Annotated in this window: 98 protein-coding genes (2 of these 98 running past the window's edge); 41 read left to right on the forward strand and 57 right to left on the reverse strand. The window is 53.0% G+C overall.

Going from position 1 to position 115,343, the window contains the following annotated elements; translation table 11 throughout:
• The 4 genes in view from mukB to cmoM are tightly spaced (each overlapping or abutting the next) and all read right to left on the reverse strand, a layout consistent with a single transcriptional unit that may run on beyond the window.
• Nucleotides 1-3,838 carry the 5' portion of a chromosome partition protein MukB gene (gene mukB / locus U0026_RS14820; RefSeq protein WP_062777536.1) on the reverse strand. The gene continues 611 nt to the left of window position 1, outside the view, so only the first 3,838 of its 4,449 coding nucleotides appear in the window; it begins with the start codon at nt 3,836-3,838; its stop codon lies off the left edge, out of view.
• Nucleotides 3,838-4,542, reverse strand: coding sequence for a chromosome partition protein MukE (gene mukE, locus U0026_RS14825; RefSeq protein ID WP_062777538.1), 705 nt, complete (start codon nt 4,540-4,542; stop codon nt 3,838-3,840). The genes mukB and mukE overlap by 1 nt, the downstream gene beginning before the upstream one ends.
• Nucleotides 4,523-5,845: a chromosome partition protein MukF gene (gene mukF / locus U0026_RS14830; protein WP_062777540.1), complete on the reverse strand. Its 1,323-nt coding sequence runs from the start codon at nt 5,843-5,845 to the stop codon at nt 4,523-4,525. The genes mukE and mukF overlap by 20 nt, the downstream gene beginning before the upstream one ends.
• The gene (gene cmoM / locus U0026_RS14835) at nt 5,838-6,632 is read right to left on the reverse strand and encodes a tRNA uridine 5-oxyacetic acid(34) methyltransferase CmoM (RefSeq protein WP_062777542.1); all 795 of its coding nucleotides are present in this window, start codon (nt 6,630-6,632) and stop codon (nt 5,838-5,840) included. Before cmoM ends, mukF begins: the two co-directional genes overlap by 8 nt.
• A 123-nt stretch (nt 6,633-6,755) precedes the next feature.
• Here cmoM and elyC point away from each other — a divergent pair, with 123 nt between their 5' ends.
• The gene (gene elyC / locus U0026_RS14840) at nt 6,756-7,535 is read left to right on the forward strand and encodes an envelope biogenesis factor ElyC (RefSeq protein WP_062777544.1); all 780 of its coding nucleotides are present in this window, start codon (nt 6,756-6,758) and stop codon (nt 7,533-7,535) included.
• Here elyC and U0026_RS14845 read toward each other — a convergent pair.
• The 13 genes from U0026_RS14845 to U0026_RS14905 form a co-directional block, all read right to left on the reverse strand.
• Entirely contained in the window at nt 7,512-8,405 is an 894-nt protein-coding gene (locus U0026_RS14845; protein WP_062777546.1) for a YcbJ family phosphotransferase, read from the reverse strand. The two genes, elyC and U0026_RS14845, sit on opposite strands and share 24 nt — an antisense overlap.
• Before the next feature lie 139 nt (nt 8,406-8,544).
• The gene (kdsB, locus tag U0026_RS14850; protein WP_062777548.1) at nt 8,545-9,291 is read right to left on the reverse strand and encodes a 3-deoxy-manno-octulosonate cytidylyltransferase; all 747 of its coding nucleotides are present in this window, start codon (nt 9,289-9,291) and stop codon (nt 8,545-8,547) included.
• On the reverse strand, nt 9,288-9,470 hold the full coding sequence (gene ycaR / locus U0026_RS14855) for a protein YcaR (protein WP_062777550.1): 183 nt from the start codon (nt 9,468-9,470) through the stop codon (nt 9,288-9,290). The genes kdsB and ycaR overlap by 4 nt, the downstream gene beginning before the upstream one ends.
• A gap of 50 nt (nt 9,471-9,520) precedes the next feature.
• A complete protein-coding gene (locus U0026_RS14860; protein ID WP_062777552.1) occupies nt 9,521-10,753 on the reverse strand; it encodes a winged helix-turn-helix domain-containing protein in 1,233 nt (410 codons plus the stop codon).
• Between the two features lie 31 nt (nt 10,754-10,784).
• Nucleotides 10,785-11,765, reverse strand: a complete 981-nt coding sequence (gene lpxK / locus U0026_RS14865) for a tetraacyldisaccharide 4'-kinase (RefSeq protein WP_062777554.1) — start codon at nt 11,763-11,765, stop codon at nt 10,785-10,787.
• Nucleotides 11,762-13,510 (reverse strand): lipid A ABC transporter ATP-binding protein/permease MsbA, encoded by a 1,749-nt coding sequence (gene msbA, locus U0026_RS14870; RefSeq protein WP_062777555.1) that lies wholly within the window; start codon nt 13,508-13,510, stop codon nt 11,762-11,764. The genes lpxK and msbA overlap by 4 nt, the downstream gene beginning before the upstream one ends.
• 36 nt (nt 13,511-13,546) lie before the next feature.
• Nucleotides 13,547-15,808, reverse strand: coding sequence for a ComEC family protein (locus U0026_RS14875; protein WP_062777557.1), 2,262 nt, complete (start codon nt 15,806-15,808; stop codon nt 13,547-13,549).
• A 217-nt stretch (nt 15,809-16,025) separates the two neighbouring features.
• The gene (gene ihfB / locus U0026_RS14880; RefSeq protein WP_062777559.1) at nt 16,026-16,310 is read right to left on the reverse strand and encodes an integration host factor subunit beta; all 285 of its coding nucleotides are present in this window, start codon (nt 16,308-16,310) and stop codon (nt 16,026-16,028) included.
• 151 nt (nt 16,311-16,461) lie between these two features.
• Nucleotides 16,462-18,135, reverse strand: coding sequence for a 30S ribosomal protein S1 (rpsA, locus tag U0026_RS14885; protein ID WP_062777561.1), 1,674 nt, complete (start codon nt 18,133-18,135; stop codon nt 16,462-16,464).
• A 115-nt stretch (nt 18,136-18,250) separates the two neighbouring features.
• Nucleotides 18,251-18,934 (reverse strand): (d)CMP kinase, encoded by a 684-nt coding sequence (gene cmk / locus U0026_RS14890; protein ID WP_062777562.1) that lies wholly within the window; start codon nt 18,932-18,934, stop codon nt 18,251-18,253.
• A gap of 181 nt (nt 18,935-19,115) precedes the next feature.
• On the reverse strand, nt 19,116-20,399 hold the full coding sequence (gene aroA / locus U0026_RS14895; RefSeq protein ID WP_062777564.1) for a 3-phosphoshikimate 1-carboxyvinyltransferase: 1,284 nt from the start codon (nt 20,397-20,399) through the stop codon (nt 19,116-19,118).
• 72 nt (nt 20,400-20,471) lie between these two features.
• Nucleotides 20,472-21,560 carry a 3-phosphoserine/phosphohydroxythreonine transaminase gene (gene serC / locus U0026_RS14900; RefSeq protein WP_062777565.1) on the reverse strand — a complete coding sequence of 363 codons (1,089 nt, stop codon included), beginning with the start codon at nt 21,558-21,560 and terminating at the stop codon, nt 20,472-20,474.
• A gap of 162 nt (nt 21,561-21,722) precedes the next feature.
• Nucleotides 21,723-22,415, reverse strand: a complete 693-nt coding sequence (locus tag U0026_RS14905; protein WP_062777567.1) for a DUF421 domain-containing protein — start codon at nt 22,413-22,415, stop codon at nt 21,723-21,725.
• 127 nt (nt 22,416-22,542) lie between these two features.
• On the opposite strand from U0026_RS14905, the gene ycaO reads away from it, so the two are divergent.
• The 4 genes from ycaO to pflA all read left to right on the forward strand — a co-directional run bounded on the left by ycaO (nt 22,543) and on the right by pflA (nt 28,847).
• The gene (ycaO, locus tag U0026_RS14910; protein ID WP_062777569.1) at nt 22,543-24,303 is read left to right on the forward strand and encodes a 30S ribosomal protein S12 methylthiotransferase accessory factor YcaO; all 1,761 of its coding nucleotides are present in this window, start codon (nt 22,543-22,545) and stop codon (nt 24,301-24,303) included.
• 403 nt (nt 24,304-24,706) lie between these two features.
• Nucleotides 24,707-25,564, forward strand: coding sequence for a formate transporter FocA (gene focA / locus U0026_RS14915; protein ID WP_062777571.1), 858 nt, complete (start codon nt 24,707-24,709; stop codon nt 25,562-25,564).
• A 55-nt stretch (nt 25,565-25,619) separates the two neighbouring features.
• On the forward strand, nt 25,620-27,902 hold the full coding sequence (gene pflB / locus U0026_RS14920) for a formate C-acetyltransferase (RefSeq protein WP_062777573.1): 2,283 nt from the start codon (nt 25,620-25,622) through the stop codon (nt 27,900-27,902).
• A 204-nt stretch (nt 27,903-28,106) separates the two neighbouring features.
• Nucleotides 28,107-28,847 (forward strand): pyruvate formate lyase 1-activating protein, encoded by a 741-nt coding sequence (gene pflA, locus U0026_RS14925; RefSeq protein WP_062777575.1) that lies wholly within the window; start codon nt 28,107-28,109, stop codon nt 28,845-28,847.
• Nucleotides 28,848-28,973: 126 nt separating this feature from the next.
• Here the strand turns inward: pflA and U0026_RS14930 are convergent, their stop codons facing one another.
• The 10 genes from U0026_RS14930 to lrp all read right to left on the reverse strand — a co-directional run bounded on the left by U0026_RS14930 (nt 28,974) and on the right by lrp (nt 44,350).
• Nucleotides 28,974-30,392, reverse strand: coding sequence for an APC family permease (locus U0026_RS14930; RefSeq protein WP_062777577.1), 1,419 nt, complete (start codon nt 30,390-30,392; stop codon nt 28,974-28,976).
• Nucleotides 30,393-30,579: 187 nt separating this feature from the next.
• Nucleotides 30,580-31,731, reverse strand: a complete 1,152-nt coding sequence (locus U0026_RS14935) for an MFS transporter (protein ID WP_062777579.1) — start codon at nt 31,729-31,731, stop codon at nt 30,580-30,582.
• A 261-nt stretch (nt 31,732-31,992) separates the two neighbouring features.
• A complete protein-coding gene (locus tag U0026_RS14940; RefSeq protein ID WP_062777581.1) occupies nt 31,993-32,856 on the reverse strand; it encodes a dimethyl sulfoxide reductase anchor subunit family protein in 864 nt (287 codons plus the stop codon).
• Between the two features lies 1 nt (nt 32,857).
• Nucleotides 32,858-33,475 carry a DMSO/selenate family reductase complex B subunit gene (locus U0026_RS14945; RefSeq protein ID WP_126440794.1) on the reverse strand — a complete coding sequence of 206 codons (618 nt, stop codon included), beginning with the start codon at nt 33,473-33,475 and terminating at the stop codon, nt 32,858-32,860.
• Between the two features lie 10 nt (nt 33,476-33,485).
• A complete protein-coding gene (dmsA, locus tag U0026_RS14950) occupies nt 33,486-35,930 on the reverse strand; it encodes a dimethylsulfoxide reductase subunit A (RefSeq protein ID WP_062778867.1) in 2,445 nt (814 codons plus the stop codon).
• A 208-nt stretch (nt 35,931-36,138) separates the two neighbouring features.
• Nucleotides 36,139-37,431 carry a serine--tRNA ligase gene (gene serS, locus U0026_RS14955; RefSeq protein WP_062778869.1) on the reverse strand — a complete coding sequence of 431 codons (1,293 nt, stop codon included), beginning with the start codon at nt 37,429-37,431 and terminating at the stop codon, nt 36,139-36,141.
• A gap of 92 nt (nt 37,432-37,523) precedes the next feature.
• The gene (gene rarA, locus U0026_RS14960) at nt 37,524-38,867 is read right to left on the reverse strand and encodes a replication-associated recombination protein RarA (protein ID WP_062778871.1); all 1,344 of its coding nucleotides are present in this window, start codon (nt 38,865-38,867) and stop codon (nt 37,524-37,526) included.
• 9 nt (nt 38,868-38,876) lie between these two features.
• On the reverse strand, nt 38,877-39,488 hold the full coding sequence (lolA, locus tag U0026_RS14965) for an outer membrane lipoprotein chaperone LolA (protein ID WP_062778873.1): 612 nt from the start codon (nt 39,486-39,488) through the stop codon (nt 38,877-38,879).
• Between the two features lie 122 nt (nt 39,489-39,610).
• The gene (gene ftsK, locus U0026_RS14970) at nt 39,611-43,735 is read right to left on the reverse strand and encodes a DNA translocase FtsK (RefSeq protein WP_062778875.1); all 4,125 of its coding nucleotides are present in this window, start codon (nt 43,733-43,735) and stop codon (nt 39,611-39,613) included.
• A 120-nt stretch (nt 43,736-43,855) separates the two neighbouring features.
• The gene (lrp, locus tag U0026_RS14975; protein WP_000228473.1) at nt 43,856-44,350 is read right to left on the reverse strand and encodes a leucine-responsive transcriptional regulator Lrp; all 495 of its coding nucleotides are present in this window, start codon (nt 44,348-44,350) and stop codon (nt 43,856-43,858) included.
• Between the two features lie 543 nt (nt 44,351-44,893).
• Here lrp and trxB point away from each other — a divergent pair.
• From trxB to infA, 5 genes are all read left to right on the forward strand, one after another.
• Nucleotides 44,894-45,859: a thioredoxin-disulfide reductase gene (trxB, locus tag U0026_RS14980; protein ID WP_062778877.1), complete on the forward strand. Its 966-nt coding sequence runs from the start codon at nt 44,894-44,896 to the stop codon at nt 45,857-45,859.
• A gap of 116 nt (nt 45,860-45,975) precedes the next feature.
• Nucleotides 45,976-47,742, forward strand: a complete 1,767-nt coding sequence (gene cydD, locus U0026_RS14985; protein ID WP_062778878.1) for a heme ABC transporter permease/ATP-binding protein CydD — start codon at nt 45,976-45,978, stop codon at nt 47,740-47,742.
• Entirely contained in the window at nt 47,743-49,464 is a 1,722-nt protein-coding gene (gene cydC / locus U0026_RS14990) for a heme ABC transporter ATP-binding protein/permease CydC (protein ID WP_062778880.1), read from the forward strand.
• Nucleotides 49,465-49,504: 40 nt separating this feature from the next.
• Nucleotides 49,505-50,209, forward strand: coding sequence for a leucyl/phenylalanyl-tRNA--protein transferase (aat, locus tag U0026_RS14995; RefSeq protein ID WP_062778882.1), 705 nt, complete (start codon nt 49,505-49,507; stop codon nt 50,207-50,209).
• 284 nt (nt 50,210-50,493) lie between these two features.
• Entirely contained in the window at nt 50,494-50,712 is a 219-nt protein-coding gene (gene infA, locus U0026_RS15000; protein WP_002211347.1) for a translation initiation factor IF-1, read from the forward strand.
• 146 nt (nt 50,713-50,858) lie between these two features.
• Here the strand turns inward: infA and U0026_RS15005 are convergent, their stop codons facing one another.
• The 3 genes from U0026_RS15005 to clpS all read right to left on the reverse strand — a co-directional run bounded on the left by U0026_RS15005 (nt 50,859) and on the right by clpS (nt 55,046).
• A complete protein-coding gene (locus U0026_RS15005) occupies nt 50,859-52,262 on the reverse strand; it encodes a CBM96 family carbohydrate-binding protein (protein ID WP_062778885.1) in 1,404 nt (467 codons plus the stop codon).
• 157 nt (nt 52,263-52,419) lie between these two features.
• Complete coding sequence (gene clpA, locus U0026_RS15010) at nt 52,420-54,696, reverse strand: ATP-dependent Clp protease ATP-binding subunit ClpA (protein WP_062778888.1); 2,277 nt, start codon at nt 54,694-54,696, stop codon at nt 52,420-52,422.
• A 29-nt stretch (nt 54,697-54,725) separates the two neighbouring features.
• Nucleotides 54,726-55,046 (reverse strand): ATP-dependent Clp protease adapter ClpS, encoded by a 321-nt coding sequence (gene clpS / locus U0026_RS15015; protein ID WP_062778891.1) that lies wholly within the window; start codon nt 55,044-55,046, stop codon nt 54,726-54,728.
• Between the two features lie 390 nt (nt 55,047-55,436).
• On the opposite strand from clpS, the gene cspD reads away from it, so the two are divergent.
• Nucleotides 55,437-55,664 (forward strand): cold shock-like protein CspD, encoded by a 228-nt coding sequence (gene cspD / locus U0026_RS15020; RefSeq protein ID WP_062778894.1) that lies wholly within the window; start codon nt 55,437-55,439, stop codon nt 55,662-55,664.
• Between the two features lie 81 nt (nt 55,665-55,745).
• On the opposite strand, the gene macB is transcribed toward cspD, so the two are convergent.
• Together macB and macA are read right to left on the reverse strand one after the other, a co-directional pair.
• Nucleotides 55,746-57,686 carry a macrolide ABC transporter ATP-binding protein/permease MacB gene (macB, locus tag U0026_RS15025; protein ID WP_062778897.1) on the reverse strand — a complete coding sequence of 647 codons (1,941 nt, stop codon included), beginning with the start codon at nt 57,684-57,686 and terminating at the stop codon, nt 55,746-55,748.
• The gene (gene macA / locus U0026_RS15030) at nt 57,683-58,798 is read right to left on the reverse strand and encodes a macrolide transporter subunit MacA (protein WP_062778900.1); all 1,116 of its coding nucleotides are present in this window, start codon (nt 58,796-58,798) and stop codon (nt 57,683-57,685) included. The genes macB and macA overlap by 4 nt, the downstream gene beginning before the upstream one ends.
• Nucleotides 58,799-58,960: 162 nt before the next feature.
• Here macA and U0026_RS15035 point away from each other — a divergent pair, with 162 nt between their 5' ends.
• Entirely contained in the window at nt 58,961-59,911 is a 951-nt protein-coding gene (locus U0026_RS15035) for a VirK/YbjX family protein (protein WP_062778903.1), read from the forward strand.
• A gap of 171 nt (nt 59,912-60,082) precedes the next feature.
• Nucleotides 60,083-61,039 (forward strand): VirK/YbjX family protein, encoded by a 957-nt coding sequence (locus U0026_RS15040; RefSeq protein WP_062778905.1) that lies wholly within the window; start codon nt 60,083-60,085, stop codon nt 61,037-61,039.
• Here the strand turns inward: U0026_RS15040 and U0026_RS15045 are convergent.
• A complete protein-coding gene (locus U0026_RS15045) occupies nt 61,036-62,694 on the reverse strand; it encodes an ATP-dependent endonuclease (protein WP_062778908.1) in 1,659 nt (552 codons plus the stop codon). The two genes, U0026_RS15040 and U0026_RS15045, sit on opposite strands and share 4 nt — an antisense overlap.
• 366 nt (nt 62,695-63,060) lie before the next feature.
• Here U0026_RS15045 and aqpZ point away from each other — a divergent pair, with 366 nt between their 5' ends.
• From aqpZ to hcr, 4 genes are all read left to right on the forward strand, one after another.
• Nucleotides 63,061-63,753, forward strand: a complete 693-nt coding sequence (gene aqpZ / locus U0026_RS15050; protein ID WP_062778911.1) for an aquaporin Z — start codon at nt 63,061-63,063, stop codon at nt 63,751-63,753.
• Between the two features lie 228 nt (nt 63,754-63,981).
• Nucleotides 63,982-64,881 carry a LysO family transporter gene (locus U0026_RS15055; protein WP_062778914.1) on the forward strand — a complete coding sequence of 300 codons (900 nt, stop codon included), beginning with the start codon at nt 63,982-63,984 and terminating at the stop codon, nt 64,879-64,881.
• 148 nt (nt 64,882-65,029) lie between these two features.
• The gene (gene hcp / locus U0026_RS15060) at nt 65,030-66,682 is read left to right on the forward strand and encodes a hydroxylamine reductase (protein ID WP_062778917.1); all 1,653 of its coding nucleotides are present in this window, start codon (nt 65,030-65,032) and stop codon (nt 66,680-66,682) included.
• A gap of 10 nt (nt 66,683-66,692) precedes the next feature.
• Nucleotides 66,693-67,661 (forward strand): NADH oxidoreductase, encoded by a 969-nt coding sequence (hcr, locus tag U0026_RS15065; RefSeq protein ID WP_062778920.1) that lies wholly within the window; start codon nt 66,693-66,695, stop codon nt 67,659-67,661.
• A gap of 136 nt (nt 67,662-67,797) precedes the next feature.
• On the opposite strand, the gene U0026_RS15070 is transcribed toward hcr, so the two are convergent.
• Nucleotides 67,798-68,037, reverse strand: coding sequence for a type II toxin-antitoxin system RelB/DinJ family antitoxin (locus U0026_RS15070; RefSeq protein WP_062778923.1), 240 nt, complete (start codon nt 68,035-68,037; stop codon nt 67,798-67,800).
• Nucleotides 68,038-68,295: 258 nt separating this feature from the next.
• Between U0026_RS15070 and U0026_RS15075 the strand changes: the two genes are divergently transcribed.
• The 3 genes from U0026_RS15075 (at nt 68,296) to U0026_RS15085 (ending at nt 71,055) form a co-directional block, all read left to right on the forward strand.
• The gene (locus U0026_RS15075; protein ID WP_062778926.1) at nt 68,296-69,069 is read left to right on the forward strand and encodes an LEM-3-like GIY-YIG domain-containing protein; all 774 of its coding nucleotides are present in this window, start codon (nt 68,296-68,298) and stop codon (nt 69,067-69,069) included.
• A gap of 204 nt (nt 69,070-69,273) precedes the next feature.
• Complete coding sequence (locus tag U0026_RS15080) at nt 69,274-70,167, forward strand: hypothetical protein (RefSeq protein WP_062778929.1); 894 nt, start codon at nt 69,274-69,276, stop codon at nt 70,165-70,167.
• 693 nt (nt 70,168-70,860) lie between these two features.
• Nucleotides 70,861-71,055 carry a hypothetical protein gene (locus tag U0026_RS15085; protein ID WP_126440796.1) on the forward strand — a complete coding sequence of 65 codons (195 nt, stop codon included), beginning with the start codon at nt 70,861-70,863 and terminating at the stop codon, nt 71,053-71,055.
• Nucleotides 71,056-71,199: 144 nt separating this feature from the next.
• On the opposite strand, the gene U0026_RS15090 is transcribed toward U0026_RS15085, so the two are convergent.
• The gene (locus tag U0026_RS15090; protein ID WP_000219087.1) at nt 71,200-72,438 is read right to left on the reverse strand and encodes an IS110-like element ISEsa2 family transposase; all 1,239 of its coding nucleotides are present in this window, start codon (nt 72,436-72,438) and stop codon (nt 71,200-71,202) included.
• 506 nt (nt 72,439-72,944) lie between these two features.
• The gene (locus U0026_RS15095) at nt 72,945-73,223 is read right to left on the reverse strand and encodes a SymE family type I addiction module toxin (RefSeq protein WP_062775070.1); all 279 of its coding nucleotides are present in this window, start codon (nt 73,221-73,223) and stop codon (nt 72,945-72,947) included.
• A 298-nt stretch (nt 73,224-73,521) separates the two neighbouring features.
• On the opposite strand from U0026_RS15095, the gene U0026_RS15100 reads away from it, so the two are divergent.
• The gene (locus tag U0026_RS15100) at nt 73,522-75,150 is read left to right on the forward strand and encodes an FAD-NAD(P)-binding protein (RefSeq protein ID WP_062775066.1); all 1,629 of its coding nucleotides are present in this window, start codon (nt 73,522-73,524) and stop codon (nt 75,148-75,150) included.
• Nucleotides 75,151-75,358: 208 nt separating this feature from the next.
• Here U0026_RS15100 and U0026_RS15105 read toward each other — a convergent pair whose 3' ends face one another.
• Entirely contained in the window at nt 75,359-75,793 is a 435-nt protein-coding gene (locus U0026_RS15105; protein WP_062775064.1) for a DoxX family protein, read from the reverse strand.
• A 151-nt stretch (nt 75,794-75,944) separates the two neighbouring features.
• On the opposite strand from U0026_RS15105, the gene poxB reads away from it, so the two are divergent.
• The 4 genes from poxB (at nt 75,945) to U0026_RS15125 (ending at nt 81,259) form a co-directional block, all read left to right on the forward strand.
• A complete protein-coding gene (gene poxB / locus U0026_RS15110; RefSeq protein WP_062775063.1) occupies nt 75,945-77,663 on the forward strand; it encodes a ubiquinone-dependent pyruvate dehydrogenase in 1,719 nt (572 codons plus the stop codon).
• Nucleotides 77,664-77,700: 37 nt separating this feature from the next.
• Nucleotides 77,701-78,702: a low-specificity L-threonine aldolase gene (gene ltaE / locus U0026_RS15115; RefSeq protein WP_062775061.1), complete on the forward strand. Its 1,002-nt coding sequence runs from the start codon at nt 77,701-77,703 to the stop codon at nt 78,700-78,702.
• Between the two features lie 10 nt (nt 78,703-78,712).
• Nucleotides 78,713-80,158: an SDR family oxidoreductase gene (locus U0026_RS15120; RefSeq protein ID WP_062775060.1), complete on the forward strand. Its 1,446-nt coding sequence runs from the start codon at nt 78,713-78,715 to the stop codon at nt 80,156-80,158.
• An 87-nt stretch (nt 80,159-80,245) separates the two neighbouring features.
• Complete coding sequence (locus U0026_RS15125) at nt 80,246-81,259, forward strand: NAD-dependent epimerase/dehydratase family protein (protein ID WP_062775058.1); 1,014 nt, start codon at nt 80,246-80,248, stop codon at nt 81,257-81,259.
• Nucleotides 81,260-81,261: 2 nt separating this feature from the next.
• On the opposite strand, the gene U0026_RS15130 is transcribed toward U0026_RS15125, so the two are convergent.
• Together U0026_RS15130 and U0026_RS15135 are read right to left on the reverse strand one after the other, a co-directional pair.
• Nucleotides 81,262-82,098: an N-acetylmuramoyl-L-alanine amidase gene (locus U0026_RS15130; protein ID WP_062775057.1), complete on the reverse strand. Its 837-nt coding sequence runs from the start codon at nt 82,096-82,098 to the stop codon at nt 81,262-81,264.
• Nucleotides 82,095-82,418 (reverse strand): heavy metal-binding domain-containing protein, encoded by a 324-nt coding sequence (locus U0026_RS15135; protein WP_062775055.1) that lies wholly within the window; start codon nt 82,416-82,418, stop codon nt 82,095-82,097. The genes U0026_RS15130 and U0026_RS15135 overlap by 4 nt, the downstream gene beginning before the upstream one ends.
• A gap of 163 nt (nt 82,419-82,581) precedes the next feature.
• Here U0026_RS15135 and U0026_RS15140 point away from each other — a divergent pair, with 163 nt between their 5' ends.
• The 6 genes from U0026_RS15140 (at nt 82,582) to artJ (ending at nt 87,184) form a co-directional block, all read left to right on the forward strand.
• Complete coding sequence (locus U0026_RS15140) at nt 82,582-83,097, forward strand: lipoprotein (protein WP_062775053.1); 516 nt, start codon at nt 82,582-82,584, stop codon at nt 83,095-83,097.
• Between the two features lie 309 nt (nt 83,098-83,406).
• Complete coding sequence (gene artP, locus U0026_RS15145; RefSeq protein ID WP_062775051.1) at nt 83,407-84,135, forward strand: arginine ABC transporter ATP-binding protein ArtP; 729 nt, start codon at nt 83,407-83,409, stop codon at nt 84,133-84,135.
• 17 nt (nt 84,136-84,152) lie between these two features.
• Complete coding sequence (artI, locus tag U0026_RS15150; protein WP_062775049.1) at nt 84,153-84,884, forward strand: arginine ABC transporter substrate-binding protein ArtI; 732 nt, start codon at nt 84,153-84,155, stop codon at nt 84,882-84,884.
• Between the two features lie 6 nt (nt 84,885-84,890).
• Nucleotides 84,891-85,607 (forward strand): arginine ABC transporter permease ArtQ, encoded by a 717-nt coding sequence (artQ, locus tag U0026_RS15155; protein ID WP_062775047.1) that lies wholly within the window; start codon nt 84,891-84,893, stop codon nt 85,605-85,607.
• The gene (artM, locus tag U0026_RS15160) at nt 85,607-86,275 is read left to right on the forward strand and encodes an arginine ABC transporter permease ArtM (protein ID WP_062775045.1); all 669 of its coding nucleotides are present in this window, start codon (nt 85,607-85,609) and stop codon (nt 86,273-86,275) included. The genes artQ and artM overlap by 1 nt, the downstream gene beginning before the upstream one ends.
• A gap of 177 nt (nt 86,276-86,452) precedes the next feature.
• Nucleotides 86,453-87,184, forward strand: coding sequence for an arginine ABC transporter substrate-binding protein ArtJ (gene artJ / locus U0026_RS15165; RefSeq protein WP_062775043.1), 732 nt, complete (start codon nt 86,453-86,455; stop codon nt 87,182-87,184).
• A 43-nt stretch (nt 87,185-87,227) separates the two neighbouring features.
• On the opposite strand, the gene U0026_RS15170 is transcribed toward artJ, so the two are convergent.
• From U0026_RS15170 to U0026_RS15225, 12 genes are all read right to left on the reverse strand, one after another.
• Nucleotides 87,228-88,700 carry a sensor histidine kinase gene (locus tag U0026_RS15170; RefSeq protein ID WP_062775041.1) on the reverse strand — a complete coding sequence of 491 codons (1,473 nt, stop codon included), beginning with the start codon at nt 88,698-88,700 and terminating at the stop codon, nt 87,228-87,230.
• Nucleotides 88,697-89,419, reverse strand: a complete 723-nt coding sequence (locus U0026_RS15175; protein WP_062775040.1) for a response regulator transcription factor — start codon at nt 89,417-89,419, stop codon at nt 88,697-88,699. Before U0026_RS15175 ends, U0026_RS15170 begins: the two co-directional genes overlap by 4 nt.
• A gap of 189 nt (nt 89,420-89,608) precedes the next feature.
• Nucleotides 89,609-90,736 (reverse strand): 23S rRNA (uracil(747)-C(5))-methyltransferase RlmC, encoded by a 1,128-nt coding sequence (gene rlmC / locus U0026_RS15180; RefSeq protein WP_062775038.1) that lies wholly within the window; start codon nt 90,734-90,736, stop codon nt 89,609-89,611.
• Nucleotides 90,737-90,778: 42 nt separating this feature from the next.
• Nucleotides 90,779-91,267 carry a YbjO family protein gene (locus tag U0026_RS15185; RefSeq protein ID WP_062775080.1) on the reverse strand — a complete coding sequence of 163 codons (489 nt, stop codon included), beginning with the start codon at nt 91,265-91,267 and terminating at the stop codon, nt 90,779-90,781.
• Nucleotides 91,268-91,325: 58 nt separating this feature from the next.
• Nucleotides 91,326-92,171 (reverse strand): putrescine ABC transporter permease PotI, encoded by an 846-nt coding sequence (gene potI / locus U0026_RS15190; RefSeq protein WP_062775037.1) that lies wholly within the window; start codon nt 92,169-92,171, stop codon nt 91,326-91,328.
• Complete coding sequence (potH, locus tag U0026_RS15195) at nt 92,168-93,121, reverse strand: putrescine ABC transporter permease PotH (RefSeq protein ID WP_062775035.1); 954 nt, start codon at nt 93,119-93,121, stop codon at nt 92,168-92,170. Before potH ends, potI begins: the two co-directional genes overlap by 4 nt.
• A 9-nt stretch (nt 93,122-93,130) precedes the next feature.
• Nucleotides 93,131-94,264, reverse strand: coding sequence for a putrescine ABC transporter ATP-binding subunit PotG (gene potG / locus U0026_RS15200; protein WP_062775033.1), 1,134 nt, complete (start codon nt 94,262-94,264; stop codon nt 93,131-93,133).
• A 237-nt stretch (nt 94,265-94,501) separates the two neighbouring features.
• Nucleotides 94,502-95,614, reverse strand: a complete 1,113-nt coding sequence (gene potF, locus U0026_RS15205; RefSeq protein WP_062775032.1) for a spermidine/putrescine ABC transporter substrate-binding protein PotF — start codon at nt 95,612-95,614, stop codon at nt 94,502-94,504.
• Between the two features lie 405 nt (nt 95,615-96,019).
• The gene (locus tag U0026_RS15210; RefSeq protein ID WP_062775030.1) at nt 96,020-96,499 is read right to left on the reverse strand and encodes a type III secretion system chaperone family protein; all 480 of its coding nucleotides are present in this window, start codon (nt 96,497-96,499) and stop codon (nt 96,020-96,022) included.
• Between the two features lie 127 nt (nt 96,500-96,626).
• Nucleotides 96,627-97,529, reverse strand: a complete 903-nt coding sequence (gene rimK / locus U0026_RS15215; protein WP_062775028.1) for a 30S ribosomal protein S6--L-glutamate ligase — start codon at nt 97,527-97,529, stop codon at nt 96,627-96,629.
• A gap of 97 nt (nt 97,530-97,626) precedes the next feature.
• Nucleotides 97,627-98,349, reverse strand: coding sequence for an oxygen-insensitive NADPH nitroreductase (gene nfsA, locus U0026_RS15220; protein WP_062775027.1), 723 nt, complete (start codon nt 98,347-98,349; stop codon nt 97,627-97,629).
• A complete protein-coding gene (locus U0026_RS15225) occupies nt 98,333-98,611 on the reverse strand; it encodes a YbjC family protein (RefSeq protein ID WP_062775025.1) in 279 nt (92 codons plus the stop codon). The genes nfsA and U0026_RS15225 overlap by 17 nt, the downstream gene beginning before the upstream one ends.
• Before the next feature lie 208 nt (nt 98,612-98,819).
• On the opposite strand from U0026_RS15225, the gene U0026_RS15230 reads away from it, so the two are divergent.
• Nucleotides 98,820-99,083, forward strand: a complete 264-nt coding sequence (locus U0026_RS15230; RefSeq protein ID WP_062775024.1) for a GrxA family glutaredoxin — start codon at nt 98,820-98,822, stop codon at nt 99,081-99,083.
• A gap of 21 nt (nt 99,084-99,104) precedes the next feature.
• Here U0026_RS15230 and U0026_RS15235 read toward each other — a convergent pair whose 3' ends face one another.
• A complete protein-coding gene (locus tag U0026_RS15235; protein ID WP_062775022.1) occupies nt 99,105-99,491 on the reverse strand; it encodes an inner membrane protein YbjM in 387 nt (128 codons plus the stop codon).
• A 275-nt stretch (nt 99,492-99,766) separates the two neighbouring features.
• Here U0026_RS15235 and U0026_RS15240 point away from each other — a divergent pair, with 275 nt between their 5' ends.
• Complete coding sequence (locus U0026_RS15240) at nt 99,767-101,455, forward strand: aspartate:alanine antiporter (protein ID WP_062775020.1); 1,689 nt, start codon at nt 99,767-99,769, stop codon at nt 101,453-101,455.
• Nucleotides 101,456-101,659: 204 nt separating this feature from the next.
• On the opposite strand, the gene U0026_RS15245 is transcribed toward U0026_RS15240, so the two are convergent.
• Nucleotides 101,660-102,205 carry a TetR/AcrR family transcriptional regulator gene (locus tag U0026_RS15245; RefSeq protein ID WP_062775019.1) on the reverse strand — a complete coding sequence of 182 codons (546 nt, stop codon included), beginning with the start codon at nt 102,203-102,205 and terminating at the stop codon, nt 101,660-101,662.
• Nucleotides 102,206-102,286: 81 nt separating this feature from the next.
• On the opposite strand from U0026_RS15245, the gene U0026_RS15250 reads away from it, so the two are divergent.
• Together U0026_RS15250 and U0026_RS15255 are read left to right on the forward strand one after the other, a co-directional pair.
• Nucleotides 102,287-103,489: an MFS transporter gene (locus tag U0026_RS15250; protein WP_062775017.1), complete on the forward strand. Its 1,203-nt coding sequence runs from the start codon at nt 102,287-102,289 to the stop codon at nt 103,487-103,489.
• Nucleotides 103,489-104,301 (forward strand): Cof-type HAD-IIB family hydrolase, encoded by an 813-nt coding sequence (locus U0026_RS15255; protein ID WP_062775016.1) that lies wholly within the window; start codon nt 103,489-103,491, stop codon nt 104,299-104,301. The genes U0026_RS15250 and U0026_RS15255 overlap by 1 nt, the downstream gene beginning before the upstream one ends.
• Nucleotides 104,302-104,394: 93 nt before the next feature.
• On the opposite strand, the gene U0026_RS15260 is transcribed toward U0026_RS15255, so the two are convergent.
• Nucleotides 104,395-105,630, reverse strand: a complete 1,236-nt coding sequence (locus U0026_RS15260) for an MFS transporter (protein WP_062775014.1) — start codon at nt 105,628-105,630, stop codon at nt 104,395-104,397.
• A gap of 273 nt (nt 105,631-105,903) precedes the next feature.
• Here U0026_RS15260 and ybjG point away from each other — a divergent pair, with 273 nt between their 5' ends.
• Together ybjG and deoR are read left to right on the forward strand one after the other, a co-directional pair.
• The gene (gene ybjG / locus U0026_RS15265; protein WP_062775012.1) at nt 105,904-106,512 is read left to right on the forward strand and encodes an undecaprenyl-diphosphate phosphatase; all 609 of its coding nucleotides are present in this window, start codon (nt 105,904-105,906) and stop codon (nt 106,510-106,512) included.
• Nucleotides 106,513-106,582: 70 nt separating this feature from the next.
• Complete coding sequence (gene deoR, locus U0026_RS15270) at nt 106,583-107,341, forward strand: DNA-binding transcriptional repressor DeoR (protein ID WP_062775011.1); 759 nt, start codon at nt 106,583-106,585, stop codon at nt 107,339-107,341.
• 4 nt (nt 107,342-107,345) lie between these two features.
• Here the strand turns inward: deoR and dacC are convergent, their stop codons facing one another.
• The gene (dacC, locus tag U0026_RS15275) at nt 107,346-108,548 is read right to left on the reverse strand and encodes a serine-type D-Ala-D-Ala carboxypeptidase (RefSeq protein WP_062775078.1); all 1,203 of its coding nucleotides are present in this window, start codon (nt 108,546-108,548) and stop codon (nt 107,346-107,348) included.
• A gap of 233 nt (nt 108,549-108,781) precedes the next feature.
• On the opposite strand from dacC, the gene U0026_RS15280 reads away from it, so the two are divergent.
• Complete coding sequence (locus U0026_RS15280; RefSeq protein ID WP_062775009.1) at nt 108,782-109,402, forward strand: glutathione S-transferase family protein; 621 nt, start codon at nt 108,782-108,784, stop codon at nt 109,400-109,402.
• A gap of 5 nt (nt 109,403-109,407) precedes the next feature.
• On the opposite strand, the gene U0026_RS15285 is transcribed toward U0026_RS15280, so the two are convergent.
• Complete coding sequence (locus tag U0026_RS15285) at nt 109,408-110,418, reverse strand: LacI family DNA-binding transcriptional regulator (protein ID WP_062775007.1); 1,011 nt, start codon at nt 110,416-110,418, stop codon at nt 109,408-109,410.
• A 144-nt stretch (nt 110,419-110,562) separates the two neighbouring features.
• Between U0026_RS15285 and U0026_RS15290 the strand changes: the two genes are divergently transcribed.
• Complete coding sequence (locus tag U0026_RS15290; RefSeq protein WP_062775005.1) at nt 110,563-111,642, forward strand: glycoside hydrolase 5 family protein; 1,080 nt, start codon at nt 110,563-110,565, stop codon at nt 111,640-111,642.
• Nucleotides 111,643-111,667: 25 nt separating this feature from the next.
• Nucleotides 111,668-112,954 (forward strand): ABC transporter substrate-binding protein, encoded by a 1,287-nt coding sequence (locus tag U0026_RS15295; protein ID WP_062775003.1) that lies wholly within the window; start codon nt 111,668-111,670, stop codon nt 112,952-112,954.
• A 49-nt stretch (nt 112,955-113,003) separates the two neighbouring features.
• Here the strand turns inward: U0026_RS15295 and U0026_RS15300 are convergent, their stop codons facing one another.
• Nucleotides 113,004-115,052: a beta-galactosidase gene (locus U0026_RS15300; RefSeq protein WP_062775001.1), complete on the reverse strand. Its 2,049-nt coding sequence runs from the start codon at nt 115,050-115,052 to the stop codon at nt 113,004-113,006.
• Nucleotides 115,053-115,283: 231 nt separating this feature from the next.
• Here U0026_RS15300 and U0026_RS15305 point away from each other — a divergent pair, with 231 nt between their 5' ends.
• Nucleotides 115,284-115,343, forward strand: partial view of a LacI family DNA-binding transcriptional regulator gene (locus U0026_RS15305; protein WP_062774999.1) — the 5' portion only. It continues 1,023 nt past the right edge of the window; only the first 60 of its 1,083 coding nucleotides appear in the window; its start codon is at nt 115,284-115,286; its stop codon lies beyond the right edge, outside the window.

Genomic DNA, 115,343 nt, shown 5'->3' on the forward strand with positions numbered 1-115,343 from the left:
GCACGTTAACGTTCAGTCGGACACTGTTGACCTGACCAAACGACACGCTCTGCAAGCCCTGGTTCAACTGGCGAATACGGTTTTGTTCGCGCTGAATGGTTTTGCGAATAATGTTCGCCACGCTGCGAGAACTGATCGCCAGCTTCTGTTCACGGTTAGTCAACTCTTCAGTCAGACGGCTCAGTTCGATTTCCATCTGTTCGATGGCTTCAACCGGGTCGTCAGTACGAATAATATCCTGACGGATACGCTCGCGCAGGTGCTGATAAACGGCCACGAAGAACTGGATTTTGCGTTCCGGACGTTTCGGTTCTTCCGACATACGCAGGACATCGCGCAGATGTTCATTGTCCGCCACCGCCAGGCGTAATGCCCCCAGTGCTTTATCCGACATGGAACGCAGATCGTCTGCGGAGAGGTAGGCCAGCTCGCGACGGTGCAGGCGGCGCTCGACGTTGTTGTCTTTCACCAGGCGCATGACCGCACACCATCCGGCTTTCGCACTGACCACCTGCTCACGCATTTCCAGATAATCACGTTCAAGCTTGCGAAGTTTGCGGGTCAGGTTATCCATCTCCGCTTCACAGAAGGTCAGCGCTTTTTCCAGCTGGTTACGACGCGCACGGTTATTGCTCAACTGCGCATGCAGTTCATCGCGGCGGGTACGCGCGCGTTCTTCTGCTCCGGCATCGGCACGAACACCAATGTCCTTGAGCTCTTTATGCAGATCGTTAAGTAGCTCTTTTTTGGTGTCGTAAGAACTTTTCAGCGATGCCAGCACCTGGCTGTATTGGCTAACCTGGGCTGCGTGAGTACGCATGGCTTCACGCGCACGGCTACGTTCGGTTTCCGCGAGCGTCAAACGCTGGCGCAGTTTTTCGTTCAGATCGCTGTTGCCTGAGAGCATATCGGCAGAATCAGAGTAGCCAAAGTGGGCGCGACGCTGCACCACTTCTGTCAGGGCAAATGCCTGCTGACGCGCTTCACGTTGTACCTGTTGTGACCAGGTAAAATCTTCTTTCAACTGCTCAAACTGCTCAGGGTCACTTTGCAGAACGGAAACAATCGGCTCCAGCTTCGCCAACTGGTTACCGTGCTGCTGGATAAAGCGTGCGGCTTCTTGCGCTTCATCCAGACGTTCCTGGATTTCATCGACACGATCGGCCAGCGTTTCATCCGCCAGCAGGCTCACGCGTGGCAGCAAACGGTTCAGCAGAGCAACGCCCTCTTTCGCCTGCTCAAACTGCGCCTGTTGCTGCTGGTTGTCGCTTTCATGGCTGCTGAGCGCACGCTCAAGCTCGGTGCGACGGGTGTTCAGCTTACGAATTTCCGCTTCAGGATCATCGTCAAAGGCGACAGACAAATGGCTACCAATAAAGCGGCTAAATGCCTGATGTAAACGCTGAGTTTTCTGGACGTCAAACGACAGCGTAGCAAAACGTTCAGAAAGACCTTCACGCTCGGCATGCAAAATTTCGATACGGCTTTCACGGGCGGCGCGGCCAAACAGCGGTACAGACGGGAAGCGAGAATAACGCCATTGACGGTCGGCAATTTTGACCACCACCGCTTTTTCCAGTTCATCGACGCTAAATACGCTGTCGTCGAAGGACTGCGGATCCCCTTCAATCAGATAGAGGTCTTCCGGGCAATCATCCAGACCTTCCAGGTATTCGGCAATCTGCGACAGATCCGGCACAACGATACCGTGACGCGATGGGCCATATAATGCGGAGAAGTACGGTGCATCTTCAAGGCTGACATCATCGTAAATTTCAGACAGCAGCACGCCGCCAAAACGTTCAGCCAGGGCATTCAGGCGCTGATCTTCGGAACCGCCCGGCTGGCTTAAGCGTTCAATTTCATCGTCAACGGCACGTTTGCGCGCACCGACTTCGTCACGCTCAACGATAGCTTCGCGCTCACGCTCCAGCAGCTGTTGCAGGTATTCGGTGACATCCTGGCTTGATTCAAACTGCTCGCCGCTCTGTTCGCATAGCTGACTCAAACTGTTCTGCGCGGCCAACCAGACCGGCGCGCGGTGCATCAGCGCTGAGATACGCGATTGCAGCTGTTCTTGCTCCTGACGCAGCGTCATGCGTTGCTCACGCGCGTCGGTGACGCAGTCGCTTAGCGCAGCAATTCGTGCTTCCAGCTCGTGGTGGAGGGTTTCAAGCTCATCAATATCGTACTGTTTACCCTGACGTTTACAGAAATCAGCCAGCAGACGTTCAGCTTCCTGCTGCTCGCGCAGGCGCTGTTCCAGCTCGTTCAAACGGCTGCGCAGCGGCTGTGCCTGTTCAGCCAGATGGCGCTGATTCACGCCATCGCGCAGCAGTTCACGCGCGATGCCCCAGGCTTCATTACGCGCCAGCGGGCCATTGATGGCTTCAACGAGTTTGAACGCTTGTTCAAACTGGCTGTGGGCGGTCTGCGACACACTCATTTTCTGCTCTAAAGTCAGCAGTTTTTCAGTCGCTTCCTGTTCCTTCGCCTGGAAAGTTTCTAGCCATTCATCGGCGCTTTCCGGAGTTAAATCCGGCAGGTGGCATAGCTCTTTGGCGCGTTGCAAGGCTTGCAGCGCCTGAGTGTACTGAATGGCGCGCGTTTGCTGCACGTCCAGCGCCTGCTGGTAGTCCGCCAGTTGGCTCTTCAGTTCATCCACTTCAAGTTCGGCAGCTTCGGCGCGGGCTTCGTTTTCTTCCTGCTGCTCTGCGGCTTCCGCCACGACTTCATTTTGTTCTTCCAGACGAATTTGTAACTCGTCCAGATCCGCTTCATAGCGTTCAATTTTTTCTTGCTGACGCAGCGCGGTTTGCACCAGGTTCAGATGGTCGCTGGCAGCCTGATGATCGGCCTCCAGATCCCCTTCCGCACCGTTATGTTCATTGAGTTCACGCGCCATTTCCACGTGCTTAAACTGCTCTGCTGCCAGCTGTGAGCGGGAGGTGAACAGGTCGCGACGATACTCAAGCGCTTTGTCCAGATGCACCCGACGCTCATTAGCGTGGCGCATATAGTCCGCAGCCACGTAGTCGGTGGCTTCAGAAATCAGATGTTTAAACAGATCGCGGTCAGACTGGGTGACGCGAATCGCCTCCAGCGTCATGCGGTTTTCGCGCAGCGCAGCTTCCATGTCCTGGAACGCTTTACGCACGCCGCTGTTTTCCGGCAGCAGGTAGTCGCGCAGCGAGCGGGTAATAGCGCTGGAGATACCGCCGTAAAGCGAGGCCTCAATCAGGCGATAGTATTTGCTACGGTCGGAGGCAGAACGCAGACGACGCGCCACGATGCCCAAATCGAACATCAACGAGTGGTAGTCGGTAATCGAGTTGAATTGCTTGAACTGCACGCCTTCGATGGTATCGAGCTTGTCTTTAAGCTCCTGCAACGTCAACACACGCGCCTGACGATCGTTTAACGTTTCGGTCAGTAGCTGAGTCGGCTGATAGGATGTCGGGAGACCCTGAATGGCGAACGGTTTGATATCGACTTTACGATCGCGCCCGGCGATCTGTTGCAGACGCACGCCGACAACGACGCGCTGGTTGCGTGAGTTCATCACGTCCAGCACCGAGTAACACACGCCTGCTTTCAGCTTACCGTGCAGGCCTTTATCGCGTGAACCGCTGGTGGCACCGGCTTCCGTGGTGTTACGGAAGTGCAGCAGCGTTAAGTCTGGAATAAGCGCCGTGACGAAAGCCGCCATGGTCGTCGATTTACCCGCACCGTTACCGCCCGAAAGCGTAGTAACCAGTTCATCCAGGTCAAAGGTACGGGCAAAGAACCCGTTCCAGTTAATCAGCGTTAGCGAACGAAATTTACCGCGCTCAATCATTACTCTTCCTCCCCGCTATCTGGCTGATTTTCGTCGTTCTCGTCATTGAGCTGCAGATGGTTTTCGATAGGCATCGCTTCACCATCGCGGATCATGCGCAGTTGCGCTTCACGCGCGTCATCGCCTGAACGCACATCGGCGCCAAAACGGAAGACGGATTCGGTGATGCGGAATTTGCTGCTGTCATGGCCCATAAACCATACCATCCCCAGACGGCGCAGGCGGTTGAGCGAGGAGCGCACTTTCTCTTGCAGTTTCTGACGATCGAGGTCCGAACCGGTAGAACGGTTGTTAACCAGCTTCAGCAGTTTGGATTCTTCAGCCAGCGACAGCAGTTCATCGTACAGTTCCTGCTGGGTGAAGATGCCTTCATTTGCCAGACGTTCCGGGCTCAAATAGAGGTAGCAAAGGATTTTGCCGACCATCATATCCAGTTCCGAGAGTACCGAACGCGGAATCAGCGTGGTGGAACGCGGGCGCAGGTAGAAAAATCCTTCCGGTGCGCGAATCAGCTCCACGTTGTAGCGAGCGTAAAACTCTTCCAGGTACTCCTGGAAATCCATTAAAAAGGCGTGGTTGTCCAGCTCATCCAGACCAATATGGCGGCCAGCACGCAGCGCGCTATCCAGCGCAGGAAAAAGAGGGTTGGCCAGGGCCTGTGCCAGTTTAACCGGCATCACTTGTTCAATATTTGTCGATGACATGCGCCTGTACCTTGGCTCCGTAATCATTAATCGACTGCCAGATTGCTGGCAGTCCGGTGAAATCTGCGTTTGCTACGCCCAAACGTACTGCCTGGTCTACCACCACGCGCGCAACGTCAAAATGACGCGCCCGTGGATATTGTGCCAGGTACTCTTTCACCACCAGACCGAGATCCAGCGGCAGCTGTTTGGTTTTATAGATGGCCAACTGTTCTTCAATCAGCGCGGCGAGCTGTTCGCGGATTTCGTTAAATTCTTCATATTCCAGATCCGGCGGAAGTTCCCCGGTGACCTCTTCGTCGCGCAACGTCATCTCTTCATCACGCATATCCAGCAGACGGTCGGCGCTGGCATAGGTCAACGCCCATGGCGCATCGAAGTAATTCTGCACAGACTGCCGCAGGCGTTGAGCAAAGACGCGGTTTTTATCCATATCAATAGCGGTACGGATAAATTTATGCACGTGGCGGTCATAGCCAATCCACAGGTCAATCGCCTGCTGGCCCCAGCTCACAATACGGTCGAGCTTACTTTGCAGGTCGAAAACCAGACGGTCAACAAAGTGCAAATCGTTATGACTCAGGGTGGCATCCTGAATACGTAGCAGGTTTGCCTGCAGTTTATCGCCCGCCGCATCCAGCGTATCTTGTAACTCTCGCAGGGTGCCGGAGGTTTCCGACAGCAGAAGTTCACAGCTGGAAATCGCCGCGCGCCAGTCTTTGTTAAGCAGCTGTGCAATATCGTCTTTTACCGATTGCTGCTGCTCATCCATGATGCGCTGTGTCAGGTCGATACTGTCAAAAATTTCTGCCACCGAATATTTGAGCGGCGCATAGACATTGCGATGCCAGTGGAATTCATCGCCACCTTCATCCGCCGAATCAGCCGCTCGTTTGAGCTCACCTGCCACAATTGAGAGCTGCATCGACAGGCGCAGTGTGGAAAACTCGCGCTGGCGAATATAGTAGTCGGTGATGCCAATACCTAACGGCGTCAGACGATAGATAGAGTTCCCTTCCGTGACTTCGCTGGTAAAGCGGTTCAGCAGACGTTGGCGAACCAGGTCGTTAATCGCGTTGTTGGCGCGTGTCCCGATGGTCTCACTGGTTTGCTCAAACGCATCACTGACGTGACGGAACGCATCCACCAGCTCGCCTTCCGTCATTTCACCTTCCAGTCGCTCACCGTTCAACGTTGCAACAGCCAGCAAAAATGAGAGCCTGTCGACGGGTAGCGAGATGGCAAAATCATTTTTCCTGGCCCAGGCAACCAGTTCGGGGACTGTCTGGGAAAATTCACTCATCGTTTATCCTTGTTTCTGTCTGCGGCTTATGCGCGGTGACATGAATATAGCGCCCCATGCTAATGTACGGCTCCTGGCGGCAATAGCGCGTTTCCAGTTCCAGCAGGACGTCAAAACAGTTCTTTTGCATCTGCTTATCGCGCAAATAGTCATGAAACACTCGCACGCCGGTTTTCCCGTTTATTTGCCAGCCACTCTCTTCCAGCCAGCGATAGACCTGTTGTGGATCGCGCGGGTAGTTCGGTGACAGCGTACGTCTTTTCTTTTTCGGCATGCCCAACATGACGTAATCGAAATTGCCGACCACCATGTTATGCATCAACAGGCCGTTTGCATTGTAGAACATTAATGACAATGCGCCGCCTGGACGCAGTACCGTCCACAGCGTTTTTAATACGTCTTGCGGTTCAGCCACCCATTCAAGTACAGCGTGAAACAATATCAGATCAACCGGGCTTTCCAAATGCTCGTCCACATCCTGGACGGCGCAATGTATGAAATGCATGTTGTCGCTCACACCTTTCTCGGCAGCCGCCTGGCTTGCGCGAGCGATCATTTCGGCGGAAAGATCGCATAACGTCACATGATGACCACGTTGAGCCATTTTGATCGCCGTCTGGCCTTCACCGCCACCCGCATCCAGGACACGCAGAGGCCGTGTGCCCATGGTCGCCAGAAGTGCGTCCAGATCCTGCCACAGAATAGCCTGACGCAACTGGCCTTTCGTGGTGCCATAGATATTGCGTGAAAACTTATCTGCCATGTCATCGAAATTGCGATCCTGCACAGGACTTCCCTACTTCACCGCCACAAAGGGTCTATTTTGTCACACCCGCGGCGAGAATGGAGCTATCTGGTGTAATATCCCTGCATTCATGCGGTCAGATGGTTAAAAAAGGTACTCTACAGAATGCTTTTTATGCTGAAAAAGTATATTGGCGGCTTGCTGCTGCCCCTTCCTCTGCTTCTTTTGTTGATCGGATTGGGAATTGTCCTGGTTTGGTTTACCCGTTTTCAAAAGATGGGTAAAACGGCTATCACTGCGGGTTGGCTGTTGCTGTTGCTGCTAAGCCTGCAACCGGTCGCCGACAGCTTGCTTAAACCTATCGAAGATAAATACCCAACCTGGCGCAACGAAAAGCCGGTGCAGTACATTGTGGTGTTGGGCGGCGGCTATACGTGGAACCCGGAATGGGCGCCCAGCTCAAATCTGATTAACAATAGCTTACCGCGTCTGGCTGAGGGTATTCGTTTGTGGCAGGCGAATCCGGGATCCAAAATGATCTTCACTGGTGCGCGCGCGATAACGAATCCGGTGAGTACCGGGGAAAGCGGCGCGCGTGTGGCTGAAAGTCTCGGCGTACCGCGTAACGACATTATCGTGCTTGATACACCAAAGGATACAGAAGAAGAGGCCAGCGCCGTGAAAGCTGCGATTGGTGATGCCCCGTTCCTGCTGGTCACCTCAGCATCACATCTGCCGCGTGCCATGATCTTCTTCGAGCACGCGGGGCTACACCCGCTTCCGGCCCCGGCCAATCAGCTCGCAATTACCTCTCCGTTAAATCCGTGGGAGCTACTCATCCCTTCCCCGGTCTGGCTAATGCACAGTGACCGGGTAGGTTATGAGACGCTAGGGCGTATCTGGCAGTGGTTAAAAGGTGATTCAGGAAAGCCAGGGGATCAGTGATTTTGAGGCCAAATCAAAGTTATCACGATTAAATTTACCGGTATTCACCAGCTTTTCTACCTCATCCCACAACAGGTAGAGCCAGCGCCGCCAGAGGAAGGCTTCAGCCACCGGCGCGCGCTGGAGATAATGCCACAGCAGCTGTTCCGCCTGTCCGCTTTCGTGCAGGCGGAACAGGTCATATTCTCTCGGCGCCCACAGTATCGGCCCTGGGCCGACCATTGCCAGTAGCTGATCGCTTCGCGAATCCTTGAGCATACTGCTCAGCGTCAAATGTCCGTGTACCAGCACGCAATTATCGCTAAACCCGTCAAAAAGCGTATTCAGGCGTTCACGGGTGCGAAACAGCAGACGTTTGTCCTGCATCGTCAATCCCGTGTTCTGATAGAGGCAAAGCGTCTCCCATAGCACTTCAAGGCGCTGGCGATACCAATTCGGCCAGCTATTTTCCTGGGTACCGTCCACAAAACCAACGCTCCCAGAACTGTCTATTCTGTGCCATGCCAGCATTGCTTCAACGATTTGATCTTTGAGCGCATCCCAGCGCTGCGGGTTACGGGTTGGCGCTTCGACGGGGACACCACGAAGTCGCTCAAGCAGCAGAACATCCGGCCCGGGATGTTCCTCGTGGGTCATCACCCCGTAAACCACCGGCATACGCACGGTGCCATTACGTGCCAGCATCGAGATTTTCCAGGCTAATTGTCGAGCCATACCCGGTGAGGAGAAGCTTCTCGCCAGCAATGGCATCGGATTGCCTTCGGCATCATACAGCGACCACAGCGCGGTATCCGTCTGCTCGTTAATACACTCCACACGGCTGAGTGATTCACCCAGAAGATGGCTGAGTTCTACACGTAGCTGTTCCATGTCAGATTACCCCTATAAAAGCCACTGCTTTCATAATGAGCATATGGAATCGGAATTTCACCAGACAAGATCAAAATTGCAACAGAAAATCAGAAATACTGCAGGAGAGACGCCCCCTTGTGACAAGGAGGCGTGAGGATTACTTCATTTCCGCGCGAACGCGGTGGAGATCTTCAAGCGTATCCACGCCCGTACCCGGGACTTCTTTCGCCACTGCGACGTGGATTTTTTCGCCGTACCACAGCACACGCAGCTGTTCGAGCATCTCAATGTGCTCCAGCGGGCTAGGAGCCCAGTTCACGTAGCGGCGGATAAAGCCCGCACGATAGCCATAAATACCAATGTGGCGCAGCAGGGTGTCACCAATCTGTTCCCGGCTTTTCGCAAAACGGTCACGATCCCATGGGATTGTGGCGCGAGAGAAATAGAGCGCGTAACCGTCTTTGTCCATTACCACTTTTACCGCGTTCGGGTTGAACGCTTCTTCAGCATCGTGGATTGGCACTGCGAGTGTGGCCATACCAGAATGGCTGGCGGCTAAGTTATCGGCCACCTGGCGGATGATGACCGCGGGGATCATTGGCTCATCGCCTTGCACGTTAACAATAACGGTATCGTCGCTAAAACCGCATTTCTCAACCACTTCCGCCAGACGTTCGGTTCCGGACTGATGATCGGCACGCGTCATACAAACTTCACCACCGGCCGCTTCAACGACGCTCGCGACGTCAGGATGGTCGGTTGCCACAATAATGCGCTCAGCGCCAGATTCACGTGCGCGTTCCAGCACGTGTACAATCATTGGCTTACCGTTGATGTCCTGCAAGGGTTTACCCGGCAGGCGCGTAGAGGCAAAACGCGCGGGGATGATGACAACGAAACTCATGGTCTGTTCTCTTCAGCGGTTAACACGCGGGCTTCGGTTTCCAGCAACACGGGAATACCGTCACGCAGGGGAAATGCCAGATTATCAATTTTGCAAATCAGTTCTTGCTTGTCCTGGCTGTAGTAAAGTTTACCGTTGCAAACCGGGCAGGCAATAATTTCAAGTAGACGGTGATCCATGGTTCCTCCTGATGGGCCGTATGAAAACCAGTGCAGCATATCATAGAGCGCTAACGGTCGGCGTCAATCTCCCAACCGTGACGTTGTTCAATAAAGAGTTTTTCTGCCACCAGTCCTAATTTGATACGCGTCGCCCCCTGCCATCGAGCAAAGTCATTAATAGCCTGAATCAATCCGCGCTCCAGATGCTGGCTTATCCTGACTCCATTTTCCAGATACAGGGCAAAAATTTCTAGCACGCCGTCACTACGATGCATTTTGCTGTCCATGCGTCCGACAATCTCTCCACGATGCAGCAGCGGTAACACGAAATAGCCAAACTGGCGTTTGGGTGCGGGCGTATAGCATTCGAGCCGGTAAGTGAAATCGAACAGTTGCTCGGCACGTTTACGGTCCCAGATGACGGGATCGAAGGGTGACAGCACCGCACTGTGAGTCGCGTTGAGCTTACCTTCTACTGCCAGAGCGAGCTGCGGTAACAAACTCGCGTGAACCCACATCTCGCCGAGACCGTCGACGTTTACCGCGATCACCTGGTTTGCCTTCTGCCACCGAGTCATCAGCGCCTTCATATCGGGCTGGCGCAAACGGTAATAGTCCGCCAACCACTGAGGACGAAAAATACCTAAGCTACGGGCGCTGTTTTCCAGCATCACCATTTCAGCCAGCTCTTGCGTTAACGCATCGGTTTCGTCATTCCAGTGCGGCATAACACGTTCGGTAAGATCGTATACCCGCTGGAAGTTTCGCCGTGCCACCACCATCACCTCCCCGGCGGTAAACAGCCCTTCAAGATGACGTTTGTGCGGTTTCCATTCCCACCAGCCGCTTTCCCCTGTTCGGGGATGGCTAAAATCAGCTGAACGTACGGGACCATTTTCAGCGATATGTGTTTTCAACGCAGCAATATCGCTAGCATGCTCATCCATCCAGCCCTGATGATATTTCCAGCCCATTTTATGCGGCGCAAGCATTCGATGTCGGACAAGCTGGAAATCACTGCGTGGCAGGAAGCAGGCTTCATGAGCCCAGTATTCCATCAGTTCGCCGCGAGACAGCGCGTCGTCCAGCCATGACTGAGGATAGGCGCCAAGTCGACTGAAGAGAACCAGGTAAGGGCTGCGAGCAACGACGTTTATCGTGTCAATTTGCAGCAAAGACATCTGTTGAATAGTCGGGAAAATATCTGCCGCTTTGGGCGTGCGGCGTGGGCGGTGCAGAAGACCCTGCGCCGCGAGGTGAAGATGGCGTGCGGCGCGAAGGGTAAGTTGCCGTTCGATCATGCCGGGTTCCCCCAGGTATCGCCGGTGCCCATTAGCGCCGTGCGAGGGTTATCAATTCCTGTAACAGCGTCTGAGCACGGTCGCCGGAAAGCACAGCATCGACCGGCAGATACCACCAGTTATCCTGGGCAAACTGACGGCATTTCACCGCATCTTTTTCCGTCATGATTAAGGTTTGTCCCGGAGCGACCAGCGCTTCAACGTCTGCTTTATTCAGCGCCTGATGATCGGCCAGGGCAAACGTACGCGCCGGTTGAAGACCATTATCGTTAAGCGTGGCAAAAAAACGCGGCGGATGACCAATACCGGCCATCGCCACCACATTTTGTAAAGCGGTGAGAGGAGCGCGCTCGCCGGTTAACAGGTTTACAGCTTCCCCCGGACGCAGCGTCATCGGAATTTCTCCCGCCTGCGCCTGACCGCCGTTGACGATGCGGGCATCCACCGTATCTAAACGTGAAGCCCGCTCGCGCATCGGCCCCGCCGGTAACCACCAGCCGTTGCCAAAACGACGAACACCATCGATAACCACAATCTCTTTATCACGCGCCAGTCGATAATGCTGTAGCCCATCATCGGTCACGATAATCTGCAAATCATGCGCCGCGAGTAGTGCCTTGACAGCGTCTACCCGCACCGGTGAAACCGCGACAGGGGCACCGGTGCGCTGGAAAATCAGCACCGGTTCATCACCCGCTTGTGCCGTGGTGGTGTCAGCCGTAAGCAACAGCGGGTAGCGTTCTGCTTTACCGCCGTAGCCACGGGAGACCACGCCAACACGAATCCCTTGTCGTTGTAACTGCTCAACAAGCCAGATGACCACGGGCGTTTTGCCGTTGCCACCTGCGGTAAGATTCCCCACAACGACGACCGGGCAAGGTGCCCGCCAGGTTTTTTTAATACCGAGCTGGTAGCACAGTCGGATGATGCCGCTCACCAGGCCATAGAGCCAGGAGAACGGCAGCAGAAGCCGCCAGAGAGGCGATTCGCCCGACCAGATTTTCGCAATCATTGACCAAACTGCATTTTGTGCAACTGCGCGTAGACGCCACGATGTTCAAGCAGTTCCTGGTGGCTACCGCGTTCAACGATAAGGCCATCTTCAACGACGACAATTTCGTCGGCTTGTTCAATAGTGGAGAGTCGGTGCGCGATGACCAGTGACGTGCGATTTTTCTGCAATTCATCAAGCGCCGACTGAATGGCGCGCTCTGATTCGGTATCCAGCGCCGACGTTGCCTCATCCAGGATCAGAATTGGGCTGTTACGCAACAAGGCTCGCGCAATGGCGATACGCTGACGCTGCCCACCAGAGAGCAACACGCCGTTTTCACCAATGATCGTATCGAGGCCGTTATCCATTTTACTGATAAAGTCCATCGCATAGGCCATACGCGCGGCTTCTTCAATCTGCTCGCGGCTGAACTCTTCGGTGCGAGCATACGCAATGTTATTGGCAACCGTATCGTTGAACAGGTGTACGTTCTGCGAGACCAGCGCAACCTGATTACGCAGCGAGGAAAGTTTATACTCGCGCAGATCGTGACCATCGAGCAAAATTTCGCCTTCGTCGATATCGTAGAAACGTGTCAAAAGACTGGCGATAGTCGATTTACCTGAGCCAGAACGTCCTACCAAGGCGACGGTTTTTCCTTCCGGGATCAGCAGATTGATATCGCGCAGCGCAGGCGTTTCACGGCCTGGATAGGTAAAGGTGACGTTGCGGAATTCAACGGTCCCTTTCGCGCGTTCAACGTCCAGCTTGCCTTCGTCTTTTTCCTGCTCGCTGTCGAGAATGGAAAACAGCGTCTGGCATGCTGCCATCCCGCGCTGGAACTGCGCGTTGACGTTGGTTAACGATTTCAGCGGACGCATCAGCGCAATCATTGAGGAGAAGACCACGGTGATGGTACCGGCCGTCAGCGTTTCCATTACGCTTGGGAAGCTCGCCGCATACAGTACAAACGCCAGGGCCAGGGAAGCAATCAGCTGAATGATTGGGTCAGAGATAGACGATGCTGAGACCAGCTTCATCCCCTGCAGACGCATCTTATTGCTGACTTTATCAAAACGCTTAGTTTCAACACCCTGACCGCCGAACATCAGCACTTCTTTATGCCCTTTGAGCATCTGTTCAGCGCTGGTGGTCACCTGCCCCATCGTGTTCTGCATATTTTTACTGATGCTACGGAAGCGTTTGGAGACGACCCGAATCGCTATGGACACGATAGGCGCCAGGACGATAAGGATTATCGACAACTGCCAGCTATAGTAAAACATCATAATAAACAGGCCGATAATCGACGCACCTTCGCGCACTACGGTAATCAGCGCGCTGGAGGAGGAGGAAGCAACCTGTTCAGAATCATAGGTAATACGTGACAGCAGCGTCCCGGTGGACTGCTTATCAAAGAAAGAAACCGGCATCCCCATCATATGGCTAAACAGCCGACGGCGGATGGTCATGACTACTTTTCCTGAAACCCAGGATATACAGTAGCTTGAAACATAGCTTGTGATACCACGGAGGATCATCAAACCAACAACGACCAGCGGCATCCACAGCAGCACTGAGCGATCTGTTTTACCAAAACCATCATCCAATAATGGTTTAAGAAGCGATAGCATAAAGGTATCGCTGGCTGCGTTAAGCACTAACGCAACGGCCGCCACGATTAACCCTGCTTTAAACGGCGCGATAGTCGGCCAGAGTCGGCGGAAGGTCTGCCACGTGGAGAGATCTTTGTCGTTCTGCATTCAAAAAACCAGCTTATGTTGAAATAGCCGCATATTCTACCCGTTATCGCGAGTCTCGCCAAACCACTGATGATACCAACGTGGTAAAAGTTGATCTCGTAAGCTCTCAACCTGCCAACCTTTGGTGCTAAAAGTGACGGTAATCTGCCCCTGATGTGGGGTATCAAACCAAGCATATTGGCGTTGGCGATAACGCGCTTTTACGCTGGCGGAAGGCAGTCGCCATGCGTTATAGCGGGATGCGGAAGCCAGGGCAGCAGAGCCACCCACCCGTTGAAGTAGTGCCATACCCGACGATGTCGAGCTACCGTGGTGTGGAACCTGAATAATTGTAGACGCAAACGGCCGCCAAAAATGGCTAATCATGGACATTTCTGCCGCTAATTCAACATCTCCAGTGAGCAGTATGCTGTTTTTACCGTCATCAACCCTTACTACGCACGATCCATTGTTTCCTTTTTGTACCTTGCCCGGCAGCGGCCACAGCGCTCGAAAGGTGAGTCCCTGCCACCGCCACGTCTCTCCGCGCATACAGGGTTGATGCCCCGTCCAGCCCAGCGGGCTTTTCACCCACGCATGTGGCCATGCCTGTCGTATTGCGTGCAGACCACCACGGTGATCAAGATGTTCGTGACTGAGGATAATACCCTGCGGCGTTAGTCCATGCCATCGCAGCCATGGGATAATCAGCTGATCGCCACTGTTTCCTTCAGGCCATGCCAGGCCCGTATCGTAGAGTATGGCGTTATCCCCTTTTGAGATAACCATCGCCAGCCCCTGCCCAACATCCAGCATCGTGACCTGCCATTGATCGGCCGGGGGTTTCTGCCATAGCGGAAAGGCAAGCAGTGTGCACAATGGCAACCATAGCGCCGAATAGCGCCACCAGCCGTGCAGACGCCAGAGCAGTACCGCCAGCCAGGGAATCAGCGATATCCCCAGCCATGCCCCGTTTATTCCTAACCATCCAGCCGGTAACAGACGTAAGTATGCAAAGACCATTGCGAGTACGCGATCAGCACCGTACCACACCACCATCTCCACTACGGCTGGCGCACAGAGATGTAAAAACATCGCCAATAGAATCATTGGTACGGCGATAAATGTAATGACCGGTACTGCGACGACGTTGGCCAGCAACGAGGTGACACTTACTCCATGAAACAGCCAGATTTGCAGCGGTGCCAACAGCAGCATTAGCCCAATTTGTAAATGAATAAGGTTCGCCAGCGGCCGCAGGCGGCGCGCAAAATAGCCTTCAGGTAAGGGTACCCATTGATACCAGAAAATCAGCGTACCAACGGCAAAGGCCGATAACCATAAGCTATCAGAAAGGGCAGCCAACGGGTCGAGAAACACAATGGTCGCCAGACAGCACAGCCAGACTTCCCAGCCCGTCCACTGCCGCCCGCTCAGACGAAGTGAGTACCAAATGCCAGCGGCAACTACGGTACGCAATGCGGGCGGCTGCATCCCGGTTAACATGGCATAGGCCATCGCGCACACCCACCCGGCCAGTAGCGGCAGCCGCCAGCTGATGAGCCGGCTGGGGAGAAAAAACTGGATCCCACGAACAAGCAACCAACCCAGTGAGGCCCCGAGAGCAATATGAAGTCCGGATATCGCCATCAGGTGCGAAGTACCCGTTTGCTGCATCAGTGTTTTGATGTCCTGGGGTATCGCCAAACGCTCCCCCATCCCCAGTCCCAGCATCACGTCCCGCCAGGGCAATCCTGCCAGAGAATCTCTCAAAGTGTTCAGAAAGCGCGCCCGCAGGCTACAGGTGGTATCCAGCGCTTGTGCCTCGATAATACGCCCCGTCAACGTGCGATGTTGCGAGACAGCATAACGCTGTGAATCAAATCCACCATCATTAAGCTGCCCGTGAACCGCCCTCACGCGTACCGTCATACGCCAGCGCTGACCTGCACAAGGAAGCTGCGGGAGATAGTTCCCGTATAAAGCCATCTCAGCCCCCGGGAAAAGGCGCTGTCCTTCCAGATGGGTAACAATTCCCCGGTGCGTGGTTTGTCCGTCGGTCTGCGTCAACACCATTTCAATATGTCGGTTCTTTCCCGGTAAGACTTCGGCGGGGAGTTTAACCTGCCAGGCAGCCAGCACCGCCCAGCAGAACATCAGTCCAGTCAGACTGATAACTCGCCCCGCTTTCCCACAAACAGCTAGCAAAACTAGCGCAATAACGGCGAACTTGATGAATGTGAGTGACGGTAATTCAGGCAATACGCTCAGTGGAAGAATGCCGAGCAACGTACAGCTGGCCAGTTGTGGAAGACGCATTAAAACCTCCTTGTTACGGGAAGTGTCGCGCCAGATACAGACTTTGTCGTGAGGATTAAAGAAGGGTTACGCGGCGGATTCCAGAGAAGTTTCGGCATAAGTGAAACTTGTCGTTGCAATGCGGGGTGGGTTCCAGAAACAAGCGTTATTCAGAAACGAAAAAAGCACCCGAAGGTGCTTTTCTCTCAATCAAGTTGGCCGCAAGAACGGCAGTAACTCAATCGTAAATATTGGCGCGGTCGCGCAGTTCTTTGCCTGGTTTAAAGTGCGGCACGTATTTGCCTTCCAGTTCCACTTTGTCGCCAGTCTTCGGGTTACGCCCGGTACGTGGTGCTCTGTAGTGCAGAGAGAAGCTGCCGAAACCGCGGATTTCAATGCGCTCACCTTCAGCAAGAGTCGTAGCCATATGCTCTAACATCTCTTTTACCGCATCTTCCACTGCCTTAGCAGGGATATGGGATTGCTGGCTGGCAAGTCTTTCAATCAATTCTGACTTGGTCATGATTCCTCCGGTTTCCTTTAAGGAAAATTAGCTAACAGCTTATTAAACAAGGGCGGCCGTAGCCGCCCTTTGTGCTAGATTACAGGCCGAAACCTGCAATCTGTCAAGTAAAGTCATCGCAATTCAGGTTGTTAAACCCAAATGGATAAAATTACTCGCCTTTAGCTGCTTTAAATGCTTCAGCCATTGCGTTAGAGAAGTTGCCTTCTTCCGGTTTGTTGTTAACCGTAGCGATTGCATCTTTCTCATCAGCTTCGTCTTTCGCACGAACAGACAGGCTAATTGCGCGGTTTTTACGATCAACGCCGGTGAATTTAGCTTCAACGTCATCGCCAACGCTCAGAACCAGAGTCGCATCTTCAACGCGGTCACGTGATGCTTCAGAAGCACGCAGGTAACCTTCAACGCCGTCAGCCAGTTCTACGGTTGCGCCTTTAGCGTCAACTGCAGTCACTTTACCGTTAACGATAGCGCCTTTCTTGTTCACAGCAACCCAGTTGTTGAACGGATCTTCTGCGAGCTGTTTAACGCCCAGGGAGATACGTTCACGTTCTGCGTCAACCTGCAGAACAACTGCTGCGATTTCGTCGCCTTTTTTGTATTCACGAACTGCTTCTTCGCCTGTAGCGTTCCAGGAGATGTCAGACAGGTGAACCAGGCCGTCGATGCCGCCGTCCAGGCCGATGAAGATACCGAAGTCAGTGATAGACTTGATTTTACCTTCAACACGATCGCCCTTGTTGTGGGTTTCTGCGAACAGCTGCCATGGGTTAGATTTGCACTGCTTCAGACCCAGGGAGATACGACGACGTTCTTCGTCGATATCCAGAACCATAACTTCCACTACATCACCAACGTTAACAACTTTGGATGGGTGGATGTTTTTGTTGGTCCAATCCATTTCGGAAACGTGAACCAGGCCTTCAACGCCTTCTTCGATTTCAACGAAGCAGCCGTAGTCGGTCAGGTTGGTCACGCGACCAGTCAGTTTGGTACCTTCTGGATAACGCTTAGCGATAGCTACCCATGGATCTTCGCCCAGCTGTTTCAGGCCGAGGGATACACGAGTACGTTCGCGGTCGAACTTCAGCACTTTAACAGTGATTTCGTCGCCAACGTTTACGATTTCGCTTGGATGCTTAACGCGTTTCCATGCCATATCAGTGATGTGCAGCAGGCCGTCAACGCCGCCCAGATCAACGAATGCACCGTAGTCAGTGAGGTTCTTAACGATACCTTTAACTTCCATGCCTTCCTGCAGGTTTTCCAGCAGCTGATCGCGCTCTGCGCTGTTTTCGGATTCGATCACGGCACGACGAGAAACAACAACGTTGTTACGCTTCTGGTCCAGCTTGATTACTTTGAACTCAAGCTCTTTGCCTTCCAGGTGCAGAGTATCACGCACTGGACGAACGTCTACCAGAGAACCTGGCAGGAACGCACGAATACCGTTCAGCTCAACAGTGAAGCCACCTTTAACTTTGCCGTTGATAACACCAACTACAGTTTCAGCTTCTTCGTAAGCTTTTTCCAGCGTGATCCAAGCTTCGTGACGTTTAGCTTTCTCACGGGACAGCAGAGTTTCACCGAAGCCGTCTTCTACTGCATCCAGTGCAACGTCAACTTCGTCACCAACCTGGATTTCCAGCTCGCCCTGGGCATTTTTGAACTGCTCTGCCGGAATGGCAGACTCAGATTTCAGACCGGCGTCAACCAGTACGATATCTTTGTCGATAGCAACAACAACACCACGAACGATGGAACCCGGACGGGTTTCGATTGTTTTTAAGGATTCTTCAAATAGTTGAGCAAAAGATTCAGTCATGTTTAATCTTCAGGTTTCATATTTAACGTCCACCTGGCTCCATGCCGGATGGGGTTGTTTAACATACCCGCTGTCAATCCATTGCAACGAGGGTACTACAAAATTCGGTCGCGTTTTACGCGAGTGCCAGTTTCTGGCGCGCATAGTCTAACGCTTTTTCAATTACTTGCTCAATGCTTAACGTGGTGGAATCCAACACTAAAGCATCGGCGGCAGGAATCAGCGGCGCAACAGCACGATTACGATCGCGGTCGTCACGCTCCTTTATCTCTGCCAAAAGGCGCTCAAAGTTAACACTAAAGCCCTTTTCCTGCAACTGTAGCATGCGGCGGTTTGCACGTTCTTCCGATGAAGCATCGAGGAAGATTTTTACCGGCGCATCCGGGAACACAACCGTCCCCATATCACGACCATCTGCAATCAGGCCAGGCAGCTTACGGAAGCCACGCTGACGGCGCAGCAGCGCTTCGCGAACGCGGGGGAATGCAGCAACTTGTGATGCCGCATTGGCGACATCCTGGGTGCGAATTTCACCGCTAACATCTTCCCCTTCCAGGATGACTTCCAGCGCCCCGTCGGTTGAGACAAAACGGACATCCAGGTGAGTGGCCAGCGGAACTAATGCATCTTCGGAGGTCACGTCAACATGATGATGCAGTGCGGCTAATGCCAGCACACGATAAATCGCACCCGAGTCCAGTAAGTGCCACTGCAATGCTTCAGCCATTGCTTTGCACAGTGTGCCTTTACCCGCGCCACTTGGGCCGTCAATGGTAATTACCGGGGCAATTGCCGTCATCTCTATCTCCTTAATAAAAGGCATATTCAACGTAAACGCCGCGCATTATACGCATCTCTGCGCCAGACAGTTACCTTTGTATGCAAATTCCAGAATTGACCGTAAAAAAAGCAGGAGAATAGATAAGTATAGTGGGCTGGTGTGAAGCCAGCCCGAAAAGTATCACAGTTGACGACTGGGGTCAGGCAAGCGTACTGATGCGCGCTAGCTGTTCAAAATAGTCCGGGAAAGTTTTTGCCGTACATTTCGGATCAAGAATAGTCACGGGGGTATCAGACAGCGCCACCAGCGAGAAGCACATCGCCATACGGTGATCGTTATAGGTGCCGATTTCTGCAAAATTGAGTTCAGCAGGCGGCGTCACACGAATGTAGTCTTCGCCCTCTTCCACTTCAGCGCCCACTTTACGTAGCTCAGTCGCCATCGCAAACAGACGGTCAGTTTCTTTCACCCGCCAGTTGTAGATATTGCGCAGCGTGGTGGTGCCTTTCGCAAAAAGCGCCGCCGTCGCAATGGTCATTGCCGCGTCGGGAATATGATTCATGTCCATATCGATGGCGTTCAGTTCACCGTGAGTACAGGAGATAAAGTCGTCGCCCCAGGTGATGGTCGCGCCCATTTTTTCCAGCACATCCGCAAAACGAATGTCGCCCTGAACGCTATGACGACCGATACCGGTGACCTTCACGGTACCGCCTTTAATCGCACCAGCGGCGAGGAAATAGGAGGCGGAAGAGGCATCGCCTTCAACTAAATACTGTCCCGGGGAAACATACTGTTGGTTTCCACGCACAATGAAACGCTGGTAGTTCTGATTTTCAACCTCGACACCGAAGGTTTTCATCAGGTGCAGGGTGATATCGATATAAGGCTTAGAGACCAGATCGCCTTTAATAGTGATGGCGGTATCTTGCGGGGCCAGCGGCGCCGTCATCAACAGCGCGGTGAGAAACTGGCTGGATACGCTACCATCAACATCAATATCGCCGCCGCTAAAGCCGCCTTTCAGGCGTAATGGCGGGTAGTTTTCCTGCTCCAGATAATCAATCTGCGCGCAACCCTGACGCAGGGAATCAACCAGATGACCAATCGGACGCTCTTTCATCCGCGGTTCACCGGTCAACACGATATTGTTTTGTCCAAGACACAGCGCCGCCGCCAGTGGACGCATTGCCGTGCCCGCATTACCCAAAAACAGTTCCAGTTCGTCAGAAGACTGCATCGGTCCTGCATTACCGGTCACTTCACAGCGAGTGCGATCGGCTGACAAGGTATAATGAATTCCCAGCGACTTCAGCGCGTTCAGCATGTGGCGAACATCGTCACTGTCCAGCAAATTTGTCAGGACGGTTGTGCCACGGGCCAATGCTGCCAACAGTAGTGCGCGGTTCGACACGCTTTTAGAACCGGGCAGATTAATGGTGCCATCAACACGCGCGATAGGTTGTAACGTCAGGGATTCCATGAAACTCAACTCTCAAAAACAGAAGTAAAAACCCCACGGCGCAACCGTGGGGATGAAATGATCAAAACCAAATTAGCCGTGACGGCGTTCGAACGCTTTCATAAAGTCGGTCAGCGCCTGTACGCCCGCCAGTGGCATGGCATTGTAGATGGACGCACGCATTCCACCCACGACACGGTGGCCCTTCAGCGCATGTAGACCTGCGGCAAATGACTCTTCGAGGAACAGCTTATCCAGCGCGCTATCCGCTAACTGGAACGGTACGTTCATGCGAGAGCGGTTAGCGGTCGCCACATCGTTACGGTAGAAATCACTACCATCAATGGTGGTATACAGAAGATCGGCCTTCTGCTGATTAATCTTGTCCATGGCTTCAACGCCACCCTGCTCTTTCAGCCATTTGAACACCAGACCTGACAGGTACCAGGCGAAGGTTGGCGGAGTATTGAACATCGAGTCGTTTTCGTTTAACACGGTGTAATCGAGAATTGACGGGCAAGCCACGTGCGCTTTACCCAACAGGTCTTCGCGAACAATCACCAGCGTTAAGCCCGCAGGGCCGATATTTTTCTGAGCGCCGGCATAGATAATACCGTAGCGGCTGACATCAATGGGACGCGACAGGATGGAGGAGGAAAAATCGGCGGCCACAATAACGTCTTTGCCGAAGTCTGGCGTCTCTTCAATGGCGATACCATCGATGGTTTCATTCGGGCAGTAATGTAAATACGCCGCGTTATCAGAGAGCTGCCATTCGCGCATCGGTTTTACCGCACGTTTACCGTCGACGGTGACTTTGGCATCAATAACGTTCGGGGTGCAGTATTTTTTGGCTTCTTTGACCGCGCTGGCTGCCCAGTAGCCAGCATCAACGTAATCTGCGGTGGTTTTGTCACCCAGGATATTAAGTGGAACACCGGCAAACTGCCCGCGCCCGCCGCCGTGGCAAAACAGCACTTTGTAGTTGGAAGGGATATTGAGCAGGTCACGGAAATCCTTCTCTGCTTCTTCCGCCACGTGGATAAATTCTTTACCACGGTGACTGACTTCCATTACCGACGTTCCTAAGCCGTTCCAGTCGCAAAGTTCTGCCTGCGCCAGTTTAAGAACATCTGCCGGTAACATTGCCGGACCTGAACTGAAATTAAACACCTGAGCCATTTTCCCTCACCACGCTAAAAGCTATAAGTAATACCTGTGGATATCGGTTTTATCATTCAGTGACACGCGCCGCAATGTCTAAAACTTTCCACCGACAAATTGTGCACCGCATCACACAAAAGATTGTTCCATCTGGACGCCGTAAAACCGACAAAATCGCTGTCAGGCATTACGTTTAACCCGGCTGGCCTTAGTCCATTCTGGATTCGCACAACGGGGACATAATTGGCGATCGCCTGCCCGCATACTGACCACGCTGCTGCAGCGAACGCAAGCATACTCTCCCGGCTCAGGAACCACTTTATATCGCGTCACCTGACTTTTCGGCAAAATGCACAGGCCCGGTTTAACATCATCATTGTGATAGTAGAACACACTGATTTCACCGTTGGTTTCCATCACGGCTAAGCGGACCTGCCCCAGCTGTTCCACGCTGCTAAGACGCAGCTCCATGAAAAAATCCAGCTCGGTCATGTTGGCTTTGCGCACATTATCCCACGCTAACTGTCCGTCCTCGACAATGACTACCGCTTTACCTTCCAGTAAATCCTGCACCGTTTCGCTTTTTGCCATCAGCCACATAATTAACCGATAAAGCAAGGCTAGCGACACGAAAACAACCAGCACGGGTACCATCGGCACATCATCATAAAAAGCCACGTCCCCTGCCGCCGAACCGAGCGTCAGAATGATCAGCACTTCAAACAGCGACATCTGCCGCACGCCACGCCGTCCGGTCAATTTGAGAAATAAAAAGACCAATATAAAGGTATAGAGACTTCTGAGCGCCACTTCGCCTAAAAACTCGGGAGGAACTTTATCAAATGCCATCCGTTGGAGATCAAACACTTTCATTTTTCTACGCCTTAACAAAAGGTTATTTTGTATAAGCATAGCCTCACCTTTTATTTTCGCCGGAGATAGCACCCGTCACACAAAACCCGTATCATTGCGCGCTTTCCGTACGACAAAAGAGATTGCTATGACGCAGACCTATATTCCCGGCAAAGATGCCGCGCTGGAAGATTCCATCGCCCGCTTCCAGCAAAAGCTGCTCGACCTGGGTTTCGATATTGAAGAAGCCTCCTGGTTGAACCCTGTTCCTAACGTCTGGTCGGTGCATATTCGTGATAAAGCCTGTTCTTTATGCTTTACCAACGGTAAAGGTGCTACCAAAAAAGCGGCGCTGGCGTCGGCGCTGGGTGAGTACTTTGAACGTCTCTCCACTAACTATTTCTTTGCTGATTTCTGGCTGGGTGATGAAATTGCCAACGGCCCATTCGTGCACTATCCGAATGAAAAATGGTTCCCGCTGACCGAAGACGACGAGGTGCCGGAAGGTCTGCTCGATGCACGTCTGCGCGCATTTTACGATCCAGACGATCAGCTCGGCGCGAGCATGTTGGTCGATCTGCAGTCCGGTAACGACGATCGCGGCGTGTGCGGCCTGCCGTTTACTCGTCAATCAGATGGCGAGACCATCTATATTCCGATGAACATCGTGGCAAACCTGTACGTGTCCAACGGCATGTCAGCCGGTAACACCCGCAATGAAGCGCGTGTTCAGGGTCTATCAGAAGTCTTTGAGCGTTACGTGAAAAACCGCATCATTGCGGAAAGCATCAGCCTACCGGAAATTCCATCCGAAGTACTGGCACGTTTCCCAGGCGTTGTTGAGTCGATAGCTAAACTGGAAGCCGAAGGTTTCCCAATCTTCGCATACGATGGTTCTCTGGGCGGTAAATACCCGGTTATCTGCGTGGTACTGTTCAACCCAGAAAACGGCACCTGCTTCGCCTCTTTCGGTGCACACCCAGACTTTGGTGTTGCTCTGGAGCGTACGGTTACCGAACTGCTGCAAGGTCGTGGTCTGAAAGATCTCGACGTGTTTACCCCACCGACCTTCGACGACGAAGAAGTGGCCGAACACACAAATCTGGAAACCCACTTCATTGATTCAAGTGGTTCTATCTCCTGGGATCTGTTCAAGCAGGATGCTGACTATCCGTTTGCAGACTGGAGCTTCTCCGGCACCACCGAAGAAGAGTTCGCAACCCTGATGGCTATCTTCAAAGAAGAAGATAAAGAAGTGTACATTGCCGACTATGAGCACCTGAGCGTTTACGCTTGCCGCATCATCGTACCAGGTATGTCCGACATCTATCCGGCGGAAGATCTGTGGCTGGCGAACAACAATATGGGTAGCCACCTGCGCAACACCATTCTCTCCCTGCCGGGTAGCGAATGGGAAAAAGAAGAGTACCTGAATCTTATCGAGCAGATCGACGACGAAGGTCTGGACGATTTCACCCGTGTCCGTGAACTGCTGGGACTGGCAACAGGCTCTGATAACGGTTGGTACACTCTGCGTGTCGGTGAACTGAAGGCCATGCTGGCATTGGCTGGCGGCGACCTGGAACAGGCACTTATCTGGACTGAATGGACGATGGAGTTCAACGCCTCGGTCTTCAGCCCAGAACGTGCTAACTATTACCGCTGTCTGCAGACTCTGCTGTTATTGTCTCAGGAAGAAGATCGCGAACCGCTGCAATACCTGAACGCTTTTGTCCGTATGTACGGGGTTGATGCAGTAGAAGCCGCCAGCGCAGCTCTGAGCGGTGAAGAAGCCTTCTATGGCTTGCAACCTGCTGATGGCACGTTGGCTGCCTTCCCTGCGCATCAGGCGCTGTTACAGGCATACGAAAAACTACAGCGCGCAAAAGCAGCATTCTGGGCGAAATAAGTTAAAGCCTTAGAAAAAGTAGGTTTAACGTAGACTCTACGCTATATTACGGGGCCAATTGCTGGCCCCTTTTTTATTTCCACGCTTCGCTTCCGCTTGGTGTGAAAATAAAGTTAAAGATAAGTAAACGCGATTATTGGTAGCTTACTTTTATTGTTAATTTACCAGATCATTACTCCATTTTAATTAACCCGTAAAATGAAGGGTAACGAAAATATTCAACTCAATTTGCAAATCTTAAAATTTATTTTTATAATAACATTCAATAACTTACCCTGTATTAGTTGAAAAACCATCCAACTTGCAGGCCTATAAGCCAGGCGAGATATGATCTATATCAATTTCTCTTCTATAATGCTTTGTTAGTATCTCGTCGCCGATTAAATAAAAAGAGAGAGTTAGTGTGAAAGCTGACAACCCTTTTGATCTACTTCTCCCTGCTGCAATGGCCAAAGTTGCCGAAGAAGCAGGTGTCTATAAAGCAACCAAGCATCCGCTGAAAACCTTTTATCTGGCGATTACTGCGGGCGTCTTCATCTCGATTGCTTTTGTATTTTATATTACAGCAACCACGGGTACAGCTGGCATGCCGTTTGGCATCGCAAAACTGATCGGTGGTGTCTGCTTCTCACTAGGCCTCATTCTTTGCGTGATTTGTGGCGCCGACCTCTTTACCTCAACTGTGCTTATCGTTGTTGCGAAAGCCAGCGGTCGTATCACCTGGGGTCAATTGGCGAAAAACTGGCTCAACGTCTATGTTGGTAACCTGATTGGCTGCCTGCTCTTCGTACTGCTTATGTGGTTGTCCGGAGAATATATGACGGCCAACGGCGGATGGGGGCTTAACGTCCTGCAAACCGCTGACCACAAAATGCACCATACATTTATCGAAGCCGTCGCTCTCGGCATCCTGGCGAACCTGATGGTCTGCCTGGCAGTCTGGATGAGCTACTCTGGCCGCAGCCTGATGGATAAAGCCATGATTATGGTTTTACCGGTTGCCATGTTCGTTGCCAGCGGTTTTGAGCACAGTATCGCAAACATGTTCATGATCCCTATGGGTATCGTAATACGCGATTTTGCTAGCCCGGAATTCTGGACCGCTGTCGGTTCCTCTCCGGAGAATTTCTCACACCTGACCGTGATGCATTTCATCACCGATAACCTGATTCCCGTCACTATCGGGAACATCATCGGCGGCGGTTTGCTGGTTGGGTTGACATACTGGGTCATTTACCTGCGTGGCGGTGACCGTCATTAATTTGATGGTTGCTCCAGGCAGTAAATAAAAGTCCACTTAAGAAGGTAGGTGTTACATGTCCGAACTTAATGAAAAGTTAGCCACAGCCTGGGAAGGTTTTACCAAAGGTGATTGGCAGAATGAAGTAAACTTACGTGACTTCATCCAGAAAAACTACACCCCGTATGAGGGTGACGAGTCCTTCCTGGCTGGCGCTACTGACGCGACCACCAAGCTGTGGGACAACGTTATGGAAGGCGTTAAACTGGAAAACCGCACTCACGCGCCAGTTGACTTTGACACCGCCGTTGCATCTACCATCACTTCCCACGACGCTGGCTACATCAACAAAGCGTTGGAAAAAATCGTTGGTCTGCAAACTGAAGCTCCACTGAAACGTGCTCTTATCCCGTTCGGTGGCATCAAAATGATCGAGGGTTCATGCAAAGCGTATAATCGCGAACTGGACCCAACCATCAAAAAAATCTTCACCGAATACCGTAAAACCCACAACCAGGGTGTATTCGATGTTTATACCAAAGACATTCTGAACTGCCGTAAGTCTGGCGTTCTGACTGGTCTGCCAGATGCTTACGGCCGTGGTCGTATCATCGGTGACTACCGTCGCATCGCGGTATACGGTATCGACTACCTGATGAAAGACAAATACGCTCAGTTCCTGTCTCTGCAGTCTGACCTGGAAAATGGCGTAAATCTGGAAGCGACTATCCGTCTGCGTGAAGAAATCTCTGAACAGCACCGTGCGCTGGGTCAGATCAAAGAAATGGCAGCGAAATACGGTTGCGATATCTCTGGTCCTGCTACCAATGCTCAGGAAGCTATTCAGTGGACTTACTTCGGCTACCTGGCTGCGGTTAAATCTCAGAACGGCGCTGCAATGTCCTTCGGTCGTACTTCCAGCTTCCTGGATATCTACATCGAACGCGACCTGAAAGCAGGCAAAATCACAGAGCAAGAAGCTCAGGAAATGATTGACCACCTGGTCATGAAACTGCGTATGGTTCGCTTCCTGCGTACCCCTGAGTATGATGAACTGTTCTCCGGTGACCCAATCTGGGCGACTGAATCTATCGCAGGTATGGGCGTTGATGGCCGTACTCTGGTTACCAAAAACAGCTTCCGCTTCCTGAACACCCTGTACACCATGGGTCCTTCTCCAGAGCCGAACATCACCGTTCTGTGGTCTGAAAAACTGCCACTGGCGTTCAAAAAATATGCTGCTAAAGTGTCCATCGATACCTCTTCTCTGCAATACGAGAACGATGATCTGATGCGTCCTGACTTTAACAACGATGACTACGCTATCGCTTGCTGCGTAAGCCCAATGATCGTTGGTAAACAAATGCAGTTCTTCGGTGCGCGTGCTAACCTGGCAAAAACCATGTTGTATGCAATCAACGGCGGCGTTGATGAAAAACTGAAAATGCAGGTTGGTCCTAAATCTGAACCAATCAAAGGCGACGTTCTGAACTTCGACGAAGTGATGGATCGTATGGATCACTTCATGGATTGGCTGGCTAAACAGTACGTCACCGCGCTGAACGTTATCCACTACATGCACGACAAGTACAGCTACGAAGCCTCTCTGATGGCGCTGCACGACCGTGACGTTATCCGCACCATGGCGTGTGGTATCGCAGGTCTGTCCGTTGCTGCTGACTCCCTGTCTGCAATCAAATATGCGAAAGTCACTCCAATTCGTGACGAAGACGGTCTGGCTATCGACTTCGCAATCGAAGGCGAATACCCGCAGTTTGGTAACAACGACGCTCGCGTTGATGACATGGCGGTTGACCTGGTTGAACGTTTCATGAAGAAAATTCAGAAACTGACCATGTACCGTAACGCTATCCCGACTCAGTCTGTTCTGACCATCACCTCTAACGTGGTTTATGGTAAGAAAACAGGTAACACCCCAGACGGTCGTCGTGCTGGCGCGCCATTCGGCCCAGGAGCTAACCCAATGCACGGTCGTGACCAGAAAGGTGCTGTTGCCTCTCTGACCTCCGTTGCTAAACTGCCGTTTGCTTACGCTAAAGATGGTATCTCTTATACCTTCTCTATCGTTCCTAACGCTCTGGGTAAAGACGACGATGTTCGTAAAACTAACCTGGCAGGCCTGATGGATGGTTACTTCCACCACGAAGCGTCTGTTGAAGGTGGTCAACACCTGAACGTTAACGTTATGAACCGCGAAATGCTGCTCGACGCGATGGAAAACCCTGAGAAATATCCTCAGCTGACCATCCGTGTATCTGGCTACGCAGTACGTTTTAACTCCCTGACTAAAGAACAGCAGCAGGACGTTATCACCCGTACCTTCACTCAATCTATCTAATAGATTTGACTGAAATCGCGATTAAAAACGCGTAATATAAAGGCTCCACTTCGGTGGGGCCTTTCTTATAATTAACTTACGCTGAGTCGATTTTGCCTGCTGACTTCTATACCAGGTTAACAAGCAAAATAAACTCGACGCGGCTTTATAACCGTGCTCGCAAACCTGGCTTAAAAGCCGGGAAGAACTGGAGATAACACCGCAATGTCTGTAATTGGTCGTATTCACTCCTTTGAGTCCTGTGGCACCGTCGATGGCCCAGGCATCCGCTTTATTACCTTCTTCCAGGGCTGCCTGATGCGCTGCCTGTACTGCCATAACCGCGATACGTGGGATACCCATGGCGGTAAAGAAATCACCGTTGAAGAACTGATGAAAGAAGTGGTGACCTATCGCCACTTTATGAACGCATCCGGCGGCGGTGTCACTGCGTCTGGCGGTGAAGCTATCCTGCAGGCCGAGTTCGTGCGCGACTGGTTCCGTGCTTGTCACAAAGAGGGTATTCACACCTGTCTGGATACCAACGGTTTTGTCCGTCGCTACGATCCGGTGATTGATGAACTGCTGGAAGTGACCGATCTGGTCATGCTCGATCTTAAACAGATGAACGATGATATTCACCAGAACCTGGTGGGTGTATCCAATCACCGTACGCTGGAGTTTGCACAGTATCTGTCGAAGAAAGACGTGAAGGTGTGGATTCGCTACGTAGTGGTGCCAGGCTGGTCAGATGATGATGATTCCGCGCACCGTCTGGGCGAATTTACCCGCGATATGGGCAACGTCGAGAAAATCGAACTGCTGCCTTACCACGAGCTGGGCAAACACAAGTGGGTCGCCATGGGTGAAGAGTACAAACTTGACGGCGTGAAGCCGCCGAAGAAAGAAACCATGGAACGCGTGAAAGGCATTCTTGAGCAGTACGGTCATAAGGTGATGTACTAAACTCGCCTGCGCTTCCCGGCGTCGCTGTGCTCGGTCGGGCTACTTTTGTACATATTTGTAGCCCGGATGAGCGAATGCGACGCCGGGGAACACGGCACTCAATCCCAGCACCGCCTCCCTTCTTTTTTAATGCCGACGTGCCAACAGCGGGAAAATAAACCCAAGCCCTATCAGCACAAACGGCATCGCCACGTTCAGTGACAACTGGAAAATCCATTCCGGTGTGAACGCCGCCATTTTTGGGAAGATCCCGGTAAGGCAGGCAAAGGCGGTAAACAGGAAACACCATATTCCCACGGTCATCGCCAGCTTCCGGTTACGGATAAAGACGTACTCCGAGTGATATTTCTGTCCTAACCGAAGGACGGCAATAAACGCCACAAACACCCACAGATAGCGCAGCGGCATCACTACCGAGTTCAGATTCAACAGCCACTTATACAGGTTGTTCATATCACCAATTCCCAGCGTCGGCAGCATGATAAGCAGCGCCACCAGTACCAGCGTCAACAAATAACCGTTTACCGGCGTACCAGATGCGTTAGTGCGACACAGTTTCTCAGGAATATAACGGCTATCCGCATCGCTTAGCAGTACCTTCAGCGGCGCATCAATCGAGAATACCAGCGCGGCAATCTGCCCCAATGTATTGGCGATGGCATAAATTACCATCAGGGTATTACCCATGTCGTAATACTCGCCCAGTTTCTGGAACGCGTAATACTGACCGTTGGCCATCAAATCGTCGGGAATATTGTTGGAGTCGAACATCATCCCCATCGCCAATGAACCCAGAATCGCGCATACCGCTACCATCACAGCAAGGAATATCATCCCGCGCGGGAACTCTTTGCCGGGGTTACGGGTATTATTGACGTACGGTGAGATTTTTTCCGCACCGCCGACTGCAAACACCAGCATTGAGATCGTGGTGATGTAGGTGAAATCAAAATGTGGGATAAACGTGCGCCAGGAGATATTGGTTGTCGCAATTTTCACCTCCGTAATCGCAGGCGCAGTGACTGCCATGACAACGTACAGCAGCGACATCACAAACATCGCAATCCCGGCAATCGATCCCACCAGCTTCAGCGACTTCATACCGCGGGAGGCTACCCACATAAAGAAGATAAACAGCACCAACGTGAAGCCCTGTAGCGCGACCACGCCGTATTCGGTGATAAGCGACCCATTCCCCTTCAGCGCCCAGCCTAATGCAATCAAGATTGCCTGTGGCTTTTGTGCCAGATAAGGAATATGTACCACCCAATAGGTCCAGGCTGCCAGATACGCCAACCCCGGCCCCATGGTATTTTTAATCCACGTACTTACCCCACCCTTGCCATCTTTGAAGGTCGAGCCCAGTTGACCGACAATCAGCGCATACGGAGTAAAGTAGAGCGCAAAGATAAAAAGCCATGAGAAAACCACCACCAACCCCTGGTTGGCGTAGTTATTGACGACGTTACCGAAACCCCAAACCGTAATAAACGACATCAGCGCGATGTTGTACCATCGCAGCTGCTTTTCTTGATCGCTTGCCATAAATTCCGTTCCTTGAATGTTATTTTCGCGAATGCGTTATTTTTTTCGACGGATGATTATGCGAGCACTACGTAAAAAAAGGTAATGTGGTAGTGCAAAACTCCAACATCTCGCACATTTAATCGGGTTTATGGTTTTGAGAGAAAAACGCGCAGCGCGTTACCATGAAGATAACGCGCCGGTAGAATCAGGCATGAGCCACGGGGGTAGGATGATGACCCGCTTTGCGCAGCAGCATCATGAGATAGACGAACGATACTCCTGCAATCATGATAAATAGCAGATTGTCAGAGTAATTTTGCATCAGCATCGCGGTAAGCGTTGGCCCTACCAGACTGCCGATGGTGTAAGAGAGCAGCAGCGCCTGGTTCATGGCAACAAGCTGGTGATGTTCCACTTTTTCGCACGCCCAAGCCATCGCCACCGGATATAAGGTGAAGCCCGCAGCGCCAAGAATAAACAGCGAGGGCGCCATCATGGCAGGGTTCAGCATCCCCATACAGCCGATGATCACCACAAAGACCTGCACGCGCAGCACCAGTAAACGTCCGTAGCGGTCCGCCAGACGTCCAATCGGCCATTGTCCCAGAATACCGGCACTCACCATTACCGCCATCCAGAATCCGATACCGGAGTCACTCACGCCACGGTGGTTCAGATACAGCGGCATCAGGCCATACAGCGAGCCGAGAACAATACCGGAGATAATGCAACCGTTAACGCCCAGTCGCGCCTGACGCAACTTAAACATTGGCCACACGCGGGTACTGCCGCCCTCATCGTCGCCCTGTTGGTTCAGAATGCGGGTAAAGAGCAGCGGCAGGATACCCGCCAGCACAACCCCGGTCATCAGCGGCAGAATGGTCGCCATATCGGTTGGGAGTTTGCTGACGATAAGCTGCCCCAGCACGGTACCGATGTAATACATCATCATATAGGCTGCCAGCAGGCGCCCACGGTTATGCGTGGTGCCGCTGCACATCAGCGCACTTTCCACCACCACCCAAATCATCGCGCAGCCGACACCAGCAACAAATCGCCAGAACATCCAGCTCCAGAAACCGACCATCAGTCCCAGCCCAACGCAGCCCGCCGCAAAAATTAGCGAAGCAATGTAATAGCTGTTGTTGAATCCCAGGCGCTTGATAAGGCGTCCGGTCAGCATAGTACCCACCAGGTTACCGGTGAAATAGGACGAGCTGACCACTCCCACCTGCCAGGTTGGCAGATTTTCATGGGCGAGCCAGAGCGGGACGAGCGTGTTTAATACCGCGATCGCCAGCGTCAATAAAAGTAAGCCACAGAGCAATAACTGCACCGGGCGAGTATAGGTGGACATGGACTTTAAACCGTGAGGATAGACAGATTTCGAGCGCATCATGCCACTGCAAAAAACATTGTCAATCCACCGGATTTTCACCCTAAGACGCTTTATGGCCCAACGATTGATGTTTCTTATTCAGCACGACGTTTTAAAACCATCATTAAAATATATTTGATTGTTTTTATTGAGAAATAGAAGAAATATGCAGGCGGGGTTCAGTTGAAAAAATTCATGGACAAAAAGTGCCAGGGTATCACTACCCCGGCACTTTTTAGCTTAACTTGCCACCGCCATGCCGACAGTCATATGCAGACCGTAGAACACGCCGCGACCTATCAGTTCCCCCACCAGCACCAGCACAAATGCCAGGCTTAACAGCGGCAGCGCCGGTTGATAGCCCTTAAGCTGAGGAGCAACCCAGCACACCAGTGCCAGTACGATGGCAGCAATACGCCACGCCATCAGCGAACCGTAGTCAGGCACCAGCGCAGACGCCTGCTGAATTGAACTGTGAATAGAGGCCAGTTCGACGCCCTGCATCAGGGAGACCACCACGCTCACTGCCAGCGCTGCCAGGCTCACGACCGGCAGCAGGCGCAGCGCCCAGCCTTCCACTCGCGCCCAGCTCAGCAGCAGATAACCTAACAGCGGCCCGCCGATAAACAGCGTCAGGAAGAAGGAGAACGGCGTCCAGATGCTGTACCAGGTGGGCACGGTATCGATAGTGTTATACACACGTACCATCATCCACACAAAGACCACGCCCAGCACCGCCGTCACCACCAGCCACAGGCTACGTAGCACACAGGAGAGCTTATTGGTCACGGCCAGCAGCCAGCCGATACCGCCCACAGCAAAGAAGATGGAGCCACTGGCGATTTCGTTACTCAGTGACGAGGCTCCGATACGGTTAAGCGAATTAAAGGCGCGCATCGGTGAGCCCAGGTGCAGAATCGAGGCGATAAAACCAATCCCCATCAGCACCCACAGCGCAAACATGCTCAATACCACGCGCTGCTGTTGCTCACGCGACAATTGCCCTTTCATCAGTGCCAGCGCCAGTACGATAAAACCACCGGCCACACACTGCCCTAAGACCGTGAAGATCATCAGCGGCCATTCATGCCATCCACTTCCCATCTCACACCTCCTTCGGGTTGGCCAGATAGCCAGTTGTATCGCCGCACGGACGTGCATTGGCGTTCGGTTTAATCACTATGCTCGGTTTGGTGAAATGCGCAGACGGCAACGGCGCCACTGCCGCCAGCGTACCGTGCTTTTTACGCAGCTCTTCAATCGGGCCGAAGTCCAGCGCACGCAGCGGACAGGATTCGACGCAGATTTGTTTTTTACCGTCCGCCACACGTTCATGGCAGCCGTCGCATTTGGTCATATGACCTTTCGCTTCGTTGTACTGCGGTGCGCCGTAAGGGCAGGCCATATGGCAATAGCGGCAGCCGATACACACGTCTTCGTTTACCACCACGAAACCGTCTTCGCGTTTGTGCATTGCACCGCTCGGACACACCTTGGTACAGGCCGGGTCTTCACAGTGGTTACAGGCAATCGACAGATAGTAGGCAAAGACGTTCTGATTCCAGACGCCGTTATCTTCCTGCCAGTCACCACCCGCATATTCGTAAATACGACGGAAGCTCACATCCGGTGTTAAGTTCTTATAATCTTTACAGGCCAGTTCACAGGTTTTACAACCGGTGCAACGAGCGGAGTCAATAAAAAAGCCATATTGAGTGGTCATCGGTTACTCCTTACACCTTCTCAACCTGAACAAGGTTGGTATGCGATGGGTTGCCTTTCGCCAGCGGCGATGGGCGCTGGGTCGTCAGCACGTTGATAGAGCCGGCCTGATCGATACGTCCCGCATCCGGGTTGTACCAGGCGCCCTCACCCAACGCGACGATGCCCGGCATCATGCGCGGTGTCACTTTGGCCTCAATATGGACTTCGCCACGATCGTTGAAGATACGAATACGATCGCCGTTGGCAATGCCGCGTTTCTTCGCGTCCAGTGGGTTCATCCACATTTCCTGACGACACGATGCTTTAAGCACATCAACGTTGCCGTAAGTCGAGTGCACACGAGCTTTGTAGTGGAAACCGGTCAATTGCAGCGGGTATTTCTTCGCTAGCGGATCGTTGTAGTTTTCAAAGCCCGGGGTATAGATCGGTAATGGATCGATAACATCATCTTCCGCTAACTCCCAGGTCGCCGCGATTTTTGCCAGGTCCTGCGAGAAAATCTCGATTTTACCTGACGGTGTGGTCAGCGGATTAGCTTGCGGATCTTCACGGAACGCTTTATAGGCCACGTGATGCCCTTCCGGGTCACGCTGCTTAAAGATCCCTTGCTTACGGAAAGTATCGAAGTCAGGCAGTTCCGGCACGGCCTTACGAGACAGTTCGTGCAGATGGCGCATCCACCCTTCCTGCGTCCGTCCCTCGGTGAACTGTTGCTCCACACCCATGCGTTTCGCAAGCTCTGTGGTCATGTCATAAATCGTTCTGCACTCAAAGCGTGGTTTTATGACCTGATCGGTGAAGATAACGTACGACATGTTGCCGCAGGAGGCATCCATCGCGAAGTCCATCTGCTCAGAAGCGGTGCAGTCTGGCAGCAGGATGTCGGCATATTTCGCCGACGATGTCATGTGGCAGTCAATCACCACAATCATTTCGCATTTCTTATCATCCTGAAGGATGTCATGGGTACGGTTGATTTCTGAGTGCTGGTTAATCAGACAGTTACCGGCATAGTTCCAGATCATTTTGATCGGTACATCCAGCTTATCTTTCCCGCGCACCCCATCACGTAATGCCGTCATTTCAGGCCCACGGACGATCGCATCAGTCCACATAAACATGGAGATACTGGTTTCAATTGGGTTTTCAAGCGTAGGCATACGCTCGAATGGTACCTGGTAGGAACCTTCACGCGCGCCGCTGTTACCGCCGTGAATCCCAACGTTACCGGTCAGAATTGACAGCATAGAGATCGCACGAGTCGCAATTTCACCGTTAGCATGACGCTGCGGCCCCCAGCCCTGAGAGATATAGGCCGGTTTCGCACTGCCAATTTCACGCGCGAGCTTAACGATACGGTCAGCAGGAATACCGGTAATCGTGGAGGCCCACTGCGGCGTTTTCGCCGTCGCGTCATTACCCTGGCCCAGAATATAGGCTTTGTAATGGCCATTAGCGGGTGCGCTTTCCGGTAGGGTTTTCTCATCGTAGCCAACGCAGTACTTATCGAGGAACGGTTGATCGACCAGATTTTCAGTGATCATCACCCACGCCAGCGCGGAGACCAACGCTGCATCGGTACCCGGACGGATTGGAATCCACTCATCCTCACGCCCTGCACCGGTATCGGTGTAGCGCGGATCGACAATGATCATTCGTGCATTGGATTTCTGGCGCGCCTGCTCCAGATAGTAAGTTACCCCGCCACCGCTCATACGCGTTTCGCTAGGGTTATTACCAAACAGCACCACCAGTTTGCTGTTTTCAATATCGGACGGGCTATTGCCGTCAGCCCAGCCGCCATAGGTATAGTTCAGACCTTCGGCAATCTGGGCAGAAGAGTAATCGCCGTAGTGGTTCAAATAACCGCCGCAGCAGTTCATTAAACGCGCGATCAGCGTTTTACCTGGCGGCCAGGAACGAGTTAGCGTACCGCCAAGTGTCCCGGTACCATAGTTGAGATAAATAGATTCATTACCGTAGTCTTTGATCAAACGCTTCATGTTGCCGGAAATGGTGTCATACGCCTCTTCCCAACTGATGCGCTCGAATTTTCCTTCACCACGTTTACCCACGCGTTTCATTGGGTATTTAAGACGGTCCGGATTATAGACACGGCGACGCATAGAACGACCACGCAGGCAGGCACGTACTTGATGCAAGCCATCGTAGTTATCATCACCGGTATTATCGGTTTCGACGTATTTAATCTCGCCATCGACAACATGCATACGCAGCGGGCAGCGGCTTCCGCAGTTCACCGTACAGGCGCTCCAGGTGACACGTTCTACGGCGTTGGTTGGCGCAATAACCTCTGCGGCGCTGACGATACGGCTGAAGGGAAGCGTTAAAGCGCTGCTGGCCATCGCCAGTCCGCCTATCGCCGTAGTTTTCATCAAACCACGGCGGCTGACCTCGGCTGCCAGTAAAGCATCGGGGGTTTCAGTTTTCATGGATACTCACTTCGTTGCTGACATTGAAACATTAAACGCTATATAGTTATATATATAACGAAATGCCGCTATTATAGTTTTATATGCTGGTATTACTTAGAAGGGGGTATTAAACGTTCTACCAGGAGAGGTATTGTTCAGTATCAATGTGAGCTATAAAAAAAGCGCCTTACGGCGCTTTTTTTCAGACAGTCGAGAAAATCGAGGATTAACCGATAAACTCGAGGCCGTTCATGTAAGGACGCAGTACTTCAGGTACTTCAATACGACCATCCGCCTGCTGATAGTTTTCCAGCACGGCAACCAGCGTACGACCGACCGCCAGACCAGACCCGTTCAGGGTATGAACCAGACGCGTTTTCTTATCGGACTTGCTGCGGCAGCGAGCCTGCATGCGGCGAGCCTGGAAGTCCCAGACGTTGGAGCATGAAGAAATTTCGCGGTAGGTATTCTGCGCCGGAACCCAAACTTCAAGATCATAGGTTTTACATGCGCTAAAGCCCATGTCACCGGTACACAAGATGATTTTACGGTACGGCAGGCCCAGTAATTGCAGCACTTTTTCCGCGTGTCCGGTCATCTCTTCCAGTGCCGCCATTGAATCTTCCGGGCGAACAACCTGCACCATTTCAACTTTATCGAACTGGTGCATACGAATCAGACCACGCGTATCGCGACCGTAAGAGCCTGCTTCAGAACGGAAGCACGGCGTATGCGCTGTCATTTTGATTGGCAGATCGTCTTCGTCGATGATTTCATCACGTACCAGGTTCGTCAGCGGCACTTCTGCGGTTGGGATCAGCGCATAGTTGCTGCTGTCAGATTCTTCTTCCAGCGGACGTGTATGGAACAGATCGCCGGCAAATTTCGGCAACTGACCCGTACCGTACAGCGTGTCCTGGTTAACCAGGTAAGGCACATAGTTTTCACTGTAGCCGTGCTGTTCAGTATGCAGGTCCAGCATGAACTGCGACAGTGCGCGGTGCATACGGGCAATTTGGCCTTTCATCACCACAAAACGTGAACCAGTCAGCTTAACGGCGGCGGCGAAATCCAGGCCGCTGTGCATTTCGCCCAGCGTCACGTGGTCACGCACTTCAAAGTCAAACTCACGCGGAGTGCCCCAGCGGCTGACTTCGACGTTGTCGTTTTCGTCTCGGCCTACCGGTGCATCGTCGTGCGGAACGTTCGGGATCGTCAGCGCGATATCACGGATCTCCGCCAGCAGAACGTCCAGTTCGGCTTTCGCGGCATCAAGTTGTTCGCCGAGTTTGTTCACTTCCAGGCGTAAAGGCTCAATGTCTTCCCCGCGTGCTTTCGCCTGGCCGATGGATTTCGATCGCGAGTTACGCTCTGCCTGCAGATTTTCAGTTTCTACCTGCAGTACTTTACGACGCTCTTCAAGAGCGCGAAGTTTATCTACATCCAGCTTAAAGCCCCGGCGTGCCAGTTTTTCTGCGACTGCGTCTGGCTCTGTGCGCAGCAGATTGGGATCGAGCATGCTTATCCTATGCTTATCGAATTGAAAGTGGAGTATGCGACCGCAGCCCGCGGTCACAGAGGTACATTGACAACATTACCGCAACGCCTGCGCTAGCGGTAGCGTTTTGTGTGGCTATTTTGATCCTGTTCAGCAAGCCAGGCGAGCTTTTCGCCAATCTTGCCTTCAAGACCCCGTTTCGTTGGATGATAATAGCGAGTTTGCGCCATTTCGCTGGGGAAATACTCCTCGCCCGCCGCGTAGGCATTTGGCTCATCATGGGCGTAGCGATATTCCTGCCCATAGCCCATCTCTTTCATCAGTTTTGTCGGCGCATTACGCAGATGCACCGGAACATCATAATCCGGACGTTCACGAGCATCAGCCATCGCGGCTTTAAAGGCGGTATAGACGGCGTTACTCTTCGGCGCACACGCCAGATAGACAATCGCCTGAGCAATAGCGCGCTCACCTTCTGATGGGCCAACACGGGTAAAACAGTCCCAGGCTGAAATAGCCACCTGCATCGCTCGCGGATCGGCATTACCAACATCTTCTGAGGCTATCGCCAGACAGCGTCGCGCCACATACAGTGGATCGCCACCGGCGCTAATGATGCGGGCATACCAGTAAAGTGCGGCATCCGGCGCGCTACCGCGCACTGATTTATGCAGCGCTGAAATCAGGTCGTAGAAGCGATCGCCTTTGTTATCAAAACGAGCGCTGCGCTCACCGGCAATTTCGGTCAACAGCTGGGGTTGCAATACACGCTTACCGGCGTCATCCAGCTCGGCCATATCGGCCATCATTTCCAGCGTATTCAGTGCCCGACGCGCATCACCGTTCACCAGTTCGGCAATCGCGCGGCGGGTTTCGTCTGGCAGGATAATATCCTGCCCACCATAGCCACGTGCTTTGTCTTCCATCGCCTGAGTAAGCACTTGCTCAATATCTTCAGTCGTCAGTGATTTCAGCAAATAGACGCGCGCACGGGAAAGCAGCGCTGAGTTCAGCTCGAACGATGGGTTTTCGGTGGTTGCACCGATAAAGGTGATGGTACCGTCTTCGATATGCGGCAGGAAAGCATCCTGCTGGCTTTTGTTGAAGCGGTGGACTTCGTCAACGAACAGAATCGTCCGTCGTCCAGCATTGCGGTTTTGCCGTGCGCGTTCGATAGCCTCACGGATCTCTTTGACCCCGGAGGTGACGGCAGAAATACGCTCAACATCGGCATTAGCGTAACGCGCAATCACTTCCGCCAGCGTGGTTTTACCGGTTCCCGGTGGCCCCCAGAGGATCATCGAGTGCAGATGCCCGGCTTCGATGGCGCGCGGCAGCGGTTTACCGGCCGCCAGCAAATGCTGCTGCCCGATATACTGCGCTAAGTTTTCTGGCCGCATACGCGCGGCCAGAGGTTGAAAAGTGTTATCAGAAAAATCGAGCGACAAATTGCCCACGCATGCCTCTTACTTACGCTGATCGTCCACCGTCACGCCCTGCGGCGGTGTAAAGGTGAATTTAGAGGGGTCAACCGCGCCGTTTTGCTGCGTTTTCAGCTGGTAGCTACTGCGCTGATCGTCCTGTTCGATGGCGCTAAACTGATGGATGGTGCCATCACGGCCAACGTTAATGGTGAATTTTTTCAGATTGCCGTTACTGGCGCGCGGCGTCAGCACAAAATCATCACCATTTTGCTGGATATTATATTGCTGCCAGTCACTCGCCTGGTTACGCGCAATTAGCATAAACGGCGTGTTGCCGGTCGCATCTTTCAGATTCGTCGCGGTCGCCTGTTCAACAAACGGGTTATAGAACCACAATGTTTTACCGTCAGAGACCAGAATACTTTCGTCCGGCTGCGTCATGTGCCAGTTGAACAAATTTGGACGTTTTACCCATAAATCGCCCTGGCCGTCCTGTACCGCATTACCGCTGCCGTCTGTCACTTTCTGGGTGAAGCTGGCGTGGAAGCTGCTGACTTTATCCAGGCGGTTTTTCAGGTCACCGGCGGCATCAGCCCATACGCTGCTGACAACAAAGCTGGAAAGTAATGCACATGTGATCGCGAACTTTTTCATTGTTATTCCTTAAATAGCCTCATGCTCCCGCCAGGAGAGCTTCTGTCACCCACTCTATGATGCCATTTAGTGCGGTGACAGAAGAATATGCTTAATTCTGACTAATTTACCGATCTTTTCAATCAGTCGAACGGAGGGGGAGCCAGCACCTCACGGTTACCGTTGTGCCCCTGTTCGCTGACGATCCCCTGCGCTTCCATCTGTTCGATGATACGCGCCGCGCGGTTATAACCAATACGGAATTGACGCTGTACGCCTGAGATCGAGGCTTTACGTTTCTGAGTCACGAAATTCACCGCCTGGTCGAACAACGGATCCAGTTCTTCAGCACCATCGAAGCCGCCACCGCCGCCACCTTCGCTTTCGCTATCGGAGGTGATGCCATCCACATATTGTGGTCGACCGCGGGCTTTCCAGTCCTGCACTACAGCATGCACTTCCTGGTCACGAACGAACGCACCGTGGACACGCACCGGGTTGTTCGAGTTAGGTGCCGCGTACAGCATATCCCCCATCCCCAGTAACGACTCAGCGCCGCCCTGATCGAGGATGGTACGGGAGTCGATTTTACTGGAAACCGTAAACGCAATACGCGTTGGAATGTTGGCTTTGATAAGCCCAGTGATAACGTCTACCGACGGACGCTGGGTCGCTAATACCAGGTGGATACCCGCCGCACGCGCTTTCTGCGCCAGTCGTGCGATCAGTTCTTCCACTTTTTTACCCACGGTCATCATCAGGTCAGCGAATTCATCGACCAGCACAACGATATACGGCAGTTTTTCCAGCACCGGATGAGTGGCATCCATGCTATCGCCCGGCTTCCAGTATGGATCCGGAATTGGACGACCCATACGGGCCGCTTCAGCAATTTTCTCGTTATAACCGGCCAGGTTACGAACGCCCAACGCAGACATCAGTTTGTAGCGACGTTCCATTTCATTGACGCTCCAGCGCAAGGCGTTGGCAGCATCCTTCATGTCCGTCACGACTTCGGTCAGCAGATGCGGGATACCTTCATAAACGGACAGCTCCAGCATTTTCGGGTCGATCATAATGAAACGCACATCTTCCGGCTGCGCTTTATACAGCATGCTGATGATCATGGCGTTCACACCGACAGATTTACCCGAGCCGGTGGTCCCTGCTACCAGCAGATGTGGCATTTTGGCAAGATCGGCAACCACCGGTTCACCGGCAATATCTTTACCCAATACCACGGTTAGCGGCGACGGATTATCGCGGAACTTATCGCAATCCAGCACTTCGCGCAGATAAACGGTCTGACGTTTTTTGTTCGGCAGTTCCAGACCCACATACGGTTTGCCTGGGATAACTTCTACCACGCGCACAGCAACGGTCGATAATGAACGCGCCAGGTCACGAGAGAGATTGGAGATACGTGCGGCTTTCACGCCCGGAGCAAGATTCAGTTCGAAGCGGGTGATGACCGGCCCCGGTGAATAGTTCACTACGTCAGCCTTGATGCGATAGTCAGCCAGTCGCGTTTCCACCAGACGTGCCATTTGTTCCAGTGCAAAAGTATCGACCGGTTCCACTTCTGTCGGCGGTGGCGTTAAAAGATCCAGCGACGGCAGCGGCGTGGTCGGCCTTTGGAGCGGACGATCGTCCCCGTTACGCATCAACAGTGGGTGAATCAGACTCTCCTGCGGCGGCGGAACTGGCTGCTGCGTTTGTGCGTACTGCGGGTGTTGAGGCTGCTGTACCGATTGCTGCGGCTGCGCATACTGTGGGTGTTGCGGTTGCTGCACCGGTTGCTGCGGCTGCGCATACTGTGAGTGCTGCACAGGTTGTTGGGGTTGAGCATATTGCGGTGCATGCTGTGGCTGTTGATGGCTTTGAGCATGCTGAGGCGGCTGCTGATAATGTTGCGGCTGCGGCGGTGCAACCGGCTCAGGCATCGCGCTCGGCGTAAACAAAGGCGCTTTCGGCGTATCATCAACCAGCGTTTTCATCGGCGAAAACTCAAAATCATCGGCTGAGTATGAATACGCGCCATCCGGCTGTTCGCTCGCATAGCGACTCTGCTGAGAAGCGGCAAACTGTCGTGCGAGTTCAGCTTCTGCGACATTATCCGCATCGTCGCCTTCAGCGGCATAGCTATCGTGATGAGCATCCGTTTCACCGTAACGCTGCTGCTGCGTGGCTGCAAACTGGCGCGCCAACGCATCCTGATGCACAGCATCGGCTTCATCGTCGTTCAGGTTCTCAGTATCGTCAGTTTGATAACGCTCAGCTTCACGTGCGGCTCGCTCTTCGGCCATGCGCTGCGATGGAAGCTTAATACCATACGACGCCAGTTCACGGCGCGTAGGAACGCGCACGCGATTTGGCGCTGGCAATTTCGGGCCGATGCCTTCTTTGATCTGCGGGCGCGGGCCATCTGCCGGACTAAACAACGGCGCGGAGGCTGCAGCTGCGGCGGCCACAGCACCCGCTGCGACGGAAGCATCACGAACGCTTGCGGCAATTGGCGCAACGGCAGCGGTAGGTTCAGGCATCGAAACCGGAGCTGGGGTAGACGGAAATACGCCCTGCTGCTCTACGGGTGCCAAAGGTTCAGGGATTGGCTGATACCATGCAGCCAGTTGCTCACGTTCACGGGCACGTTTCTCTTCCACTTCTTCGAAGTAATAGAGAGGCGGACGGTGCGCAGGCTTCACCTCTTCTTCAACAATCGGTTCAGGTTCGACTGTAGGAGTAGGTTCAACAAACGGTGGTTCCGCTATGTATGCCTGCTCATTCGGCTCCTGATAAACAGGTTGCTGAGGCTGCGCGTACTGCGGCTCCTGATAAACAGGTTGCTGAGGCTGTGCGTATTGCGGTTCCTGGTATGCAGGTTGCTGCGGCTGTGCGTACTGCGGCTCCTGGTAAACAGGCTGCTGAGGCTGCGCGTACTGCGGCTCCTGGTAAACAGGCTGCTGCGGCTGTGCGTACTGCGGCTCCTGATAAACAGGCTGCTGCGGCTGCGCGTACTGCGGTTCCTGGTAAACAGGTTGCTGCGGCTGTGCGTACTGCGGCTCCTGGTAAACAGGCTGCTGCGGCTGCGCGTACTGCGGTTCCTGATAAACTGGCGGCTGCGTATTCAGCGGCTGTTCGTAAGCCGGTTGCGGTGCTGATTGCCAGCCTTCTGGTGTAGGAGCAATGTTCGGATCTGTGGTGACAGGGGCAGACACGGGCTGCCATTCAACGTCAGGAATAGTCGCCGGCTGAGCAGCGTCGGCAGTCCATGCAGGAGCCGTCACCATCGCAGTGGCCACAGGGGCGGATTCAGTCACCGAATGGCCGTTTAGCAGCGGATCGAATTCATCGTACTCGGACGCGCGCGTGGCGGTAGCACCGGAGAACAGCACATCATCAGGATCGGCCTTAGCCGCATAACGCTCAGCCCCTTCCGGATCATCCATACGGCGACCTGAGAACAACGCTTCATCCGTTTTACGTCCCATTGGATTAGAGAATTTTTCGGCAATGCGTTTGCGACGAGCCAGTGCTCCGCGCAAGATACGTGCACGGCGAGAGTCACGCGATACTTTCGGCGCAACCTCACCCTCTTCTTCGTATTCGTCGTCTTCGTAGTCGTCTTCTTCGACCCAGCTATCATCGCGGCGGGTACGGTTGCTGGCGAACGTCAGAACATTCAGGATCCAGCTGCCCATTTTTTCAGCAATGCTGACCCAGGACCAGCCGGTAAACAGCGTTAAACCCGCAGCCCAAATACACAACAATGCAATGGTGCCGCCGCTGCTGTGCAGCATCGGTTGTAAAGCCGTGCTTAACAGGCTGCCGACAACGCCGCCCGAGGCAAAATACCAGATATCATCTGCGTTGATAGCGGCCAAGCCGCAGGAGGTAAGAATAATCGCCAGGACGCCAATCAGGCGTAACGACACAGCGAAATAGTCGATGTAGTCTTCGCTCGCACGGTGTCGCCAGGCAAACCAACAGCCGCCTACGATAATCACCGGAATGGTGTACGCCATCACGCCGAAAATGAAGAACAGCGTGTCCGCAAGCCACGCGCCCGGAGCGCCACACAAATTGTGGATAGGTTCGTGCCAGGCCGTTTGAGACCAGCTGGGATCGGAAGGATTAAAGCTCAGTAGTGCTGCCATCAACCAGACGGCAAAAATGGCGCATAAAAGGAGCAACGCCTCAAGGAGTCGGCGTCCGCTGCTGAGTTTTGTAAGTTTGACTTCTTTGTCTTCTGTATATTCCTGGCTCAAGAAAGGCTCTCCAGGTGCCAAATGCTAAAACGGACAACAGTGTCAGATTACGCTGACACTGTTGCTGTATGGATTAACAGGAGTGTAATCAAACTACGCTGATTTTGCACCTGTTCCGTTTTAGCGGGTCTTAATTACCAGACGATTACTCTGTTTGACCTCTTCCATAACGACATACGTACGGGTGTCGTTGACGCCAGGCAGGCGCAGCAGAGTCTCGCCAAGGAGCTTACGGTATGCCGACATATCGGGTACGCGGGTTTTCAACAAATAGTCGAAATCACCGGAAACCAAGTGACACTCTTGAATTTCTTCAAGTTTTTGTACGGCGGTATTAAATTGTTCGAACACATCCGGCGCGCCACGATTCAGAGTAATCTCAACAAAAACCAGCAGCGACGCATCCAGATAATGCGGGTTCAGCAGCGCGGTATAGCCCTGAATAAAACCCTGTCGTTCCAGACGACGTACGCGCTCAAGGCACGGGGTCGGAGAAAGTCCTACTCTTTTGGAAAGCTCGACGTTCGAAATACGCCCATCTTTTTGCAATTCATTCAGGATGTTGCGGTCGATGCGGTCGAGATCTTTGCCAGGGCGTTTTTTACTATCTACCATTATTATTGTCTCTCTGTATTCCTTCCCTACTCCTGTCTTGACTCTGTGTCACTTCACTGTTCAGAGCCTTATCCCGATTTCAATACGCCGTTGTTGCTGCAACGACGGATATCCCAGGGTATGCGTATGAGAAGCTCCGGTGCCACCCTCCGACATCACGTATGAAGTCTGTCCACGTCATACGTAGATTTCAGTGATCCGGTTAAAAATGGCATTTACGTGCATGAAAATTCACCACACGCGAAACACTGCTTTTCTTCTTCCTTGAATGTTGTCGCAAAAGCACAGGTGATTGTCAAAGCAAAACATCTTTTTTTAGTACAACATGCCAGATATTCATTATCAGCCGGGCTTGATTCACATGTAATCGTCTTATAACTCTGCCGCTGACAGTAGAAATAATTATATTTTTTGATGTTAAATTAAGCAATCAATCGGCATATTCTATTGCACATATCGTTAACATAATCTCAGTGCTCTTTTTTTACGTCTACAAATTCCCTACAATCCAGACCAATGTCTGCCAACAATTATGGGGATCTCATGGGCACGGCCAAACACAGTAAGTTGTTAATCCTTGGTTCAGGACCTGCGGGATATACCGCTGCGGTCTATGCTGCACGCGCAAACCTGCAACCGGTACTGATTACCGGTCTGGAAAAAGGCGGTCAGCTGACCACCACCACCGAAGTGGAAAACTGGCCAGGCGATCCGAACGATCTGACCGGTCCGCTGCTGATGGAACGCATGCACGAGCATGCCACCAAGTTTGAAACCGAAATTCTTTTCGATCACATTCACACTGTCGATCTGCAAAACCGTCCCTTCCGCCTGACCGGCGACAGCGGCGAATACACCTGCGATGCCTTAATCATCGCTACCGGTGCCTCTGCCCGTTACCTGGGTCTACCATCGGAAGAAGCGTTTAAAGGTCGTGGCGTGTCTGCGTGCGCAACCTGTGACGGATTCTTCTACCGCAACCAAAAAGTCGCGGTGATTGGCGGCGGGAACACGGCCGTGGAAGAAGCGCTGTACCTGTCTAACATTGCCTCTGAAGTGCATCTGATTCACCGTCGTGAATCCTTCCGCGCGGAAAAAATCCTTATCAAACGTCTGATGGATAAAGTGGAAAGCGGCAATATTGTGCTGCACACCCACCGTACACTGGAAGAAGTGACCGGTGACCAGATGGGTGTTAGCGGTCTGCGTCTGCGTGATACCCAGAGTGATAATATTGAGTCTCTCGAGGTCGCAGGTCTGTTTGTCGCTATCGGCCACAGCCCGAACACGGCTATTTTCCAGGGCCAACTGGAACTGGAAAACGGCTATATCAAAGTTCAGTCCGGTATTCACGGTAACGCGACCCAGACCAGCATCCCTGGAGTCTTTGCCGCAGGTGACGTGATGGACCACATTTACCGTCAGGCGATCACCTCTGCGGGCACCGGCTGTATGGCTGCGCTGGACGCAGAACGTTATCTCGACGGTCTGGCAGACGCTTGCAAATAATCTTTACAAGTCAGTAACAAAAGTAAAAAAGGCGACGATAAGTCGCCTTTATTTTTTCTGCGATGTAACATTGCCGCGCACATAACTGAAACCATAAGCTACCTGCTAAGCGCCCAATGAATAAAAGTCGCCAACAAGAACTCACCCGCTGGCTCAAACAGCAAAGCGTAGTCTCGCGCCGCTGGTTGATGACCTCCCGTCTGCTCGGCTTCGCAAGCGGTGTACTGATTATCGCCCAAGCCTGGTTCCTGGCCCGTATTCTTCATCACATGATCATGGAGAATATTCCACGAGAAGCCCTGCTGATGCCGTTTATCCAGCTGGTGCTGATTTTTATCCTTCGCGCTTGGGTCGTCTGGCTACGCGAACGCGTCGGTTTCCATGCCGGACAACAGATCCGCTTTGAGATCCGTCGTCAGGTGCTGGACCGCCTCCAGCAGGCAGGGCCAGCCTGGATTCAAGGCAAACCAGCCGGAAGCTGGGCAACGCTGATTCTTGAGCAGATTGACGATATGCACGATTACTACGCGCGCTATCTCCCGCAGATGGCATTGGCGACGTGCGTGCCACTGTTAATTGTGGCGGCAATCTTCCCATCAAACTGGGTGGCAGCACTCATTTTGCTAGTCACCGCACCGCTGATACCGATGTTCATGGCGCTAGTCGGCATGGGTGCTGCCGATGCTAACCGCCGTAACTTCCTCGCCCTGGCGCGCCTGAGTGGACACTTCCTCGACCGTCTGCGCGGCATGGACACCTTACGTATTTTCGGACGCGGAGAAGCTGAGACCGACAGCATCCGTGAAGCCTCACAAGATTTTCGTCATCGCACGATGGAAGTGCTGCGTCTGGCCTTCCTCTCCTCCGGCGTACTTGAGTTCTTTACTTCGCTCTCCATTGCGTTGGTCGCGGTCTACTTCGGTTTCTCTTATCTGGGCGAGCTCAACTTTGGCAGCTATGGGATGGCGGTAACGCTCTCCTCCGGCTTCCTGGCATTGATACTGGCACCTGAATTCTTCCAGCCGCTGCGTGATTTAGGCACCTTCTACCATGCGAAAGCTCAAGCCGTGGGCGCCGCTGATAGCCTGAAAACCTTCCTTGAAGCGCCGCTGGCACACCCTGAACAGGGTGATCAGGTTCTGGAGACCAGCGAGCCGGTCACGCTTCAGGCAAAAGATCTGTTTATCACTTCCCCGGAAGGCAAAATGCTGGTTGGGCCGCTTAACTTCACCCTGGGCGCCGGACAACGCGCAGTGCTGGTGGGGCAAAGTGGCTCCGGTAAAAGTTCGCTGCTAAATGCGCTGGCTGGATTCTTACCCTATAGCGGGTCGCTACTGGTTAACGGCGTCGAACTGCGCCATCTGCAGCCGGAAGGCTGGCACCGCCTGATGAGTTGGGTCGGGCAAAACCCGCAACTTCCTGCACCTACAGTTCGCGACAACGTGCTGCTGGGCAACCCCGATGCCAATGAAGAAGAACTTAATAACGCACTGGAAAAAGCGTGGGTTAATGAGTTTCTACCACAGCTTCCGCAAGGCGTAGACACCGCCGTTGGTGAGCAGTCCGCCCGCTTGTCCGTCGGCCAGGCACAACGCGTCGCGGTGGCGAGAGCGTTGATAGCGCCGTGCCGTCTGTTACTGCTGGATGAACCCGCAGCTAGCCTTGACGCCCATAGCGAGCAACGGGTGATGCAAGCACTGACCGAAGCCTCGACCCAACAAACCACGCTGATGGTCACCCACCAACTCGAAGGGTTGACCGAATGGGATGCTATCTGGGTGATGGAAAACGGTCAGATCATTGAGCAGGGTACGTATCAACAGCTGGTTGAGGCTAATGGCGTCTTCACTAGCCTGCTGGCCAATCGTCAGGAGGAGATTTAAATGCGCGCATTGCTGCCTTATCTGGCGCTCTACAAACGTCACAAATGGCTATTAAGCCTCGGTGTCGTGCTGGCGATAATCACGCTATTAGCCAGCATTGGCTTACTGACGCTCTCCGGCTGGTTCCTGTCTGCATCGGCCGCGGTCGGGTTCGCGGGAGCTTACACCTTCAACTACATGCTGCCCGCTGCGGGCGTACGCGGTGCGGCGATTATTCGTACTGCCGGTCGCTACTTTGAGCGTCTGGTCAGCCACGATGCCACCTTCCGCGTGCTGCAACACCTTCGCGTCTTCACATTCAGCAAGCTGCTACCGCTCTCCCCTGCTGGGCTCGCGCGTTTTCGTCAGGGTGAACTGCTAAACCGCATGGTGGCGGATGTCGACACGCTCGATCATCTTTACCTGCGCGTGATTTCACCGCTGATTGGCGCACTGGTGGTTATTCTGGTGGTTACCGCCGGGCTAAGTCTGCTGGACGTTAGCCTTGCACTGACGCTCGGCGGCATCATGCTGGCGACGCTGCTCATCCTGCCACCGCTGTTTTACCGCGCTGGTAAGCCGACCGGCGTACAGCTCACCACGCTGCGTGGGCAATATCGTCAACAGTTAACCGGCTGGCTTCAGGGACAGGCGGAACTCACCATTTTCAACGCCAGCCAGCGCTATCGTAAGCAAATGGAGCAGACTGAACTGAACTGGCATGATGCCCAGCGTCGCCAGTCCGAACTTACCGCCCTTTCCCAGGCGCTGATGCTGCTTATCGGCGGTGCGGCAGTGGTTGCCATGTTATGGCTTGCCGCCGGAGGCGTGGGCGAGAATACGCAGCCAGGTGCGCTTATCGCCCTGTTTGTCTTCTGTGCGCTGGCGGCGTTCGAAGCTCTCGCACCGGTGACCGGGGCGTTTCAGCATTTGGGTCAGGTTATCGCCTCGGCGCTACGCGTCAGTCAGATTATTGAACAGCAGCCTGAAGTGACCTTCCCGCAGCAAGCCTCAGCTCGGCCGGAGCAGGTGGCGCTGACGCTAGACAACGTTTCGTTCACCTACCCTGAACAGTCGCAGCCCGCGCTGGATAGGCTGTCACTGCAAATTCATGCCGGTGAACACATTGCCATTCTGGGACGTACCGGCTGCGGCAAATCAACGCTGTTGCAACTGCTGACCCGCGCCTGGGATCCACAGCAAGGTCAGCTCCAGCTTAACAACAGTCCGCTTAGCCGCATGGATGAACAAACGCTTCGCCAGACCATGAGCCTGGTGCCACAGCGTGTGCATCTGTTTAGCGCAACCCTACGCGACAACCTATTGCTGGCAAAACCCCAGGCCAGTGACGAGATGCTCTGTGAGGTCTTGCGCCGCACCGGGTTAGAAAAGCTGCTGGAAGACTCAGGGCTTAACAGCTGGCTGGGTGAAGGCGGTCGTCAACTTTCCGGGGGCGAATTACGCCGCCTTGGGATTGCCCGTGCATTGTTACACGATGCGCCGCTGATGCTGCTGGATGAACCTACCGAAGGGCTGGATGCCACCACCGAGAGTCAGATTCTCGAGCTGCTGGCTGACGTTATGCGCGATAAAACGCTGCTGATGGTGACCCATCGCCTGCGTGGACTGGCGCGATTTAATCAGATAATTGTCATGGACAACGGACAAATTATTGAGCAAGGTAATCATACAGAACTGCTGGCAAAACAAGGTCGTTACTACCAGTTTAAACAGCGCCTGTAGGCTATGATTAGTTAACGTTGTTTCATGAGGTCATCGCGGCATGCGCCTTGTCCAGCTTTCTCGACATTCGATAGCTTTTCCCTCACCTGAGGGCGCATTACGCGAACCAAATGGACTTCTGGCCTTAGGGGGCGATCTCGCCCCTGCCCGGCTGTTGATGGCCTATCAGCGCGGGATTTTCCCATGGTTTTCACCCGGCGACCCGATTCTCTGGTGGTCACCCGATCCCCGTGCCGTGCTGTGGCCTGAGCAGTTTCATCTCAGTCGCAGCATGAAACGTTTTCACAAGACCTCCCCATACCGCGTCACACTGAACTACGCCTTTAGCCAGGTTATTGAAGGTTGCGCGCAGGATCGTCACGAAGGCACCTGGATTACTGCTAGTATCAGTCAGGCCTACCATCGGCTGCACGAGCTGGGTCACGCTCACTCCATTGAAGTCTGGCAAGACGACACGCTTGTAGGCGGCATGTACGGCGTTGTGATGGGCGAACTGTTTTGCGGCGAGTCAATGTTCAGCCGGGCAGAGAACGCCTCTAAGACGGCGTTGTACGTCTTCTGTGAGGCATTTCATCAGGCTGGCGGTAAACTAATCGACTGTCAGGTGCTAAACAGCCATACCGCTTCGCTGGGCGCGGTGGAAATTCCGCGTCGTGATTATCTGGAACAGTTGGATACTCTGCGTACTGGACGATTGTCCCATCAATTTTGGGTACCTCGCCCGTTGTTTTGCGCTGAAAGGTAAATGTTTTCAGCACAATTTCCATGAGGATGATATAATTGCCGACGAGAGTCGCTTCTGCCTTTTGCCCCGCCGCCGTTTGGGAATCATTCGAGTCAGATAACACCCACGTTTATCCTGCTGTTTCCGGCTTGGTTCGCGCCCATCACATAACTAGTTTGTGTGGTGAAAGGGTGATGCGCAAAAACGACTTTCGCCGATAAAGACGGACAATTCTTTACTTACTTGATGAATTTCGGCATTATCTTGCCGGTTCAAATTACGGTAGTGATACCCCAGAGGATTAGATGGCCAAAGAAGACAATATTGAAATGCAGGGTACCGTTCTTGATACGTTACCTAATACCATGTTCCGCGTAGAACTGGAAAACGGACACGTGGTGACTGCACATATCTCCGGTAAAATGCGCAAAAACTATATCCGCATCCTGACGGGCGACAAAGTGACTGTTGAGCTGACCCCGTACGACCTGAGCAAAGGCCGCATTGTCTTCCGTAGTCGCTAATAACCGCAGATAATGAGCGTCTGGCGCGAAGTTCGCCGAGCGCTATTTGCCGGATAATGCCTCGCTTAACGCGGGGCATTTTTTTATCGAAAAAAAAGCGCCAGATTATCGGCGCTTTTTGTCGATGCGAGAGACTAATAATACAATCAGATTTCCGGGGTGGTTTTAAAACCGCTCAGCATCAACATAGGTTCTTGTTCTGCTGAAACAGGATCAAACTGATAATGGTTACCCTGACGGTCACCACCGATATACCACGAAATCTCTGTTTTCCCCTCAGCCAGCGCTTTGCGTACCGCTTTATCGACATCCACCATGCGGTACTCGCGTTTATTGTTCAGATATAACGAAGCATCAGAACTGTAGTTACACGACGGGCGATGGTTCCAGGTAACGCTATCCGCATTCCAGTCGTTACTTGCCGGATAGAAGAAGATTTGGTCGGCGCCGTTGGTTTCGACTTTGCCCCCGTAAATACGCACGCTGTATTTAAATAGTGACGCATCCTGACCTTGCGGCAGCGGCGGTATGGCAAATTTGACCAACGTCATCGTTTCCGGATTTTTCGTGCGGCCACCATTTTTCCAGTTATCGCTGATATCCAGATTTTCCGGTACCGCATGTTTTGCATCCGGTTCCTCACTCATCACCAGCGCATTCTCTTCCACGGTTGTGAAGCCATAAGGCACCGCACTACCGCAATCAATGCCTTTGTTCATACAGCGTTCAGTCATATAGTGCGCCGCGTCTACCGTCCAGCCATTCATAAAATCAGCATGAGCGGAGTAAATGCTGCCCCAGTGTTCCTCGCGTACATCGCCATTCATGACCGGGTCCATCGAAAGCTCAATTTTCGCTGTATCGAGCGTTTTAATCTGCGGCAGCACGTAGGCAATGTTCATGTTAACCGTCGGCACTTTCACCGGATAGCCCGTTGGGCATGCGCCGTTAACGTCATAAGTTGCATTACTGTGTCCGTGTGTCGGCTTCAGATTGACGCCGTCCCAGCAGTTAGGGAACTGAATACCAATATTGAACTGCACCGCATCACCGGCTTTGCGAAGCCCGCAGACCTCCCCTGCTTTGTTGCTATATCCCTTACCATTTGCACACAAGAAAGTGATGCGCGAACTCGGTGCCGAGCCGTGGTGATCGCCTGCAAGTAACTCCAGACCCGCCGGGTACGGATGCAATGGATACTGCTCAACCTTGTTCGTCTGGTAATACGTTTTCTGATAGGCCGGTGTCACCACCTGACCATCCGGAAGCTTCATTGATGGCGCCCAGTACGCTGAGCTATCCGCTTTGTTGTCACACGTAGTTTCCGGCTGCGCACGCAGCGTCTTGTAGGTTGAGACGGCATCCGTATGCGTATTGCCGAAGAAATCATGCCACATCGCCTGATTTGGCTTGCCAAACATCATGATCGCATCGTCACCCAATGTATGGTGATAGGCACACACTACATGGGCTTGAGGGCCTGCGTGGGCGGCAAAAGCCGTAACGGATAATAGTGGGATAAGGCTCAGCGTGAGCGGATTTAGTTTCATTTTTGCACTCCTTCCTTGTTAGTAGGGGTGCAGAAATAGCAAAGAGGGGGGGATGTTACACATCAGCAAACATCATTTTGGCTCATTCGGCACGCATAAAAAAACCGGGCTATTCACTCACCAGCCCGGTTTTTATCCACTTCACCTAATTCAGCCCTTAATGCGCCGCTTCCGGTTTATGCTTCTGCGCACTCTGGAAGTCGTAGGTCAGCTCGTTTTTGTCTTTATCGAGCGCCACGGTGACCTGACCGCCGTCAACCAGTGAACCAAACAGCAGTTCGTTAGCCAGCGGTTTCTTCAGGTTATCCTGAATCACACGCGCCATTGGACGCGCGCCCATTGCACGGTCGTAGCCTTTTTCGGCCAGCCAATCGCGTGCTTCCTGGCTGACTTCCAGCGACACGCCTTTCTGATCCAACTGAACCTGCAACTCGACGATAAACTTATCCACCACCTGATGGATAACGTCAGTCGACAGATGATCGAACCAGATAATATTATCCAGACGGTTGCGGAACTCTGGCGTAAAGATCTTTTTGATCTCTTCCATCGCGTCGGTGCTGTTGTCCTGATGAATAAGGCCAATCGATTTACGCTCGGTTTCACGCACGCCGGCGTTGGTGGTCATCACCAGCACTACGTTGCGGAAATCGGCTTTGCGACCGTTGTTATCCGTCAGCGTGCCGTTGTCCATGACCTGCAACAACAGGTTAAAGACATCCGGGTGCGCTTTCTCGATTTCGTCCAGCAGCAGTACCGCATGAGGATGCTTAATCACCGCATCGGTCAGCAGGCCGCCCTGGTCAAAACCGACGTATCCCGGAGGCGCACCAATCAGACGGCTCACCGTATGACGTTCCATATACTCGGACATATCAAAACGCAGCAGCTCAATACCCATCGCCTTCGCCAGCTGCACGGTCACTTCTGTTTTACCGACCCCGGTAGGGCCCGCAAACAGGAATGAACCAACAGGACGATGATCGTGGCCAAGACCAGCGCGGCTCATCTTGATGGCTTCAGTCAGGGCATCAATCGCTTTATCCTGACCGAATACCAGCATTTTCAGGCGATTACCGAGATTTTTCAGCGTATCGCGATCGCTCTGGGAAACGCTTTTCTCCGGGATACGCGCAATGCGCGCGACCACGGATTCAATGTCCGCCACGTTGATCGTTTTCTTACGCTTGCTCACCGGCATCAGACGCGCACGCGCACCGGCTTCATCAATCACGTCAATCGCTTTATCCGGCAGATGACGGTCGTTGATGTATTTCACCGCCAGTTCCACCGCCGCACGCACCGCTTTGGCGGTATAGCGAACGTCATGGTGAGCTTCATATTTCGGTTTCAGGCCGTTAATAATCTGTACGGTCTCTTCCACCGACGGCTCGGTAATATCAATTTTCTGGAAACGACGCGCCAGCGCCCTATCCTTCTCAAAGATATTGCTGAATTCCTGGTAGGTGGTTGAGCCCATCACCCGAATCTTGCCGCTGGAAAGCAGCGGTTTGATGAGGTTTGCCGCATCCACCTGGCCGCCCGACGCCGCACCCGCACCAATAATGGTGTGGATTTCGTCGATGAACAGAATACTGTTGGTATCCTGCTCTAACTGCTTAAGCAGCGCTTTAAAGCGTTTTTCGAAATCACCGCGATATTTGGTGCCCGCCAGCAGCGAGCCAATATCCAGCGAGTAAATGGTGCAGTCAGCCATGATTTCCGGCACGTCACCGCGCACGATACGCCATGCCAGACCTTCGGCAATGGCGGTTTTACCGACGCCAGATTCCCCCACCAGCAGCGGGTTATTTTTACGACGACGGCAGAGCACCTGAATGGTGCGTTCCAGTTCTTTGTCGCGACCAATCAGCGGGTCAATTCCGCCAACACGAGCAAGCTGGTTAAGGTTGGTGGTGAAGTTTTCCATACGATCCTCCCCGCCTGCTTGCTCTTCGTTCGTCTGCTGACTTGCAGCATCAGAAGGCTGGCTCGGCTCGTCTTTACGCGTGCCGTGAGAGATGAAGTTAACCACGTCAAGGCGGCTGACTTCATGTTTACGCAGAAGATACGCAGCCTGCGACTCCTGCTCGCTGAAAATCGCCACAAGGACGTTCGCGCCGGTCACTTCGCTGCGCCCGGAAGACTGGACGTGGAAGACCGCGCGCTGGAGAACACGCTGGAAGCTGAGCGTCGGTTGCGTTTCGCGCTCTTCTTCACTGACCGGCAAGACCGGCGTGGTTTGTTCGATGAAGGCTTCGAGTTCCTGACGCAGCGCCACTAAATCGACCGAACACGCTTCCAGCGCTTCACGGGCAGATGGGTTGCTGAGCAGAGCCAGCAACAAGTGCTCTACGGTCATAAACTCGTGACGGTGCTCACGCGCTCTGGCGAAAGCCATGTTTAAACTGAGTTCCAGTTCTTGATTGAGCATTGGCACCTCCCCCAATTTTCATGCCTGTATCAGGCTTGTTCCAGCGTACACAACAGTGGATGCTCGTTGTCCTTCGCGTACTGGTTCACCATCGCAACTTTGGTTTCAGCGACTTCTGCCGTAAATACACCACAAATTGCTTTACCTTGATAGTGAACCGCTAGCATCAGTTGCGTTGCACGTTCTACATCATAAGAAAAGAATTTTTGTAACACGTCAATAACAAACTCCATCGGAGTGTAATCATCATTGACCAATATCACTTTATACATCGACGGGGGTTGAAGCCCATCCTTAAGTTTATCTGCCGTAAGCTGGTCGAAGTCCAGCCAGTCTCTGGTCTTACTCATTGTCAGTCATCATCGTCGGTGTCATCTCGTGTTACTGACGAGTCGGTCTACACGTCGAGTCTCGAATTATTGGAGGGATTTATGACACATTCCCTGCCAGCTACGTGACTGTCCGTTTCTGTGTATACAGGCTCTGAATTTACTGTAGATCATAGATAGCTATCACCTATAGCTGTCATTCGCGAACTCTGTCACATTCCCGTCAATAGCGTTAACTGCTTCAAATTTTGATGCATTTTCCCCCTTTAGCCTCCCTCAAACGCTTGACGCACTGCTCGAAATATCTAAATTGTACTGGCGAGAGTTGGTGAGGTTTTGAACAATCCTGACTCCACCACCGGTTCATTCCATCTTATAAACGTATAATAGAATTACGAAGGATGTCGAAGTATGGAAATGGGTACTGTTAAGTGGTTCAACAATGCTAAAGGGTTTGGTTTTATTTGCCCGGAAGGCGGTGGCGAAGATATCTTCGCTCATTACTCCACCATCCAGATGGATGGTTACAGAACGTTAAAAGCCGGGCAATTCGTCCATTTTGATGTCCACGAGGGGCCGAAAGGCAATCATGCCAGCGTCATTATTCCCGTGGAAGCACAAGCAGAAACAGCCGCCTAGGTTACTGCCCCATTGTGTACATCCCGCTATCAAAATGCCAGCCCTTCTGACTGGCATTTTTTCATCTCTTTTTTAGCGCGATTATTCCCGCGCTAATGCATCCACCGGATCAAGCCTCGCCGCGTTCCGCGCCGGTAACCAGCCGAACAATACCCCGGTTATCGTCGAACAGATGAATGCCGTCAAGAGCGCCAGCGGTGAGAAACCAATCTCCCAGCCCGGCAAGACCAGTTGCAACAGCAGCGCAATCATCAAGGACAAAGTCACACCCAGCGCGCCGCCCACAAGGCATACGAGAATGGCCTCAATCAAAAATTGCTGCAGCACGTTGCTGGCCCGCGCACCTACCGCCATACGAATACCAATTTCTCGCGTGCGTTCGGTCACCGACACCAGCATGATATTCATCACCCCAATGCCCCCGACCACCAGCGAGATCACCGCCACCAGCGTTAAGAACAACTGTAATGTATGTGTGGTGCGTTCTGCCGTTTTCAAGACGCTGTCCATGTTCCAGACGAAGAAATCTTTCTTGCCGTGGCGCAAACTCAGTAATCGGGTCAGTTGCTGCTCTGCAATACTGCTGTCGTAGCCCTCTTTCACCCTGACGGTAATCGAGTTTAGCCACGCCTGCCCCATCACCCGCCCGGACATCGTCGAATACGGTAGCCAGACGCGCAGCACTTTGCTGCTGCCAAACATCGACTGCTTCTCATCAGCTACGCCAATGATCGTGGCTGGCGTATTACCCACGAGGATCACTTCTCCCACCACGCTGGCCTTATTCGGAAACAGCTGGCGGCGTGTGTTGCTGTCCAGAATCACCACCTGCGAACGCTCTGCCGCCTGCACTTCGTTGAAGGTATTCCCTTCGCTAAAGGTCATGCCATAGACGCTGAAGTAGTGCTGACCAATCCCCTGCACGCTGGCAGCAACATCGATATTACCCGCACGTATACGCAGATTTTTTGACACCGAAGGCGTGACTGAACTGACCCACGACTGTTTTTCAATGGCCAGCAGATCGTCATATTTCAATGACTGCTGATATTGCGGATCGTCATCACCAAAATCTTTTCCCGGATAGACGTCAATGGTATTGGTGCCGATGGCGCGAATATCAGCCAGTACCATCTGCTTGGCGGCATCGCCAACCACCACAATCGACACCACCGAGGCAATCCCGATAATAATCCCCAGCATAGTCAGCAAGGTGCGCATCTTATTCGCCACCATCGCCCGCCACGCCATCGACAGCGCTTCACGGAAGCTGTTGCTAAACTGCCGCCAGCCGGAAACATTCTGCGTGACCGGCTCACGCGCCGCGACCGTACTTTCCCGCGCAGGCGGGTTACGAATAATTTCACCGTCACGAATTTCAATCACCCGCTCAGCTTGCGCGGCCACCAACGGGTCGTGGGTGACGATAATAATCGTATGGCCCTGCTCTTTAAGCTGATGAAGAATGGCCATCACCTCTTCACCAGAATGGCTGTCGAGTGCGCCAGTCGGTTCATCTGCCAGAATAACCTGACCGCCGTTCATCAGCGCACGGGCGATACTGACGCGCTGCTGCTGGCCGCCGGAGAGCTGCGACGGGGCATAATCAACCCGGTCCTGCATGCCCAGACGTTGTAACAGCTGTTTTGCCCTTTCCAGCCGCGCTTTGCGCTCCATCCCGGCGTAAACGGCCGGAACTTCGACGTTCTGCGCCGCCGTCAGATGTGACAGCAGATGATAGCGCTGGAAGATAAAACCAAAATGCTCGCGCCGAAGCTGCGCCAGCGCGTCGCCGTCCAGCGTCGCCACGTCGGTTCCCGCCACTCGATAGGTGCCACTGGTCGGTTTATCCAGGCAGCCGAGAATATTCATCAACGTGGATTTACCGGAACCCGATGCCCCGACAATCGCCACCATTTCCCCGGCGTTAATTTGCAGGGAAATACCTTTAAGTACCTCAACGCTGCCATCGCCGGATGGGTAGCTTCGTCGAATGTCCGTCAGTTCAAGCAAGGCGGTCATTTTTCGGCTCCGGCTTTGCCTTCCCCGGTAATCACTTCATCGCCCGCGTCCAGTCCCTTGGCTATCTCAACATCGGTATCGTTACGCGCACCGATGACCACTTCGCGCGTTTTCACTTCGCCATTGCGCAGCAGACGCACGTTGTAGCGATTATCGCCGACGTTATCACCCAATGCCGAAAGTGGAATCGTCAGCACGTCATTCACGCCGCCGAGCTGAATATGCACCTGTGCGGTCATCTCAAGGCGCAACACGCCTTTCGGGTTCGGCACTTCAAAACGGGCATAGTAGAAGATGGCATCGTTTACCTTCTCCGGGGTAGGCAGAATATCTTTGAGCGTCCCTTCATAGCGAGTCAGCGGATCACCCAGCACCGTAAACCAGGCCTTCTGACCCGGTTTGAGGTGGATAACGTCCGCTTCAGATACCTGCGCTTTCACCAGCATCGTGCTCAGATCCGCTAGCGTCAGAATGTTCGGCGCCTGCTGAGCGGCGATAACCGTCTGTCCCTGCAGGGTGGTGATTTGCGTCACTTCTCCGCGCATCGGGGCGACAATACGGGTGTAATCAAGGTTGGTCTTAGCCGTATCCAGTGAGGCCTGGTTACGTTTAATCTGCGCATCGATAGTGCCAATTTGCGCCTGCTTGACCGCCATTTCGGTGGCAGCAGTATCCAGATCCTGACGGGAGACCGCCTGAGTCTGCGCCAGTCGCTGCTGACGCGAATACGTCACGCTAGCGAGCTTCCATTGGGCCTGTGCTTGCTTACGCTGCGCATTGAGCTCCATCAGCGTCGCTTCGACCTCTTTTATCTGGTTTTGCGCCTGTTCAGGATCGATAACGCCTAAAAGCTGATCTTTCACCACTTTATCGCCGATATTTACTGACAGCGTTTTAAGCTGCCCACTCACCTGCGCCCCCACATCCACTTTACGTAGCGCGTCGAGTTTCCCGGTTGCCAACACGCTTTGTTCTAAAGCGCTTTTACGCACAATTAATGTCTGGTAATTGGGCAATGGCGCATTGAGCGTTTTCCATACGTAAATAACCGCAATTAATATCAGGATAATTGCAATCAGATATCGTTTTTTAAATTTTCCCTTGATGATCATAAAAATCCTGAGTTCCCCAGTTTATTCGACAGGATGAAAAAACTAACTTCAACGAAAGCTCAACACCGAGAAAGAAAACCCCAAAAATCACCAGGTGATTGAGATTGTGTTTAGCTTTCCGATTGTAAAATACTGAAAATTTTTATATTTGGGTCGTAAACCATGTCACAGCTTAGCGATAATTCACTCACCGAATCTCACCAGTTCACCGGTCTTGGGCTCTTTTTTAGCCTTTTTCGCGGTCAATGGCGACCAGGTGAATTCTGGAATAAACGCAGCTTTCGACGGAAGTTTATGCTGCGCTCTCTGCTGATGCCACGCTTAAGCCGTGAATGGATGCATGAACTGTCGCAGTGGTCCAATCTCGATACGCTGTTAACCCGACAACCCCGCCTTCCTGTGCGCCTGCACCGCCCGTATCTGGCGGTGAATTTTAGTCGCCATCAGGTGCTGGATGCGCTGCGTTATCACTATACGCTGTTGTCTGCGGCGATGTCCTCTGAAGAGTTGTCGACCTACCTGAATACACAGGCTTTACCTTTGGCGCAAATTGAAGGCAAAAATGGTGAGATTTTTACCTTCGAGCTGACGATGCAGGTTAACCTGGATAAAGAAGGTGATAGTACAATCCTGATGCGCAATAGCGACGGGGATGTTCTGGCTGAAATGACCTTTAGTATTCTGGCGTATGAAAACAAGCGCACGCTGTTTATCGGCGGACTACAGGGCGGGAAAAGCGATCTGCCACATGAAGCTATTCAGGGCGCCACCAAAGCCTGCCACGGCCTGTTCCCAAAACGTCTGGTGATGGAAGCGGTGTGCCGTTTTGCTGAGCGCCTGCAGGTTGAGCAAATTCTTGCGGTCAGCAATGACGTACATATTTTCCGTGGCGAACGTTACCAGGATAAGAATAAAAAAATCCTCTCCGATTACAATTCATTCTGGGAAGCAGTCGGCGGTGAATGCGATAAACAGGGCTATTTCCATATCCCGCTTAATATCGCGCGCAAAGATGAGTCAGAGATCGCCAGTAAAAAACGCGCGGAATATCGCAGACGCTATCAGCTACTCGATACGATCCAGTTACAGATGGCTGATTTATTTAACCTCTAGTTGCTACCGTTTTCCACAACGTCAACAGGCGTTGTGGAATCTTCAACAACATCAAATGTAAATAATCAATCAACAAGATTATATCTATTACATTCATTTCCTCTCCGTTTAAATTCGATTGTCCCTCACTCTGCTGAAATACTCGCATCCTTCCAGAGATGAGATTTCCCGATGTCCAGCCTTGTTGAACTTCCCCATTCCTTAGCGCCACAACCTGAATCTAGCTGGCAATTATTTCGCCTGCTATCGAGTGGTACATTGACACCGGGAACTGCCTGGAAAAATCCCGCCTACCGACGCAAATTCATGCTGCGCAGCATGAGTACCCCGCGCATGACCGGGAAGCTATTGGCCCGCCTGGCTTGCCAACCGCAACTGATGCAAATCCTCAACGTACAACCCGGTTTGCCGTGCCGCCTGCACCGCCCGTGGCTCTCAATCCACATGCGTCATCAGCAAACAATTGATGCGCTGTGCTTCCACTACCACCATATGCTCAACAAGCTGCCGGTGAACGTCGCCAGCGGCTATCTTTCAGCTCACGGCGCACAATTGGCGGTGATTGAAGGCAAAGAGGGTCAGCGCTATAGCATTCGCCTGCGCGCAGATGCAATGCAGGACAAAGAAGGGGAAGCCACGCTAACATTTCACGATGAAGACGGCACCGTATTGGCAGAACTGACCTTCACGCTGTGTCAGTATCACGGCGTCAATACGTTCTTTATTGGCGGCCTACAGGGCGCCAAAGCGAATGTGCCGCATCAGTTGATTCAGTCAGCCACTAAAGCCTGTCATGGATTATTCCCGAAACGCCTGGTTGTGGATGCCCTGCTGACGTTGGGGGTACAACTGTCGGTTGAACACGTGCGCGCCGTCAGTAATGAAACACACATCTATCGCAGCCTGCGCTACCGTCGCAAAAAACGCGATGTGCTGCATGCGGATTACAACAGTTTCTGGGAATCCTTAAGCGCGACGGTCGATGGTGAAGGCGATTACGTGCTGCCGTTAGCACTTGGGCGTAAAACCATGGAAGAGATTGCCAGTAAGAAGCGAGCGGAGTATCGCCGTCGCTACACGCTGCTGGATGCGCTCCAGCAGCAAATCAGCGAGAGCACTCAGCGTTAATCTGCCTTCCCGCGTGCCAACCAGACCACGCGTGAAAACATCTTCTTCAGCAGCGGCGGTACAGCATCAATGCCGCGCCGCCCCGCTTCCATCGCCACCTCAATCGCTAAATCTGGTTTTGAAGAGCGGTGAATCGCTTTGGTGATCACCCGGCGCATATTCATAGGAATATTTTCTGGCAACTGGGCAACGCGATGGTAAACATTGGAAAACCCTTGCTTATACATAAAGTGTTCCATATCCAGCGCGGGTAACGTGGTCAGATGATAGCGCTCCTGCTCACGGTCGTTATTGAGCAGCCCACGCACGGTAGCCGCGTATTTTTTCCCCGCCTCATCGCCATCCACCAGCACGTGCCACTCAATGCCCATCCGCCGGGCAAACTTAATCAGCGGCTTTAAGCCAGATTGGGCAAACTCGATAACCTTGATACCTTCCGCATCAAAATGGTGCCCACACTGGCGCGCCAGTTCGTTAATCACCCAGGTTTCGGTTTCGCCTTCCACCAGCAGCCAGCAGCGGGCAAACAGCGAGGAAGCGCGATTAAAGCGGATGTGAAAGGAGATTCGTCGGCTATCCTCAGCGTTCATTCCCTCCGGCCCTAGCCGCCAGGCAGCAACGCGGGAGGATTCTCGCACCAGGCGGCAGACATTCTGCATCGGCGTTAATGACAACAGCTCGCCGGAATTGGTGGTGGCAATGCGTTGCAGCGGCATCAGATTAAGCAGGCTCCACGCCACCGACAGCATAATCGGGTGGAGTCGCGTTTCCGGGTCTTCCACCAGCAGTAGCGGACGCGCGTCCTTATCCAGCCTGACCGCCCCTTTCGCCTGTAACAACGTGGCGAACATCCCCAGCAAGATCACCCGGTGGTTGCGCGCGCCGGGTTTATCGATCATGCGATTGATTAAATCCAGGTAGCGCCAGCTGCGCTGTTCATCGTGCGAACGACGACGCATCAAACGCTGAATAGCAGGCCCGGAGCCCTGCTCAGAGAAGTAGTGCTCCAGCAGTTGTCCCATTGCCGCCAGCCCCTGACGGATTTGCCCATCGCTGAGATTTTGCGGACTGGTCACCAGTTCGCGGGAGAGAAAATCGAGCTGGCGAGCGGTAATTTCCACGTCCGGCACGTTCGGTACCGTGCCGTTACGGATACGGCGCATAAAGCGAGCATCGCGCAGACGCAGCACTGGCATTAAGCGAATCAACTCCCGCGCTCTGGCGTCAATATCGTCCAGCTCCAGCGCGTGGCCATTGCTATCGATAAAACTGCGCAGGGTCAGGACGCTACCGTCGGCGGCAAGCTCACCTTCCAGACGGTAAAAAATACGCTGATAGCCGTCATCACACAGCGTCCAGCAGTCAGAGAGACCACGGTAACGCCGTCCGCGGCTTCGCCCCGGTTCATTTTCACGGAAAGTCAGAATGATATGCAGGTGGTGTTCGCGCCCTTCGACATCGCCCGGGGGGAACCAAAAATCGTTATGAACAAAGTGGTACAGGCCCTCGTGCGGAGAGAGCAGCAGCGTTAACGCATCAAGCAGGCTTGATTTACCCCATGCGTTCTCGCCGATTAAGACGTTATTCTCCTCCAGCATTAACGATAAACGATTAATGCCGCGAAACCCTGCAATCTCGGTGCGTTCAAGAAGCATAATCCCTCCGTAACACTGCCATCCGTCGTTATCGCAGTATAGCGGCATGCAAGGTGGTTGACACCCGCCCCGGCACGCACATTTTACTCGTCCGATGCTTTATTAACCATGGCGAGTAATAAAGTGCGTTCTCAATCACCTAACGCGAATATTCCGAAAATAATGCACTACACTCAAAATCAAAGAATGAATTGCTTAAGGAATAACACCACATTGTTTTGCATCAAAGTTCACGTCTTTATTTAACTGGTTAAAGGATGCCGTTAGTTTCTAAAATAGCGCGGACTATACCTTCCCCCCATTTTAGGTAGGTATAAATTCTGTCGTCATCCTTTGTGACGATAATATTTTTGATTCGAGGTGGTTATGTTTAGAAAATTGGCTGCAGAGTGTTTCGGCACCTTCTGGCTGGTATTTGGTGGTTGCGGTAGCGCGGTTCTGGCTGCAGCATTCCCGGAATTAGGCATTGGTTTTGCCGGTGTCGCACTGGCATTCGGTTTAACCGTTCTGACGATGGCTTATGCCGTCGGTCATATCTCTGGCGGTCACTTTAACCCAGCGGTTACCCTGGGCCTGTGGGCTGGCGGTCGCTTCCCGGCGAAAGACGTGATTGGCTATATTATCGCGCAGGTTGTCGGCGGTATTATTGCTGCGGCTATTTTGTACCTCGTTGCCAGCGGTAAAGCGGGCTTTGATGCAGCAGCAAGCGGCTTTGCTTCTAACGGTTACGGCGAACACTCACCGGGCGGCTTCTCTATGCTTTCCGCTATCGTGATTGAAATCGTACTGACCTGCGGCTTCCTGATTGTGATTCACGGTGCGACTGATAAAAATGCACCGGCAGGCTTTGCTCCGATCGCTATAGGCCTGGCGCTGACCCTGATTCACCTGATCAGCATTCCTGTGACTAACACCTCTGTGAACCCGGCGCGTAGTACTGCGGTCGCCATTTTCCAGGGCGGTTGGGCGTTGAACCAGCTGTGGCTGTTCTGGCTGATGCCAATTATTGGCGGTATCCTCGGTGGCCTGATTTATCGCAACCTGCTGGAAAAGAAATAAGATCCTGGTAGGCCCCGCTGTGCCTGATGGCGTTACGCTTATCAGGCCTACAGGACCGTAGCCCGGGCAAGGCGTGTACGCCGCCCCCGGGGTAGCTCGGTGCATCATCAGCCTACCCTCGCAAAGGCCCGGATTCTCCGGGTCTTTCTTTTTTAACGGCTTTACTCAGTATGCGGTTTTAGGTAGTGTCTCTGCGCTATTTCAATACTGCAAGGAACTGTGTCAGCCATGTTATCTGGATTGCTCATCATTCTGGTGCCGTTAATTATCGGCTACCTTATTCCCCTGACCCACCGAGGCGCACTCGGGCTCATTAATCGCCTGCTGAGCTGGATTGTGTACCTTATTCTCTTTTTCATGGGGATCAGTCTGGCATTCCTGGATAATCTGGCCACAAACTTACTGGCCATTTTTCATTATTCCGCCATTAGTATTGTGGTTATTCTGGCCTGTAATACGGCAGCGCTCTTGTGGCTGGAAAAAATCCGCCCGTGGGGTCACCCTAAACATCAGGAGAAATTACCCTCCCGTTTAGCCATGGCACTGGAATCATTAAAACTGTGCTTCGTGGTCGTCGCTGGTTTCGTTCTCGGACTGAGCGGCCTTTCCTTTTTACAGCACGCCACCGCCGCCAGCGAATATACGCTGATCTTCCTGCTGTTCCTGGTGGGTATTCAGCTGCGTAATAGCGGCATGACGCTTCGCCAAATTATTCTCAACCGTCGCGGGATGCTAATTGCGTTGGTTGTCATTGCCAGTTCAATGGTCGCGGGCGTCATCAACGCCTTCCTGCTCGGCCTGCCGATTAAAACCGGACTGGCGATGGCCTCCGGCTTCGGCTGGTATTCACTCTCAGGCATTCTGCTCACCGACGCCTACGGCCCGGTTATCGGCAGCGCCACCTTCTTTAATGACCTGGCGCGCGAACTGGTGGCGATTATGTTGATTCCTGGCCTGGTACGCCGCAGCCGCTCCACCGCGCTCGGCCTGTGCGGTGCCACCTCGATGGACTTCACCCTCCCCGTCCTGCAACGCTCCGGCGGCGTAGAGATGGTGCCTCCCGCCATCGTTCACGGCTTTGTCTTAAGCCTGCTGGTTCCTATCATGATGGCCTTCTTCACCGCGTGATACCTCTCTGGCGGTAGCCCCAGCTGCCGCCAAAATTGCGCTAAATCAACCTCTCTTTAAGTTGCACCAAAAAGACCTTTTCAAGGCTTAGATCCAGGCTTACCCTTAAACATGTATATTAAATATAACTTTAAAAAAAGGTGTGACCATGTTTTGTGTGCAATGTGAACAAACCATCCGTACTCCGGCAGGAAACGGCTGCTCTTACTCACAGGGTATGTGCGGGAAGACTGCTGAAACATCCGATCTGCAGGATCTGTTGATTGCCTCCCTGCAAGGTCTGTCCGCATGGGCGGTGAAAGCACGTGAATACGGCATCATCAGCCACGACGTTGATAACTTCGCCCCGCGCGCGTTCTTCTCTACCCTGACCAACGTTAACTTCGACTCCCCACGTATCGTTGGCTACGCTCGCGAAGCGATTGCCATGCGTGACGCGCTGAAAGCGCAGTGCCTGGTCGTTGACGCGAAAGCTTGCGTTAACAACCCTATGGCTGACCTGCAATTGGTGAGCGACGACTTAGGTGCGCTGCAACAGCAGGCCGCTGAATTTACCCCGAACAAAGACAAAGCAACCATCGGCGAGAACATCCTCGGCCTGCGTCTGCTGTGCCTGTACGGCCTGAAAGGTGCGGCAGCTTACATGGAGCACGCCCACGTTCTGGATCAGTACGACAACGACATCTACGCTCAGTACCACAAAATCATGGCGTGGCTGGGTACCTGGCCTTCCGATATGAATGCTCTGCTGGAGTGTTCCATGGAAATCGGCCAGATGAACTTCAAAGTGATGAGCATTCTGGACGCCGGTGAAACCACCAAATACGGACACCCAACGCCAACTCAGGTCAACGTGAAAGCGACCGAAGGCAAATGTATTCTGATCTCCGGTCACGACCTGAAAGACTTGTACAACCTGCTGGTACAAACCGAAGGCACCGGCGTTAACGTCTATACCCACGGTGAAATGCTGCCAGCACACGGCTACCCAGAGCTGCGTAAATTCAAACACCTGATCGGTAACTACGGCAGCGGCTGGCAGAACCAGCAGGTTGAATTCGCCCGCTTCCCAGGCCCAATCGTGATGACCTCCAACTGCATCATCGACCCAACCGTTGGCGCATACGATGACCGTATCTGGACGCGTAGCATCGTCGGCTGGCCAGACGTGAGCCACCTGGAAGGTGACGACTTCGGTCCAGTTATCGCACAGGCACAGCAAATGGCGGGCTTCCCGTACAGCGAAATCCCACACCTGATCACCGTAGGTTTCGGTCGTCAGACCCTGCTGGGTGCCGCGGATTCTCTGATTGATCTGGTAAGCCGTGAAAAACTGCGTCACATCTTCCTGGTCGGTGGCTGCGACGGCGCACGCGGCGAACGTAACTACTTCACCGACTTCGCTACCAGCGTACCGGACGACTGCCTGATCCTGACTCTGGCCTGCGGTAAATACCGTTTCAACAAACTGGAATTCGGCGATATCGAAGGCCTGCCGCGTCTGATTGATGCCGGTCAGTGTAACGATGCGTACTCTGCCATCATTCTGGCGGTCACCCTGGCTGAGAAACTGGGCTGTGGCGTGAACGACCTGCCGCTGTCTCTGGTGCTGTCCTGGTTCGAACAAAAAGCGATCGTGATTCTGCTGACCCTGCTGTCCCTGGGCGTGAAAAACATCGTGACTGGCCCAACCGCGCCTGGCTTCTTCACGCCGGATCTGCTGGCTGTTCTCAACGAGAAATTCGGTCTGCGTTCCGTGACCACCGTTGAAGAAGACATGAAGCAGCTGCTGAACGCGTAAGGAGTAAAAAATGACAATGCCAACTCATCAGTGCCCATGGCGGATGCAGGTTCACCACATCCAACAGGAAACGCCGGACGTATGGACGATTTCGTTGCTATGCCACGACGCGTACCCATACCGTGCCGGGCAGTATGCACTGGTCAGCGTACGTAACTCAGCGGAGACGCTGCGCGCCTACACCATCTCTTCAACGCCGGGCGTTAGCGAATACATCACGCTGACCGTCCGCCGCATTGACGACGGTGCCGGTTCACAGTGGCTGACCCGCGACGTGAAGCGCGGCGATTACATCTGGCTGTCCGACGCGATGGGTGAATTCACCTGTGAAGATAAAGCGGAAGACAAGTTCCTGATGCTGGCCGCCGGCTGTGGCGTGACGCCTATCATGTCGATGCGTCGCTGGTTGGCGAAGTACCGTCCGCAGGCTGACGTACAGGTCATTTTCAACGTCCGTTCACCGGAAGATGTGATTTTTGCCGACGAATGGCGTCAGTACCCGGTCACGCTCGTTGCGGAAAACAAAGCCACCCACGGTTTTGTTTCTGGTCGCCTGAGCACCGAACTACTGAAAAGCGTACCGGACCTGGCTTCTCGCACCGTCATGACCTGCGGCCCCGCGCCGTATATGGATCTGGTGGAAAAAGAAGTGAAAGCGCTTGGCGCCACCCGCTTCTTTAACGAGAAGTTCTTCACGCCTGTTGCCGAAGCGGCGACCGATGGTTTGAAGTTCACCAAGCTGCAACCGGCGAAAGAGTTCTACGCACCTGTCGGCACCACGCTGCTGGACGCGCTGGAAAGCAACAAGGTTCCGGTAGTTGCCGCATGCCGTGCGGGCGTTTGCGGTTGCTGTAAAACGAAGGTGGTTTCCGGCGAGTATACGGTGAGCAGCACGATGACGCTGACCGACGCAGAAATTGCTGACGGCTTTGTGCTGGCGTGTTCGTGTCACCCGCAAGGGGATTTAGTGCTGGCGTAGTTCGGTATGTGATGTGATAAGGGCCGCCTGGGTTCACTGGGCGGCCTTTTTTTTGTTGTGAGTAGCTCACGAACCGTGGAACACATCTTTCGCTATTCCTTTAGCGCACGTTCGTCAAAATCCAGATGATAGGCCATTAAAGATCATCCATGGTCACACGCACAGGTTTTGGGTTGCGGAGACGCTCTTTAACGATCTCAACCAATTCGGCATCTTCGTCACTTAACAGAGTCCGTTTGAAAGGCAGACGCTCGTTGTCAGCAATATACTCCAACATAAGGCGCAGGGCTTCAGAGGGGGTAATCCCAATTTTTTCCAACGCGGCATAAGAACGGGCTTTGAGATCGTCGTCGATGCGCAGATTGATGCTACCCATTTTGAACACCTTTTGTGTATACAAATGTCATTACAATTATTGCTTTGGTGGGTGGGGATGGCAAGCAGCTGAGGAGCGAAGTGCTGTTAAGGCGGTTATCCGAAGGGGTAAGTATGAAGGTCGGCAATGTGCCAAAAGCGGACATTGCTTATTTATGACGGTAAAAATCGTAATACTAACTATTGGGGACTATAAGTTGTCAATCGACAGTATTCTGTTTATTTTGCAACCCATCAGTTAAATTTCAGGCGTTGTTATATGGATATTAATGAATTTCCGGCAGGAGTAATCGAACATCTTGGCTGGTATGTATACCGCCTAATTGATCCGAGGGATGGCAGTACGTTCTACGTAGGGAAAGGGAAAGGTAATCGTGTCTTTGCTCATATGCGTGGTGAGGTTGCAGCAATGGATGATGATGAGTTACTTAGTAACAAACTCAAGCAACTTCGAGAGATCAGATTAGCCGGTCTTGAGGTTATCCATGTTATTCATCGGCACGGTATGGCTGAAGAAAAGACTGCTTACGAGGTTGAAGCAGCACTCATAGACGCCTATCCCGGTTTAACTAACATTATGAACGGTGCTGGCAGTAATGAGTTCGGTGCTGCGCACATAAAAGAGTTAATCGCTACGTACCAGCCTGAAACAATTGCGTTCCAACACAAGGCCCTAATGATATCGGTTAACAGGAGCTCAAAGGATATTGACCTCTATGATGCTGTACGGTTTAGCTGGCGTGTCAGCGTTGAACGAGCTCGTAAGGCTGAGGTCATACTTGCGATAGTAAGAGGTATCGTTAGGGGCGTATATATTGCTGATGAGTGGCTCAAGTCTACTCGTGAGAATTTCCCGGAGATGGCTTCATGGGATGCAGATGATGAATTTGAAGCTACTCAAAGTTCCCGCTTTGGTTTCCGGGGTAGGGCTGCATCTCCTGAAATTACACAGCTTTATATAGGTAAGAAGATCCCTGATGACCTCAGAAAGAAAGGTGCTATGTCTCCTGTGAGATATTCTCCTGAGTTTTGATTTCGGAATGGAACTGGATTTTAGATTTTAGCCAATTTTCACGCATGACGAGAAAGCCCGTCATAGTTGGTTCCTTAGTGCCAGGATCGGAGGTAACGGGGAAGAGTGAACGCGAAAATAATAAAAGAAAGTCGTTGTAGTTACTGCTTATCCTTACTCAGGTTATAAATACAATTCTTCTATGAATACTTAATTGGAAAATAAATGACCCCTGCAGATTTTGAAGAGTCTGAATATCGTGGCCCACTATACAACCAGCTGGAGCATGGTAATCATCTTGTTTGGGAGCCAGGTCAAGTCTTTGAAAAGCATATTGGAATTGATCGCGCGTCCTACATAACGCATCGCTATTTTTGGGAATTGCATAAAAGCAATTATCCTATGACTGGAGTGATTTTAAATAATTATAATTGGGATTACATATGGGATAAAAGAAAAAAAACGAAAATCCTACCCGATTTCAATTTAAATCTTTTCCTGCAAGCTAAACGTCCTCATTCGGGTACCCGCCCAGCCAAAAAGTTAAAGGATAAGGGTATTATTGGAGACTATTGGAAGTTTTCCGTTACACCACACCAGCAAATTGCGCTTGAAAAAATGGAGCAGGCTTTGCATGGAAAAGCCATCGTTTGCTATGCCGCACCTGCTTTCCATACTCAGAGTGATTTGTATAGTCATACAAGAAATCAGACTATAGTTCAAAATAGTACGTTTCCGCCTGTGGGGGATCTTAAAACGCATGGTGCGTGGTATTACGAAAATGGGGGGGTAAAGGGGGTGGGTAATCCCGACTTCGTGCACATCGAATTCGATTCCTTACAAACTCGGATTGAGAGGCTTATTGAAAATGCGCAACCCACAAGTGAAAGTGCTGAACAATCACTCAGCAAACTAGCTAATGCTGTTATTAGTATTGTTTCAGAGGTTCAGGAACCATCTGCTGTAGAGATCTGGTTTCAGTATTTACTCTCACGCATAGATGATCTTAATATACCAGAACAATACAATATAAATGATGCATTAAAGCATTATATGCAGGTCATGGCTTTTTGTACTGTCTATCACCTAAACTGGCTAGTAATTGGAAAAGGAGGGTAACTAGTAGATCATTTGAAGGTAGTTCAGCCCGAGTTGTATGATCTGATCCATCGGCAAATATCACAACTAACCAACCAGACGGGGCGGGGACGATCATAGCACCAATTCCCCGTAACGGATAACGCGCTATGCATAAAACAGATCCTTTAACTGAAAGCACGGGCAAACCGCCAAAATATTTCCGCTAGCAACTACGCCTCGTCCTCTTAAGGCGTGCTGAAGTAAACTTCCGCTCCTCGCTCATAGCGGACCTGAGGACCTACTGGTAGGTCCGCTTCGTGCCAGAAGCGGACAAAGGGTTGGTTGCCCTTTACGGGGACTTGTTGAATAAATCACTTTTGATGAGATGGTAGTTCAACAATAAAGAATAAATTTAGATTAAATCAAAAATTTGGAGACGCTCTCAAGCTACCAGACGATGTCAAACTCACTAAAATTCGATTAATTCAAAAAAGCTGGCTTTCAGGTAATGCTGTCAACCTGTTGATGACTATTTTAATCTGTAGTCATTCAATCCTTGTAACATCAGGATGATCCTGGTGTCAGTGAAAATACGAAATCAACACGTTGGTATCATTACCGGCTTTCATACTAATAAACGATTTGCTTATTGAATTATAAAGTGGTAGATATATTTTTTGGCTGAATGTGATTTTCACTTTGTTTAGGTGTTTTCATTACATAGGAACGGTTATGGAATTTATTGCTTGGACTCTTTTTGTAGTTGGTTTATGTCTTCTTGTGGTTGGCACTATTCAATCCAGACGTCACCATGCTTTAGTTAAGACTAATATAAGAGAGGCGGTTAAAACAAGTGATGGTAATGTTCCTATGTGCTCAGGGTTTATTATTTTTTTAATAGGTCTTATTATATTAAATGTTGGATGAATAATTCAATTATTACTGATAATGAAAACAAAACGAAGATATATTTGCTCCCCCGGACATTACGGGTCAGAAAAGTAGAAGATTGAGACGATTTATTACGTTCCTCAACGTCCGCTTCACGCCCTGAGACATTCGACAAGCTTTTTATGGCTTCAGTAAGGGCGAGTGTCTCGCTTCGAGAGCCAGCAAATATTTCGCTTCGTCATAACAGGTTCTGGCCTTCCAGCAGCGGTAAATGATCCTTATCCATTTGAACGCCAGTGCCCGGATCGCAGACTGATGAGATTTGCCCTTTTCTCTGAGGCCCTGATAATACAGTTTGGCCCAGTATGATGAATTAACCGTCTTGGCAGCCCATTCAACAAAGGTCTGCCTGACGAACTTGGCACATTGCCATCGCCAGTGAACCCAGGATTTTTGGCCGCTTCGTTCGGTCACCGGTGCTATACCTGCGTAGTTTTGAATTTCTTCAGCGCTGTTAAACCGGTCACGGTTATCACCAAGTGCAGCAAGCATCCGTGGGCCCATGCACGGTCCCATGCCCGGAAGTGATTTGAACAGCCCCGCATCTGGCAATGTGTCAAACAGCGTTTCGATTCGTTCGTCATAGGTTTTGATGATTTCACTCACGACTTTAATTTGTGTCGCCAGTGCTGCTGCCATCAAAGCATTAGCCTCTATAACACTCGGGTCTGTAGTCAATGGGATCGCATTATCAATACTCGCAACACGTTGCTCGGTAAGGGCCATAGCGCGACCACCTTTGGCATTCAGAAAGTTGCGGATCGTGTCGCGTCTGGCTCGTTTCAGTTGTTGCAGACTGGGCCACCGGATAATCAGCTCACACAACAGTAAGCTACCCCGATGTGAGAACCACTCCAGTGGCTGAGGATAATACTGTTTAAGCGTGTTGATTATCCGGTTCACAAAGCGTCGTTTATCTTCAACCAACTGACGACGTTGCTCAACCAGTTGCTGAAGTAAGCGAATATCCGCATTGTCGGGTTCAATAGCTTTTATCTTCTGGGGGTAACGCAGCATTAACTCTAATGCCAGCTCGGCATCCTGCGGATCATCTTTAGCGCCGCTGGGCGAGAAGGCTTGCCGATAACGAGCCAGGGACAATGCGTGGACGGGGAAAACGGTGATAAAGGGGTATTTTTGAAGAGCATATACCACGGGGCCCTTCTTCAGTTCGAGAGCTATTGCGATTCTACCTTTTACTTTCTGGTGTAACTCAGTAAGCCAGGCATCAAGCGCTTCTGCTGTATGTTCAATCACATCGAATACGCGTTCACCGTTTTTAAACTGAACACAGACATCGTGTTTTTTATCAGCCCAGTCCAGACCAACGTGCGCAGCAAATTGATTAGTCACAGTCATCACCAACTCCTTTTTATCGGGGATTGGTATGCATTCCACGCTCTTCGAAAGAAATATAGCCAGCAGTTTATCTGCATGCCCTGAGTATTCGTTAGCGAACGTGGAGCACCTACTGGCTCGAAAGAAAAGCGGCGATCATCACATGATTCTCGCTCAATATTCGTAACCAGTAAGCGCATACCCTGAATCACTTCAAAGTGTAATTCTCAGGGTACGAATGACTATACCTCGCTCAAAGCAGACTTCCACCAATAACTAAATTTTTGAAAAAATTGGTACTCATGGCAAAGGTATCTTCGGGTAGCCCGACCGAGCGAAGTGACGCCAGGAACATCCCCGGAGTCGGTGCTAACGCACCTCGTCCGGGCTACCGATTGGTGTAGGCCGGATAAGGTGTAGCGGCAATCTGCGCAATTGTGCCTGATGGCGCTACGCTTATCATGCTTACATGTTGCAGGTATTCACAGTATCTACTTGGCGAATGAACCCTGAAACGTTTCCTTCCCCTACTCCACCGCCGTTACCGCCAACTTCACCAACCGCAGTTGCTCCCTCAACTCCGTCACCTCATCCTTATCCGGAATCAGCACAATACAATCCACAGCAATCTTAACCGTTACGCCAATTCCGGTATCAAACCCGGCCTCCCGCAACCACTTCCCGCTCAAATTCAGCGCAGGTGTGCTGGTATCGCCACGATTAGGCACATAGCCGACGGTATAACGACGTTGAGTTTTAACGGGTTCTTGAGATGCTGGTTGAATCTGGGTAGGAATCGTAGTCATAAGGGCGACCTCCTGTAATGGGTTTCATTTCCGCCAACGAATGCACTGGCGCGTCATGTATAACCTGTAACTTTTTGCAGGAGGCTAATCCGGCACCTGATTTTGCAGGTGCCCGTAAAAGGTATCTCTCTCCCCTGCACGCGACAAGCCGCTTTTCCAGCCATAATCCGAATCTGGAATCCTCCTCGCAAAAAGGCGAGCATAAACATTTCACCCATCAATTTTTCAACCACAATTAACATTCACAAACTAATCAATACTCCCGACCCTCCGTCGAGCTTTTCAAAAAAGGAACCCCATGAAAAAAGTCGCTATCGTCGGCGTCGGCCCCACCGGGATCTACACCTTTCATGCGCTGGTGGAACGCGGCGAACCATTGGAAGTGCTGCTCTATGAACAAGCCGAACAGGCGGGCGTCGGCATGCCCTACAACAATGAAAACAACTCCGAACATATGCTGGCAAACATCGCCAGCATCGAGATCCCACCCATTGAGATCACCTACCTGACGTGGCTCCAAAACCAAAGCGACGACTACCTGGCGCAATTTGGCGTGGAGCGCACCGCCCTTCACGAGCGGCAGTTTTTGCCGCGCGTGCTCCTCGGCGACTATTATCGCGATCGCTTTTTAGCCCTCGTCGACAAGGCGCAGAAATTGGGTTTTGCGGTTTCCGTACATGAGTCCTGCGAAGTCACCGACCTGCGCGCGAATCCGAAAGGTGTCTCACTGTGGATAAACCACAAGCCTCAGCCGGTTGATGTCGATTTCGCCGCTATCGCCACCGGCCATCTGTGGCCTGAATCGGATGCCCCGTCGCGTCAATATTTCCCCAGCCCGTGGACTGGCCTGATGGACGCTCAGATTAGCGCCTGTCGGGTGGGTATTCTGGGCACCTCATTAAGCGCTATCGACGCGGCGGTCGCCGTGGTGTGTCAACACGGCACCTTCACTAGCGATGCTGACGACACAATCCGCTTTATACGTAAACCGGGCAGCCAACGCCTTAAACTGACCCTGATGTCGCGTACCGGCGTGCTGCCAGAGGCGGATTTTTACTGCCCTCTTCCCTATGAGCCGCTGACTGTCGCCACCGAAGACGCTATTGCGCACACTATTTCACAAGGTCAGAACGGATTACTGGATCGCATCTTCTGGCTTATCGTGAAGCAGTTGCAGGAGGCGGCACCGCAATGGAGCCAGCAGATAGAGCTTGAAACGCTCACTGCCGATACGTTCTCCGAGGCTTGTTTTGCTGACCGCATCCATCACGATCCGTTTGACTGGGCGAGGCTCAATCTGCTGGAAGTTGAACGCAATAAACAGCAGCAGCACACCGTGGCGTGGCGCTACACCCTGCTGCGGCTGCATGAGGTTATCGAAGATATCGTGCCGCATCTCGATGAGGCTGACCGTGCACGCTTCAAACGCGGGCTGTCGCGGGTGTTCATCGATAACTATGCCGCCATTCCCTCTGAATCTATCCGTCGACTGCTGGCGCTGCACGACGCTGGGTTGATTGAGATACTGGCGCTAGGGGCCGATTATGAACGCAAAAATGAACAGGGAAAGACGGTTATCGTCCACGATAATCAGCGCCGTGAATTTGATGTGTTTATTGATGCTCGTGGGCAAAAGGCGCTGAAAAGTAAAGATATTCCTTTCCCCGCATTGCGTGAGCAGCTTCTGGCCTGCGGTGATGACATCCCGGATATTGGTGAGGATTACACCCTGCAAGCGCCGGAAAACGCCCGTGGGCGCATTGCCTTTGGTGGGTTGCCGTGGCTGATGCATGACCGTCCGTTTATTCAGGGTCTGGTGGTCAGCGCGGAAATTGGCGCGGCGATGGCAAACGCATTGGCTACAAGCGCAGTGAGGCGTCGGCGAAAATGGTGGAGCAATGAGGAGCGGGATTTCCCATCGGATTAAATCAAAATGCTAACGTATTACGCTATAAAGAAAACCAGCACCGTACCGTCCCCTCGCCCCTGTGGGGACAGGGTTATGGTGAGGGGGTAACCAGGTTAAAAAATCGTCTTAATTACGGCACGGTAACCCTCACCCCAACCCTCTTCCTTAAAAAGGGAGAGGGGGCTGACCGTGCTAATACTGGGGTTTATCACGTTTCTCGCCAAGGCTAGCGCCAGACCGAATTATTTCCCAGTGAATATTTCCCCGCACCGATAAACGCAATCGCCAGCGCAGCAATAAAGAAATAGACCAGGCTCTCAATCGCCCATGCCCCGGTTTTGTCCAGCGCGGCGGTTTTATCCAGCCCAACCATCAGCCAGGCCACAATCATGGTAAACGCTAACACCAGCGCCGCCGGGCGCGTCAGCACGCCAATGATAATCAGAATAGGCGCAACGACTTCCCCCACCAGCACGCCATAAGCGATAAATCCCGGCAGCCCTTTTGCCATCAGCATACCGCTGATGCCATCGACGCCATCAAACAGCTTGTGCAGGCCGTGAAAAAGCATCAATCCACCGACACCAATACGGAGTAGAAATTTGCCAAAATCCTCGTGCGACAGCATGCGATTTACTGAATTTAACAATGTTGTAATCATTTGAATTATTTCCCTGTTTATCCCTGTAGAGCACCACGTTACTGGTTCTCATTTCCAAAATATACCTGCTGAAAATAAGGGGATTATTCCGGCGAAACGACGAGATTCATCTAAACTTGTTACCGGTATCACATTTAGGAGATGGAAAACCATGAAACAGACCGTAGCCAACTACATTGCCAAAACCCTCGAGCAAGCCGGAGTGAAGCGAATCTGGGGTGTGACGGGAGATTCTCTTAACGGACTCTCCGACAGCCTGAACCGGATGGGCACCATTGAATGGATGCCAACGCGTCATGAGGAAGTCGCCGCGTTTGCTGCCGGAGCGGAAGCGCATCTGACCGGCGAGCTGGCGGTGTGCGCGGGTTCTTGCGGGCCGGGAAACCTGCACCTCATCAACGGGCTGTTCGACTGTCACCGCAACCATGTCCCGGTGGTGGCGATTGCCGCGCATATTCCGTCGAGTGAAATCGGCAGCGGTTATTTTCAGGAAACACATCCACAAGAGTTGTTCCGCGAATGCAGCCACTATTGCGAGCTGGTGTCATCCCCAGAGCAAATTCCTCAGGTACTGGCTATCGCCATGCGTAAAGCGGTGTTGAACCGTGGCGTGTCGGTGGTGGTGTTACCGGGCGACGTGGCGCTGAAGGCCGCGCCGGAAAGCGCCAGTACCCATTGGTATCCTGCGCCGCAGCCGGTGGTCACGCCAAATGAAGATGAGCTGAAAAAATTAGCGCAGCTGCTGCGTTATTCCAGCAATATCGCGCTAATGTGCGGCAGCGGTTGTGCCGGGGCGCATAAAGAATTAGTGGAATTCGCCGGCAAGTTGAAATCGCCCATCATTCACGCACTGCGCGGGAAAGAACACGTTGAGTACGATAACCCGTATGACGTAGGCATGACGGGGCTTATCGGTTTCTCCAGCGGTTTCCACGCCATGATGAATGCAGACACGCTGATCTTACTCGGCACCCAATTCCCGTATCGCCCGTTCTATCCGACGGACGCTAAAATTATCCAGATTGATATCAACCCCGCCAGCATCGGCGCGCACAGCAAAGTGGATATGGCGCTGATTGGCGACATTAAATCCACCCTCACCGCCCTGCTGCCACATTTGGAAGAAAAAACCGATCGTAAGTTCCTCGATAAAGCGCTCAGTGATTATCGCGACGCGCGTAAAGGGCTGGATGATCTGGCAAAACCGAGCGATAAGGCCATCCACCCGCAGTATCTGGCGCAGCAAATCAGCCATTTTGCCGATGAAGATGCCATCTTCACCTGCGATGTCGGCACGCCAACCGTGTGGGCCGCGCGCTATTTAAAAATGAATGGTAAACGCCGCCTGATTGGCTCATTTACCCACGGTTCAATGGCCAACGCCATGCCGCAGGCGCTGGGCGCACAGGCCACCGCTCCGGAGCGTCAGGTGGTGGCGATGTGCGGCGACGGTGGCTTTAGTATGCTGATGGGCGATTTTTTGTCGGTGGCGCAAATGAAGCTGCCGGTGAAAATCATCGTCTTTAACAACAGCGTGCTGGGCTTTGTGGCGATGGAGATGAAAGCCGGTGGCTATCTGACCGACGGCACCGAACTGCACGACACCAATTTTGCCCGCATCGCCGAAGCCTGCGGCATTACCGGTATTCGTGTAGAGAAATCGGCGGACGTGGATGAAGCGCTACAGCGCGCCTTTAGTATCGACGGGCCGGTGCTGGTCGACGTCGTGGTGGCGAAAGAAGAACTCGCCATGCCGCCGCAGATAAAACTGGAGCAGGCCAAAGGGTTTAGCCTGTATATGCTGCGCGCGATTATCAACGGGCGCGGTGATGAAGTCATTGAGCTAGCGAAAACCAACTGGCTGAGGTAAAAATGAAGGCATTATTCTGAGTTTAAAAGGAAATGCCGTGATTGATTTACGCAGTGATACCGTAACCCGTCCGACGCGCGCCATGCTTGATGAGATGGTAGCCGCGCCGGTCGGCGACGATGTGTATGGCGATGACCCGACCGTTAACGCCCTTCAGCAGTACGCGGCCGAGTTGTCAGGCAAGGAAGCCGCACTGTTCCTGCCGACTGGCACCCAGGCCAACCTGGTGGCGCTGCTCAGTCACTGCGAGCGCGGCGAAGAGTATATTGTCGGCCAGGGCGCGCATAACTATCTGTACGAAGCAGGCGGCGCGGCGGTGCTGGGCAGCATTCAGCCACAGCCGATTGATGCAGCGTCTGACGGCACTCTGCCGCTGGATAAAGTCGCGGCCAAAATCAAAGCCGATGATATTCACTTCGCCCGCACCAAACTGCTGAGCATCGAAAACACCCATAATGGCAAAGTACTGCCACAGGCGTATCTGAAAGAAGCGTGGGACTTTACCCGCGAGCGTGGGCTGGCGCTGCATGTCGACGGCGCGCGCATTTTCAACGCCCTGGTAAGCTACGGCTGCGAGCTCAAAGAGATCACTCAATACTGCGATTCCTTCACTATCTGCCTCTCCAAAGGGTTAGGCACGCCGGTGGGTTCGCTGCTGGTTGGTAATCAGGATTACATCAAACGCGCTAACCGCTGGCGTAAAATGACCGGCGGCGGTATGCGTCAGGCCGGGTTCCTCGCGGCAGCTGGGCTGTACGCGCTGAAAAATAACGTCGCGCGTTTGCAAGACGATCACGACAACGCCGCCTGGCTTGCCGAACAGCTGCGCGAGATTGGCGCGGATGTGATGCGTCACGACACCAATATGCTGTTTGTGCGCGTCGGTGACGCGAACGCCAGCGTGCTGGGCGCGTTTATGCAGGAGCGCGGCGTGCTGATTAACGCCTCGCCGGTAGTGCGCCTGGTAACGCATTTAGACGTCAATCGTCAGCAATTAGCTGAGGTTGTCGGTCACTGGAAAGCCTTTTTAGCCCGTTAAGGAGTTCGGCGTGTCACAGACGATTTTGGTTTTTGGGGCCAGCGGCTATATCGGCCAGCATCTGGTCACGGAATTAAGCCAGCGCGGGTATACCGTGCGGGCGGTGGCACGTCGTATTGACCGGCTGCAAAAATTACAGTTGCCGGGAGTCACTTGCCATTCGGTTGATCTGGAGAAAAACCGTGATTTTTCGGCGCTGCTCGACGGCGTTGATACCGTTTATTATCTGGTACACGGCATGGGTGAAAGCAAAGACTTTATCGCCCACGAACGCCGGGTGGCAGAGAACGTGCGCGACGCGCTGCGCCAGACTCAGGTGAAACAGCTGATTTTCTTAAGTTCGCTTCAGGCTCCTGAGCATGAACAGTCTGCACACCTGCGCGCCCGTCAATTGACCGGCGATATCCTGCGCGAAGCAGGGATTCCGGTCAGCGAACTGCGCGCAGGAATTATCGTCGGTGCCGGTTCTGCGGCGTTTGAGGTGATGCGCGATATGGTTTACAACCTGCCGGTGCTGACGCCGCCGCGCTGGGTGCGCTCGCGCACTACGCCGATTGCGCTGGAAAACCTGCTGGTGTATTTGGTGGAGTTGCTCAATCACCCCGCCTCTGAGCATCGCGTGTTTGAAGCCGCCGGGCCGCAAGAGTTAACCTATCAACAACAGTTTGAACACTTTATGGCGGTCAGCGGTCGTCACCGATTGCTGATCCCCATTCCCTTCCCTACCAGTTGGATCTCGGTGTGGTTTTTAAACGTGATTACGTCCGTACCACCGACGATCGCCAAAGCGCTGATCCAGGGGTTGAAGCACGATCTACTGGCAGACGATCGGGCGCTTCGCGCGTTGATCCCGCAAACCTTGATCCCCTTCGATGAAGCGGTACGCCGTACGCTGGAGGAGGAGAAAAAGCTCGCCAACTCCAGCGACTGGGGTTACGACGCGCAGGCGTTTGCCCGCTGGCGTCCAGAGTATGGATTTTTCGCCAAACAGGCCGGATTCACGATAAAAACGTCAGCAAGCCTGTCGGCGCTGTGGAAAGTGGTGAACCGCCTCGGCGGCAAAAAAGAGGGCTACTTCTTCGGCAATGCGCTGTGGAAGACGCGTGCGGCCATGGATCTGCTGATTGGTCATAAACTGGCAAAAGGCCGCCCAGAACATGCACTGTTGCAGACCGGCGATAGCGTCGATAGCTGGAAGGTGATTATCGTTGAGCCGGAAAAAGCGCTAACCTTACTGTTCGGGATGAAAGCACCGGGTCTTGGGCGTCTGAGTTTCACGATGGTCGATAAAGGCACACATCGTGAACTCGACGTTCGCGCCTGGTGGCATCCGCACGGTATGCCAGGCTTAATGTACTGGTTGTTGATGATTCCGGCCCATCTGTTTATCTTCCGCGGGATGGCCCGGCAGATCGCCCGTTTAGCAGAAGAAGAGACAGGAAAAAGTGCGCTTTAGCCCTTTTTTGTCTTAGTTTCCCATTGCATACGAGTGAAATAAACGGAAGAATGCGCACGAAACTCTTTTTTATCACTGTGGATTATTATGAAGGTACTGGTCACCGGCGCCACCAGCGGTTTAGGCAGAAATGCAGTTGAATATCTGCGTAACAAGGGCATTAGCGTCAGAGCGAGTGGTCGCAATGAAGCGATGGGCAAACTGCTGGAGAAAATGGGCGCTGAATTTGTCCATGCTGACCTGACCGAGTTAGTCTCTTCTCAGGCCAAAGTGATGCTGGCGGGTGTCGATACCCTGTGGCATTGCTCAAGCTTTACCTCGCCGTGGGGTACACAGGCGGCGTTTGATTTAGCCAACGTCCGCGCCACCCGCCGTCTGGGTGAATGGGCTGTGGCTTGGGGCGTGCGTAACTTTATCCATATTTCCTCGCCGTCGCTGTACTTCGATTACCACCACCACCGTGATATTCAAGAAGATTTCCGCCCGCACCGTTTCGCCAACGAATTCGCCCGCAGCAAAGCCGCCAGCGAAGAGGTGATTCAACTGCTGGCACAGGCCAACCCCAACACCCGCTTTACCATTTTGCGTCCGCAGAGCGTTTTCGGCCCGCACGATAAAGTCTTTATTCCGCGTCTGGCGCAGATGATGCACCACTATGGCAGCGTGCTGTTACCGCGCGGCGGCCATGCAATGGTCGATATGACCTATTACGAGAATGCCGTACACGCGATGTGGCTCGCCAGCCAGCCGCGCTGTGACGATCTGCCGTCTGGTCGTGCCTACAACATCACCAACGGTGAACCGCGCACGCTGCGCAGCATTGTGGAGCGTTTGATTGACGAGCTGGATATTGCCTGCCGAATTCGTTCGGTGCCTTATCCGATGCTGGATATGATTGCGCGTAGCATGGAGCGTTTTGGCGATAAGAAAGCCAAAGAGCCATCGCTGACCCACTACGGCGTATCAAAGCTCAACTTTGACTTTACGCTGGACATCAGCCGCGCCCGTGAAGAACTGGGCTACGAGCCTATCGTGTCGCTCGACGACGGTATTGTGCGTACCGCCGCCTGGCTTGAAGATCACGGGAAGTTACCCCGCTAGTCTTAACCCTGACCGTATTTTTCCAGTAGCGCTTCCGCAATAGCCTGACTTTCGGCGTCAGCCACGCCATCCCAGCGCGTCGGACGGAAGTGCATCTGGAAGGCAGCGATCACCCTGATCTGCTGCATGCGGGTCATCCCCGGTTTCACCTCGTAACCATAACGCGCTAACAGGTCGAGCAGATTGTTTGTTGAGACCGGTGCGTTTGGTGCGCGTCCGTTGAGATAAAATGCCACTCGATTCTCATTTGGCCATGCACCGATCCCTTGCTGTGCCAGCGACTGCCATGGGAACAGTGGGCCGGGATCGTCTTTGCGCTGCGGCGCAACGTCAGAGTGCGCCAACACATTTTGCGGCGGAATGTTGTAACGTTTGATGATGTCTTTGGCCAGCGGGATCAGCGCCTGAATTTGCGCCGGTTCAAATGGCGTAAAGAACTTGGTGCCTTCCGATTTTTGCCAGCCTTTATTCTCAAGCTCAATACCAATCGAGGTATCGTTGATGCGCGTGGCACCACGCCAGAAGCTGACGCCCGCATGCCAGGCCAGTTCAGACTCCGGCACAAGCTGCCAGATGCGCGGTTTACCATGGGTCAGCGGCGGCACGGCGGGGATCAGATAATGCACGCTAACCTGATCGCCGGTCAGCGTGGTAAGTGACACATCAAAATCATCGGCGGTGTAGTGCAACACCAGGATTTTGACCCGTGGATAAGCCGCAGGTGCCGAACGACTGGTATCCAGCACATAGCCCGGTTTCTCAACGGTCGCTTTTTTATCTTCCCCGGCACACCCTGCCAGCAACACCGCCAGCATCAAAACCGTCAGAAAACGTTTCATCGGCGCGTTTTAACCGCCGTTCCGCTTACGCTCACCATCAGCATACTGCTGTCTTTACCCACCGTTTCATAGTCGATATCAATTCCGACAACGGCATCGGCACCCAGCGCTTTGGCCTGTTCGCCCAGCTCTTTAAACGCAATCTCGCGGGCTTTACGCAGCTCTTTTTCGTAAGCGCCAGAACGGCCACCGACGATGTCGCGGATACCGGCAAAAAAGTCGCGGAAAATATTCGCCCCAAGAATCGCTTCTCCGGTGACGACACCGCAATACTCGACAATAGACTGCCCTTCAAGGGTAGGTGTGGTGGAAAATTGCATGACTAGCTCCTTCTTTAACGTTCAATACCTTAGCTCTCAGCGCTAAACACATTATCGGACCGATACGCTATGCTTGAAAAGGGATTACTCCATTATCGTATACATTAATCGCCCCTTCTGCATGGCGCGATGAGTGTCGAGATTGCTAACAAGGAATCATTCTATGCGTTACACCAACCTTGCCCTTATTCTTCCGGCTGCGCTGTTTTTAAGCGCGTGTACCACCGTTACCCCTGCCTATAAAGATATTGGCACGCGCAGCGGACAGTGCGTGGAAGGCGGCCCGGATACCGTGGCACAGAAGTTTTACAATGACCAGATCCAGCGCCGGACAAGCGATATTACCGCTCTGCGTCCGTATTTTAGCGATAGCCTGGCGAAGCTGCTTAACGATAGCAGCCAGGACGCCAGCAAGCGTTCACTGATGCAGGCGGGTCTGTTCTCCAGCAGCGCAACCACACCAGACAGTGCTGACGTTGATAGCGCCTCTACCATTCCCAATACCGATGCCCGCAATATTCCTCTGCGCGTGACGTTAAAACAGGGCACTCAAAGCTGGAAAGATGAAGTGTTGATGATCCGTGAAGGGCAATGCTGGGCCGTCGACGACGTGCGTTATCTTGGCAACAATAGCCACGCACCGGCGGGGACTTTGCGTCAATCTCTCGAGAAACGTTAATAACGTGTTAAATAATTCTGTCTAGCCGGTTATTCCGGCAAAATGTCTGGCATTCTCTTTAGAATGCCGACATTTGTTCCCCTCGCCTACCCCGCCCGTTATTTTGTGCTAACTTTAAAAGAAAAGTTGGTTTATATTTAAGTTTTAACGCACAAATATTGCATAACTATTCTGTCAAAGGTACTATTTGCGGCCTCTATTGCTGATAATAAATCCATTATGGAGACCTTCAGCGGGAGACGGAATGCGGCAGCAGAGCTAGCACCTGGTCTTTCCAGGACGAAGACAACACATTCGTGACGGGTATCAATGAGCATTAAATTAGACGGCATTAACTGCTTTTATGGCGCACATCAGGCGCTGTTCGACATCACGCTTCAATGCCCAGAGGGCGAGACGCTGGTGCTGCTTGGCCCAAGCGGCGCGGGTAAAAGCTCACTGCTGCGCGTGCTGAATCTGTTAGAGATGCCGAAATCCGGTATCCTGGCGATTGCGGGTAACCATTTTGATTTTGCTAAAACCCCGTCTGACAAAGCGATTCGCGAACTGCGTCAAAACGTGGGAATGGTCTTCCAGCAGTACAATCTCTGGCCTCACCTGACGGTGGTGCAGAACCTTATTGAAGCGCCTTGCCGCGTGCTGGGCCTTAGCAAAGAACAAGCGATGGCGCGGGCGGAAAAACTGCTGGAGCGTTTACGCTTAAAACCGTACAGCGACCGCTATCCGCTGCATTTATCCGGTGGTCAGCAGCAGCGTGTGGCGATTGCCCGTGCGCTGATGATGGAGCCGCAGGTTCTGCTGTTTGATGAACCGACCGCCGCGCTCGATCCAGAAATCACCGCCCAGATCGTCAGTATTATTCACGAGCTGGCAGAAACCAACATTACCCAGGTGATTGTCACTCACGAGGTGGAAGTGGCGCGCAAAACGGCCAGCCGCGTGGTGTACATGGAAAATGGTTATATCGTCGAACAAGGCGATGCAAGCTGCTTTAGCAGCCCACAGACAGACGCATTCAGAAGTTATCTTTCTCACTGAGAATCAGGACAATGACGATGAAAAAATTAGTGATCGCCGCGCTGCTCGCAAGCTTCAGCCTTACCGCTGGGGCTGCTCAAACCATCCGTTTCGCGACGGAAGCATCTTACCCTCCGTTCGAGTCTATTGATGCTAACAACCAGATCGTCGGCTTTGACGTGGATTTGGCAAACGCACTGTGTAAAGAGATTGATGCCACCTGTACGTTCAGTAATCAGTCTTTCGACAGCCTGATCCCAAGCCTGAAATTCCGCCGCGTTGATGCGGTGATGGCCGGTATGGACATCACGCCTGAGCGCGAAAAGCAGGTTCTGTTCACCACCCCGTACTATGACAATTCTGCGCTGTTTGTTGGTGTGAAAGGCAAATTTACTGGCGTCGATCAGCTTAAAGGCAAAAAAGTCGGCGTGCAGAACGGCACCACGCACCAGAAATTCATCATGGATAAACACCCGGAAATCACCACCGTTCCTTACGACAGCTATCAGAATGCGAAGCTAGATCTGCAAAACGGTCGTATTGATGGCGTATTTGGTGATACCGCCGTGGTCACCGAGTGGCTGACTGCTAACGACAAGCTGGCTGCCGTCGGCGATAAAGTCACCGATAAAGACTACTTTGGTACCGGCCTCGGCATTGCTGTCCGTCAGGGCAACACCGAGCTGCAGCAGAAATTCAACGCTGCGCTGGAAAAAGTGAAGAAAGATGGCACTTACCAAACCATCTACGCTAAATGGTTCCAGAAGTAAGACTTGATGAACGAAATGTTTCCTTTAGCAAGTGCCGCCGGCATGACCGTCGGCCTTGCCGTTTGTGCACTTATCATCGGGCTGGCGCTCGCGATGCTGTTCGCGGTATGGGAGTCGGTTAAATGGCGCCCAATCGCATGGGCAGGCTCAGCGCTAGTGACCGTGTTACGCGGTCTGCCGGAAATCCTGGTGGTGCTGTTTATCTACTTCGGCTCCTCTCAGTTACTGCTGACGCTCTCCGATGGTTTTACGATTAACCTTGGCTTTGCGCAGATCCCGGTGCAGATGCAGATCGAAAACTTCGATGTCAGCCCGTTCCTGTGCGGCGTGATTGCCCTCTCCTTGCTTTATGCGGCGTATGCATCACAAACGCTGCGTGGCGCACTGAAGGCGGTACCGATAGGTCAGTGGGAATCCGGCCAGGCGCTGGGGCTGTCAAAAAGCGCGATATTCTTCCGCCTGGTGATGCCGCAGATGTGGCGTCACGCGCTCCCAGGGCTGGGTAACCAGTGGCTGGTACTGCTGAAAGATACCGCGCTGGTATCGCTGATAAGCGTTAACGATCTGATGCTACAAACCAAAAGCATTGCTACCCGTACCCAGGAGCCATTTACCTGGTATATCGTTGCGGCGGCCATTTACCTGGTGATTACTCTGCTGAGTCAGTACATCCTCAAACGCATTGACCTGCACACCACTCGCTTCGAACGGAGACCAGGCTGATGCTCGAGTATTTACCGGAACTGATGAAAGGGCTGCACACCAGCCTGACGCTCACCGTTGCTTCGATTGTCGTTGCGCTGATACTGTCGCTGATTTTCACCATCATCCTGACGCTGAAAACGCCGGTGCTGGTATGGGTGGTTCGTGCCTACATCACCCTGTTTACGGGCACACCGCTGCTAGTGCAGATCTTTTTGATCTACTACGGCCCGGGCCAGTTCCCGTCGCTGCAAAATTATCCGGTGGTGTGGCACCTGCTGTCTGAACCGTGGCTGTGCGCGCTGATTGCGCTGTCACTTAACAGTGCGGCGTATACTACGCAGCTGTTTTTTGGCGCCATTCGGGCTATCCCGGAAGGTCAATGGCAGTCATGCAGCTCGCTGGGCATGAGCAAGAAAGACACACTGGCAATTTTGCTGCCGTATGCGCTTAAACGCGCGCTCTCTTCTTACTCCAACGAAGTGGTGCTGGTGTTTAAGAGTACGTCGCTGGCTTACACCATTACGCTAATGGAAGTGATGGGCCACGGGCAGCTTCTGTACGGACGTACCTATGACGTGATGGTATTTGGTGCTGCCGGGCTGGTCTATCTGGTGGTGAATGGCCTGCTGACACTGATGATGCGTTTAATCGAGCGTAAAGCGCTAGCCTTTGAGCGTCGCAACTAGATTTATTGCATAAGTAGCAATAAATGAAACGGATAAGTCACTGGCTTATCCGTTTTTTTTTGCAAATAGAAAAAATACTTAATCAACTATATTGCATATAAATTCACATAATGGCATTGTAGCTATATGCCACACGCAGGGCAGCAACCTATAAGCCAGACAGACAGGAGCACATCCATGAAAAAATTAGTATTTGCCGCCTTACTCGCCACCGTAGCCGCAGGCGCTCATGCCGCAGATAAAATCAGCTTTGGCGTTTCCGCGACCTATCCTCCATTTGAATCAATGGATGCAAACAACCAGATTGCTGGCTTTGATATCGACCTTGCCAATGCGCTGTGTAAGCAGATGCAGGCTGAATGTACCTTTACCAACCATGCGTTTGATAGCCTGATCCCCGCGCTGAAATTCAAAAAATATGATGCGGTGATTTCAGGTATGGATATCACGCCGGAACGTAGCAAACAGGTTGCCTTTACCGACGCCTACTACGCGAACTCTGCGCTGGTCATCGCTAAAAAAGATACCTACAAAACCTTTGATGATTTGAAAGGCAAGCGTATCGGTATGGAAAACGGTACCACCCACCAGAAATACCTGATGGATAAACACCCGGAAGTCAAAACCGTGGCCTACGACAGCTATCAGAATGCTTTTATCGACCTGAAAAATGGCCGTATTGATGGGGTGTTTGGTGATACCGCCGTGGTCAACGAGTGGCTGAAAACCAACCCGCAGCTGGGTGTTGCTACCGAGAAAGTGACCGACCCGCAGTACTTCGGTATTGGTCTGGGGATTGCGGTGCGTCCAGATAACAAAGCGCTGCTGGAAAAACTCAACGGCGCGCTGAAAGCGATTAAAGCCGACGGCACCTACCAGAAAATCAACGACAAGTGGTTTGCTGAATAAATAACGACTCCCCGGTAAGCGCTAACTTACCGGGGTTTTACCATTACAGCGGGACAAAGAAGCGGAAGCAGGCACCCGACGCGGCATCCACCAGGCGAATATTACCGCCATGCAGTTCCAGCATTCTTCGCACGATAAGCAACCCCAACCCACCGCGATTTTCCCTTACGCTCTGCGGACTTAATGCCGAAGGACGCTGGAATAACTGCTCGCGAAGCGCTTCCTCCACGCCCGGCCCGCTATCGGCAACCTCGACCTGGAGCCGTTCATTTTCCTGCCAGACTCGCAGTATCACCGTACCCCCGGATGGCGTGTGGCGCACCGCATTATCCAGCAGGTTTGTGACCACTCGCTCAATCATCGACACATCAGCATTGAGCAACGGCAGCCCCCGCGAAATCTCCACCTTCAGCGTTAACTGGCGTGTCTCGATAGTCAGGTCAAACTTCTGCGCCACGTCCTGAATCAGTTCGCCGATGGCAAACGGTTCACGCTGCGGCTTCATCCCGCCGTGTTCCAGCTTCGCCAGTTCAAACAGTTGCTGAGAAAGGTGGCGCACCTTATGGCCCTGCCGCAGCGCAATCGACAGGTACTGTCGATTATCTTCAGGCGAGAGCGTGTCGGCCTTTAACGAAAGGGTTTCCAGATACCCGAGCAATGAGGTCAGCGGCGTACGCAGGTCGTGCGAAATATTGGCGATAAACTCGCGGCGCTGGCGGTCGCTATCGGAGAGTTTCTCCCACTGACTGGTAATCTTCCGCGCCAGTTCAATAAATGTATTGCGCAATATGGCCACTTCGTTGGAAGTATCAGCAACCAGCGGCTGCTGCGCCAGTTGCCGAATGGCGCTGATACTGTCCTGGTCGAGCCCCGCGACGTGTGAGGTGAGCTGCCTTACCGGACGAGCGACCCAATACCACACCAGAATACCCGCCAACAGACCAAACAGGGCGACCAGCAGCAGCGACCACAGCAGCGTATTCCACAACGCTTTACGCCATGCGTTATCCGCTAGCGCATTCAAGTTTTCCCCTTCAAGGATGATATAGAGATAGCCGTGCAGGTTACCGTTTAGCAGCACCGGGGCCACGCTAAACACTTTCTCTTTATCCAGACTCCGCGGGTCGTCGCCGTAAATCGGCCATGCAGCGCCATCAAGAAAGGCTTTTAACGGTTCGACGTTAATTTGTTTACGTTTCATGTGACCCGGCGGGGCCGCATCAGCCACGATGTTACCGTCCCTTGAGACTAGATAAAGCTCAACGCTGGGATTAAGCGTCATCAGCCGATCAAAAAGCATTTTCAGCGTCTGACGATTCACCTCGCCCTGCTCATCCAGCAGCGGTTCACGATTGACAATTTGCTGCGCCAGGCCCGCCGAAAGGCGCTGCACCATGGCATTACCAAACTGGCTGCTGTTATAAAGCTGAATGCTACAGGCCGCGATCGCGCACAGCAGCAAAATGGCGGTAAAGACCAGCGTGAGCTGTTGGCTAAGGCTGAATCGACGGCTCATGGTGCGAACTCTTTGTGCTCAGTGGCGAACTTATACCCTTTCCCCCATACGGTCAGAATGATGTCAGGCTCAGCGGGATCTTTCTCAATTTTGACGCGCAGACGGTTAATGTGGGTGTTGACGGTATGTTCGTAACCTTCATGTTGATAGCCCCAGACATTTTCCAGTAATGCCAGACGCGAGAAGACTTCTCCTGGATGGCGGGCAAACCAGTACAGCAGTTCAAACTCGCGGGGCGTCAGCTCAATGGCTTCGCCATGCAGCCGCACTTCGCGGGTCAGCGGGTCAATGTTCAGACCGTGGCTGGCAATCGAACCACTTTGCAGACGCAGCGTTTGCCCCATCGCCTCCTGGCGGCGAAACAGCGCCTTCACACGGGCGATCAATTCCAGCACCGAGAAAGGTTTGGCCAGATAGTCATCCGCGCCCATTTCCAGCCCCAGTACCCGGTGGCTTTCACTGGTGCGTGCGCTGATAATAATGACCGGCAGGTAGCGGGTCATTTGACGAATACGGCGGCAGATTTCGAGCCCATCGACGCTTGGCAGCATTAAATCGAGGATCACCGCATCCCAGACTTCGCTTTCAAGCCGTTCCAGCGCCCGAGCACCATCGGCTTCGTGCGCAATCTGATAGCCCTCATCCTGCAAATTAAGCCGCAGCAGAGTAGCGATATCGGTGTCATCTTCGATTAATAGGATTTTCCTGGCGCTGTTCATGTTATTTCACCCGTTCTTTTTTTAAAGCTTAACGCAGTCGGGCGCGTCGAGTTATCACATTTAATTTAAACTTTGGCGGGATGGAGATGGGGACGGGGTTTCCCCTCACCCTAACCCTCTCCCCAAAGGGGCGAGGGGACTGGCCGAGCTCGATGTGCTCCCTCTCCCTTTTAGGGATGGGGTGAGTGTCTAACGCCGGACAAGCAACGTCAGAACTTCATAATGCGCCGTATGGGGGAACATATCGAACAGCTGCACTTTCGCCACCTGATACCCCGCGAGGTGAGTAAAATCCTTCGCCATACTTTGCGCATTACAGCTGGAATAAACGATAAACTCCGGCGCCATCTCACTTAAATAGTCGCACAGCGCCTTGCCAATACCGCGACGTGGCGGGTTCACCAGCACCAACTGTGGCACTTCACCCTGGGCGGTGGCGAACTGAGTAGAGTCCAGCGCCTGGAAGTGCAGCTTTTCTAAGCCTAATTCCGCCGCCGACTGTTTCGCGCAGGCAATGGCTTCTGGGGCGATTTCAATGCCGGTCAGGGTCATTTCCGGGGTGGCACAGTGCAGGCCAAAACCACCGACGCCGCAGAACAGATCCCACATATGATTCACCGGCAGCGCCCTCACCCAGTCACGCGCGGTGGCGTACAAGCTGCTTGCCACCGTCGGGTTAGTCTGGAAGAAGCTCTGCGGGCGGATCCACAGCGGCACGCCGTTAAAAGTTTCCGCCAGCGCTTGCTGCTGGGTGAAAAAGATCTCCTGCTCGCCTTCCATAATCGCCATATGCACCGGCTGAATATTAGCGGTAATCACCTTCAGCTGCGGCAACTGCGCCTGTAGCCACGGCAGCGCCGCGCGAAGTTGCTCAAGCTTGCTTTGCGAACGCAGTACAAAGCGCAGCATCATGCCGCCCTCTTTCTGGCTTTCGGTGAGCAGCACATATTTCAGCTCACCGCGCTTACGCGCTACGTTATACGGTGTCAGCCCTGCACGAGCGATAAACGGCTTAAGTGCCGCAAAGACCGGCGCAAAGGTTTCTGGATAGAGCGGACAGTCGGTTAAATCTTCCGGCGTACCGTCACGGTGCAGCATACCCAGCAGCGGCTTTTCGACGCTGCCGCTGACCACCATTTTGGCTTTATTACGAAAGCCTTGTTCCGGCCCGCTAACCGGTGCGCACCACTCGGCAACGGCGAAATCTGCCAGCAACGTCTGGAGATCGGCCATTTTGGCCGCAAGTTGCTCTGAAATCGGCTGCTCAATCCACTGACAGGAACGGCAACGGTCGGCATTAAAAAGTGCGCACTGCATAGAAAGACCTTCAAAAAAACGAGGGCGTGGATTGTATCACCGTTATTGTAAGCGGAAAAATCGACGCGAAGCTGGAGGGACAAAAAGCAGGAATAACACCAACAGGTCCGGCATTTTTTGCAGCACCAGTGAACGGAAGATTTCCCGTTTAGACTCCCCGGCAATGCTGAACAGTTCAGGGTAGCCGTAGCCCAGCGATGCAGCCCACAAATAGCTTGCGGCAATAACTTGGGTCAGCAGATAGACCCAGCGCGCCCAGTTGCGTCCTTTCACCAGCGAGAAGGCACAGCCAATCTCAACGAAGACCAGCACCAGAGAACTTAAGAATACCAACGTTAGCGTCCAGGTTTGCACGCTGCGATGAATAAAGTCGCCAATACCGGACAGCCCCAACAGGTTGAATATCATCAACAGATCAAGACAGCGGATTAAAATAATCGCGAGCGCAGCCACCTGCACCAAAGCAGGAACATTCAGACGGGCGTGCGTACGACGGCTTCGAGTAAACAATTCCAATGTATTGCCTTCCATGAAAACGATGCCGCGAAGGTTCGCGGCATCGACTGCATCCTTATCGATTTTAAGTGGATTATCCGCGTCTTGCACGTTGGATATCGCGCACACGTTGTTTTTCTGCGCGCGCCATCAGATACCAGGCGATTAATCCGACAATTCCGACGACGCCTAAGATAAGTGAGGCCAACGCGTTGATCTCCGGGTTCACCCCCATACGCACGCTGGAGAAGACCAGCATCGGTAAGGTGGTGGCCCCTGGGCCGGAAACGAAGCTGGCGATCACCAAATCATCCAGCGACAACGTGAAGGCCAGCAGCCAGCCAGAAATCACCGCCGGCATAATCATCGGCAGCGTGATGATGAAAAAAACCTTCAGCGGCGTCGCGCCAAGATCCATCGCCGCCTCTTCAATCGACCGGTCAAGCTCACGCAGACGTGAGGAGATCACCACCGCCACGTAAGCGGTACAGAAGGTTACGTGCGCCAGCCAGATGGTGAGCATGCCGCGATCCGCCGGCCAGCCGATAGCATGTGCCAGCGCCACAAACAGCAGCAGCAGCGACAGGCCGGTTATCACATCAGGCATCACCAATGGCGCGGTGATCATAAAGGCAAACCCGTTCGATCCGCGAAAACGTCCAAAGCGAACCATCACCATGGCCGCAATGGTCCCAAGCACTGCCGCCATAGTGGCAGCCGCAGCAGCAATGGTCAGGCTAAGGCCCACCGCGCTCATCATCGCGTCATCACGGAATAGCTCGCCGTACCAGCGCGTCGACCAACCCGCCCAAACGGTCACCAGCTTCGAGCTGTTAAACGAGTAAATCACCAGCATCAGCATCGGCGCGTACAGGAAGGTAAACCCAATCACCAGAATCAGGATGCGCCACGGCGAACGCACGACCGGTAAGTTATTCATCCGTGATCCCCCATCTGTTTTTGCTGATATTTGTGGAACCACATGATCGGCACGATCAGCAACAAGAGCATGACGATCGCCACCGCCGAGGCCACCGGCCAGTCGCGGTTGTTGAAAAACTCCTGCCACAGCACGCGACCAATCATGATGCTGTCCGGGCCACCCAGCAGTTCCGGGATCACAAACTCCCCGACCGCCGGGATAAACACCAGCATCGATCCGGCAATAATCCCGCCTTTGGTCAGTGGCACAATCACGCTAAAGAAGGTTTTCAGCGGGCGGACGCCGAGATCCAGCGACGCTTCCACCAGTGAATAATCAATACGTGTGAGCGCGGTATAAATCGGTAACACCATAAACGGCAGATAGGCGTAAACGATGCCGATATAGACGGCCAGGTTGGTATGCAGAATAGTCAGCGGCTGGTCGATAACGCCTAACCACATCAGGAAGTTGTTCAGCACTCCGTTGTTTTTGAGGATCCCCATCCAGGCGTAGACACGAATCAAAAACGAGGTCCACGACGGCAAGATAACCAGCAGCAGCAGGATATTACGGGTCGACGGTTTGCTGTGCGCCACCGCCCAGGCCAGCGGGTAACCAAGCAGCAGACAGAAAATCGTTGAGATCCCCGCCACCTGAAGCGACTGTAAATAAGCCTCAAAATAGAGCGGATCGTCGGTCAATTGCAGGAAGTTGGCGAAATTCAGGGTCAGGGATAGCTGACCATCCGCCCATTCCATTAAATCGGTGTACGGCGGGATCGCTCGCGCCATTTCGGCGAGGCTGATTTTAAACACAATCAAAAACGGCAGTAAAAACAGCAGGATCAGCCACACATACGGCAGCGCAATCACCAACTTGCGACCGTGTTTCATATTGATACGCGCCAGCCACAGGGCGATACCGCCCGGTTTATGCGGACGCGCCGGAGGTTCATAAATACTCATCGCCGCTCCTTAAACCGTCAGTACCACACAGCTATCGGCTTCCCAGCACAGACGCACTTCATCGCCCCAGGTCGGTAGCCCTTTCTGGTAGCGATGTTCGTTCTGTAGCTGAGCGCTGATCATCTGGCCGCTTTTGAGCCGCACGTGGTAAATGGAGAGATCGCCGAGGTAAGCGATATGTACCACCTCGCCGACGGCAAAGTTGTAGCCGTCGGCAGGCGGGTCTTCGCAGAGCATGATTTTTTCCGGACGCAGCGCCACGTACACCGGCACGTTATCGACAACCGAAGCATCCGGGTCAACTTTCAGCGGGTGAACCAGCCCCGGCGAATCTATCACCAGACCATCTTCCTGACGCGCTTTCAGCAGCCCTTCAAAGACGTTAACCGAACCGATAAATTCAGCGCTGTAACGGGTGGTGGGATGCTCATAGATCTCTTCCGGTTCGCCAATTTGTACGAATTTCCCCCGGTTCATGATGGCGATACGCCCGGCCATAGTCATCGCTTCTTCCTGGTCGTGGGTGACCATCACGCAGGTGGCACCGACACGCTCCAGAATATCCACCACTTCCAGCTGCATCCGGTCGCGCAGTTTTTTATCCAGCGCGCCCATGGGCTCGTCCAGCAGCAGCAGTTTTGGTCGTTTTGCCAGGCTGCGTGCCAGTGCCACGCGCTGACGCTGACCGCCGGAAAGCTGATGCGGTTTGCGTTTAGCAAATTCCTGCATATGCACCAGGGTGAGCATTTCGGCCACGCGGGCGGTAATTTCGGCTTTCGGCAGCTTGTCCTGCTTTAAGCCGAAGGCGATGTTCTGCTCAACGGTCATGTGCGGGAAAAGCGCGTAGGACTGGAACATCATGTTAATTGGCCGCAGATACGGCGGAACCTGCGCCAGGTCGACGCCATCGAGGATAATTTGCCCAGCTGTCGGCTGCTCAAAGCCTGCCAGCATACGCAGCAGGGTTGATTTACCGCAGCCGGATGCGCCCAGCAGGGCAAAGATTTCGCCTTTATAAATGGTGAGGTTGACGTCATCAACGGCGTGCTGACCGTCAAAAGACTTGCTCAGGTTACGGATTTCCAGCAGCGGGGTAAGCGCTTTGCGGGTTTTCGCCTGTGGGCGGGGAATAGCGTCGTTCAATCGGGTGCTCTCCGGCAAAAAACAAATATCGACATGACCCGGTTGTCATATCAACCCCTGGTACACGGTCTAGGGCCGGTGTCCAGATTGGGGCAGTTGCACTGCCCCGGTGCATAACCATCACCATTCAGTCGCCCAGCCGAACGAAGTGACGCCGGGGAACTCCCCGGAGTCGGTGCTAACGCACCTCGTCCGGGCTACTGATGCGCAATCGACATCATCTTTCGGTTGGTTGATTTATTTGCCGCTTTTCACTTTGGTCCATGCGCGCGTTCTGACGCGGTCGATCTTCGGCTCCTGCACTTTCAACGTGAACAGTTTGGCGAACACATCGGCAGGTGGATAGATCGCCGGGTTATCGCGAACTTCGGCACTGATAAGTGGCGTAGAAGCCTTGTTACCGTTGGCGTAGAACACGTGGTCGCTGATATGCGCAATCACGTCCGGACGCATCAGATAGTTGAGGAACTGATAGGCTTCATCTTTGTTTTTCGCATCTGCTGGCATCGCGAACACATCAAAGAACGCCAGCGCTCCCTCCTTCGGAATGAAGTAAGAGATATTCACGCCGTTTTTCGCCTCTTTCGCGCGGTTCGCTGCCTGCCACACATCGCCTGCCCAGCCAATCGCGACACAGATATCGCCGTTAGCAAGGTCGTTAATGTATTGCGAAGAGTGGAAGTAACGGATATTTGGACGCAGTTTCAACAGCAGATCGGTCGCCGGGCCGGTGTAATCGTCGGCTTTCATGCTGTTCGGATCTTTGCCTAAGTAGTTAAGCACGGTGGCAAAAATTTCTTCCGGAGCATCAAGGAACGACACGCCGCAGCTTTTCAGCTTCTCGAGGTTTTCCGGTTTCATCACCAGATCCCAGCTGTTAAGCGGCGCATCTTTGCCCAGCACGGCTTTGACTTTATCGACGTTATAGCCGATACCGGTAGTCGCCCACAGATATGGGAAGGCGTATTTATTATCCGGGTCGTGTTTAGCCACCAGCTTCAACACTTCCGGATCCAGATTTTTCCAGTTTGGCAATTTGCTCTTATCAAGCGGCTGGAAGACCCCAGCGGTGAGCTGACGCTCAAGGAAGCTGGCGGATGGCACCACCAGGTCAAAACCGGTGCTGCCCGCCATCAGTTTGCCTTCCAGTACTTCGTTGGAGTCAAAGACGTCGTACACCACTTTAATACCGGTCTCTTTTTCAAAATTCGCGACGGTATCCGGGGCGATGTAATCAGACCAGTTATACACATGGAGCGTTTTTTGTTCTGCAGCGAGCACGCTTGCCGAGGCGGCCATCAGCGCACCTGTTACCAGACCCGTTAACCATTTTTTATTCAAGGCGGCCATTTCTCTTATCCTTCTCGTCGCCCGTTAACAAACGGACTCAATATACGCAATTTAGAGTATGCAGAAATCATGCATATTATTTCGGATTACATGAAAGAGAAGAGACCGGGCTCCCCTGCAGTCATTGCTCGCTGTACCGATGCAAAATCCTCGCCAACAATGATTATTGCTAGCAATTAAGAGGGGCGCACCAATATGTCGCAAGAATAACTGTAGCCCGTGTCAGAGGCTATAGGGCAGTGAAAAAAACGCCTTTTATCAATTTTTTATGCAAGATCACTCTATCTGATAAGCCAAAAGCGGCAATCAGGTAGTGAAAGAATCTTTAAAAATAGGTTAAAAGTAGAATAAAAGAATGTAATACGCAGCCACCATGGCAGTGACTGCGCTATTTAGCGGGCGGGATTAGTGAAGAAAATGGTACTGAGTCTCTTCCTGCGGCTGCTCTTCGTCTTCCGTTTTATACAGCAGATCGTGGGCGGAAGCCTCAAGGATCACCATTGAGATCTGCTCTTCACTGTGCTGCATAAACGATGCGAATTGTTCGAAGGTCAAACCCGCAGCGGCGGATAAAGACTGGCAAACCACCAGCTTTGGCAGATTATCATCCTGCATATCAAGGAACGCTTTCACGGTGAGCGAACTGGCGTTAATCGCCGACAGATCGGCTGCCAGCGCCAGTAATGCAGATGGTTTGACCTCCGCCAGTGCAGAAAACAGCACGACGTTATCAATGAGATCAACTTTGGCATCGAAGATACCATCAAAATTTTGCATATGCGGCAGGTGCAGCGCCTGACAGGTGTCGCACTCAAAAAAGCTCATGCCCATTTCGTCGAGCCACTGACGTAACGTATCCAGACTCGGGACGACGAGAGAATCCATATTGCCTATGACCTCATGCAGTAAAGTAATGATCCAGAGAAACAAACTACCGAGCAGTTGCCCGGTATAAGAACGATTTTAGCGCACAGTCTACGCAAAAATACCGATGCATACCACGATAGCCGGGCTATCCCCCCATTTTCAGGCAAAAACCAGGATGCGCCTGACGCTCGATCCATTCGATCATCTTACCCGCGACATCAACGCCAGTGGTGGACTCCACCCCTTCCAGCCCCGGCGAAGCGTTAACTTCCATCACCAACGGCCCGCGTTTAGCGCGCAACAGATCCACCCCCGCCACATCAAGCCCCAGCGTTTGCGCCGCTTTAACGGCAATCTCGCGCTCAGCGGGCGTGATATCGGCCACCGTCGCCACGCCGCCGCGATGCAGATTCGAGCGGAAATCGCCTTCTTTTGCGCGTCGTTCAATGGCGGCCACGACTTCATCGCCGACCACCAGACAACGGATATCGCGGCCTTTGGCTTCCTGGATGTATTCCTGCACCAGAATATGCGCATTTAAACCGCGAAACGCATCCACCACGCTCTCTGCGGCCTGCCGGGTTTCAGCCAGTACGACGCCAATCCCCTGCGTACCTTCTACCAGTTTCACCACCAGCGGCGCGCCGCCGACCATATCAATAAGGTCGCTGGTATCATCCGGTGAGTGGGCAATACCGGTAACCGGTAAATCAATGCCCTGCCGCGCCAGCAGCTGTAAGGAACGCAGCTTGTCGCGCGCGCGGGTAATCGCCACCGACTCGTTTAATGGGTAGCTGCCCAGCATTTCAAACTGGCGCAGCGCCGCCATACCATAATAGGTAATCGCCGAGCCAATACGCGGGATGACCGCATCATAATGCGGCAGTTTTTGCCCTTTATAGTGGATAGACGACGCCGATGGATTAATGTTCATATAACAAGAAAGCGGGTCGAGCACTTCAATAATATGGCCGCGACGTTTAGCCGCCTCGCGTAGACGTTTGCATGAATAGAGCGTTCCATCCCGGGACAAAATGGCAATTTTCACCCTTTACCTCTCCAAAAGACCTCAAAAAAGCCGACATATCATACTGCGCAAGGCAGGCCTGATGCATGCGCCCGACCACAGATTTCTGCTTTACCGATTAGCGCGTGGCCCAGCCCTGCTGGTGCAGATAATCCAGAATAAAGGGCCGATTTTCTTTAATCAGCGTACGGCGTATATGGTCGCTCCAGGTATCCCGGCGCGCATTGGTGCTGCGCGACAGATAATACTGCGCCAACTGTTCGTCATATTTGTCCAGCTCGGCCTTGTCCAGCGGCTGGTAGTGATTTTCATGCACCAGCAGCGTGGCAGGCAGACGCGGTTTCAGATCCGGCTGACTGGCAGGCCAACCGAGGCACAGCCCAAACAATGGCAGCACGTGTTTTGGCAGCTTCAGCAGATCGGTCACCGACTGGATATTGTTACGCAGGCCACCGATATAGACGCCGCCAAGCCCCAGCGATTCCGCTGCGGTGAGTGCGTTTTGCGCCATCAACGAGGTGTCGACCACGCCAAGCAAAAGCTGTTCCGCCAGCCCCAGTTGCGCATCCGGGCAAATCTGTAAGAGGCGATTAAAGTCCGCGCAGAATACCCAGAATTCAGCCGCCTGGCCGACGTGAGCTTGTCCACCGGTCAACTCAACCAACTGCGCGCGCATATTCTTATCGGTCACACGAATAATCGAGGTGCATTGTAAAAAGCTGGAACTCGAGGTCGCCTGTGCGCTGGCGATAATTGCATGACGCTGGTCGTCGGTTATCGGCTCGCCGGTGAACTGGCGAATAGAGCGATGGTTTAGCAGAACCTCAATGGTCGGTGTCATCTTTTTTTTCCTTTTTTTGCGGCGGATTCGGATTCATAAGCTGCGGCGCAACAGCACGGGCGATACCCCAGAAGAGCGCACCCGCAGCGGGCAGCATCAGCGCAATACCGACGAAGATCATCACCACCGCGGCCAGTTGGCTGGCAAAGGGGGCTGGCAAGGTGATGTACTGATTGAGCGACAGCCATGCCGTCGCCAGCACCACCATGCCGATCCCCTCAAGAATTAAAACGCTTTTCGGTAGTGCTCCAAGCGAACGCATGCTTCTTCTCCTGCGATCCGTTTCCGCATCTTTATGTCGTTATCGACGAGTATAACGGCATGCTCACAAAAAATATTTAACCAAACATAGCCTGAATGAATCGTAACAACAGGCAGAACCTTCTTTCTCTTCCGGCTCAGGCACGGCATCATAGGTGTCATTCGCCGAGAGGCACATTGATTATTCCGCTCGTTTAAGGAGAGACATTATGTTTGCTGTTATTTTTGGTCGTCCTGGATGCCCTTACTGTGTTCGCGCAAAAGAGCTGGCGGAGAAACTGACTCAAGAACGTGACGACTTTAACTACCGTTACGTGGATATTCATGCAGAAGGGATCAGTAAGGCTGATTTAGAAAAAACAGTGGGTAAACCGGTAGAAACCGTGCCACAGATTTTTGTCGACCAGCAGCACATTGGCGGATGCACAGACTTTGAAGCCTGGGCAAAAGAGAATCTCGGCCTGTTTGCCTGATAGTGATTCCAGCGCCCGCTCCTACAGCGGGCGTTTTCCTTCCCGACGCTTATCGTGTAGCAGTGAACTGACAAACAGAAAACACAACGCACCGAGCGCACACCAGAACACGGCGCTGAACAACCAAGCCAGCTCCTGCCACAATGAACGATCGCTACTGAGAAAAAGACGTGTCAGTAACAGGCACAGCGGCGCGGCCAGAATAGCGCCCAACAGGGGACGCAGCACCCGACGGCGTGAAGAGATAAAGCTTGAAACAACGCCTGGGATGATAAAGAACAATAGCCCCAATTCAGGATTTCCTGAAGTGCGAAAAGCCCCCTTCACCTGCATCACCAGTGAACAAAAAACCACTATAAATAATATAAAGCAGCAAATTATACCTGCCCAACCGCGTTCAGTTTTCACACGCTTCTCCTGAAAATTATCTCTATCAAAATCCAGACTTCGTCCATTTGGACGCTCAGTCAGATAAAGTCACTGGCCTTCCATGCCAAAACAGTTCTGTGCTAAAAGCGATTGTTGCTAGCCGTAGCAGTCAGGAACGATTAAACTACCGACCGCTATTTTCTGGTTATTCTTCGGGTACAGGATAGCAGCACTCCTGCCATAACCCTTGGTCAACAGTAGACCAAATAACCATTCCTTTCAACACGTTACTGGTAAACAATAAGTTAGACTCCGTGAATATAAACGTCGCAGATTTGTTAAACGGGAATTACATCCTGTTATTATTCGTGGTATTAGCGCTGGGGCTTTGTCTTGGCAAATTGCGCCTGGGCTCCATCCAACTTGGTAATTCCATTGGCGTTTTAGTGGTTTCGCTCTTATTAGGGCAACAACACTTCAGTATTAACACTGAGGCACTAAACCTCGGATTTATGCTGTTTATTTTTTGCGTCGGCGTAGAAGCTGGCCCCAACTTTTTTTCTATTTTCTTTCGCGACGGCAAGAATTATCTGATGCTTGGCCTGGTCATGGTCGGCAGCGCTCTGCTGATCGCCCTGGGTCTGGGTAAGCTGTTTGGCTGGGACATCGGCCTGACGGCCGGTCTGCTCGCTGGTTCAATGACATCCACGCCGGTGCTGGTTGGTGCGGGCGACACGCTACGACATTCCGGAATGGAAGCCAGCCTGCTGGCGCAGGCACAAGATCACTTAAGCCTCGGCTACGCACTAACCTACCTGATTGGTCTGGTCAGCCTGATTGTCGCCGCCCGTTACCTACCTAAATTCCAGCATCAGGATCTGCAAACCAGCGCCCAGCAAATTGCGCGCGAACGTGGTCTGGATACCGATACTAACCGTAAAGTCTACCTGCCGGTTATCCGTGCCTACCGCGTCGGCCCTGAACTGGTCGCCTGGGCCGACGGTAAAAATCTGCGCGAGCTGGGCATCTATCGCCAGACCGGTTGCTACATCGAGCGTATTCGCCGTAACGGTATTCTCGCCAACCCTGACGGCGACGCAGTGCTGCAAATGGGCGATGAAATTTCACTGGTGGGCTACCCTGATGCGCATGCACGTCTCGACCCCAGCTTCCGTAACGGTAAAGAGGTGTTCGACCGCGACCTGCTGGATATGCGCATCGTCACCGAAGAGATTGTGGTCAAGAACCACAATGCCGTTGGTCGCCGCCTGGCGCAGTTGAAGCTGACCGACCACGGCTGCTTCTTAAACCGCGTAATTCGCAGCCAGATTGAGATGCCGATTGACGACAACATCGTGCTAAACAAAGGTGACGTATTACAGGTGAGCGGTGACGCCCGCCGCGTGAAAACCGTCGCTGACCGTATCGGCTTCGTCTCAATCCACAGTCAGGTCACCGACCTGCTGGCCTTCTGCGCCTTCTTTATCGTCGGCCTGATGATCGGCATGATCACCTTCCAGTTCAGCAACTTTAATTTCGGCATTGGTAACGCGGCAGGCTTGCTGTTCGCCGGTATCATGCTGGGATTCCTGCGTGCCAACCATCCAACGTTTGGCTACATCCCGCAGGGTGCGCTGAATATGGTGAAAGAATTTGGCCTGATGGTCTTTATGGCAGGCGTCGGCTTAAGCGCGGGCAGCGGCATTGGTAACGGTCTTGGCGTAGTCGGCGGACAAATGCTGGTCGCTGGACTGTTCGTAAGCCTGGTGCCGGTAGTGATTTGTTTCCTGTTCGGCGCTTACGTACTGCGCATGAACCGCGCGCTGCTGTTTGGCGCCATTATGGGTGCCCGTACCTGTGCCCCGGCAATGGAAATCATCAGCGATACCGCGCGCAGCAACATCCCAGCGCTCGGCTACGCGGGAACCTATGCCATCGCTAACGTATTGTTAACGCTCGCCGGTACGCTGATTATCATCATCTGGCCGGGAATAGGCGGCTAGCGCTGGCTTTGGGGCAAACAAAGAAAAGAAAATTATTTTTGCGCAACGCAGAACTTTTCAGTCAGGCGCGAGTCTTAATTAGTGCCACTGCTTTTCTTTGATGTCCCCATTTTGTGGAGCCCATCAACCCCGCCATCTTTGGTTCAAGGTTGATGGGTTTTTTGTTGCCTGAATTTCAGTATGAATTAAAACAACAGGTTATTTTCAGCACTCCCCCGCTATCCGACCCACCATTTTTCGAATCTCCTCATGCGTCAGCGGCTGGCGGTCGGTGACAAAATGCAGCGTCATCCCTTCAATAAACGCATCCAGCGCACGGGCGGTGCTTGGATCAAACCACTGCTCCAGCGTCTGCTGGCTGCGGTGCATCCAGTTTTGCATAACCGCCTTAAGCGAAGGCGTGCTGCTGGCAAGGGCATAAAGCTGATACATCAGCGTCATATTTTTCGGCGTTGTCACCTGGCTGCTGAAAATAAGTTTTGCCACCGCGTCACAGGCATCGTCTTTGGTCGTCACGCCAATAAAAAAGTCCGCGTACTCTTGCGACATGCGGGCGGTAAAGGTGCTGAACGCCTCGCCCAATAACGCTTCGATACCGTCAAAATAATAGGTCATTGAACCTAACGGTACATCGGCACAGCTGGCAATTTTACGATGCGTTACCGCGCCAATTCCATGGATAGCGATCGTCTCAATTGTCGCATCAATGATTCGTTCCCGGCGCTGCGGATCGTTCGGTCGGCGAGCCATAATTATCCTCTTTCAAATTATGTACAAATGTACACAAGCTTGTTAGTGTTGTCTGCATACTTTCCGACCCGATGCGAATGGATGACAACGTTAACCTCCCGTAAAGCCCTGCAACTGCGGATGTGGGCACTCTTCATGTTCTTCTTTTTACCCGGTTTATTAATGGCTTCCTGGGCCACACGTACGCCTGCGATCCGCGATATTTTGTCTGTATCCACGGCTGAAATGGGTATCGTCCTGTTTGGCCTGTCGATTGGTTCGATGAGCGGCATCCTTTGTTCCGCCTTTTTTGTGAAACGATTCGGTACCCGCACGGTTATCCGCACCACCATGTCGTGCGCTATCTTCGGGATGATGATTCTGAGCCTGGCGCTGCATCTCAGTTCTGCATGGGTCTTTGCGATAGGGCTGGCGATATTCGGTGCTAGCTTCGGTTCGGCCGAAGTGGCGATTAACGTTGAAGGCGCAGCCGTTGAGCGCGAGATGAAAAAAACCGTCCTGCCGATGATGCACGGCTTCTATAGCTTAGGAACGCTGGTCGGCGCAGGCGTCGGTATGGCGGTCACGGCCTTCGGTTTACCTGCCGTGTGGCACATTATGGTCGCGGGATTAGTGGGTATTGCCCCAATTTTCATCGCTATCAAAGCCATTCCGGATGGAACCGGTCGTAACGAAGCGGAAGACGCACACCACCAGGAAAAAGGCGTGCCGTTCTGGCGCGACATGCAGCTAATGCTGATTGGCGTGGTAGTACTGGCGATGGCCTTTGCGGAGGGTTCCGCCAATGACTGGCTGCCGCTGCTGATGGTTGACGGCCACGGTTTCAGCCCAACATCAGGCTCGCTGATTTACGCAGGCTTCACGCTGGGCATGACCGTCGGACGCTTCACTGGCGGCTGGTTTATTGATCGCTATAGCCGCGTCACCGTGGTTCGCGCCAGTGCGCTAATGGGCGCATTAGGCATTGCCTTAATTATCTTTGTCGACAGCCCGTGGGTTGCTGGGGTGTCGGTTATCCTGTGGGGTCTTGGCGCATCGCTTGGTTTCCCGCTGACCATTTCTGCCGCCAGCGATACCGGCCCGGATGCGCCTACCCGCGTCAGCGTGGTCGCAACAACCGGCTATCTGGCATTCCTCGTAGGCCCCCCGCTGCTCGGCTTCCTCGGCGAACATTACGGCCTGCGTAGCGCAATGCTTGCCGTACTGGCGCTGGTTCTGATTGCCGCTCTGGTGGCGAAAGCGGTGGCCAAACCCGAGCCCCGCGTTGTAATGGAGAGTCACTGATGGGCGTTAAACTGATCGCTGTCGACATGGACGGCACATTCCTGAACGATAAAAAGACCTATAACCGCGAGCGCTTTCGTCAGCAATACGCACAGATGAAAGCACAGCAGATCCACTTTGTGGTCGCCAGCGGTAACCAGTATTACCAGCTTGCTTCTTTCTTCCCGGAGATAGTCGAGGAGATTGCATTCGTGGCGGAAAACGGCGGCTGGGTGCGAGATGCGGGCGAAGATGTCTATAACTGTTCGATGCCACGCGAACACTTTCATCAAATTGTTGATTTCCTGCAAACCCGCCCGGAGATTGAGATTATTGCCTGCGGCAAAGCCAGCGCCTATACGCTGAAAAGCTACGATCAGCGCTTCCACGATATCGCTGTGCATTACTACCATCGCATGGAACTGGTGGACAATTTCGACAATATTAATGACACCATTTTGAAATTCGCGTTGAATATTCCAGACGAAAAAGTGCCAGAAATGCAGGCGACGCTGGATGCGAAACTCGGTCATTTGCTCACTGCGGTCACCACCGGTCATGGCAGTATCGACCTGATTATTCCAGGCGTTCACAAGGCCAACGGTCTGCGTTTATTGCAGGAACGCTGGGGAGTGAATGATGATGAAGTCGTGGCCTTTGGCGACAGCGGCAATGATATTGAGATGGTGAAACAGGCCGGATACGGCTTTGCGATGGCTAACGCTGCCGACGCGGTGAAAGCCGTCGCCGGTTATCATGCGCCGCATAATAATGAAGAAGGCGTGCTGGAGATGATTGATAAGGCGTTGAAGGGCGAAGCGCCGTTTGCCTGAACCCGGTGGTCCCGGCGGCGCTGCGCTTGGCCGGGCTACCGGTCGATATCGTTTTGTAGCCCGGCCAAGCGCAGTGCCGCCGGGAACTTCCGCTTATTCCGGCTGTAAGCCGCTGCCAACCGTTTTATCCCGCAGGAACATCACCATCAGCACCAGCCACAGCACGCCGCCCGCCAGATTAAACAGGCTAAACAAGCCAATACCGCCCATCTGATAGCTATGTTTGCTAAGTTCAATACCCACGGTAAAGATCAGCATCTGCAACATCCCCATGGCGGCGGAAACCGTCCCTTTACTCATATCACTGGCAAACAGCGTCAAACGCACCAGCCCGGCGTTGGCAAGGCCAATACCAAAGGCGTAGAAACTTAACCCTGCGGTCATCCACAAATAAGCATGTGATGACACCACCGTGGCCGCCGCCGCGAGGATCAGGCCAAACATAATCGGGTAACCACCGGCGATAATCAGCGCGCGTACCGTACGGCGGGAGGTCAGTCGTGCCAGCACCAGGTTACCGAGAATCAAAGCGCCAAAAATGGGCACCTGCAACAAACCATATTCATAGCTGCTGGCATTTTCACCGCTAATAATAATCACCGGCGATTGGGCAATCCACGCCAGTAGCGGCAGGCTGACAAATCCCGTCGCCAGTGCACCGGCAACAAAGCGCCCGTTTTTCAGCACTTCACGGTAGTCTTGCCCCAGCGTCTTTAATGACAGCTTTTCGCCAAGACGGGTCGCCGTTTCAGGCATCGCCTTAAACAACCCAACGTAAGCAATCGCTGCCAGCACCGCAAACAGGACAAACATACTTTCCCAGCGGGCGAGATGGATCCACGCGGCCCCAACCAATGGCCCTAACAGCGGAGCAATCAGCGCCACGTTTGCCATTAGCGCCGTTATTTTGATACAGGTCGCCTCATCGAACGACTCCTGAATCGCTGCGTAACCCACCGCACCGATAAAGCACAGGCTCACCCCCTGTAAAAAACGCAGGAAGGTAAACTGCTCAATATTTTGCACCATCAGCGTGGCAAGGCACGTCACGATAAACCAGATAACACCGGTCAGCATTACCGGGCGACGCCCGATACGATCCGACAGCGGCCCTAGCAGCCATTGCAGGAACATGCCGCCCGCCAGATACGCGGTCATCGAGGTCGGAACCCACTCGTCACCGGCATTAAATTCTTTAACGACCGCGAGCATCCCCGGCTGAATCATATCGTTGGCGATATAGGTGGAAAACTCATACAGCACGAGGCAAAGCGGGAATAGAATCGCTTTGCGCCCCAAGCGTTTCCGGGAAGAAGAGGAAGTATCCATTTATCTCGCATCCATAATAAAAACGCGCAAGTTTAATCAATGCACGGTAGTGGTGATAGTTAATTATCACGCAGCTTTACGATTTCGCACAAATTGATGTTGTTAAGATTCGTTTAAGGTTACGCGCGTTATACTCAACGCCAATTATTGCGCCGCCTTAATTTCCAGACACTTGTACGCCGGTAACAGGATTCAGACAATACCGCTTTACCGTCCAGGATTGGTTTTTTAAGGTGACTGTCATAAAACCTTCATCTTTGAAGCCGGGACGTTATGCTGGAAAATCTCAATAACACGCTGTTTTTGCTTATCAACGCCACCCCAGCCTCAGCGCAGTGGCAAATTTCTCTGGCGACTTTTATTGCCAAAGATCTGATTCTCATTGTTCCGCTGTTGGCGGCGGCCATGTGGTTATGGGGTGAACGCCGACAGGTTCACGCTCAGCGTCATCTGGTGGTTAAAGTCGCGCTGGCTATCGCCGTGAGCCTGACTATTTCCTGGACGATGGGTCAGCTATACCCCCATGAACGCCCCTTTGCGGCGAATATCGGCTACAACTTCCTGCATCATGCGGCGGATAATTCGTTCCCAAGCGATCACGGCACGGTGATATTCACCTTCGCCCTGGCTTTCCTGTTCTGGCATCGCGTATGGTCCGGCCTGGCGCTGATGGCTGTCGGTATCGCCATCGCCTGGTCTCGTGTCTATCTGGGCGTACACTGGCCGATGGATATGCTCGGCGGTTTCCTGTGTGGTCTGGTGGGCTGCATGGTGGCGCAATTGCTGTGGCAATTTATCGGTGCTCCCGTTTATCCGCGACTGCAACAAATTCACCGTCTGGTTTTCTCTGTGCCAATTCGCAAGGGCTGGGTGCGTGACTAGCCCCGCGCTCGCAGGTAAAATACCATGTTGACCCCGGAATCCTCTCTGGGGCATTTCGGCTAGAGGCACTATGGAAACACGACGCGACGAGCGAATGGGTCAACTGATCCAGGCACTAAAACGTAGCGATAAGCTGCATTTGAAAGAAGCGGCGGCGCTGCTCGGCGTTTCCGAAATGACGATTCGTCGCGATCTTAACAGCGAAAGCGGACCCGTTGTGTTGCTGGGCGGCTACGTGGTGCTGGAGCCGCGCAGCGTTCCTCACTATTTGTTAAGCGATCAGAAAACGCGTCTGGTGGATGAAAAGAAGCTAGCAGCGCGGCACGCGGCGAAGCTGTTAAAAGCACATCAGATGGCGTTCTTTGACTGCGGAACCACCACGCCATGGATTATCGATGCGATTGATAACGAGCTGCCCTTCACCGCAGTCTGCTATTCGCTCAATACTTTCCTCGCGCTGCAAGAAAAACCCCACTGCCGACCGATTTTGTGCGGCGGCGAATTCCACGCCAGCAATGCTATTTTCAAACCGATCAGTGAGCAGGATACGCTCTCACACCTGTGCCCGGACATTGCTTACTATTCCGCAGCGGGTATCGATATTGAGATGGGGGCAACCTGCTTTAATCTTGAGGAACTGCCGGTGAAGCACTGGGCAATGCGCCAGTCGCGCTACCACGTGTTGGTGGCCGATCACAGTAAATTTGGCAAAGTGCGCCCGGCCCGCATGGGTGATTTAACACGTTTTGATGTGATCGCCAGCGACACCTGCCCGGATGACGAGCTGGTGGCACTGGCCAAACAGCAGCAAATTTCACTGCTGTATTAAGCGATTACGAGAACCAGCTGCCGAACCACTGGTGGAACTTCATCAGCACGAAGTCCATCATACGGCTCACGAACCCGCCCTCTTCGACCGCTTCCATCACGATAAGCGGGCGCTGTTCGATGGTTTTGTCGTTCAGTTTAAAGTCGATAGTACCGACCACCTGTCCTTTGGTCAGCGGCGCGGTGAGCTGCGGCTGGGTTAAGGTGTAGCTGGCCTTCAGATTCTTCAACTGCCCTTTCGGGATCGTCACCGAACCCGCTTCCCCGGCGCCCAGCTTCACTTCGCTGGAATCACCGTACCACACGCGTTGGCTGATAAAGGTGGCATCCGGTTTGATCGGGGTCACGGTTTCATAGAAACGGAAGCCCCAGGTCAGCAATTTTTCCGACTCGTTAAAACGCACCCGGTCGCTTTTGGTGCCCAGCACGACCGCAATCAGGCGCATATCACCCTGCGTTGCCGACGACACCAGGTTATAGCCCGCTCCCGCCGTGGTGCCGGTTTTCACGCCGTCAACATTCAGGTTAGAACTCCACAGCAGACGGTTGCGGTTTGGCTGGCGAATGTTGTTGAAGGTGAATTCTTTCTCTTTATGTACCGCGTACTCTTCCGGAACATCATGGATCATCGCTTTGGTCAGCAATGCCATGTCACGCGCGGTGCTGAACTGCCCTGGCGCATCCAGACCGTGAACGGTTTTGAAAGTGGTGTTAGTCAGGCCAATTTTCTGCGCGTAGCCGTTCATCAGGCTAACGAAGGAATCCTGGCTACCGGCAACGTAATCTGCAATCGCGATGCTGGCATCATTACCGGACTGAATAATCACCCCTTTATTGAGGTTCTCAACCGAGACCTGCTCGCCAGGCTTCAGGAACATCACCGATGAGCCACGCAGTGCCGGGTTGCCGGTTGCCCAGGCATCGCGCCCGATGGTAACCATATCAGGCAGCTTAATTTTTCCCGCTTTCAACGCCTGGCCGACGACATAGCTGGTCATGATTTTTGTCAGACTTGCCGGGTCGAGTTTCTCGTCGGCGTTGCCTTCAGCCAGTACCTTGCCGCTGGCATAATCCATTAAAATAAATGCCCGCGCTTCAATCGCTGGAGCGTCAGGGAGTTGTTCCGCCGCCTGCACCGTAGGTGCAACCACGAGTAAAAGCGCTGAGCCCGCTAAAAGGCTCCGAAAGGCGTTAGCATTACACATCATAAAGACCACCCAAGTATCCATTCCCAAAAACACGCCACTACAGTAACCGTACTGCATCAGGCGGTGAGTAATAGCGTAGAAACTCTCTCAAAGAAACAGTGAGTTGGTAAAGTTTTTTAAGTTTACGCAAGATCCTTATCTTGTGCCTAAAACCTGACATTTTTTTTGACAGTGATTGCGTAATTGTTAAGTTTCGCTCACATTTAATCTCCGCTAATAAAACTGGAGTGGCTATGGTTACGCTGTGGGGACGCAATAACTCAACGAATGTGAAAAAGGTACGCTGGACGCTAGCAGAACTTGGGCTGCCTTATGAGCAGATTATGGCGGGTCAGGGATTTGGTGTGAATCACGATGCAGACTATTTGGCACTGAACCCCAACGGTCTGGTACCGATGCTCAAAGACGGCGATGACGTACTGTGGGAATCGAACTCCATCGTGCGCTATCTGGCGGCGCAATATGGTGCAGACACGCTGTGGCAGGCGAGCCCCATTCAGCGCGCAAAAAGCGAGAAATGGATGGACTGGGCTAATGAAACGCTCTCCCCCACCCACCGTAAAATTCTGATTGGGCTGGTAAGAACGCCGGCAGAAAAACGCAACATGGCCGAGATTGAAGCGGCAATTGTTGCCTGCGAACCGCTACTGGAAATTCTCGATAACACCCTGGCGCAACAGACCTGGCTTTCCGAAGAGCAATTCGGCGTGGGAGATATTGCGGCTGCGCCGTTTGTTTATAACCTGCTGGAAACGGTCAAAACCTGGCAGCCACGCCCACATCTGGCCCGCTGGTATCAGCAGTTGGCCGATCGTCCGGCCTTCCGCGACGTGGTGATGATCCCGGTGACGTAATCTCTTCAGGTGTGTTGGCTGCTGCCACGCACCTGCAATTTCCCGACCATCCTGATATGCGCCGAGACATCGTCACCATCGCATAAGTAACTCACCGCCATCCGCCCCAGTTCGTTATAAGCCAGCTGTACGCTGGTGAGCGCAGGCGTTAACTGATGCGCAATCCGCTGGTCATCATAGCCGCACACCAACACCTGTTGCGGAATCGAAATATTCAGCGTTGCCAGCGCCTGATAGCAGCCAAGCGTCATCCAATCGCTGGCGCAGAAAATGGCCTGCGGCGGCTGCGGCAGGCGCATTAATTCAAGCGTGGCATTAAACGTCGCATCCAAAGACCAATCGGTCTGTTTAATCAGCGCCTCATCAACGGTAATTCCCGCATGGGCGAGCGTTTGTCGATAGCCTTCCAGACGCAGCACGCTGGCATCCATCCACTCATCACCCATGATATGAGCAATACGCGTCACGCCTTGCGCGAGCAGATGATTCACTATCTGGCAAGCGTTAGCCCGGTCATCCGGCAGGAAGGTCGGCAGTAGCGGTCGATTGGGATCGTACTGGTTTAGCAACACCACCGGCTTTTTCAGCAAAGGCTCAAACGCGGAGAAATCAAACGCACGGGTAACCGGGCTTGCCAGAATAACGCCCGCGCACTGGCGTCTTTCAAGCTGGCGCAGGATCTGCTCTGCCAGCTGCATGTCATCGCCGTAATCGTAAACGCTCAGCAGCATGTCTCGCTGCCAGGCGGTACTGCTGGCTTCGCTAATGGCGTCGGTAAAAGGGTCATAATTCGGCATACCGCCGAGCAACAAGGCGATCTCTTCCTGCCCTTCCGGGCGGTGAGGCACGATGATTTTCTGGTAACCGAGCGCAGTCGCAGCGGCATAGACCCGCTCGCGCGTTGCATCGCTAAGACGAATGGCACGGCTATTATTCAGCACCAGAGAGACCGTCGCCTGAGAAACACCGGCTTCCCTGGCGATATCACTCATCGTTATCTTATTTTTTTTCGGCATGTTTGCTCCTTGTCGCCGCCGACTATAGCACAGATATCCCACGTTTTTTTTGTGAACAACCCTGCATATTCACTGCATCAGGATTGCGTATCTCTCAGTAGATAATAAATATTAGCTAATAATTATTAGCAACGGAGACAAGAGATGCACTCACAGTGGAGCAAAGCGCAGGCGCAGGACTGGTATCAACAACACGGCTGGGCTTGCGGCTTTAACTATTTACCGCGTAGCGCCGTAAACTGGACGGAAATGTGGCAGGCGGAAACATTCGACGTCGCCACCATCGACGAAGAGTTGGGCTGGGCGCATGAGTACGGCTACAACGCCCTGCGCACCAATTTGCCGTTTATCGTCTGGGAAGCTGACCGGGAGGGTCTGCTGGCGCGCATTAATACCTTCCTGACGCTGGCGGAAAAACACCAGATTCAGGTCATGTTAACGCTGATGGACGATTGCGGTTTTTCCGGCGATGAACCTTATCTTGGACCGCAAAAACCACCGCGCGATGGTGTACACAATAGCCAGGCAGCAGCTAGCCCAGGCCGGGCCATCGTCATGAACCCGGCCGAGTGGCCGCGCGTTGAAGCCTACGTCCGCGACGTGATGACCCGCTTTAAAGACGATTCGCGTATTAGCATCTGGGATCTCTACAACGAGCCGGGCAACCGCGGAATCAACCTGTCTCCGACAGAATCCATGGAATATGACGAAGCGCTCGAGTCCTTCGTGCTGGAGCTGATGATTGCCACCTTTGGCTGGGCGCGAGAGGTGGGCGTAAGCCAGCCGTTGACCGTCGGTGCCTGGCATATCGACCACCAGCAATACGGCACGCTGGAGCACCCTATCGACGTCGCCGCGCTCGAACTTTCCGACATTATTAGCTACCACAATTACAACACCGCCGCCCGCCAGTTAGGCGTTCTGGAGAATCTAATCCAGCGTAATCGCCCGGTGCTGTGTACCGAATGGTTGGCCCGCCATATGGATTGTGGATTCAGCGAGCAGCTCCCGCTATTTAGCGCCTTTGATACCGGTTGCTACCAGTGGGGCCTGGTTAAGGGCAAAACACAGACCTGGATCCCATGGACCAGCGTTAACAAGGATCACCCCGCTCCGCAGTCACTCTGGTTCCATGACGTTTTGACGCCAGAAGGCAAGCCGTGGTGTGAGCAGGAAATGCAGTTGGTGAAAAGCCTGACCGACTACCGTCAGCGTCACCGCTAATTGTTATGACACGGAGGATTCATCCATGAAAAAGTCGATTTTGTTCCTGCTTGCCTGTTGCAGTTTCGGTGCGATGCCCATCGCGCACAGCGCCGATCAGGTGGAACTCCGTTTTGCCTGGTGGGGCGGTAAAGCGCGCAACCAGGCAACCTTAAAGGCGCTGGAAGCCTTTGAGGCCAAATACCCGAATATCAAAGTGAAGGCCGAGTATACCGGCTGGGACGGTTTTTACTCGCGCCTGACCACGCAAATCAACAGCAATACCGAAGCCGATGTGATGCAGACCAACTGGAACTGGCTGACGCTGCTGTCAAAAAGCGGTGACGGTTTTTATGACCTGAACCAGCTCAGCAAGCCGATTGGCCTCGACCAGTTCTCACCCACCGCGCTTGCCAGCACCACCGTGAATGGCAAAGTCAACGCCATCCCGGTGTCCGCCAATGTGATGCTGTTTTATTACAATGCCGCAACGTGGAAAAAAGCAGGCGTAGCGCTGCCAAAAACCTGGGATGATTTGTTAAAAGCCGGGCCGGTGTTTAAAGAGAAACTGGGGGATAACTATTTCCCGCTGATCCTCACCGAGCAGGATTCGCTGTTGCTGCTCAACTCCTACGTGTACCAGGGCAACCAAAAACCGATGGTCGACGAGAAGACCCGCAAGCTTGGCTGGAATCATGCCGATCTGGTTGAAGCATTTACCTTCTATCGCAAATTGGTCGATGCCCACGCGGTACCGGATGCCAGAACCATAGCGTCGTTTGGCAAAGGCGTGGCTTATGAAATGAAGCCGTGGATTAACGGTGAATGGGCCGGGATTTATAACTGGAACGTGCTCTACCCCGCCGAGTCACAGAATCTGCAAAACCCGTCAGATTTAGTGATGGGTGACTATCCGATGCGTAAAGGGGCAAAGGACGCAGGCCAATTTAATAAAACCGCGCTGATGTTTTCGATCAGTAAAAATACCCGACATCCTCAGGAAGCCGCGAAGCTGATTAACTTCCTGATGAGCGAAAAAGAAGGCGTAGTACCGGTGGCAATGGAACGAGGTGTGCCGCTGAGTCGAGCCGGAGAGCAGATTCTGCGTGATGCCGGACAACTCAAAGATAGCGACCCGGTACTCGCCGGGCTGATGCAATCGGCTGCGTTGCCGAATAAATCGAAGACGCTGCCTTATCTGGAAGACCCGCAGTTTATCGCACTGTTTGTTGCTGCATTACAAAATATTGATTATGGCAAGGCCACTATCGATGAGGCCGCTACGAAATTTGAGGAGCAGTCCAACCGTATTCTGCGCCGCATTATGCGTTAATCGAGCCGATTTCAGAGGGGGAGCCTGCTCCCCCTCTGAAACCCGGATATTAGAGCGCCCGTGTCAACACCTCACAGCCCCACGCCGCCAGCGTGAGCGAGTTTTTCACCTTCTCACCCGATACCGCATTATGGAAAGTGTCTGCCAGCGAGATTGTTTGCTCGCTGTCGGTATAGTTCTGTACGAACACCCACTCCCACTCACCGTCTGAACGACGGGTCGTCACTACTCCCGTCGGCAGCGCCGCCTCCAGCGCTCGCGGCAGTTTTAAGGCGCCCACCAGCAGGCGGGTAAATTCCTGATGGAAAGCGTCATCATTACGCGATGCTACATAAAACGCTTTCCCTTTGCCCACGCGATGCTGCGTCAGCGCCGGGTAGCCGGCATAAAAGTCATCGCTATAGCAGGCCAGCACTTCCGCGCCTTCCGGGTGGATCACCTCGTACAATTCGCGGGCACGCCAGCTGCCCCGCAAGCCGCTGTCAGGCAGCGCTTCAACACCCTGACTTTGCTCGTCGGTCAGGCTATCAATCTCTTCGGCCCATACGCCGAGCAGCGGTCGTAACGGCCCCGGGAATCCGCCGAGGTGACAAAGATCGGTCTCATTCACAATCCCCGACCAATAGGTTGCCACAAAATAGCCGCCTGCTCGTACAAAGGCCTCAGCCCGCTCGGCAAAACCGGCGCGCACCATGTAGAGCATGGGGGCAATAACCAGCGCATAATCCGTCAGGTCGCTATCGGCATTGATAATATCGACCGCAATTCCCTGTTCCCAGAAGGGACGGTAGTGATCGACCACCGTTTGTTCATAGTGCATACCGCAGTTGCGCGGTCCCGCCGCATCGTTTACCGCCCAGCGGCTCTCCCAGTCGAAGATAATCGCCACTTTCGCCTGCGTTTTCGTGCCTACGACCGGACTTAACGCCGCGAGCATTTCCCCCATCCGGCTCACTTCTCGCCCGGTTCGCGTATTGAGATGGCCGACATGATCAACCACCGCGCCGTGAAACTTCTCAACGCCACCCCGGCTTTTTCGCCACTGGAAATATTGCACCGCATCGGCACCGTGGGCGACGGCCTGCAACGAGGAGAGAATGTGCATCCCCGGTTTTTTCAGTTTGCTGGTCGGCTGCCAACTGGTCTGGCTCGGCGTCGACTCCATCAACACGAACGGCTTGCCCTTAAGGGTACGCATCAGATCATGGTACATCGCGGTTTTACAGGCCACCGCACGCTCGTCTTCCTGCTTATGCCACATGGGGTAGCTATCCCAACTGACAAAATCGACCACGTCTTTAAGCTGCCAGTAATCGTAATCGTTGAAGTACCACATGAAGTTGGTGGTTGCCGGAAGCTCTGGACGTTCGGCTTTCAGCGGCGCAACTTCCGTTTGATAGAACGCTTTAACCTGCGAAGTCACAAAACGTCGCCAGTCCAGGTTCAGCGCGTGATTCGACATCTCGCCCTGCGGCGCGGGGGATTCAATTTGCGACCAATCGCTATAGGTGTGGCTCCAAAAGCCCGTCCACCAGGCATGGTTCAGCGCATCCAGCGTTGGATAGCGCGTCTGAAGCCAGAGGCGGAAATCCTGCTGGCAATGGTCACAGTGACATTCACCGCCGTATTCATTGCTAATATGCCAGCCCAGCACCGCCGGATGGTGAGCGTAGCGCTGCGCCAGCTTTTGATTAATCAGCGTCACTTTTTCTTTATAGACCGGCGATGAAAGGCAGTGGTTGTGACGCCCGCCATGCAGCGCTTTTACCCTGGCCGCGCTGACGCGCAGAGACTCAGGATAGCGTGCCGCCAGCCATGCGGGTTTCGCACCGCTAGGCGTGGACAGGAAAACGGAAATCCCGCCCGCATGGAGTTTATCCAGCACGGTATCCATCCACGCAAAGTTGAACTGCCCCTCGGTAGACTCCAGCGCCGACCAACTGAATATGCCCACCGACATAATGTTACAGCCAGCCTGCTGCATCATGTCGATATCCTGCTCCAGAATCCCCGGCACGTGTAGCCACTGCTCCGGATTGTAATCTGCGCCATGCAGAAGCCACGGCGCAGCGGGGTTTAACGGCAGATGCTTATCCATGTCGGTTCCCTCATGTCACATAAAGACAAAAAATGTTATTCGTTCACAATAACGCTTTTCTACGCGCCCGGCCCCCCTCTGTGCAACCCAGGTCGCCAGGAAATGTGATCGTTCCCGCGTTTTAAACGGTTGATCGGCCGATTTGTCCTTACTCTTGCTCCCACGCTTGCTTAAGTGACACGTCCAACAAATCACTCGGGTATACTGAGACAAATTTTTGATGGGGCGAGTATGAAAACCAAAGCAGCAACTCTCGCGGATGTGGCGCGCCACGCCAATGTGTCTTACCAG

The sequence above is a fragment of the Kluyvera intermedia genome, from assembly GCF_034424175.1.
In the GTDB taxonomy this organism is placed as follows: Bacteria; Pseudomonadota; Gammaproteobacteria; order Enterobacterales; family Enterobacteriaceae; genus Kluyvera; species Kluyvera intermedia.

What these genes read in the sequence shown, in the direction of transcription:
- mukE (WP_062777538.1), bottom strand. Translation starts at nt 4,542, where the DNA reads ATGTCATCGACAAATATTGAACAAGTGATGCCGGTTAAACTGGCACAG.
- mukF (WP_062777540.1), bottom strand. Translation starts at nt 5,845, where the DNA reads ATGAGTGAATTTTCCCAGACAGTCCCCGAACTGGTTGCCTGGGCCAGG.
- elyC (WP_062777544.1), top strand. Translation starts at nt 6,756, where the DNA reads ATGCTTTTTATGCTGAAAAAGTATATTGGCGGCTTGCTGCTGCCCCTT.
- U0026_RS14845 (WP_062777546.1), bottom strand. Translation starts at nt 8,405, where the DNA reads ATGGAACAGCTACGTGTAGAACTCAGCCATCTTCTGGGTGAATCACTC.
- kdsB (WP_062777548.1), bottom strand. Translation starts at nt 9,291, where the DNA reads ATGAGTTTCGTTGTCATCATCCCCGCGCGTTTTGCCTCTACGCGCCTG.
- ycaR (WP_062777550.1), bottom strand. Translation starts at nt 9,470, where the DNA reads ATGGATCACCGTCTACTTGAAATTATTGCCTGCCCGGTTTGCAACGGT.
- U0026_RS14860 (WP_062777552.1), bottom strand. Translation starts at nt 10,753, where the DNA reads ATGATCGAACGGCAACTTACCCTTCGCGCCGCACGCCATCTTCACCTC.
- lpxK (WP_062777554.1), bottom strand. Translation starts at nt 11,765, where the DNA reads ATGATTGCGAAAATCTGGTCGGGCGAATCGCCTCTCTGGCGGCTTCTG.
- msbA (WP_062777555.1), bottom strand. Translation starts at nt 13,510, where the DNA reads ATGCAGAACGACAAAGATCTCTCCACGTGGCAGACCTTCCGCCGACTC.
- U0026_RS14875 (WP_062777557.1), bottom strand. Translation starts at nt 15,808, where the DNA reads ATGCGTCTTCCACAACTGGCCAGCTGTACGTTGCTCGGCATTCTTCCA.
- ihfB (WP_062777559.1), bottom strand. Translation starts at nt 16,310, where the DNA reads ATGACCAAGTCAGAATTGATTGAAAGACTTGCCAGCCAGCAATCCCAT.
- rpsA (WP_062777561.1), bottom strand. Translation starts at nt 18,135, where the DNA reads ATGACTGAATCTTTTGCTCAACTATTTGAAGAATCCTTAAAAACAATC.
- cmk (WP_062777562.1), bottom strand. Translation starts at nt 18,934, where the DNA reads ATGACGGCAATTGCCCCGGTAATTACCATTGACGGCCCAAGTGGCGCG.
- aroA (WP_062777564.1), bottom strand. Translation starts at nt 20,399, where the DNA reads ATGGAATCCCTGACGTTACAACCTATCGCGCGTGTTGATGGCACCATT.
- serC (WP_062777565.1), bottom strand. Translation starts at nt 21,560, where the DNA reads ATGGCTCAGGTGTTTAATTTCAGTTCAGGTCCGGCAATGTTACCGGCA.
- U0026_RS14905 (WP_062777567.1), bottom strand. Translation starts at nt 22,415, where the DNA reads ATGAAAGTGTTTGATCTCCAACGGATGGCATTTGATAAAGTTCCTCCC.
- ycaO (WP_062777569.1), top strand. Translation starts at nt 22,543, where the DNA reads ATGACGCAGACCTATATTCCCGGCAAAGATGCCGCGCTGGAAGATTCC.
- pflB (WP_062777573.1), top strand. Translation starts at nt 25,620, where the DNA reads ATGTCCGAACTTAATGAAAAGTTAGCCACAGCCTGGGAAGGTTTTACC.
- pflA (WP_062777575.1), top strand. Translation starts at nt 28,107, where the DNA reads ATGTCTGTAATTGGTCGTATTCACTCCTTTGAGTCCTGTGGCACCGTC.
- U0026_RS14930 (WP_062777577.1), bottom strand. Translation starts at nt 30,392, where the DNA reads ATGGCAAGCGATCAAGAAAAGCAGCTGCGATGGTACAACATCGCGCTG.
- U0026_RS14935 (WP_062777579.1), bottom strand. Translation starts at nt 31,731, where the DNA reads ATGTCCACCTATACTCGCCCGGTGCAGTTATTGCTCTGTGGCTTACTT.
- U0026_RS14940 (WP_062777581.1), bottom strand. Translation starts at nt 32,856, where the DNA reads ATGGGAAGTGGATGGCATGAATGGCCGCTGATGATCTTCACGGTCTTA.
- U0026_RS14945 (WP_126440794.1), bottom strand. Translation starts at nt 33,475, where the DNA reads ATGACCACTCAATATGGCTTTTTTATTGACTCCGCTCGTTGCACCGGT.
- dmsA (WP_062778867.1), bottom strand. Translation starts at nt 35,930, where the DNA reads ATGAAAACTGAAACCCCCGATGCTTTACTGGCAGCCGAGGTCAGCCGC.
- serS (WP_062778869.1), bottom strand. Translation starts at nt 37,431, where the DNA reads ATGCTCGATCCCAATCTGCTGCGCACAGAGCCAGACGCAGTCGCAGAA.
- lolA (WP_062778873.1), bottom strand. Translation starts at nt 39,488, where the DNA reads ATGAAAAAGTTCGCGATCACATGTGCATTACTTTCCAGCTTTGTTGTC.
- lrp (WP_000228473.1), bottom strand. Translation starts at nt 44,350, where the DNA reads ATGGTAGATAGTAAAAAACGCCCTGGCAAAGATCTCGACCGCATCGAC.
- trxB (WP_062778877.1), top strand. Translation starts at nt 44,894, where the DNA reads ATGGGCACGGCCAAACACAGTAAGTTGTTAATCCTTGGTTCAGGACCT.
- cydD (WP_062778878.1), top strand. Translation starts at nt 45,976, where the DNA reads ATGAATAAAAGTCGCCAACAAGAACTCACCCGCTGGCTCAAACAGCAA.
- cydC (WP_062778880.1), top strand. Translation starts at nt 47,743, where the DNA reads ATGCGCGCATTGCTGCCTTATCTGGCGCTCTACAAACGTCACAAATGG.
- aat (WP_062778882.1), top strand. Translation starts at nt 49,505, where the DNA reads ATGCGCCTTGTCCAGCTTTCTCGACATTCGATAGCTTTTCCCTCACCT.
- infA (WP_002211347.1), top strand. Translation starts at nt 50,494, where the DNA reads ATGGCCAAAGAAGACAATATTGAAATGCAGGGTACCGTTCTTGATACG.
- U0026_RS15005 (WP_062778885.1), bottom strand. Translation starts at nt 52,262, where the DNA reads ATGAAACTAAATCCGCTCACGCTGAGCCTTATCCCACTATTATCCGTT.
- clpA (WP_062778888.1), bottom strand. Translation starts at nt 54,696, where the DNA reads ATGCTCAATCAAGAACTGGAACTCAGTTTAAACATGGCTTTCGCCAGA.
- clpS (WP_062778891.1), bottom strand. Translation starts at nt 55,046, where the DNA reads ATGAGTAAGACCAGAGACTGGCTGGACTTCGACCAGCTTACGGCAGAT.
- cspD (WP_062778894.1), top strand. Translation starts at nt 55,437, where the DNA reads ATGGAAATGGGTACTGTTAAGTGGTTCAACAATGCTAAAGGGTTTGGT.
- macB (WP_062778897.1), bottom strand. Translation starts at nt 57,686, where the DNA reads ATGACCGCCTTGCTTGAACTGACGGACATTCGACGAAGCTACCCATCC.
- macA (WP_062778900.1), bottom strand. Translation starts at nt 58,798, where the DNA reads ATGATCATCAAGGGAAAATTTAAAAAACGATATCTGATTGCAATTATC.
- U0026_RS15035 (WP_062778903.1), top strand. Translation starts at nt 58,961, where the DNA reads ATGTCACAGCTTAGCGATAATTCACTCACCGAATCTCACCAGTTCACC.
- U0026_RS15040 (WP_062778905.1), top strand. Translation starts at nt 60,083, where the DNA reads ATGTCCAGCCTTGTTGAACTTCCCCATTCCTTAGCGCCACAACCTGAA.
- U0026_RS15045 (WP_062778908.1), bottom strand. Translation starts at nt 62,694, where the DNA reads ATGCTTCTTGAACGCACCGAGATTGCAGGGTTTCGCGGCATTAATCGT.
- aqpZ (WP_062778911.1), top strand. Translation starts at nt 63,061, where the DNA reads ATGTTTAGAAAATTGGCTGCAGAGTGTTTCGGCACCTTCTGGCTGGTA.
- U0026_RS15055 (WP_062778914.1), top strand. Translation starts at nt 63,982, where the DNA reads ATGTTATCTGGATTGCTCATCATTCTGGTGCCGTTAATTATCGGCTAC.
- hcp (WP_062778917.1), top strand. Translation starts at nt 65,030, where the DNA reads ATGTTTTGTGTGCAATGTGAACAAACCATCCGTACTCCGGCAGGAAAC.
- hcr (WP_062778920.1), top strand. Translation starts at nt 66,693, where the DNA reads ATGACAATGCCAACTCATCAGTGCCCATGGCGGATGCAGGTTCACCAC.
- U0026_RS15070 (WP_062778923.1), bottom strand. Translation starts at nt 68,037, where the DNA reads ATGGGTAGCATCAATCTGCGCATCGACGACGATCTCAAAGCCCGTTCT.
- U0026_RS15075 (WP_062778926.1), top strand. Translation starts at nt 68,296, where the DNA reads ATGGATATTAATGAATTTCCGGCAGGAGTAATCGAACATCTTGGCTGG.
- U0026_RS15080 (WP_062778929.1), top strand. Translation starts at nt 69,274, where the DNA reads ATGACCCCTGCAGATTTTGAAGAGTCTGAATATCGTGGCCCACTATAC.
- U0026_RS15085 (WP_126440796.1), top strand. Translation starts at nt 70,861, where the DNA reads ATGGAATTTATTGCTTGGACTCTTTTTGTAGTTGGTTTATGTCTTCTT.
- U0026_RS15090 (WP_000219087.1), bottom strand. Translation starts at nt 72,438, where the DNA reads ATGACTGTGACTAATCAATTTGCTGCGCACGTTGGTCTGGACTGGGCT.
- U0026_RS15095 (WP_062775070.1), bottom strand. Translation starts at nt 73,223, where the DNA reads ATGACTACGATTCCTACCCAGATTCAACCAGCATCTCAAGAACCCGTT.
- U0026_RS15100 (WP_062775066.1), top strand. Translation starts at nt 73,522, where the DNA reads ATGAAAAAAGTCGCTATCGTCGGCGTCGGCCCCACCGGGATCTACACC.
- U0026_RS15105 (WP_062775064.1), bottom strand. Translation starts at nt 75,793, where the DNA reads ATGATTACAACATTGTTAAATTCAGTAAATCGCATGCTGTCGCACGAG.
- poxB (WP_062775063.1), top strand. Translation starts at nt 75,945, where the DNA reads ATGAAACAGACCGTAGCCAACTACATTGCCAAAACCCTCGAGCAAGCC.
- U0026_RS15125 (WP_062775058.1), top strand. Translation starts at nt 80,246, where the DNA reads ATGAAGGTACTGGTCACCGGCGCCACCAGCGGTTTAGGCAGAAATGCA.
- U0026_RS15130 (WP_062775057.1), bottom strand. Translation starts at nt 82,098, where the DNA reads ATGAAACGTTTTCTGACGGTTTTGATGCTGGCGGTGTTGCTGGCAGGG.
- U0026_RS15135 (WP_062775055.1), bottom strand. Translation starts at nt 82,418, where the DNA reads ATGCAATTTTCCACCACACCTACCCTTGAAGGGCAGTCTATTGTCGAG.
- U0026_RS15140 (WP_062775053.1), top strand. Translation starts at nt 82,582, where the DNA reads ATGCGTTACACCAACCTTGCCCTTATTCTTCCGGCTGCGCTGTTTTTA.
- artP (WP_062775051.1), top strand. Translation starts at nt 83,407, where the DNA reads ATGAGCATTAAATTAGACGGCATTAACTGCTTTTATGGCGCACATCAG.
- artI (WP_062775049.1), top strand. Translation starts at nt 84,153, where the DNA reads ATGAAAAAATTAGTGATCGCCGCGCTGCTCGCAAGCTTCAGCCTTACC.
- artQ (WP_062775047.1), top strand. Translation starts at nt 84,891, where the DNA reads ATGAACGAAATGTTTCCTTTAGCAAGTGCCGCCGGCATGACCGTCGGC.
- artM (WP_062775045.1), top strand. Translation starts at nt 85,607, where the DNA reads ATGCTCGAGTATTTACCGGAACTGATGAAAGGGCTGCACACCAGCCTG.
- artJ (WP_062775043.1), top strand. Translation starts at nt 86,453, where the DNA reads ATGAAAAAATTAGTATTTGCCGCCTTACTCGCCACCGTAGCCGCAGGC.
- U0026_RS15170 (WP_062775041.1), bottom strand. Translation starts at nt 88,700, where the DNA reads ATGAGCCGTCGATTCAGCCTTAGCCAACAGCTCACGCTGGTCTTTACC.
- U0026_RS15175 (WP_062775040.1), bottom strand. Translation starts at nt 89,419, where the DNA reads ATGAACAGCGCCAGGAAAATCCTATTAATCGAAGATGACACCGATATC.
- rlmC (WP_062775038.1), bottom strand. Translation starts at nt 90,736, where the DNA reads ATGCAGTGCGCACTTTTTAATGCCGACCGTTGCCGTTCCTGTCAGTGG.
- U0026_RS15185 (WP_062775080.1), bottom strand. Translation starts at nt 91,267, where the DNA reads ATGGAAGGCAATACATTGGAATTGTTTACTCGAAGCCGTCGTACGCAC.
- potI (WP_062775037.1), bottom strand. Translation starts at nt 92,171, where the DNA reads ATGAATAACTTACCGGTCGTGCGTTCGCCGTGGCGCATCCTGATTCTG.
- potH (WP_062775035.1), bottom strand. Translation starts at nt 93,121, where the DNA reads ATGAGTATTTATGAACCTCCGGCGCGTCCGCATAAACCGGGCGGTATC.
- potF (WP_062775032.1), bottom strand. Translation starts at nt 95,614, where the DNA reads ATGGCCGCCTTGAATAAAAAATGGTTAACGGGTCTGGTAACAGGTGCG.
- U0026_RS15210 (WP_062775030.1), bottom strand. Translation starts at nt 96,499, where the DNA reads ATGGATTCTCTCGTCGTCCCGAGTCTGGATACGTTACGTCAGTGGCTC.
- nfsA (WP_062775027.1), bottom strand. Translation starts at nt 98,349, where the DNA reads ATGACACCGACCATTGAGGTTCTGCTAAACCATCGCTCTATTCGCCAG.
- U0026_RS15225 (WP_062775025.1), bottom strand. Translation starts at nt 98,611, where the DNA reads ATGCGTTCGCTTGGAGCACTACCGAAAAGCGTTTTAATTCTTGAGGGG.
- U0026_RS15230 (WP_062775024.1), top strand. Translation starts at nt 98,820, where the DNA reads ATGTTTGCTGTTATTTTTGGTCGTCCTGGATGCCCTTACTGTGTTCGC.
- U0026_RS15245 (WP_062775019.1), bottom strand. Translation starts at nt 102,205, where the DNA reads ATGGCTCGCCGACCGAACGATCCGCAGCGCCGGGAACGAATCATTGAT.
- U0026_RS15250 (WP_062775017.1), top strand. Translation starts at nt 102,287, where the DNA reads ATGACAACGTTAACCTCCCGTAAAGCCCTGCAACTGCGGATGTGGGCA.
- U0026_RS15255 (WP_062775016.1), top strand. Translation starts at nt 103,489, where the DNA reads ATGGGCGTTAAACTGATCGCTGTCGACATGGACGGCACATTCCTGAAC.
- U0026_RS15260 (WP_062775014.1), bottom strand. Translation starts at nt 105,630, where the DNA reads ATGGATACTTCCTCTTCTTCCCGGAAACGCTTGGGGCGCAAAGCGATT.
- ybjG (WP_062775012.1), top strand. Translation starts at nt 105,904, where the DNA reads ATGCTGGAAAATCTCAATAACACGCTGTTTTTGCTTATCAACGCCACC.
- deoR (WP_062775011.1), top strand. Translation starts at nt 106,583, where the DNA reads ATGGAAACACGACGCGACGAGCGAATGGGTCAACTGATCCAGGCACTA.
- dacC (WP_062775078.1), bottom strand. Translation starts at nt 108,548, where the DNA reads ATGATGTGTAATGCTAACGCCTTTCGGAGCCTTTTAGCGGGCTCAGCG.
- U0026_RS15280 (WP_062775009.1), top strand. Translation starts at nt 108,782, where the DNA reads ATGGTTACGCTGTGGGGACGCAATAACTCAACGAATGTGAAAAAGGTA.
- U0026_RS15285 (WP_062775007.1), bottom strand. Translation starts at nt 110,418, where the DNA reads ATGCCGAAAAAAAATAAGATAACGATGAGTGATATCGCCAGGGAAGCC.
- U0026_RS15290 (WP_062775005.1), top strand. Translation starts at nt 110,563, where the DNA reads ATGCACTCACAGTGGAGCAAAGCGCAGGCGCAGGACTGGTATCAACAA.
- U0026_RS15295 (WP_062775003.1), top strand. Translation starts at nt 111,668, where the DNA reads ATGAAAAAGTCGATTTTGTTCCTGCTTGCCTGTTGCAGTTTCGGTGCG.
- U0026_RS15300 (WP_062775001.1), bottom strand. Translation starts at nt 115,052, where the DNA reads ATGGATAAGCATCTGCCGTTAAACCCCGCTGCGCCGTGGCTTCTGCAT.